Origin of the sequence: Pseudomonas sp. NFACC04-2, assembly GCF_900119265.1 — a bacterium.
Classification (GTDB): domain Bacteria; phylum Pseudomonadota; class Gammaproteobacteria; order Pseudomonadales; family Pseudomonadaceae; genus Aquipseudomonas; species Aquipseudomonas fluorescens_AA.
This window is the reverse complement of the sequence record NZ_FPJC01000019.1, coordinates 1-111,141: the sequence shown is the minus strand read 5'-3', so window position 1 is coordinate 111,141 and position 111,141 is coordinate 1. Positions and strand designations below refer to the sequence as shown.

Annotated in this window: 94 protein-coding genes and 5 pseudogenes; 61 read left to right on the top strand and 38 right to left on the bottom strand. The window is 62.5% G+C overall.

Annotated elements, in window-relative coordinates:
* Positions 1-412: 412 nt before the first annotated feature.
* Positions 413-1,906, bottom strand: coding sequence for a CoA-acylating methylmalonate-semialdehyde dehydrogenase (locus BT125_RS22170; protein WP_072410360.1), 1,494 nt, complete (start codon positions 1,904-1,906; stop codon positions 413-415).
* A gap of 72 nt (positions 1,907-1,978) precedes the next feature.
* A complete protein-coding gene (locus BT125_RS22165; protein WP_072410358.1) occupies positions 1,979-3,328 on the bottom strand; it encodes an omega-aminotransferase AptA in 1,350 nt (449 codons plus the stop codon).
* A gap of 124 nt (positions 3,329-3,452) precedes the next feature.
* On the opposite strand from BT125_RS22165, the gene BT125_RS22160 reads away from it, so the two are divergent.
* From BT125_RS22160 to BT125_RS22135, 6 genes are all read left to right on the top strand, one after another.
* Positions 3,453-4,373, top strand: coding sequence for a LysR family transcriptional regulator (locus BT125_RS22160; RefSeq protein WP_072410356.1), 921 nt, complete (start codon positions 3,453-3,455; stop codon positions 4,371-4,373).
* Between the two features lie 222 nt (positions 4,374-4,595).
* Positions 4,596-5,246 carry a TetR/AcrR family transcriptional regulator gene (locus BT125_RS22155; protein WP_060739307.1) on the top strand — a complete coding sequence of 217 codons (651 nt, stop codon included), beginning with the start codon at positions 4,596-4,598 and terminating at the stop codon, positions 5,244-5,246.
* Positions 5,247-5,253: 7 nt separating this feature from the next.
* Positions 5,254-5,835, top strand: a complete 582-nt coding sequence (locus BT125_RS22150; RefSeq protein ID WP_072410354.1) for an IMPACT family protein — start codon at positions 5,254-5,256, stop codon at positions 5,833-5,835.
* Between the two features lie 535 nt (positions 5,836-6,370).
* Positions 6,371-7,924, top strand: coding sequence for an ABC transporter ATP-binding protein (locus BT125_RS22145; RefSeq protein WP_072410352.1), 1,554 nt, complete (start codon positions 6,371-6,373; stop codon positions 7,922-7,924).
* Between the two features lie 11 nt (positions 7,925-7,935).
* On the top strand, positions 7,936-9,042 hold the full coding sequence (locus tag BT125_RS22140) for an ABC transporter permease (protein WP_072410350.1): 1,107 nt from the start codon (positions 7,936-7,938) through the stop codon (positions 9,040-9,042).
* Entirely contained in the window at positions 9,042-9,968 is a 927-nt protein-coding gene (locus BT125_RS22135) for an ABC transporter permease (protein WP_072410348.1), read from the top strand. Before BT125_RS22140 ends, BT125_RS22135 begins: the two co-directional genes overlap by 1 nt.
* Before the next feature lie 76 nt (positions 9,969-10,044).
* Here BT125_RS22135 and BT125_RS22130 read toward each other — a convergent pair whose 3' ends face one another.
* Positions 10,045-10,473, bottom strand: coding sequence for a hypothetical protein (locus BT125_RS22130; protein ID WP_072410346.1), 429 nt, complete (start codon positions 10,471-10,473; stop codon positions 10,045-10,047).
* A gap of 80 nt (positions 10,474-10,553) precedes the next feature.
* Between BT125_RS22130 and BT125_RS22125 the strand changes: the two genes are divergently transcribed.
* The 3 genes from BT125_RS22125 (at position 10,554) to BT125_RS22115 (ending at position 13,224) form a co-directional block, all read left to right on the top strand.
* The gene (locus BT125_RS22125) at positions 10,554-10,904 is read left to right on the top strand and encodes a MerR family transcriptional regulator (RefSeq protein WP_072410344.1); all 351 of its coding nucleotides are present in this window, start codon (positions 10,554-10,556) and stop codon (positions 10,902-10,904) included.
* Between the two features lie 25 nt (positions 10,905-10,929).
* Positions 10,930-11,616 (top strand): SDR family oxidoreductase, encoded by a 687-nt coding sequence (locus BT125_RS22120; RefSeq protein ID WP_060739313.1) that lies wholly within the window; start codon positions 10,930-10,932, stop codon positions 11,614-11,616.
* A 249-nt stretch (positions 11,617-11,865) separates the two neighbouring features.
* Positions 11,866-13,224 (top strand): 8-oxoguanine deaminase, encoded by a 1,359-nt coding sequence (locus BT125_RS22115; protein WP_072410342.1) that lies wholly within the window; start codon positions 11,866-11,868, stop codon positions 13,222-13,224.
* Positions 13,225-13,349: 125 nt separating this feature from the next.
* On the opposite strand, the gene BT125_RS22110 is transcribed toward BT125_RS22115, so the two are convergent.
* On the bottom strand, positions 13,350-14,441 hold the full coding sequence (locus BT125_RS22110) for a calcium:cation antiporter (protein WP_072410340.1): 1,092 nt from the start codon (positions 14,439-14,441) through the stop codon (positions 13,350-13,352).
* A 293-nt stretch (positions 14,442-14,734) separates the two neighbouring features.
* Here BT125_RS22110 and BT125_RS22105 point away from each other — a divergent pair, with 293 nt between their 5' ends.
* The 3 genes from BT125_RS22105 (at position 14,735) to BT125_RS22095 (ending at position 17,967) form a co-directional block, all read left to right on the top strand.
* Entirely contained in the window at positions 14,735-15,817 is a 1,083-nt protein-coding gene (locus tag BT125_RS22105; RefSeq protein ID WP_072410366.1) for a BMP family ABC transporter substrate-binding protein, read from the top strand.
* A gap of 146 nt (positions 15,818-15,963) precedes the next feature.
* Positions 15,964-16,929, top strand: coding sequence for a 2-oxoglutarate and iron-dependent oxygenase domain-containing protein (locus tag BT125_RS22100; RefSeq protein ID WP_072410338.1), 966 nt, complete (start codon positions 15,964-15,966; stop codon positions 16,927-16,929).
* An 84-nt stretch (positions 16,930-17,013) separates the two neighbouring features.
* The gene (locus tag BT125_RS22095; protein WP_060739317.1) at positions 17,014-17,967 is read left to right on the top strand and encodes an adenosine deaminase; all 954 of its coding nucleotides are present in this window, start codon (positions 17,014-17,016) and stop codon (positions 17,965-17,967) included.
* A 57-nt stretch (positions 17,968-18,024) separates the two neighbouring features.
* On the opposite strand, the gene BT125_RS22090 is transcribed toward BT125_RS22095, so the two are convergent.
* The 3 genes from BT125_RS22090 to BT125_RS22080 all read right to left on the bottom strand — a co-directional run bounded on the left by BT125_RS22090 (position 18,025) and on the right by BT125_RS22080 (position 21,328).
* Complete coding sequence (locus tag BT125_RS22090) at positions 18,025-19,407, bottom strand: MFS transporter (protein WP_072410336.1); 1,383 nt, start codon at positions 19,405-19,407, stop codon at positions 18,025-18,027.
* A gap of 115 nt (positions 19,408-19,522) precedes the next feature.
* The gene (locus BT125_RS22085; RefSeq protein WP_072410334.1) at positions 19,523-20,257 is read right to left on the bottom strand and encodes an ArsR/SmtB family transcription factor; all 735 of its coding nucleotides are present in this window, start codon (positions 20,255-20,257) and stop codon (positions 19,523-19,525) included.
* 141 nt (positions 20,258-20,398) lie between these two features.
* The gene (locus tag BT125_RS22080) at positions 20,399-21,328 is read right to left on the bottom strand and encodes a LysR family transcriptional regulator (RefSeq protein WP_072410332.1); all 930 of its coding nucleotides are present in this window, start codon (positions 21,326-21,328) and stop codon (positions 20,399-20,401) included.
* Between the two features lie 114 nt (positions 21,329-21,442).
* Between BT125_RS22080 and BT125_RS22075 the strand changes: the two genes are divergently transcribed.
* Both BT125_RS22075 and BT125_RS29485 read left to right on the top strand, forming a co-directional pair.
* On the top strand, positions 21,443-22,456 hold the full coding sequence (locus BT125_RS22075; RefSeq protein ID WP_072410330.1) for a zinc-binding alcohol dehydrogenase family protein: 1,014 nt from the start codon (positions 21,443-21,445) through the stop codon (positions 22,454-22,456).
* Between the two features lie 262 nt (positions 22,457-22,718).
* Positions 22,719-22,889, top strand: a complete 171-nt coding sequence (locus BT125_RS29485) for a hypothetical protein (RefSeq protein ID WP_170866862.1) — start codon at positions 22,719-22,721, stop codon at positions 22,887-22,889.
* A gap of 1 nt (position 22,890) precedes the next feature.
* Here the strand turns inward: BT125_RS29485 and BT125_RS22070 are convergent, their stop codons facing one another.
* Both BT125_RS22070 and BT125_RS22065 read right to left on the bottom strand, forming a co-directional pair.
* On the bottom strand, positions 22,891-24,093 hold the full coding sequence (locus BT125_RS22070) for a multidrug effflux MFS transporter (RefSeq protein ID WP_072410328.1): 1,203 nt from the start codon (positions 24,091-24,093) through the stop codon (positions 22,891-22,893).
* Between the two features lie 95 nt (positions 24,094-24,188).
* Positions 24,189-24,386 (bottom strand): heavy-metal-associated domain-containing protein, encoded by a 198-nt coding sequence (locus BT125_RS22065; protein ID WP_072410326.1) that lies wholly within the window; start codon positions 24,384-24,386, stop codon positions 24,189-24,191.
* A 148-nt stretch (positions 24,387-24,534) separates the two neighbouring features.
* On the opposite strand from BT125_RS22065, the gene BT125_RS22060 reads away from it, so the two are divergent.
* The 3 genes from BT125_RS22060 to cueR all read left to right on the top strand — a co-directional run bounded on the left by BT125_RS22060 (position 24,535) and on the right by cueR (position 27,900).
* The gene (locus BT125_RS22060; protein ID WP_072410324.1) at positions 24,535-24,918 is read left to right on the top strand and encodes a hypothetical protein; all 384 of its coding nucleotides are present in this window, start codon (positions 24,535-24,537) and stop codon (positions 24,916-24,918) included.
* Positions 24,919-25,108: 190 nt separating this feature from the next.
* The gene (locus BT125_RS22055) at positions 25,109-27,502 is read left to right on the top strand and encodes a heavy metal translocating P-type ATPase (protein WP_072410321.1); all 2,394 of its coding nucleotides are present in this window, start codon (positions 25,109-25,111) and stop codon (positions 27,500-27,502) included.
* On the top strand, positions 27,499-27,900 hold the full coding sequence (gene cueR / locus BT125_RS22050; protein WP_072410319.1) for a Cu(I)-responsive transcriptional regulator: 402 nt from the start codon (positions 27,499-27,501) through the stop codon (positions 27,898-27,900). Before BT125_RS22055 ends, cueR begins: the two co-directional genes overlap by 4 nt.
* A gap of 204 nt (positions 27,901-28,104) precedes the next feature.
* Here the strand turns inward: cueR and BT125_RS22045 are convergent, their stop codons facing one another.
* Both BT125_RS22045 and BT125_RS22040 read right to left on the bottom strand, forming a co-directional pair.
* A complete protein-coding gene (locus tag BT125_RS22045; RefSeq protein WP_072410317.1) occupies positions 28,105-28,998 on the bottom strand; it encodes a PA4780 family RIO1-like protein kinase in 894 nt (297 codons plus the stop codon).
* A gap of 222 nt (positions 28,999-29,220) precedes the next feature.
* Positions 29,221-30,012: an AraC family transcriptional regulator gene (locus BT125_RS22040; RefSeq protein WP_072410315.1), complete on the bottom strand. Its 792-nt coding sequence runs from the start codon at positions 30,010-30,012 to the stop codon at positions 29,221-29,223.
* 80 nt (positions 30,013-30,092) lie between these two features.
* Here BT125_RS22040 and BT125_RS22035 point away from each other — a divergent pair, with 80 nt between their 5' ends.
* Positions 30,093-31,121 (top strand): bile acid:sodium symporter family protein, encoded by a 1,029-nt coding sequence (locus tag BT125_RS22035; RefSeq protein WP_072410313.1) that lies wholly within the window; start codon positions 30,093-30,095, stop codon positions 31,119-31,121.
* On the opposite strand, the gene BT125_RS22030 is transcribed toward BT125_RS22035, so the two are convergent.
* Positions 31,108-32,385, bottom strand: coding sequence for an acetyl-CoA C-acetyltransferase (locus BT125_RS22030; RefSeq protein ID WP_072410311.1), 1,278 nt, complete (start codon positions 32,383-32,385; stop codon positions 31,108-31,110). The genes BT125_RS22035 and BT125_RS22030 overlap by 14 nt on opposite strands.
* 257 nt (positions 32,386-32,642) lie before the next feature.
* On the opposite strand from BT125_RS22030, the gene BT125_RS22025 reads away from it, so the two are divergent.
* Both BT125_RS22025 and BT125_RS22020 read left to right on the top strand, forming a co-directional pair.
* On the top strand, positions 32,643-33,995 hold the full coding sequence (locus BT125_RS22025; protein ID WP_072410309.1) for a 3-oxoacyl-ACP reductase: 1,353 nt from the start codon (positions 32,643-32,645) through the stop codon (positions 33,993-33,995).
* A 2-nt stretch (positions 33,996-33,997) separates the two neighbouring features.
* Positions 33,998-34,852, top strand: a complete 855-nt coding sequence (locus tag BT125_RS22020) for a MaoC family dehydratase (RefSeq protein ID WP_072410306.1) — start codon at positions 33,998-34,000, stop codon at positions 34,850-34,852.
* A 74-nt stretch (positions 34,853-34,926) separates the two neighbouring features.
* Here the strand turns inward: BT125_RS22020 and BT125_RS22015 are convergent, their stop codons facing one another.
* Genes BT125_RS22015 through BT125_RS22000 form a run of 4 tightly spaced genes read right to left on the bottom strand, consistent with a single transcriptional unit; the run spans position 34,927 to position 37,199 of the window.
* Positions 34,927-35,484, bottom strand: a complete 558-nt coding sequence (locus BT125_RS22015) for a DUF4136 domain-containing protein (RefSeq protein ID WP_072410291.1) — start codon at positions 35,482-35,484, stop codon at positions 34,927-34,929.
* Between the two features lie 20 nt (positions 35,485-35,504).
* Positions 35,505-36,122, bottom strand: coding sequence for a DUF4136 domain-containing protein (locus BT125_RS22010; RefSeq protein WP_072410290.1), 618 nt, complete (start codon positions 36,120-36,122; stop codon positions 35,505-35,507).
* Positions 36,123-36,147: 25 nt separating this feature from the next.
* The gene (locus BT125_RS22005; RefSeq protein ID WP_072410289.1) at positions 36,148-36,897 is read right to left on the bottom strand and encodes a methyltransferase; all 750 of its coding nucleotides are present in this window, start codon (positions 36,895-36,897) and stop codon (positions 36,148-36,150) included.
* Positions 36,894-37,199: a MazG-like family protein gene (locus tag BT125_RS22000; protein ID WP_072410288.1), complete on the bottom strand. Its 306-nt coding sequence runs from the start codon at positions 37,197-37,199 to the stop codon at positions 36,894-36,896. Before BT125_RS22000 ends, BT125_RS22005 begins: the two co-directional genes overlap by 4 nt.
* A gap of 163 nt (positions 37,200-37,362) precedes the next feature.
* Here BT125_RS22000 and BT125_RS21995 point away from each other — a divergent pair, with 163 nt between their 5' ends.
* Positions 37,363-37,656, top strand: coding sequence for a hypothetical protein (locus BT125_RS21995; RefSeq protein WP_003197447.1), 294 nt, complete (start codon positions 37,363-37,365; stop codon positions 37,654-37,656).
* Between the two features lie 133 nt (positions 37,657-37,789).
* Entirely contained in the window at positions 37,790-39,139 is a 1,350-nt protein-coding gene (locus BT125_RS21990; RefSeq protein ID WP_072410287.1) for an MATE family efflux transporter, read from the top strand.
* Positions 39,140-39,142: 3 nt separating this feature from the next.
* On the opposite strand, the gene BT125_RS21985 is transcribed toward BT125_RS21990, so the two are convergent.
* The 6 genes from BT125_RS21985 to BT125_RS21960 form a co-directional block, all read right to left on the bottom strand.
* Positions 39,143-39,937 (bottom strand): DUF4123 domain-containing protein, encoded by a 795-nt coding sequence (locus BT125_RS21985; RefSeq protein ID WP_072410286.1) that lies wholly within the window; start codon positions 39,935-39,937, stop codon positions 39,143-39,145.
* The gene (locus tag BT125_RS21980; protein WP_072410285.1) at positions 39,934-41,241 is read right to left on the bottom strand and encodes a type VI secretion system Vgr family protein; all 1,308 of its coding nucleotides are present in this window, start codon (positions 41,239-41,241) and stop codon (positions 39,934-39,936) included. Before BT125_RS21980 ends, BT125_RS21985 begins: the two co-directional genes overlap by 4 nt.
* Before the next feature lie 254 nt (positions 41,242-41,495).
* Positions 41,496-43,409, bottom strand: a complete 1,914-nt coding sequence (gene speA, locus BT125_RS21975; RefSeq protein ID WP_060739342.1) for an arginine decarboxylase — start codon at positions 43,407-43,409, stop codon at positions 41,496-41,498.
* 210 nt (positions 43,410-43,619) lie between these two features.
* Complete coding sequence (locus tag BT125_RS21970; protein WP_003197435.1) at positions 43,620-43,991, bottom strand: translation initiation factor Sui1; 372 nt, start codon at positions 43,989-43,991, stop codon at positions 43,620-43,622.
* 169 nt (positions 43,992-44,160) lie between these two features.
* Positions 44,161-44,718, bottom strand: coding sequence for an NUDIX hydrolase (locus tag BT125_RS21965; RefSeq protein ID WP_072410277.1), 558 nt, complete (start codon positions 44,716-44,718; stop codon positions 44,161-44,163).
* Between the two features lie 3 nt (positions 44,719-44,721).
* A complete protein-coding gene (locus tag BT125_RS21960; RefSeq protein WP_072410275.1) occupies positions 44,722-45,789 on the bottom strand; it encodes a DUF2333 family protein in 1,068 nt (355 codons plus the stop codon).
* 284 nt (positions 45,790-46,073) lie between these two features.
* On the opposite strand from BT125_RS21960, the gene BT125_RS21955 reads away from it, so the two are divergent.
* From BT125_RS21955 to accC, 5 genes and pseudogenes are all read left to right on the top strand, one after another.
* Positions 46,074-47,744, top strand: a complete 1,671-nt coding sequence (locus tag BT125_RS21955) for a GGDEF domain-containing response regulator (protein WP_072410273.1) — start codon at positions 46,074-46,076, stop codon at positions 47,742-47,744.
* A 1,504-nt stretch (positions 47,745-49,248) separates the two neighbouring features.
* Positions 49,249-49,755 (top strand): annotated as a pseudogene (locus BT125_RS30080) (methyl-accepting chemotaxis protein); the annotation flags it as partial.
* Positions 49,756-50,066: 311 nt separating this feature from the next.
* Positions 50,067-50,522 (top strand): type II 3-dehydroquinate dehydratase, encoded by a 456-nt coding sequence (aroQ, locus tag BT125_RS21945; protein ID WP_072410269.1) that lies wholly within the window; start codon positions 50,067-50,069, stop codon positions 50,520-50,522.
* Between the two features lie 24 nt (positions 50,523-50,546).
* A complete protein-coding gene (accB, locus tag BT125_RS21940) occupies positions 50,547-51,020 on the top strand; it encodes an acetyl-CoA carboxylase biotin carboxyl carrier protein (protein WP_072410266.1) in 474 nt (157 codons plus the stop codon).
* Between the two features lie 17 nt (positions 51,021-51,037).
* Positions 51,038-52,393 carry an acetyl-CoA carboxylase biotin carboxylase subunit gene (gene accC / locus BT125_RS21935; RefSeq protein WP_060739349.1) on the top strand — a complete coding sequence of 452 codons (1,356 nt, stop codon included), beginning with the start codon at positions 51,038-51,040 and terminating at the stop codon, positions 52,391-52,393.
* Between the two features lie 80 nt (positions 52,394-52,473).
* Here accC and BT125_RS21930 read toward each other — a convergent pair whose 3' ends face one another.
* Complete coding sequence (locus BT125_RS21930; protein ID WP_072410264.1) at positions 52,474-56,445, bottom strand: dermonecrotic toxin domain-containing protein; 3,972 nt, start codon at positions 56,443-56,445, stop codon at positions 52,474-52,476.
* Positions 56,446-56,637: 192 nt separating this feature from the next.
* Between BT125_RS21930 and prmA the strand changes: the two genes are divergently transcribed.
* The 7 genes from prmA (at position 56,638) to BT125_RS21895 (ending at position 66,342) form a co-directional block, all read left to right on the top strand.
* Positions 56,638-57,516 carry a 50S ribosomal protein L11 methyltransferase gene (gene prmA, locus BT125_RS21925; protein WP_072410263.1) on the top strand — a complete coding sequence of 293 codons (879 nt, stop codon included), beginning with the start codon at positions 56,638-56,640 and terminating at the stop codon, positions 57,514-57,516.
* A 30-nt stretch (positions 57,517-57,546) separates the two neighbouring features.
* Positions 57,547-58,779: a DUF3426 domain-containing protein gene (locus BT125_RS21920; protein ID WP_072410262.1), complete on the top strand. Its 1,233-nt coding sequence runs from the start codon at positions 57,547-57,549 to the stop codon at positions 58,777-58,779.
* A 185-nt stretch (positions 58,780-58,964) separates the two neighbouring features.
* Complete coding sequence (gene dusB, locus BT125_RS21915; RefSeq protein ID WP_072410261.1) at positions 58,965-59,972, top strand: tRNA dihydrouridine synthase DusB; 1,008 nt, start codon at positions 58,965-58,967, stop codon at positions 59,970-59,972.
* Positions 59,969-60,289: a DNA-binding transcriptional regulator Fis gene (gene fis / locus BT125_RS21910; RefSeq protein ID WP_007921650.1), complete on the top strand. Its 321-nt coding sequence runs from the start codon at positions 59,969-59,971 to the stop codon at positions 60,287-60,289. Before dusB ends, fis begins: the two co-directional genes overlap by 4 nt.
* 83 nt (positions 60,290-60,372) lie before the next feature.
* Complete coding sequence (gene purH / locus BT125_RS21905; RefSeq protein WP_072410260.1) at positions 60,373-61,980, top strand: bifunctional phosphoribosylaminoimidazolecarboxamide formyltransferase/IMP cyclohydrolase; 1,608 nt, start codon at positions 60,373-60,375, stop codon at positions 61,978-61,980.
* A 189-nt stretch (positions 61,981-62,169) separates the two neighbouring features.
* Positions 62,170-63,465 carry a phosphoribosylamine--glycine ligase gene (gene purD, locus BT125_RS21900; protein WP_072410254.1) on the top strand — a complete coding sequence of 432 codons (1,296 nt, stop codon included), beginning with the start codon at positions 62,170-62,172 and terminating at the stop codon, positions 63,463-63,465.
* A gap of 99 nt (positions 63,466-63,564) precedes the next feature.
* Positions 63,565-66,342: a hybrid sensor histidine kinase/response regulator gene (locus BT125_RS21895; RefSeq protein ID WP_072410251.1), complete on the top strand. Its 2,778-nt coding sequence runs from the start codon at positions 63,565-63,567 to the stop codon at positions 66,340-66,342.
* A gap of 27 nt (positions 66,343-66,369) precedes the next feature.
* Here BT125_RS21895 and BT125_RS21890 read toward each other — a convergent pair whose 3' ends face one another.
* From BT125_RS21890 to BT125_RS21880, 3 genes are all read right to left on the bottom strand, one after another.
* Positions 66,370-66,765 carry a hypothetical protein gene (locus BT125_RS21890; protein WP_139271779.1) on the bottom strand — a complete coding sequence of 132 codons (396 nt, stop codon included), beginning with the start codon at positions 66,763-66,765 and terminating at the stop codon, positions 66,370-66,372.
* Positions 66,766-66,911: 146 nt separating this feature from the next.
* Positions 66,912-67,739 carry a hypothetical protein gene (locus BT125_RS21885; protein WP_072410249.1) on the bottom strand — a complete coding sequence of 276 codons (828 nt, stop codon included), beginning with the start codon at positions 67,737-67,739 and terminating at the stop codon, positions 66,912-66,914.
* A gap of 63 nt (positions 67,740-67,802) precedes the next feature.
* On the bottom strand, positions 67,803-68,612 hold the full coding sequence (locus BT125_RS21880) for a hypothetical protein (protein WP_072410246.1): 810 nt from the start codon (positions 68,610-68,612) through the stop codon (positions 67,803-67,805).
* Between the two features lie 232 nt (positions 68,613-68,844).
* Between BT125_RS21880 and BT125_RS21875 the strand changes: the two genes are divergently transcribed.
* The gene (locus BT125_RS21875) at positions 68,845-69,441 is read left to right on the top strand and encodes a MarC family protein (protein WP_014336378.1); all 597 of its coding nucleotides are present in this window, start codon (positions 68,845-68,847) and stop codon (positions 69,439-69,441) included.
* A gap of 160 nt (positions 69,442-69,601) precedes the next feature.
* Here the strand turns inward: BT125_RS21875 and cobJ are convergent, their stop codons facing one another.
* The 4 genes from cobJ to cobG are packed head-to-tail and all read right to left on the bottom strand — an operon-like array spanning position 69,602 to position 73,968.
* Positions 69,602-71,299: a precorrin-3B C(17)-methyltransferase gene (gene cobJ / locus BT125_RS21870; RefSeq protein WP_072410362.1), complete on the bottom strand. Its 1,698-nt coding sequence runs from the start codon at positions 71,297-71,299 to the stop codon at positions 69,602-69,604.
* The gene (locus tag BT125_RS21865) at positions 71,299-72,030 is read right to left on the bottom strand and encodes a precorrin-2 C(20)-methyltransferase (RefSeq protein ID WP_072410244.1); all 732 of its coding nucleotides are present in this window, start codon (positions 72,028-72,030) and stop codon (positions 71,299-71,301) included. Before BT125_RS21865 ends, cobJ begins: the two co-directional genes overlap by 1 nt.
* On the bottom strand, positions 72,030-72,656 hold the full coding sequence (locus BT125_RS21860) for a precorrin-8X methylmutase (RefSeq protein ID WP_072410242.1): 627 nt from the start codon (positions 72,654-72,656) through the stop codon (positions 72,030-72,032). Before BT125_RS21860 ends, BT125_RS21865 begins: the two co-directional genes overlap by 1 nt.
* Positions 72,649-73,968 carry a precorrin-3B synthase gene (gene cobG, locus BT125_RS21855; RefSeq protein WP_305882491.1) on the bottom strand — a complete coding sequence of 440 codons (1,320 nt, stop codon included), beginning with the start codon at positions 73,966-73,968 and terminating at the stop codon, positions 72,649-72,651. Before cobG ends, BT125_RS21860 begins: the two co-directional genes overlap by 8 nt.
* A gap of 504 nt (positions 73,969-74,472) precedes the next feature.
* On the opposite strand from cobG, the gene cbiE reads away from it, so the two are divergent.
* The 22 genes and pseudogenes from cbiE to ureC all read left to right on the top strand — a co-directional run bounded on the left by cbiE (position 74,473) and on the right by ureC (position 94,931).
* Complete coding sequence (gene cbiE, locus BT125_RS21850) at positions 74,473-75,684, top strand: precorrin-6y C5,15-methyltransferase (decarboxylating) subunit CbiE (RefSeq protein ID WP_072410238.1); 1,212 nt, start codon at positions 74,473-74,475, stop codon at positions 75,682-75,684.
* Positions 75,677-76,774, top strand: a complete 1,098-nt coding sequence (locus BT125_RS21845; protein ID WP_072410236.1) for a cobalt-precorrin-5B (C(1))-methyltransferase — start codon at positions 75,677-75,679, stop codon at positions 76,772-76,774. Before cbiE ends, BT125_RS21845 begins: the two co-directional genes overlap by 8 nt.
* On the top strand, positions 76,771-77,493 hold the full coding sequence (locus tag BT125_RS21840; protein ID WP_072410234.1) for a cobalt-precorrin-6A reductase: 723 nt from the start codon (positions 76,771-76,773) through the stop codon (positions 77,491-77,493). The genes BT125_RS21845 and BT125_RS21840 overlap by 4 nt, the downstream gene beginning before the upstream one ends.
* A 380-nt stretch (positions 77,494-77,873) precedes the next feature.
* Positions 77,874-78,235: pseudogene (locus BT125_RS21835) on the top strand (DUF6124 family protein).
* A 77-nt stretch (positions 78,236-78,312) separates the two neighbouring features.
* A pseudogene (locus BT125_RS29740) lies at positions 78,313-78,468 on the top strand (transcriptional regulator); the annotation flags it as partial.
* Positions 78,469-78,661: 193 nt separating this feature from the next.
* A pseudogene (locus BT125_RS21825) lies at positions 78,662-78,856 on the top strand (DNA-binding protein); the annotation flags it as partial.
* A gap of 366 nt (positions 78,857-79,222) precedes the next feature.
* On the top strand, positions 79,223-79,621 hold the full coding sequence (locus BT125_RS21820) for a DUF2946 domain-containing protein (protein WP_072410230.1): 399 nt from the start codon (positions 79,223-79,225) through the stop codon (positions 79,619-79,621).
* 46 nt (positions 79,622-79,667) lie between these two features.
* Positions 79,668-80,147 (top strand): copper chaperone PCu(A)C, encoded by a 480-nt coding sequence (locus tag BT125_RS21815; protein ID WP_072410229.1) that lies wholly within the window; start codon positions 79,668-79,670, stop codon positions 80,145-80,147.
* A 12-nt stretch (positions 80,148-80,159) separates the two neighbouring features.
* Positions 80,160-80,609, top strand: a complete 450-nt coding sequence (locus BT125_RS21810) for a DUF2946 domain-containing protein (protein ID WP_072410227.1) — start codon at positions 80,160-80,162, stop codon at positions 80,607-80,609.
* A gap of 81 nt (positions 80,610-80,690) precedes the next feature.
* The gene (locus BT125_RS21805) at positions 80,691-82,817 is read left to right on the top strand and encodes a TonB-dependent copper receptor (RefSeq protein ID WP_072410224.1); all 2,127 of its coding nucleotides are present in this window, start codon (positions 80,691-80,693) and stop codon (positions 82,815-82,817) included.
* 191 nt (positions 82,818-83,008) lie between these two features.
* Complete coding sequence (locus BT125_RS21800) at positions 83,009-84,388, top strand: PepSY-associated TM helix domain-containing protein (RefSeq protein WP_072410222.1); 1,380 nt, start codon at positions 83,009-83,011, stop codon at positions 84,386-84,388.
* Between the two features lie 293 nt (positions 84,389-84,681).
* Positions 84,682-85,947: an urea ABC transporter substrate-binding protein gene (gene urtA, locus BT125_RS21795; RefSeq protein WP_025211599.1), complete on the top strand. Its 1,266-nt coding sequence runs from the start codon at positions 84,682-84,684 to the stop codon at positions 85,945-85,947.
* Positions 85,948-86,108: 161 nt separating this feature from the next.
* Entirely contained in the window at positions 86,109-87,611 is a 1,503-nt protein-coding gene (urtB, locus tag BT125_RS21790; protein WP_072410220.1) for an urea ABC transporter permease subunit UrtB, read from the top strand.
* Positions 87,611-88,687 carry an urea ABC transporter permease subunit UrtC gene (gene urtC / locus BT125_RS21785; RefSeq protein WP_072410218.1) on the top strand — a complete coding sequence of 359 codons (1,077 nt, stop codon included), beginning with the start codon at positions 87,611-87,613 and terminating at the stop codon, positions 88,685-88,687. Before urtB ends, urtC begins: the two co-directional genes overlap by 1 nt.
* Positions 88,687-89,547, top strand: coding sequence for an urea ABC transporter ATP-binding protein UrtD (gene urtD, locus BT125_RS21780; RefSeq protein ID WP_060739376.1), 861 nt, complete (start codon positions 88,687-88,689; stop codon positions 89,545-89,547). Before urtC ends, urtD begins: the two co-directional genes overlap by 1 nt.
* A 122-nt stretch (positions 89,548-89,669) precedes the next feature.
* Positions 89,670-90,368 carry an urea ABC transporter ATP-binding subunit UrtE gene (urtE, locus tag BT125_RS21775; RefSeq protein ID WP_072410216.1) on the top strand — a complete coding sequence of 233 codons (699 nt, stop codon included), beginning with the start codon at positions 89,670-89,672 and terminating at the stop codon, positions 90,366-90,368.
* 30 nt (positions 90,369-90,398) lie between these two features.
* Positions 90,399-91,250 (top strand): urease accessory protein UreD, encoded by an 852-nt coding sequence (locus tag BT125_RS21770; protein ID WP_072410214.1) that lies wholly within the window; start codon positions 90,399-90,401, stop codon positions 91,248-91,250.
* Positions 91,251-91,400: 150 nt separating this feature from the next.
* Entirely contained in the window at positions 91,401-91,703 is a 303-nt protein-coding gene (gene ureA, locus BT125_RS21765) for an urease subunit gamma (protein ID WP_003197350.1), read from the top strand.
* 9 nt (positions 91,704-91,712) lie between these two features.
* Positions 91,713-92,246 (top strand): GNAT family N-acetyltransferase, encoded by a 534-nt coding sequence (locus BT125_RS21760; RefSeq protein WP_072410202.1) that lies wholly within the window; start codon positions 91,713-91,715, stop codon positions 92,244-92,246.
* 7 nt (positions 92,247-92,253) lie between these two features.
* Positions 92,254-92,787 carry a GNAT family N-acetyltransferase gene (locus tag BT125_RS21755; protein WP_060739380.1) on the top strand — a complete coding sequence of 178 codons (534 nt, stop codon included), beginning with the start codon at positions 92,254-92,256 and terminating at the stop codon, positions 92,785-92,787.
* On the top strand, positions 92,784-93,089 hold the full coding sequence (locus BT125_RS21750; protein ID WP_014336352.1) for an urease subunit beta: 306 nt from the start codon (positions 92,784-92,786) through the stop codon (positions 93,087-93,089). Before BT125_RS21755 ends, BT125_RS21750 begins: the two co-directional genes overlap by 4 nt.
* A gap of 141 nt (positions 93,090-93,230) precedes the next feature.
* A complete protein-coding gene (gene ureC, locus BT125_RS21745; RefSeq protein WP_060743085.1) occupies positions 93,231-94,931 on the top strand; it encodes an urease subunit alpha in 1,701 nt (566 codons plus the stop codon).
* 195 nt (positions 94,932-95,126) lie between these two features.
* On the opposite strand, the gene BT125_RS21740 is transcribed toward ureC, so the two are convergent.
* From BT125_RS21740 to BT125_RS21730, 3 genes are all read right to left on the bottom strand, one after another.
* The gene (locus BT125_RS21740; protein ID WP_072410200.1) at positions 95,127-100,151 is read right to left on the bottom strand and encodes an NEL-type E3 ubiquitin ligase domain-containing protein; all 5,025 of its coding nucleotides are present in this window, start codon (positions 100,149-100,151) and stop codon (positions 95,127-95,129) included.
* 112 nt (positions 100,152-100,263) lie between these two features.
* Positions 100,264-100,563 carry a chaperone modulator CbpM gene (locus tag BT125_RS21735; RefSeq protein ID WP_072410198.1) on the bottom strand — a complete coding sequence of 100 codons (300 nt, stop codon included), beginning with the start codon at positions 100,561-100,563 and terminating at the stop codon, positions 100,264-100,266.
* 85 nt (positions 100,564-100,648) lie between these two features.
* Positions 100,649-101,587: a DnaJ C-terminal domain-containing protein gene (locus BT125_RS21730; RefSeq protein ID WP_072410196.1), complete on the bottom strand. Its 939-nt coding sequence runs from the start codon at positions 101,585-101,587 to the stop codon at positions 100,649-100,651.
* Positions 101,588-101,881: 294 nt separating this feature from the next.
* Here BT125_RS21730 and BT125_RS21725 point away from each other — a divergent pair, with 294 nt between their 5' ends.
* Entirely contained in the window at positions 101,882-103,156 is a 1,275-nt protein-coding gene (locus BT125_RS21725) for an Hsp70 family protein (protein ID WP_072410194.1), read from the top strand.
* Between the two features lie 116 nt (positions 103,157-103,272).
* Here the strand turns inward: BT125_RS21725 and BT125_RS21720 are convergent, their stop codons facing one another.
* From BT125_RS21720 to BT125_RS21705, 4 genes are all read right to left on the bottom strand, one after another.
* Complete coding sequence (locus BT125_RS21720) at positions 103,273-104,286, bottom strand: AI-2E family transporter (RefSeq protein WP_003197331.1); 1,014 nt, start codon at positions 104,284-104,286, stop codon at positions 103,273-103,275.
* A 232-nt stretch (positions 104,287-104,518) separates the two neighbouring features.
* Complete coding sequence (locus BT125_RS21715) at positions 104,519-104,800, bottom strand: PsiF family protein (protein WP_072410192.1); 282 nt, start codon at positions 104,798-104,800, stop codon at positions 104,519-104,521.
* A gap of 166 nt (positions 104,801-104,966) precedes the next feature.
* Complete coding sequence (locus BT125_RS21710) at positions 104,967-105,857, bottom strand: esterase/lipase family protein (RefSeq protein WP_072410190.1); 891 nt, start codon at positions 105,855-105,857, stop codon at positions 104,967-104,969.
* Positions 105,858-105,977: 120 nt separating this feature from the next.
* Entirely contained in the window at positions 105,978-106,616 is a 639-nt protein-coding gene (locus tag BT125_RS21705) for an FMN-dependent NADH-azoreductase (protein ID WP_072410188.1), read from the bottom strand.
* Positions 106,617-106,752: 136 nt separating this feature from the next.
* Between BT125_RS21705 and BT125_RS21700 the strand changes: the two genes are divergently transcribed.
* Both BT125_RS21700 and BT125_RS21695 read left to right on the top strand, forming a co-directional pair.
* Positions 106,753-107,694, top strand: coding sequence for a LysR substrate-binding domain-containing protein (locus BT125_RS21700; protein WP_072410186.1), 942 nt, complete (start codon positions 106,753-106,755; stop codon positions 107,692-107,694).
* A 57-nt stretch (positions 107,695-107,751) separates the two neighbouring features.
* Positions 107,752-108,282 carry a ferritin-like domain-containing protein gene (locus BT125_RS21695; protein WP_072410184.1) on the top strand — a complete coding sequence of 177 codons (531 nt, stop codon included), beginning with the start codon at positions 107,752-107,754 and terminating at the stop codon, positions 108,280-108,282.
* Positions 108,283-108,411: 129 nt separating this feature from the next.
* On the opposite strand, the gene BT125_RS21690 is transcribed toward BT125_RS21695, so the two are convergent.
* The gene (locus BT125_RS21690; protein ID WP_072410173.1) at positions 108,412-110,487 is read right to left on the bottom strand and encodes an AsmA family protein; all 2,076 of its coding nucleotides are present in this window, start codon (positions 110,485-110,487) and stop codon (positions 108,412-108,414) included.
* A 376-nt stretch (positions 110,488-110,863) separates the two neighbouring features.
* On the opposite strand from BT125_RS21690, the pseudogene BT125_RS21685 reads away from it, so the two are divergent.
* Positions 110,864-111,141, top strand: a pseudogene (locus BT125_RS21685) (hypothetical protein); the annotation flags it as partial.

Genomic DNA, 111,141 nt, shown 5'->3' with positions numbered 1-111,141 from the left:
CGGTTATTTTCAGAAATTTTCAAAGTTTCGCTTCGGAAACCTCAACAACTTCAACCACTTGCGCTTCCGATCTCTCGTTAGCGGGAGGCGAATTCTACAGCGTTACTCGCTGCTGTCAACACCTCTTTTTCACCGCTTTCGACCGAGAAGATCGAACCGCCGATAGAGCCAAACAACACCGCTCTACCTGCTCCTTCCGGACTTCGATGAACTGAAGCCCTGCACCTTCGAAACCTACTTAACTCGTTGAATCTCAAGGAGTTTTCCGTTTCGACTGCGCCGGAAGTGGGGCGAATTATAGACTTCCAGAATCTGCCGTCAACAGCTTTTTTCATAATTCTGTCACATCGATCAAAAAGCCCCACAAGCATAGAGGCCGGCGCCTGACGGCGCCGGCCTCTTCCCTGACCGATTACAAGCTGGGGAACGCGAACTGTGAAGCCTCATGGCTGGCACGTTGTGGCCAGCGCTGGGTAATCGCCTTGCGACGAGTATAGAAACGCACGCCGTCCGGGCCATAGGCGTGCAGGTCGCCGAACAGCGAACGCTTCCAACCGCCAAAGCTGTGATAGGCCACCGGCACCGGCAATGGAACGTTGACGCCCACCATGCCGACCTCGATCTCGTCGCAGAACAACCGCGCCGCCTCGCCATCGCGGGTGAAGATGCAGGTGCCGTTGCCATACTCGTGATCATTGATCAGTTGCATCGCCTCTTCCAGGCTGTTGACCCGAACGATGCACAGCACCGGCCCAAAGATCTCTTCCTTATAGATGCGCATCTCGGGGGTCACACGATCAAACAGACAGCCACCGAGGAAGAAGCCCTCCTCGTGCCCAGCCACACTCAAGCCGCGACCATCGACAATCAGCGAAGCACCCGCCGCAACACCCTCTTCTATATAACCACTGACCTTGTCCCGGTGCTGACCGGTCACCAACGGCCCCATGTCCAGCCCGCAAGACGTGCCGGCACCGATCTTCAGCGCCTTGATCTGCGGCACCAGCTTGGCCACCAGTGCATCCGCCACCTGGTCGCCGACACACACCGCCACCGAAATCGCCATGCAACGCTCGCCGCACGAACCGTACGCCGCGCCCATCAGCGCACTGACGGCATTGTCCAGGTCGGCATCCGGCATCAGCACCGCATGGTTCTTCGCCCCACCCAGTGCCTGGACGCGTTTGCCACGTCGAGTGCCCTCGGCATAGATGTATTCGGCAATCGGCGTCGAACCGACAAAACTCAGCGCCTTCACTTCCGGCGCTTCGATCAGTGCGTCCACGGCCGCCTTGTCGCCATGCACCACACTCAACACGCCCTTGGGCAAACCGGCTTCCAACAGCAGTTGGGCGATCAGCAGCGTCGAACTCGGGTCGCGCTCGGACGGTTTGAGAATGAAGCAGTTACCGCAGACAATCGCCAGCGGATACATCCACAGCGGAACCATCGCCGGGAAGTTGAACGGTGTAATGCCCGCCACCACGCCCAAGGGTTGAAAGTCTGACCAGGCGTCGATGTTCGGTCCTACGTTACGGCTGTATTCGCCTTTCAGGATTTCTGGCGCTGCACAGGCAAACTCGACGTTTTCGATGCCGCGCTTGAGTTCACCGGCCGCGTCTTCCAAAGTCTTGCCGTGTTCTTCGCTGATCAACTGGGCGATACGCGCCTCGTTTTGCTCCAGCAATTGCTTGAAACGGAACATGACCTGCGCACGCTTGGCCGCCGGAGTATTGCGCCAGGCCGGGAAAGCCGCCTTGGCGGCGTCGATAGCCTGCTGGATGGTCGCGCGATCAGCCAACGGCACCTTATGGATGGCCTGGCCAGTGGACGGGTTGAACACATCGGCGGTGCGAGCACTGTCGCTCAGCAGTTCGCCATTGATCAAATGCGGGATGAGGCTCATGGGGGACTCCGGAATTATCCACAGGCGCCCGTGACCGGACGCCCGTTATCGAAAGCTATAGAGAAGGACGCATCAGTCGAGCTTGTTCAGCACTTCACCGACCGCGTCGAACAGGCGATCCAGGTCCTGCGGCTTGCTGTTGAACATAGGCCCGAATTGCAAGGTGTCGCCGCCGAAGCGCACATAGAACCCGGCTTTCCACAACGCCATGCCGGCCTCGAACGGACGTACGATGGCATCGCCATCGCGTCCGGCGATTTGAATCGCGCCGGCCAGACCATAGTTGCGAATATCGATGACGTTCTTCGCGCCCTTCAAGCCGTGCAATGCATTCTCGAAATGCGGGGCGATCTCGGCCACGCTCTGCACCAGGTTTTCCTTTTGCAACAGGTCCAGCGCCGCCAGACCAGCCGCGCAAGCCACCGGGTGCGCCGAGTAGGTGTAGCCGTGGGGGAATTCCACCGCATACTCAGGCGTCGGCTGGTTCATGAACGTCTGGTAGATCTCGCTGCTGGCAATCACCGCGCCCATGGGGATCGCACCATTGGTGACTTGCTTGGCGATGCACATCAGGTCCGGGGTCACGCCAAAGCTGTCGGCACCGAACATCGAACCGGTGCGACCGAAACCGGTGATCACTTCGTCGAACACCAGGAGAATGCTGTGCTGGTCGCAGATTTCCCGCAGGCGCTTGAGGTAGCCCTCAGGCGGCACCAGCACGCCGGCCGAGCCAGCCATCGGTTCGACGAACACTGCGGCGATGTTGGATGCATCGTGCAGTTCGATCAGCTTCAGTAGTTCATCGGCCAAGGCGATGCCGCCTTCTTTCGGCATGCCACGGGAATAGGCGTTGCTGGCCAGCAAGGTGTGGGGCAGGTGATCGACATCCATCATCGCCTGGCCGAACAACTTGCGGTTGCCGCTGACGCCGCCAAGACTGGTACCGGCGATGTTCACCCCGTGATAGCCACGGGCACGGCCGATCATCTTGGTCTTGGTCGCCTGGCCCTTGAGGCGCCAGTAGGCACGGACCATCTTCACCGCGGTATCAGCGCACTCGGAGCCGGAATCGGTGAAGAACACGTGATTGAGATTGCCCGGGGTCAGGCTGGTGATTTTTTCCGCCAACTGGAACGACAGCGGATGACCGTACTGGAACCCCGGCGAGTAATCGAGGGTGCCCAGTTGCTTGGCGACTGCTTCCTGGATTTCCTTGCGGGTGTGCCCGGCGCCGCATGTCCACAGCCCCGACAGCGAGTCGTACACCTTGCGCCCCTTGTCATCCACCAACCAACTGCCTTCGGCGGCGACGATCAGGCGCGGATCGCGCTGAAAATTACGGTTGGCGGTGTAAGGCATCCAGTGGGCATCGAGCTTGAGCTGGCTGGCCAGGGAACCGGCAGCGTGTTCGGGCATGTTCATCGACAAAAACCTCGCAGGTCATAAGCGACAGGGAATCGAAAGGCGTTCTTGCAGCTAAGTTGCCACGGCGATAAAGTCGATGAAATCCAACTTTTGTAACCTTCAGTCGGTGGATCACTAAACTATGAGCGCGCGTCGTCCCGATCCACTGGCCCAGGTCAGCGACTTTGATATCCGCCTGCTGCGCATTTTCCGCAGCGTCGTGGAATGTGGCGGGTTTTCCGCCGCGGAAACCGTGCTGGGCATTGGCCGTTCGGCCATCAGCCAGCAGATGAGCGACCTGGAACAACGTCTCGGTTTGCGTCTGTGCCAGCGCGGGCGCGCGGGGTTTTCCCTGACTGAGGAAGGCCGTGAGGTGTATCAATCGGCGTTGCAGTTATTGAGCGCACTGGAAAGTTTTCGCACTGAGGTCAACGGCCTGCACCAGCACCTGCGCGGTGAGTTGACCATCGGCCTGACCGACAACCTGGTCACCCTGCCCCACATGCGCATTACCCACGCCCTGGCGCAATTGAAAGAGCGCGGGCCTGACGTGCAGATCCAGATCCGCATGATCGCCCCCAACGAAGTCGAGCAGGGCGTGCTCGACGGGCGCTTGCATGTCGGCGTGGTCCCCCAGGCCAGTGCCCTGTCCGGGCTGGAGTATCAACCGCTGTACAGTGAACGATCGCTGCTGTACTGCGCGGTCGGGCATCCGCTGTTTTATGTCGATGACCAACAGCTTGAAGATGCTCGCCTCAACAGCCAGGACGCCATCGCACCCACGTTCCGCCTGCCGGCCGAGATCCAGGCCCACTACCAGGCGCTCAATTGCACCGCGAGTGCATCGGACCGTGAAGGCATGGCGTTCCTGATTCTCACCGGGCGCTACATCGGTTACCTGCCTGATCACTACGCCAACCTCTGGGTCCAGCAAGGTCGGTTGCGGGCCTTGAAACCCGCGGCACGGTTCTATGACCTGAGCCTGGCGTCGGTTACGCGCAAGGGACGCCGCCCCCACCTGGTGCTGGAGAGTTTCCTCGAGAGCCTGGCGGCAACCCGCTGATCCCATTTGCCCATTGTGGGAGCGAGCCTGCTCGCGATAGCGATAGGTCATCCACATCACCATTGACTGACTAACCGCTATCGCGAGCAAGCTCGCTCCCACATTGGTCGAGGTTGGCCTGGTCATCGGCGGAGGTCTTTTTAGTGTGATGGCACTTGTCGGATCGATGCCGGTGCGCTATCAACGCATTTGCTTGCCCACAGACCCAGCCCGGAAACGCCCATGACCTTTGAAGTCCCAGCCCACAGTGGCAAGCCCACCAGTCGCATTCGTCAAAAGAACGAAGAGACGATCCTCAAGGCTGCCGAAGATGAATTCGCTCGCCACGGGTTCAAAGGTACCAGCATGAATGCCATCGCCCTCAAGGCTGGGTTGCCCAAGGCGAACCTGCATTATTACTTCACCAATAAACTCGGCTTGTACGTGGCGGTGCTGAGCAACATCATCGAATTGTGGGACAGCACCTTCAATACCCTCACCGCCGAGGATGATCCGGCCGAGGCCTTGACTCGCTATATCCGCGCCAAAATGGAGTTCTCTCGTCGCCAGCCCCAGGCATCGCGGTTGTTTGCCATGGAAGTGATCAGCGGTGGCGAATGCCTGACCGAGTATTTCAACCAGGATTATCGCGCCTGGTTCAATGGTCGGGCGGCGGTGTTCCAGGCCTGGATCGACGCTGGCAAGATGGACCCGATCGATCCGGTGCACCTTATTTTCCTGTTGTGGGGCAGCACCCAGCATTACGCCGACTTCGCCACCCAGATCTGTCGCGTGACCGGTCGCAGCAAGTTGACCAAGCAGGACATGATCGACGCGGGTGACAACCTGATCCGCATCATTCTCAAGGGCTGCGGCCTGACACCCACTCTTTAAGATCGCCATGCCCTTTACCCTTGCCGGTTTTTGCGAATACCGCGAAGAAATTCGCAAAAGCCGCTTCATCACCTTCGCCGCGCCCATCACAAACTCCGCCGATGCCCAAGCGTTCATCGAGCAGCACAGCGACCTGGATGCCACGCACAATTGCTGGGCCTGGAAACTCGGCGACCAATACCGCAGCAACGACGATGGCGAACCAGGTGGCACCGCCGGGCGGCCGATCCTGGCGGCGATCGAAGCCCAGGCCTGCGATCAAGTCGTGGTGCTGGTGATTCGCTGGTACGGCGGGATTCAATTGGGCACGGGTGGGCTCGCCCGGGCTTACGGCGGCGGGGCGAACAAATGCCTGCAAAACGCCGAAAAAATCGAACTGATCAGCCGTGTGCCGCTGCACTGTAGCTGCGGGTTCGCCGAACTGCCCCTGGTGAAACTGCGCATCGCCGAGTGCGGCGGGCTGGTGAATGAAGAACGTTTCACCGCCAATGGCGTGGACCTGCAATTGGCCGTGGGTGAAGCTCACATCGAAACCTTGCAAGCGCACCTGGCCGGCCTGAGCCGTGGACGGATCCTGTTGGAGCGTTGAGTTCGCAGGCTTGCAACCTTTCAGGGCATCGCGCAATCGTTCAACTTGCCCACATCCACTGTGCACCCGACTGTGGATAACCTGAGCACATTCCTCTGTAACCCTTCTGTCATGCGGGTTTCAGAGGGTTGCTCATTTTTCGTCCAAAGTCCTGCCCGATCGACAAATCCATCCACAAAACAAATGCTTGCAGGGGTTTATCGCCTTTAGAAGAAAGCCTCGCAGTGCTTATGCCCGAGTGTCCAGCTTGCGCACAATAACTGTGGAGCAACCTGTGGATAACCCGTTCATGGCTCCTCCCGCCCCAAGAAGATCACGGCTCGCGGTCGCTTGTTCAATTTTTAACCACCCATTTCAGGGCAAACCGATGCCTGCATAAAACGTGCGCGCTCCAACCCGGTGCAGATTTTTCCGGTTGCAGGTATCCAGGCCGTACGCAAAGGGCCTTGGCGGCGGGGCCAAGGTATTTTCCTGACCTTATGGCCAGGAAATTGCTTTATCCACAGGCATTCCTGTCCATCGGCCCGAGCCTGTCATGTCCAACCCCGACTCCATCGCGCGCCTGCAACTGCGCAAGATCAGCAAACGCTACCCCGGTTGCCTGGCCAACGACGCCATCGACCTGAGCATCCAGCCCGGCGAAATCCACGCCCTGCTCGGCGAAAACGGTGCGGGCAAAAGCACCCTGATGAAGATTATCTACGGCGTCACCCCTGCCGATTCGGGTGAAGTGATCTGGCAAGGCCAGCACGTTAACCTGCGTAACCCGGCCCAAGCTCGCAGCCTGGGCATCGGCATGGTGTTCCAGCACTTCTCGCTGTTCGAAACCCTCACCGTTGCGCAGAACATTGCCCTGGCAATGGGCGCGACCGCCGGTTCGCCTGCACAGCTGGAACCCCGGATTCGCGAAGTATCCCGGCGCTACGGCATGGCACTGGAACCGCAGCGGCTGGTTCACAGCCTGTCGATTGGCGAGCGCCAGCGGGTAGAGATCATTCGCTGCCTGATGCAGGACATTCGGCTGTTGATTCTTGATGAGCCCACCTCGGTGCTCACGCCCGTGGAAGCCGAAGAGTTGTTCGTGACCCTGCGCCGCCTGGCGAGCGAGGGCTGCAGCATTTTGTTTATCAGCCACAAGCTCGGAGAGGTGCGGGCCTTGTGCCACAGCGCCACGGTACTGCGGGGCGGGCGGGTTTCGGGGCATTGCACACCGGCGCATTGCTCGGACCGGGAGCTGGCACAACTGATGGTCGGCGAAGCGGCCGGACTGATCACGGACTACCCCAAAGTCAGCGCAGACAAAGCCTTCCTGCAAATCAACAAGCTGTCCTGGCACAACCCGGACCCGTTCGGCTGCTCGTTGCGGGACATTGACCTCGAGGTCTGCAGCGGCGAAATCGTCGGTATCGCCGGGGTGGCGGGCAACGGCCAGGACGAATGGCTGGCGTTGCTCAGCGGAGAAACGCAGCTTCCCCGCCAGCAAGGCGAAACGATCCGATTCGCCGGTCACCCCGTCGCGCACCTGCGCCCCGATGCCCGTCGTCGACTCGGCCTGGCATTTGTCCCCGCCGAACGCCTGGGCCACGGCGCCGTGCCGCAATTGAGCCTGGCGGATAACGCTTTGCTCAGCGCTTTCCAACAAGGCCTGGTCAGCCATGGACTGATTCGACGCCGCCAGGTCGAGCACCTGGCCGAGAAAATCATCCGTCGCTTTGGCGTGAAGACACCTGACACCCGAACCCCGGCACGCAGCCTTTCGGGGGGCAACTTGCAGAAATTCATTCTTGGCCGGGAAATCCTCCAACAGCCAAAACTGCTGGTGGCCGCACACCCGACCTGGGGCGTGGACGTCGGGGCGGCGGCGACCATCCATCGCGCCTTGATCGCCCTGCGCGATGCGGGCGGGGCCATTCTGGTGATCTCCGAAGACCTCGACGAACTGTTCCAGATCAGCGACCGCCTCGGCGCCTTGTGCGGTGGGCGCTTGTCGGCCTTGCGACCCACGGGCGAGACCCGGCTCAGCGATGTCGGCGGCTGGATGGCCGGCCAGTTCGACGCCCCTCAATCCCCTGCCCCCGCGCCGGTATAACGGAGTTCCACATGCTGCTTTCTCTCGAACCCCGCGGCCAGCAATCGCGCCTGATGCTCTGGTGCTCGCCGCTACTGGCCGCCGTGTTGACCCTGGGTTGCGGCTCGCTGCTGTTCATCACCCTGGGGCATGACCCGTTGCAAACGCTGTACACCCTGTTGATCGCCCCGATCAGCGACCTGTACGGCGTGTCCGAGTGGCTGGTCAAGACCTTGCCGATCCTGCTCTGCGCCCTCGGTCTGGCAGTGGCCTATCAGGCGCGGATCTGGAACATCGGCGCCGAAGGCCAACTGCTGCTGGGCGCCCTGGCCGGCAGTGCCTTGGCGGTGAACATCATCGGCGTGCAAAGCCGCTGGGCATTGGTGCTGATCCTGCTGACCGGCACCCTGGCAGGGGCGGCTTGGGCCGGACTCACGGCGTGGCTGCGCACGCGTTTTAATGCCAACGAAATCCTGACCAGCATCATGCTCAATTACATCGCCCTGAACCTGCTGCTGTTTTGCGTTCACGGGCCGTTGAAAGACCCGGAGGGTTTCAACTTCCCGGAGTCGGCGATGTTCGGCGAGGCCAGTCGCCTGCCATTGCTGCTGGAGGATGGCCGGGTCCATGCCGGGCTGTATTTCGCCCTGCTGGCGTTGGTGGCGGTGTGGGTCTTGCTGCAGAAAAGCTTCGTCGGTTTTCAGATCAAGGTGCTGGGCCTCGACGCCCGCGCCGCCGGTTTCGCCGGCTTTCGCCAGAAGCCGCTGGTGTGGCTGGCGCTGTTGATTAGCGGTGCGTTGGCCGGGCTGGCCGGCGTCTGCGAAGTGACCGGGCCGATCGGCCAACTGGTGCCGCAGGTGTCGCCGGGCTACGGCTACGCGGCGATTACCGTGGCATTCCTGGGACGGCTCAATCCCATCGGCATTCTGTTTGCCAGCCTGTTGATGGCGCTGCTGTACATCGGCGGCGAGAGCGCGCAGATGTCGTTGAACCTGCCCCAGGCGATCACCCAGTTGTTCCAGGGGATGATGCTGTTTTTCCTGTTGGCCTGCGACGTGCTGATCCTCTACCGGCCCCGCCTGAACCTGCGCTGGACCCGGCGCGCCCGAACCACTGCGGTACAGGCAGGAGCCCTGTGATGGATATCGACCTGTTGAGCAATATTTTCTACGCCATGGTCCGCTGCGGCACCCCCCTGCTGCTGGTGGCCCTGGGTGAATTGGTCTGCGAAAAAAGCGGCGTCCTCAACCTGGGCCAGGAAGGCATGATGCTGTTCGGCGCGGTGATCGGTTTTATCGTCGCGTTCAACAGCGGCAACCTCTGGCTCGGCGTGCTGCTGGCGATGGCCGCCGGGATGCTGTTGTCGGCATTGTTCGCGCTGGTGGCACTGGTGTTCAACGCCAATCAGGTGGCCACCGGGCTGGCGCTGACGATTTTCGGGGTGGGCCTGTCGAGCTTTGTCGGCGCGGCCTGGGTCGGCAAACCGCTGGCGGGATTCGAGCCGCTGGCCATTCCCTACCTGAGTGACATCCCGCTGATCGGGCGGATGCTGTTTGCCCAGGATCTCCTGGTTTACCTGTCCTTCGCACTGTTTGCGCTGGTAGCGTGGGTGCTCATGAAAAGCCGCACCGGATTGATCATCCAGGCCGTCGGCGAGAATCCGGATGCCGCCAGCGCCATGGGCCTGCCGGTGTTGCGGGTGCGGACCCTGGCGGTATTGTTTGGCGGCGCCATGGCCGGGTTGGCCGGCGCCTATCTGTCGTTGGCCTACACGCCGATGTGGGCCGAGAACATGAGCGCCGGCCGTGGCTGGATCGCCCTGGCCCTGGTGGTGTTCGCCAGTTGGCGGGTGTGGCGCCTGCTGCTGGGAGCCTACCTGTTCGGCCTCGCCAGCATCCTGCACCTGGTGGCCCAGGGCTTGGGGCTGGCGATTCCATCGAGTCTGCTGGCGATGCTGCCCTACGCCGCGACCATCGTAGTGCTGGTGCTGCTGTCCCGGGATGCCGTGCGCCCCCGGTTGTATGCGCCGGTGTCACTGGGGCAGCCTTGGCAGGCGGGGCATTGAGATAGACCGCGGCACACCTATCGCGAGCAAGCTCGCTCCCACACTAGACCAGGTGAACACTGAGTTCAGGTTTGACTCAGGCCCCCTGTGGGAGCGAGCTTGCTCGCGATGAGGCCCGAACAGGCAACACCTGAACCAACCCCCACAGCACCTCCAAAAACAGGAAAACCCACAACACCGCACTGGCCCCATGAAGCAGCGCATACAGCAGCCAGGCCGCAAACAGAAACCGCCCCACCGCGTCATATCGTCCGTACAGCGGTTGCGGATCACGAATCCGCAGCACCGCCCACACGCAGACGATCGAGCCCAGCAAATTCACCATCAGCAGATGCGCCGGTGCAAACGGCGGCAGTTCTCCAGGCAGGTCAAATAGCTGAGTCAGGCTCATCAACACACCATGCAACGCCGCAAAGCTCCACGGCGTGGCCAGCACGGCCGACACGATAAGGTCGTACCAGGCGCTGCCGCGCACCACCCGGCGATATTGCATCGAAGTCCACATACACGTTGCTCCAGATAATTGGGGAGCAAAAAGGCTAAAGCCTGGGGTATGCTCCAAGGTCAAGCCCTCTGGAGTCGTCCATGCGTATCGGTGAATTAGCCCAAGCCTGCGCCGTCAGTCGAGACACCCTGCGCTTCTACGAGGAGCGGGGTCTGATCGCGGCCGCGCGCAGTGCCAATGGCTATCGCGACTACCCCGCCGACGTGGTCCAACTGGTGCTCTATATCAAGACCGCCCAACGCCTGGGCTTTACCCTGGGCGAGATCGGCGCCAGTGTCGCCGCCCTGTGGAACGCCCCCGACCCCGACTGCGCGGTGACGCAATTGCTGCAGGACAAACTGAACCTCATCGAAACCCGCATGACCGAACTCGACGCGTTGCGTCAGGAGCTGAAACAACGGCTCGGGCAACGTTGTCCATTAAACCCGTGACCTTTTTCTTTCAAGGATGCCCCTCATGACTTCGGCAAGAAACGCATTGATCATCGGCGCCTCACGGGGCCTGGGCCTCGGTCTAGTGAAGACGCTGCTCAGCGATGGCTGGAACGTGACCGCCACCGTGCGCAACCCGCAGAACGCAGAAGCGTTGAAGGCGCTGGGCCCGGTGCGCATTGAAAAGCTCGACATGGACGATCAGCAAGCCGTCATCGCCCTGAGCCAACAGCTCAAGGGCGAGACCTTCGACCTGCTGTTCGTCAATGCTGGCGTCAAAGGCCCGGACAACCAGAATCCAGGCGGCGCGACGCTGGCGGAAGTCGGCCAGTTGTTCTTCACCAATGCCGTGGCACCGATCAACCTGGCCCAGCGCTTCGTCGGCCAGATCCGCGACGGCAGCGGCGTGCTGGCGTTCATGAGCTCGGTGCTGGGCAGCGTGACCATGCCCGACGCGCCGGAACTGGCGCTGTACAAGGCCAGCAAGGCGGCGCTCAATTCCATGACCAACAGCTTCGTCAGCCAACTGGGAGAGCAGGCATTGACCGTGCTGTCGCTGCACCCGGGCTGGGTCAAGACGGACATGGGCGGTGAAGGGGCGGACATCGATGTCGAAACCAGTACCCGTGGGTTGATTGACCAGGTCAATGCCTTCGCCGGCAAGGGTGGGCATCACTTCGTCAACTACAAGGGCGAAACGATTCCCTGGTAAAGCACCATTGCTCCTGTGGGAGCGGGCTTGCTCGCGAAAGCGGTATATCAGTAGACATCAATGTTGAATGACAGTCCGCCTTCGCGAGCAAGCCCGCTCCCACATTCGGATCTCGGCGGACTCTGGAAATCTGCAACACAACCTGAGTAAACTCCGCAACTCGCCCTATCCAACGGGCGACCCTGGATCAGCAGACAGGGCATCACTGAGCTGGCTAACCTGAACCCACTTTCAGAGGAGCCGGCCACCATGCCCGCGACCCGTACCTGGTTAAAAAATCCCCTCGCCATTTTCACGGCCAACGACCTCGATGCCCGTGGCGGTCTCGTCCTGCAGGACGGTGTGATCGTCGAACTGCTGAGCGCCGGCCAACAACCTGCCCAGCCCTGCGACCACATCTTCGACGCGCGCGAGCATGTGATCCTGCCGGGGTTGATCAACACCCATCACCACTTCTACCAGACCCTGACCCGCGCCTGGGCCCCGGTGGTGAACCAGCCATTGTTCCCGTGGCTGAAAACCCTCTACCCGGTGTGGGCGCGGCTGACCCCGGAGAAACTCGCCCTGGCGAGTAAAGTGGCCTTGGCCGAGTTGCTGCTGTCGGGCTGCACCACGGCGGCCGACCACCATTACCTGTTTCCCCAAGGCCTGGAACAGGCCATCGACGTGCAAGTGCAAAGTGTCCGTGAACTGGGCATGCGCGCGATGCTGACCCGCGGTTCCATGAGTCTGGGCGAGGCCGACGGAGGCTTGCCGCCGCAGCAGACCGTGCAGCAGGGCGAGGTGATTCTCGCCGACAGCCAGCGCTTGATCGCCGAGTACCACGAGCGCGGCGACGGCGCACAGATCCAGATTGCCCTGGCGCCCTGCTCACCGTTTTCGGTCACGCCCGAGATCATGCAAGTCAGCGCAGAGCTGGCGGAGCAACTCGACGTACGCTTGCACACGCACCTGGCCGAAACCCTCGATGAAGAAGCGTTCTGCCTGCAACGCTTCGGCCTGCGCACTGTGGATTACTTGGACAGCGTCGGCTGGCTCGGACCACGTACCTGGCTGGCCCACGGCATTCATTTCAACCCGGATGAAATCGCTCGTCTCGGCGCCGCTGGCACCGGCATCTGTCATTGCCCGAGCTCGAACATGCGCCTGGCCTCGGGCATCTGCCCGACCCTGGAGCTCACCGCCGCTGGCGCTCCCGTGGGCCTGGGCGTAGACGGCTCAGCGTCCAACGATGCCTCGAACATGATCCTCGAAACCCGCCAGGCGCTGTACATCCAGCGCCTGCGCTATGGCGCTCAAGCGATCACGCCGGAACGCGTGCTGGGCTGGGCGACCCGAGGCTCGGCGCAACTACTCGGGCGCAGCGATATCGGCGAACTGGCCGTAGGCAAGCACGCCGATCTGGCGCTGTTCAAGCTCGATGAGCTGCGTTTCTCCGGCAGCCACGACCCGATCTCGGCCCTGCTGCTGTGCGGCGCGGACCGGGCGGATCGGGTGATGATCGGTGGGCAATGGCGAGTGATCGACGGGAAGGTCGAGGGATTGGACTTGAAGGGGCTGATTGCCGATCACAGCCAGGCGGCGCGGGAATTGATCGCCGGCATCTAACTTAACATCAATCCCATGAGGGAGCGGGCTTGCTCGCGAAAGCGGGGTGCCATTCAACATAGATGTCGACTGGTACACCGCCTTCGCGAGCAAGCCCGCTCCCACAGTGTGGCTTTGTGCAGGGCTTAAAGACCCAGCAACGACAACATGATAAACGTCGCGAACAACACAAAGTGGGTCATGCCTTCGATGGCATTGGTTTCACCATCATTGAGGTTGATCGCGCTGACGATCAGGGTGATGAAGATCATCACCGTCTGCACCGGGGTCATCGCCATCTGAAAGGGCTGGCCGGTGTAGAGGGCCATGGCTTCCATCACCGGTACGGTGAGGATCACGGTGGACAGCGAAGCGCCCAACGCAATGTTCACCACCGACTGCATGCGGTTCGCCAGGGCGGCGCGCAGGGCGGTGAGGATTTCCGGTGCGGCGGAGATCGCGGCCACCAGGATCGCCGTGACCACCGGCGGCGCGCCCGAGCCTTCCAGGCCCAGGTCGATGGCCTTGGACATGACCTCCGCCAGGGCACCGATCACCACCACGCCAAACACCAGGGCACTGATTGAGAATGTCAGGCTGATGGGTTTCGGCTCGTTTTCCACCGGTTCTTTCTTGCGGCGTTTTTCCGGGTAGCTGTAGCTGAAAAAGTAACTGTGGGGTCCCACCTGCATGCGCAGGAACAGGGTGTACAGCACGATCATCGCGCCGATAGTAAATGCCGAATACATTTTCCAGTTCTGCTGGGGAATGAACTCCGGCACCACCATCGACACCCCCATGGCGGTGAGGATCATCACGCTATAAGTGCGCGCCGAATCATCGTTGTAGGCCTGCTCGCCATGCTTGATCCCGCCCATCAGCGCCGCCAGACCGAGGATGCCGTTGATGTCGAGCATCACTGCCGAGTAGATCGTGTCCCGCACCAGTGTCGACGACGCTTCGTTGCTCATCATGATCGCCAGGATCACCACCTCCACCAGCACCGCCGACAGGGTCAGGATCATGGTGCCATAGGGGTCACCGACCTTTTCCGCCAGCAGTTCGGCGTGATGGGCCACACGCATGGAGGCCGCGACGATGAAGCCGATCAGCGCCAGGCCGCCGATCAACGCGATCAGTTGCCCGTTGCCCAGCAACCAGTGCTCCAGCGGATAGGCGATACAAGCGGCGACCAGCGCCAGCAACAGCAGTTTTTCTTGCTTGATCAAAGTGAGCATCGCGGGCCTGTCACTGTGAGCGGGGTCATGAGTTACTGACTGTAGGGGGCGGCGAACGTTTCGTTCGAGTGTGGCGCACCAGGGAGTGGCGAGTGACTGGCAGGTGCACCTTTATCGATCTGGAGGGCCTCATCGCGAGCAAACTCGCTCCCACGGGTTGTGCATTGCCTTTGTGGAAGCGAGCTTGCTCGCGATGGCTGCCCCGAAAAGATCGCAGAGTTTGTTGTCCTGTTGGTCAGCATTTTGCATTGATGCTGCACAGCCAACCTCACAACAAAATGGAGTTCGAGTTCATGCACAGACGTCCCTTGAAACAGTTGCTTTGCGCCGTCGTCGCCGCCGTCGGCCTGGGCGCCGGCCTGAATGCCAGTGCCGCCGACCCGCTGAAGGTCGGCTTCGTCTACATCGGCCCGATCGGCGACCACGGCTGGACCTATCAGCATGAACAAGGGCGCAAGGAGCTGGCGGCGAAATTCGGTGAGCGGATCACCACCAACTACGTGGAAAACGTGCCGGAAGGGGCCGACGCCGAGCGGGTGATTCGCAACATGGCCAAGGACAAATACGACCTGATCTTCACCACCTCCTTCGGCTACATGAACCCGACGCTGAAAGTCGCCAAACAGTTCCCCAAGGTGATCTTCGAACACGCCACTGGCTACAAGCAGGACAAGAACCTGGGCACGTACCTGGCTCGTACCTACGAAGGCCGCTACGTCGGCGGTTTCCTCGCGGCCAAGATGACCAAGACCAAGAAGATCGGCTATGTCGCTTCCTTCCCGATCCCGGAAGTCATCCGCGACATCAACGCCATCCAACTGGCCCTGAACAAGTACAACCCCGGTACCGAGATCAAGGTAGTGTGGGTCAACTCCTGGTTCGACCCGGGCAAGGAAGCCGACGCCGCCAATGCGTTGATCGACCAGGGCGTGGACGTGGTGTTCCAGCACACCGACAGCCCGGCGCCGATCCAGGCCGCCGAACGACGCGGCGTGTATGCGGTGGGCTACGCTTCGGACATGGCTCACTTCGGTCCCAAGGCGGTGCTGACGTCCATCGTCAATGACTGGGGCCCGCATTACATCCAGGCGACCCAAAGCGTGCTCGACCACAACTGGAAGTCCCAGGATTACTGGGGCGGCCTGAAGGAAGGCACGGTGAAGCTGCCGATCAGCGACCTGGTGCCGGCAACGGTCAAGGGCGAAGCCGAACAGATCATCGCCGACATCGAGAGCGGCGCGTTCCATCCGTTCACCGGGCCGATCAAGGACCAGACCGGTGTCGAGAAAATCCCTGCGGGCGCGAGCGCCACCAATGCGGAACTGGCGTCGATGAATTATTACGTCGAAGGCATGAAGGCCGAGATTCCAAAATAGCCTTCAAGCCCAACATCAATCCCATGTGGGAGCGGGCTTGCTCGCGAAGCCGGAGCATCAGTCAACATTGATGCTGAATGTACCGCCGTCTTCGCGAGCAAGCCCGCTCCCACAATGGGGCCTCTATTCCATTTCAGGACGGCCGCATGAACAGCCTGCCCATCATCGACATCAGCCCACTCTACGGCGATGAGCCCGACGCCTGGCAAGCCGTCGCCGGGCAAATCGACCACGCCTGCCGCCAATGGGGCTTTTTCTACATCAAGGGGCACCCCATCAGCACCGCGCGTATCGCCGAAGTGCTGGACAACGCCCAGCGCTTCTTCGCCCTGCCCGTCGAAGAAAAGCTCAAGATCGACATCACCCAGACTCGCCACCATCGCGGCTACGGTGCCGTCGCCACGGAACAACTGGACCCGACCAAGCCCAGCGACCTGAAGGAAACCTTCGACATGGGCCTGCATTTGCCGGCCGATCACCCCGAAGTGCTGGCGGAAAAACCCTTGCGCGGCCCCAACCGGCACCCCGACCTCATCGGTTGGGCAACCTTGATGGAGCAGCATTACCGCGACATGCAGGCACTTGCCCAAACCCTGCTACGAGCCATGACCCTGGCCCTTGGCATCGAACAGAACTTTTTCGACACGCGCTTCAACGAGCCAGTGAGCGTGCTGCGCCTGATCCACTACCCGCCACGCCAGACCGCCAGTAGCGCCGAGCAGCAAGGGGCTGGCGCCCACACTGATTACGGTTGCATCACCCTGCTCTACCAGGACGCCGCCGGTGGCCTGCAAGTGCGCAACGTCAACGGCCAGTGGATCGACGCGCCGCCCATCGACGGCACCTTCGTGGTCAACCTCGGCGACATGATGGCGCGCTGGAGCAACGACCGTTACCTGTCCACGCCGCATCGGGTGATCAGCCCGTTGGGAGTGGACCGTTATTCGATGCCATTCTTTGCCGAGCCGCACCCCGACACGCTGATTCAATGCCTGCCCGGTTGCCAGGATGACGCCCACCCGCCAAAGTACCCGACCACCACCTGCGCCGAATTCCTGCTCTCGCGCTTCGCCGACACCTATGCTTACCGACGGGAGCCCCACGCCGTGTAGTGGATCAGCCGGTCAGGTTTTACCCGACAGGGCGGCCAGCCCCCTGTAGAATGCCCGCCATCGATTCGCTGATGAGAAAAGACCATGTACGACTGGCTGAACGCCCTGCCCAAGGCTGAACTACACCTGCACCTGGAAGGCTCCCTGGAACCCGAGCTGCTGTTTGCCCTGGCCGAACGCAACAAGATCGCTCTGCCATGGAACGACGTCGACACCCTGCGCAAGGCCTATGCCTTCAACAACCTGCAGGAATTCCTCGACCTGTATTACCAGGGTGCCGATGTGCTGCGCACCTCCCAGGATTTCTACGACCTGACCTGGGCCTACCTGTTGCGCTGCAAGGCGCAGAACGTGATCCACACCGAACCGTTCTTCGACCCGCAAACCCACACAGACCGCGGCATCCCGTTCGAAGTGGTGCTCAACGGCATCGCCGCCGCCCTCAAGGACGGTGAGCAGCAACTGGGCATCACCAGCGGCCTGATCCTGAGTTTCCTGCGTCACCTGAGTGAAGAACAAGCCGAGAAAACCCTCGACCAGGCGCTGCCGTTCCGCGAGGCCTTCGTGGCCGTGGGCCTGGACAGTTCGGAAATGGGCCATCCACCGAGCAAGTTCCAGCGAGTCTTCGACCGCGCGCGCAACGAAGGCTTCCTGACCGTCGCCCACGCCGGCGAAGAAGGTCCGCCCGAGTACATCTGGGAAGCCCTGGACCTGCTGAAGATCCAGCGCATCGACCATGGCGTGCGGGCCATCGAAGATGAGCGACTGATGCAGCGGATCATCGACGAGCAGATTCCATTGACCGTGTGCCCACTGTCCAACACCAAGCTGTGCGTGTTCGACGACATGTCGCAGCACAACATCCTCGACATGCTCGAACGCGGTGTGAAGGTGACGGTGAACTCCGATGACCCGGCGTACTTCGGCGGCTACGTCACCGAAAACTTCCACGCTCTGCACACCCACCTGGGCATGACCCAGGACCAGGCCAAGCGCCTGGCCCAGAACAGCCTGGATGCGCGGCTAGTAAAACCTTAGGCGTCACGATCATTCCCTGTGGGAGCGGGCTTGCTCGCTCCCACAGGGGGGTAGTGTTTAGTCGGCAGCGGTCGCTTCGCTCAACTCCTCCAGCGTCTTGCCCCGGGTTTCCATCCCGAACACCCAGACCACCCCCGCCGCCACGGCGAAGCACAACGCACCCAAGGCGAATACACCGCCCTGGCCGGTGATGGGAAACACCAAGCCGGTCACCAGGGGACCGAGCAGCGAACCAATACGACCCACCGCCGAAGCAAAGCCCGAACCCGTGGCCCGCGCCGAAGTGGGATACAGCTCCGGCGTGTAGGTGTAGAGCACCGCCCACATGCCAAACAGGAAAAACTGCATCAGCAAACCGGTACCGATCAACAGGCCGACGTTGCCGCCAAACACCGCGCTCTGCCCGTACAGAAACGCCATCACCCCGCCGCCCAGCAAGGTGATGATGCACACCGGCTTGCGCCCCCAACGCTCCACCAGCCAGGCCGCCATCAGGAAGCCGGGAATCCCGCCCAAGGAAATCACCACGGTGTAATACACCGACTGGGTCACGGCGAACCCCGACTGCTGCAACAATGCGCTGAGCCAGGACGTCAGGCCATAAAAACCGAGCAAGGCAAAGAACCAGACACTCCAGATCATCATCGTGCGCTGGCGATACAACGGCGACCAGATCTGCGCCAGGGCCGAAAAGAAATTGCCCGGTGTGCTCTCGACCCTCGGCAGGCGGATCGGCTCCGGCAGGTCGCGCCGTCCCAGCGAGGCCCGGACCTTGTCTTCGATTCGCTTGAGTACCGCGTCCGCTTCATCCCCCCGACCGGCTTGCTCCAGCCAGCGCGGCGACTCGGGAATGAAGAAGCGAATCGCCAGGACAAACACCGCCGGCACCGCCAGCACCAGGAAAATGTCGCGCCAGCCGATTACCGGCAGCAGAAAATACGACAGCACCCCCGCTGCCACGAAACCCAGTGGCCAGAAACCGTCCATCAAGGCGATGTAACGCCCTCGACGCTTGGCCGGGATCAACTCCGACAGCATCGACTGGGCAATCGGAAACTCCATGCCCATGCCGATGCCCAGCAGGACGCGAAACAGCGTCAAGGTCTCGACGTCCTGGGCGGTGGAGCACAGGTAACTGGCGATGCCCCACAACACGATGCTCCACTGGAACACCGGCTTGCGCCCGAAACGATCGGCCAGCATGCCCGACAGCGACGCCCCCAGCACCATGCCGAAGAAGCTGGAGCTGGCGAGCAGACCGGCCTGGGCGGTGCTCAGGCCGAACTCGGCCTTGATCGAGCCCAGCAGGAACGTCATCATCGCCAGGTCCATGGAGTCGAAGAAAAACGCCAGGGCGATGATGATGAAAATCACCCGGTGATACCCGCTGATGGGTAACCGCTCCAGGCGTTCCGCCGCGCTGTAACCGTGAATGTCCATGCTGCTGCCTCCCCAATCCGAAAAAATCCCCGGACCGAGTGTGCGCGAACCTTGCAGGCGGCTATTGCTGAATACGACCTGTCGACAGCCCTGAGCGACGCGCCAGGCGAGTTCCCTAGAGCGCCATCTCTACGGCATCCTGCCGGGCGAACCGGTGGATTTCCTGCTGGCCGAGCGTCGTCACCTGCAAGGCTCGCGAATCGTTAGGCAAAGTCAGCCACCCCGACTGCATGAACAGTTGCAGCAACGCCGCCCCCAGCGCGCCACCCAGGTGCGGACGACGTTCGCTCCAGTCCGGGCAAGGGCAGGCGACACGGGCGTTGCGATAGGCCAGGGCCTGGATGAACAGGCCACGCTCGGCCAGTTGATTGGCGCCCTTGTGCGTGACGATCACCCGTTGTTCGAACTGCTCGATCCACCCCGCGTCGAGCAAGCGCTGGTAGAGATCGGCCGCCAGGGTTCCCCCCAAGTGATCGTCGCACAGCCTGGCCCGCATCAACGAAGCGGGGGCCGACGGGGCGTTGGTCGGCATGACACGGCGCTTGAAGACATCCGGAATCTGCCGTGGCGTACTGACCAGGGTCGCGCTGGCCAATGCTTCGACGGCCGCGCCGATTTCAGGCGCGGCCAGGCGGAAAAACCGCTTGCGCCCCCGGGCTTCGACTTTCAACAGGCCTCCGGCGGACAAGCGTCCCAGGTGCGCATTGGCCGAGGACGGCGACAACCCGGCGAGCAACGCCAACTCTTCGGCCTGGCGGGCCGTGCCGTCCATCAAGGCCCACATCATCGCGCTGCGCTTGGGGTCAGCCAGCAGCGTGGCGATCTGGCTGATGCAAGGTGCATGTTCCATGTATTCACTCCCTGTTGAATCATTCGTCTACTGCTCTGGCGCAGGCGGTCGTTAGTATAAGCGCGACGATCGAGCTTTCCTGTCCTCTGGAAACCTTTGGAGGCGATTGTTCATGAGGGAAAAGTCTCTATTTGCGCGCGCCTAATGGCCGCCCCCCGTCGGGAGTGGAAATCGAGCCGTCAACTCACCGCAGCGAGCCTGGAGCATGTCCCGCAAAAGATTGATGGGTTTGCTCAATTGCGCCCGGTGGGCACACAGCAGATTGAGGGGCGCACGTTCGCATTGCAGGTGCGGCAAGAGGATTTTCAAACGCCCGGCCAGCACGTCAGTGGACACATCCAGCCACGATTTATAGGCGATCCCGGCTCCCGCCACCGCCCAGCGACGCACCACGTCGGCGTCGTCACTGAAACGGTCGCCGCTGACGGTGAGGCTCACCTCCCGCTTGCCGTCATGAAAAGCCCATCGGTCATGGACCCGGCTGCCCAGCATGTACAACAGGCAGTTGTGTTGGGCCAGTTGTTCCAGTTGATGAGGTTCGCCCTGGCGAGCCAGATAGTCCGGCGCCGCACACAGCACCCGATGGTTGTCCGGGGCGATGGGCAAGGCCACCAGACTCGAGTCTTCCGGCTCGCCATAACGCAGGGCGATGTCCACCGGCTGCTTGAACAGGTCAGCCATGCGATCGCCCAGTAGCAATCGCACCGTCAGCCCGGGGTGCTCGCGCTGGAACGCATCCAGCCAGGGCAACAGCAGGTTGCGTCCCAGGTCCGACGGCGCGGACAACTGCAACACTCCGCTGACCTGGTCCTGGCCGCTGGTCAACAACCGTCGGCCTTCGTCAAGGCTGCTCAATGCGGCCCGAGCATATTCAAGAAAACCCTCGCCTTCGGCCGTCAGGCGCAAGCTTCGGGTGGAGCGGGCCAGCAGCCGGGCACCGAGGTGCTGCTCGATCCGTTTCAATGCGGCACTGGCCACCGCCGCCGACAGGTCCATGACCCTGGCCGCAGCCGAAAGACTGCCCAGGTCCGCTGCCCGGACAAACAATTGCAAGTCATCGAAGCGAAGCATCACGCACCCATTATCAAAAAAGTATTGAAAGAGCCTGTTGTTTTAGTCGGTTTTATCTCGGCTATAAATAGCTAAACATGGCCTTCATCGAAACTCACCTCACGGAGCCGCTTCATGAAAGCCATTGCCTATTACCACTCGCTACCCATCATCGACCCACAATCGCTCCAGGACATCGAGCTGCCGGAACCGGTCGCAGGTCCCCGGGACCTGCTGGTGGAGGTCAAGGCCATTTCGGTCAACCCGGTGGACACCAAGGTCCGCCAAAACGTCCAGCCCGAAGATGGCGTCGCCAAGGTGCTGGGCTGGGACGTGGCCGGCGTGGTCAAGGCGGTGGGCAGCGAGGTCACGCTGTTCAAGGCCGGGGACAAGGTGTTCTACGCCGGTTCCATCGCCCGGGCCGGTGGCAACAGCGAATTGCACGTAGTGGATGAACGCATTGTCGGCCACATGCCCAAGACTCTCGGTTTCGCCGACGCGGCGGCGCTGCCGTTGACGGCCATCACCGCCTGGGAATTGTTGTTCGAGCGCCTGAACATCCAGGAAGGCGAGGACAACCAGGGCCAGAGCCTGTTGATCGTCGGCGCCGCGGGCGGCGTCGGGTCGATCCTGACGCAACTGGCCAGCCAACTTACCGGGCTGAAGGTGATTGGCACCGCGTCCCGCGCGCAAACCCAGGAATGGGTCCGCGGCCTCGGTGCCGACCTGGTGGTCGACCACAGCCGCCCCTTGAGCGAAGTACTAAAGGAAGCAGGCCAGCCCCAGGTGACCCACGTCGCCAGCCTGACCCAGACCGACCAGCACCTGGACCAACTGGTCGAAGCCCTTGCCCCCCAGGGCAAACTGGCGCTGATCGACGATCCCAAGGCGCTGGACGTGACCAAGCTCAAGCGCAAGAGCCTGTCGTTGCATTGGGAATTCATGTACACCCGCTCGCTGTTCGAAACGGCTGACATGCTTGAACAGCACAAACTGCTCAACCGGGTGGCCGCGCTGATCGACGCCGGTACACTGAAGACCACAGTGGGCGAGCATTTCGGCACCATCAACGCCGAGAACCTGCGCCGGGCCCACGCCTTGCTGGAAAGCGGCCAGTCCAAGGGCAAGATTGTGCTTGAAGGCTTCTGACCGTACATCAACCCCGCTGAGCTCTGTAGGAGCTGTCGAGCGGAGCGAGGCTGCGATCTTTCCCCTGACACTTGTGTCTCAAGCGAAAGATCAAAAGATCGCAGGCTTCGCCAGCTCCTACAGAACCAGCGGGAACAAACTCCCTCGCCATTATCCGGCGACTAACCGTCAGTCCGAGAATTGACCGTTGTCACAATTGCGATCGTATTCGGGTCTACACTCGAGGCCTTTGCAACGTAATCTTTTCGTGAGGAGGTCAGCAATGAAGATCCTGATAAAAGAAGTGGCAAAATCCCAATGGCAAGTGCGTCTTGACCAGCACGTCGTCACCTTCCGTACCGAGGCCGAAGCCCAGGCTTTCGCCACAACCTTGCAAGCGCGAATCCACGCGCCCCATCGTTTCCCCGAACAGCAGCAGCGCGCGGCCGGCTGAGTCAGCCCTCGCGACCGGCCTGGGCCAATGCCCGGGCATTTTGCAAGCGACGAGTCAGCATCGCTGCGCTCACCACCAACAGCCCGCAAAGGCTGATGACCAGCGCCATTGGCACTGCTGTGCCGTCATGTAACGCCGCCACCAACGCGGCCGCCCCGGCGGCTACTGAAAACTGCAGGCATCCCAGCATCGCCGACGCGCTGCCGGCGCGGGCACCCTGCCCGTTCATCGCACAGGCCGACGCATTGGGCAGGATGCAACCCAGGCTGGCAATGCAGATGAACAGCGGAAGCAGCAGCGGCCACAACCGTTCCGGCTGCAGTGCACAGACCGCCAATAGGCACAGCCCGGCGAGCAGGTAGACCCAGACTGCACGGCTCAGCAGGAACGCCGGGCCGCGCTTGGACAGCAGCCGGGCGTTGACCTGGGCGACCAGGATGAAGCCTGCCGCGTTGGTCCCGAAGAGCCAGCCGAAGTGTTCGGCCGGTACGCCGTAGAGCTTGATAAACACAAAGGGCGAGCCGGCGATGTAGGCGAACATCCCGGCGATGGCGATGCCCCCCGTCAGGGCATGCCCGAGGTAAACCGCGTCGGTCAACAACCGGCCGTACTGGCGCAAGGCGCCCGACAAGGGTTGCCGAGGGACATGATCCGGCAGGCTTTCCGGCAGCCACAGGGCCACGGCCGTCGACGCCAATGCGCTGAACACGGTCAGGGCAATGAAAATTGACTGCCAGCCATGCAGGTTCACCAACAGCCCACCGAGCATCGGCGCGAGAATCGGCGCCAGGCCCATCACCAGCATCAACTGCGAAAACACCTTGGCCGACCCCACCGCGTCGCATTTGTCGCTGACCACCGCCCGGGAAATCACCATTCCGGCGCATCCGCCCAGGGCCTGGACGAAGCGGGCACCGATCAGCCATTCGAGGCTCGGTGCGTAGGCGCAGGCCAGGGACGCCAAAGTGAACAAGCCGACGCCCGTCAACAACGGAATGCGCCGCCCGAAGCGATCCGCCACCGGCCCATAGGCCAATTGCCCGATGGACAAGCCAAGGAAATAGGCCGCCAGGGTCAACTGGATATGTTTTTCGTCAGTACCGAAGGCGCTGGCCATCGCCGGAAAGGCAGGCAGGTAGAAGTCGATCGCCAAGGGACCGAAAGCGCTCAAGGCGCCAAGAATCAGAATGGTGCGAAGGTTCATCGGGCGTCCAGCTCAGGCGTCGTTCGACAGCCCGACAGTCTAGCCGTGCCGGGCGCTCTTGAACATTCCGATAGGTCGCTAACGATTAAAAAACTTCAGGCAGGGCTCACCTCATAGCCTTCGTCCTTGATGGCCGCGAGCACGGCATCGGTCGCCAACGAGCTCTGGACCCGGACGGTCTTGGCACCCAGGTCGACTTGCACATCCGCCGCCGGATCCTTGGCCTGGACAGCCTGGGTGATGGCCTTGACGCAGTGACCGCAGGACATGCCCTGGACATTGAATGTTTGCATGAGATGACTCCTTGGGATTGAGGTTGCCGCCAGTCTCAAGCTTGCCATCATGGCAAGGTCAAGTTCTGACAAAAACTGCCGGGCTGGCAATCGGCATCGCCCTCAGCCAAGCTGCACACATCAAGGATTTCACACCGGAGGTTCAGCCATGCGCTGGTCAGCGTTCAGCCTGTTTTTCATGCTCGGTTTTTCAGCGGTGGCGCCCCAGGCCTCGGCCGTCGGCGAAGACTATGGCGTGTTGATCATTTCCCGCGAGCGCCTGGAAGTGGCGACCAGTTGCGAAATCGGCATCTACATCCAGGATCAACTCTCGGCCAGGCTGTTCCAGGAGCAGAGCACCTCGTTCAACCTGCCGCCGGGCCAGTTTTCCTTGCGCCTGAAATTGCTGCCGGGACAGGCACCGGGTTGCAACCCGGGCATGCTCGCGCCAGGGTCGCAGAACATCACCCTCAAGGCCGGGGACATCTTGAAGTTCCGCATCGCCATGAATGAACAAGGTATGTACCTCAAGCAGGCTGGGCTGGGTTACTGACACGCCACTCGAACTTGTGGCTGCAAGCCCCTGTGGGAGCCGAGCTTGCTCGCGATGGGGATCTAACATCCACCATGGATGTCGACTGACCTACCGCTACCGCGAGCAAGCTCCCACAGAGGATTGGCGCTTGACCTTGCCAGCATGGCAAGGTTGATCCTGTAGTCATTCACTACAGGGAGCGTGACCGATGTCCGAATCCACCACATTCGATCTACCCATTGCCGGCATGACCTGCGCCAGCTGCGCCGGGCGGGTCGAGCGGGCCTTGAGCAAAGTCGCCGGTGCCAGCGCCGTCAGCGTCAACCTGGCGACGGAACTGGCGCGTGTCCAGGCCCCCGAAGGCAGCCTGCCGGCGTTGAAGCACGCCGTTGAACAGGCAGGCTATAGCGTTCCGGTGCACACACTGGAACTGAACATCGAAGGGATGACCTGTGCTTCCTGTGTCGGCCGGGTCGAACGCGCCTTGGGCAAGGTCGACGGCGTGAACAGCGTCAGCGTCAACCTGGCCAACGAACGGGCCCGCCTCGAACTGCTCGGCCAGGTGGATGCCCAAGCCCTGATTGATGCGGTCAAGCGCGCCGGCTATGACGCCACAGTCTGGCAGACCGAGCAGGTCGCCGACACACAGAGCAACCGTCTGAACCGTGAACGCCTGGCCCTGGTGCTGGCAATTCTGTTGTCAGTGCCGTTGGTGCTGCCCATGCTGCTGCAGCCGTTCGGCGTGCACTGGATGCTCCCGGCCTGGGTGCAGTTCGCCCTGGCGACGCCGGTGCAGTTCATCTTCGGCGCGCGTTTCTACGTCGCCGCCTTCAAGGCCGTGCGGGCCGGTGCCGGGAACATGGACCTGCTGGTGGCCCTGGGCACCAGCGCTGGCTACGGTTTGAGCCTCTATGAATGGGCGATCGCCCGTCCCGGTAGCATGCCGCACCTGTATTTCGAGGCCTCGGCCGTCGTGATCGCCCTGGTGTTGCTCGGTAAATACCTGGAAAGCCGCGCCAAGCGCCAGACCGCCAGTGCCATCCGCGCCCTCGAAGCCTTGCGCCCGGAACGGGCGATCCAAGTGATCGATGGCCAGGAGCGGGACGTTGCCATCAGCGCCCTGCGCTTGAATGACTTGGTGCTGGTCAAGCCCGGCGAGCGCTTCCCGGTAGACGGCGAAGTGCTGGAAGGCCAGAGCCACGCCGACGAAGCGCTGATCAGCGGTGAAAGCCTGCCGGTGCCCAAGCAGCCCGGCGACAAGGTCACGGGCGGCGCCATCAATGGCGAAGGCCGGTTGCTGGTCCGCACGCAAGCCCTGGGCACCGAAACCGTCCTGGCGCGCATCATCCGCCTGGTGGAAGACGCCCAGGCCGCCAAGGCGCCGATCCAGAAACTGGTGGATAAAGTCAGCCAGGTCTTCGTACCGGTGGTGCTGGTGCTGGCCCTGGCGACGTTGATCGGCTGGTGGCTGTACGGTGCGCCACTGGAAACCGCGCTGATCAACGCCGTCGCCGTGCTGGTGATCGCCTGCCCCTGCGCCCTGGGCCTGGCAACGCCCACGGCGATCATGGCTGGCACCGGCGTGGCGGCGCGCCACGGGATTCTGATCAAGGATGCCGAGGCCCTGGAACGCGCCCATGAAGTCACGACCGTGGTGTTCGACAAGACCGGCACCCTGACCTCCGGCACGCCGCGCATCGCCCACTTGACCGCCCTGGACGGCGATGACGACGCGTTGCTGAAAATGGCCGGCGCGCTGCAACGCGGCAGCGAACACCCGCTCGCCAAAGCCGTGCTGGACGCCTGCGCCGAGCGCGGCCTGGATGTGCCAGATGTCAGCGACAGCCAGTCCCTGGCCGGGCGCGGCATTGCCGGCAACCTCGCTGGGCACCGCCTGGCCCTGGGCAATCGGCGTCTGCTGGACGAATTGGGCCTGAACCCCGGCTCGCTGGCCGAATCCGCACAGGCGTGGGAAACCGAAGGCCGTACGTTGTCCTGGCTGCTTGAACAAGGCGCGACGCCACGGGTACTGGGCCTGTTCGCCTTCGGTGACACCCTCAAGCCCGGCGCTCTCGCCGCCGTCCAGGCCTTGAATGAACAGCACATCGCCAGCCATCTGCTCACCGGCGACAACCAAGGCAGCGCCCGGGTGGTAGCCCAGGCGCTGAAGATTTCCAATGTCCATGCCGAGGTATTGCCAGCGGATAAATCCGCCATCGTCCAGCAACTGAAGCGCCACTCGGTGGTGGCGATGGTGGGCGACGGCATCAACGACGCCCCAGCCTTGGCCGCCGCCGACATTGGCATTGCCATGGGCGGTGGCACCGATGTGGCGATGCATGCCGCAGGCATCACCCTCATGCGTGGCGATCCGCGACTGGTGCCGGCGGCCTTGGACATCAGCCGCAAGACCTACGCCAAGATCCGTCAGAACCTGTTCTGGGCGTTCGTCTATAACTTGATCGGCATCCCCCTGGCGGCGTTCGGCTTGCTCAACCCGGTGCTGGCCGGCGCGGCCATGGCCCTGTCGAGCGTCAGCGTGGTCAGCAATGCGTTACTGTTGAAGTTCTGGACACCCAAGCAGTTGGAGGACAAGCGATGAACATCGGCCAAGCGGCCCGCCAGAGCGGCCTGAGCGCGAAGATGATCCGCTATTACGAGTCCATCGGCCTGCTCAAGGCCGCCCATCGCACCGACAGCGGCTACCGGATCTACGGCGCCGATGACCTGCACACCCTGGCGTTCATCAAGCGCTCCCGCGACTTGGGGTTTTCCCTGGAAGAGGTCGGCAAATTGCTCACGCTCTGGCAAGACCGCCAACGGGCCAGCGCCGACGTCAAGGCCCTGGCCCGGCAACACATCGATGAGCTGAACCAGAAAATCCGCGAACTGGCCGAACTGCGCGACACCTTGCAAGACCTGGTCGAGCACTGTCACGGCGACCACCGTCCGGATTGCCCGATCCTCAAGGAACTGGCGTCGGGGTGCTGCAAGAGTTGATGCCCACAAAGACCCGCTGTGAACAGCCGAAGCAAACCGGTGGGAGCGAGCTTGCTCGCGATGACGGCGGCACATTCAACATCGATGCAAGCGGCCCTACCGTTATCGCGAGCAAGCTCGCTCCCACAGGAGGCCTGCGGTGGATAGTAGATTTTGCAGTGCCCACAAAAAACCCGGCCATTGGCCGGGTTTCCGTTCAGCGGATCATTGCATCCACGGCGGCGGTGGTTCTTCGGTCTTGCCGGGTGGGGCATCGTCGGCGGCACGGACGGCCTGACGGCGTTCCTCATCCAGGCGGGCGGCCTCGATTTCACGCATGATCCCACCGACATCCGCCAGTTCTTCCGGCTCGTCGAACTCGCCAGTCAGCACGCTGGCGGGGTGCAGGGTGCCAGCTTCGTACAGCGCCCACATTTCCTTCGCGTACTTGGTGCGCTTGAGTTCCGGGGCAAACCGGCCGAAGTAGGACGCCATGTTGCCCACGTCCCGCTCCAGCATGCTGAAGGCATGGTTGTTACCCGCGGCATCCACGGCTTGCGGCAGGTCGATGATCACTGGCCCCGTCGGCGTCAGCAGCACGTTGAACTCCGACAGGTCACCGTGCACCAGACCGGTACACAGCATCAACACGATCTGGGAAATCAGAAAGGCGTGATATTCACGGGCCTGGTCCGGCTCCAGCACCACATCGTTCAGGCGCGGCGCCGCATCGCCGTACTCGTCGGCCACCAGCTCCATCAGCAGCACGCCTTCAAGGAAGTCGTACGGCTTGGGTACGCGCACACCCGCGCTTGCCAGGCGGAACAGTGCCGCCACTTCAGCATTCTGCCAGGCGTCCTCGGTTTCCTTGCGCCCGAACTTCGAGCCCTTGGCCATGGCCCGGGCCTGACGGCTGTTGCGCACCTTACGGCCTTCCTGATACTCGGCCGCCTGACGAAAACTTCGCTTGTTCGCCTCCTTGTAGACCTTCGCGCAACGTAGCTCGTTGCCGCAGCGCACCACATAAACAGCTGCTTCTTTACCACTCATGAGTGGGCGCAGCACCTCGTCGACCAGACCGTCCTCGATCAGGGGTTCAATGCGTTTTGGAGTCTTCATCAGCTTTTATTGTGGGTCCTTTATTACCAAACACGCGAATGACAGTCGTTATACGGCAATCCTTCCTCCACGGGGAGGGGTTGCCGACCTATGAACCTGTGATGCACACAATGTGCCGGATCAATCGACGGCGCCGAATCATAGCCGAGACCAGACCTGGCGTTGGCAATTGAATATCCAGGTATTTTGCGACAAGAGCTGACAGGCATCTCTACCGACAACTCAATGCTTGAACAACTCCCCCGGCGTATATCCGAACATCCCCTTGAACGCGGCAATGAATGCGGACGTTGAATCATACCCACACGACAACGCGGCGCTGGTGACGCTGTCCCCTTTCTCCAACGAGCCCAGGGACGACAACAAGCGCATGCGCTGGCGCCAGGCACGAAAGCTCAGGCCGGTCTCACGCTGGAACAGACGCATCAGGGTTTTTTCCGACGTGCCCAGACGTTCAGACCAGGCTTGCAAGGTGACGTTCTGTTCAGGCTGCTCGATCAATTCATTACACAGCGCCAGCAAGCGGACATGTCGCGGCAGCGGCAGGGAAAACCCCACTTCCGGCAACGTCGCCAACTGGTCCAGCAGTACCTGCACCAGCCGTTCTTCCTGGGTATCGCCTTGGGGATAATCGACCGGCAACTGACAGAACACCTTGATCAGCTCACGGGCCAGTGGCGTGACTTCCAGCACCCGACAGCGCTCATCGGCCCAGGGGCAGGCGTGACGATGGACATACAGGCTGCGCATTTCCGCCCGGGTGGAGGTCACCACCTGATGTTCCAGGTCGGCCGGGATCCAGATGCCCCGTTGTGGCGGGGCGAAGAAACTGCCGGCGGCGGTGTGTACGCCGAGAACCCCGCTGATGGCGTAGGAAAACTGCACCCAGTCATGACGATGGGCTTGCGTCCAGGAACCGGCACTCAAGCTTTCCACACGGGCGTACAGCGGCCTCGGCAATTGCGCCAGGTCGGGGATACGTCGTTCCAGCTGCTGGTGTCCGTTAGGCGGCATTGATTGGCCTTATGTCGCAAGACGACTGAATAGGGGCGACGTTAGGCTAAGTCGACTTTTCTTACAACATGCGGTGCCCTATGCATATCTTCAGACACCTCAAACGCATGGTGACCGACTGGTTCCTGTGCGGCATGGTGCTCGCCACGCTGCTGGCGTACTTCTTTCCCACCTTTGGTGCCACGGGCGGTGCCATGCATGCCGAATGGGTGGTCAACATCGGCATCTTCGTGGTGTTCTTCCTGCACGGGGTCAACCTGTCCGGCGAGCAGATACGCCATGGCCTGAAGAACATCCGGCTGCACGTGATGGTGCAGGCTTTCACCTTTGGCGTATTTCCTTTGCTCTGGCTGCTCAGCAACTGGCTGCTGGGCAGCCATGTGCCGGCGCTGCTGATGCTGGGGTTCTTCTACCTGTGCGCCCTGCCCTCGACGATTTCTTCCTCGGTGGCCCTGACTGGCAGTGCGAAAGGTAACGTGCCGGCGGCGATTCTCAACGCGAGCCTGTCCAGCGTGCTGGGCATTTTCCTGACACCGTTGCTGGTCAGTTTCGTGGTCGGCAGCGGCGCCGGTGGCATCGACCTGGGTTCAACCTTGCTCGACCTGTGCATGATGTTGCTGCTGCCGTTGGTGCTGGGGCAGTTCCTGCGGCGTTGGCTGGCCGGTTTTTTCGGTCGGTACAAACGCTACACCAGCGTCATCGACAAGCTGGTGATCCTGCTGCTGGTCTACGCGGCCTTCTGCAACTCGATGGTGTCCGGCATCTGGCGCCAGCAAGGCAACGGCGTTTTGCTCAGCGCAGTGGTGGGCAGTGCCGTGCTGCTGGCAATCATCCTGTGGGCGACCACCCGCACCGCCCGCGCCCTGAAATTCAACAGCGCCGATGAAGTCGCCGCGGTGTTCTGCGCCAGCAAGAAATCCCTCGCCGCCGGGGTACCGATGGCGGCGTTGATTTTCGGCAACCATCCCGGCCTGGGGCTGATTCTGTTGCCGATCATGATCTACCACCCGCTGCAGTTGATCGTCTGCTCGATCCTGGCCGAGCGCTACGCCAGCCAGCACAAGGCACTAGCCTCCCGCCAGGAGGGCACCCTCGTCAACGTTCGATAATCGCCGTCACACCCTGGCCGGCGGCGGCGCAGATGGAAATCAAACCGCGACCTCGCCCGGCGGCATCCAGCAACTTGGCGAGGTTGGCGACAATGCGCCCGCCCGTGGCGGCAAACGGATGCCCGGCGGCCAGGGAACTGCCCTTCACGTTCAACCGACTGCGATCGATGGACCCCAGCGGTGCGTCTAGGCCCAGACGGGCCTTGCAATAGTCCGGGTCTTCCCAGGCCTTCAGCGTGCACAACACTTGGGCGGCGAACGCTTCGTGGATCTCGAAATAATCGAAGTCCTGCAAGCTCAGGCCGTTGCGCACCAGCAATCGCGGCACGGCGTAGACCGGGGCCATCAGCAGCCCTTCGGCGCCATTGACGAAATCCACCGCCGCCGTTTCTCCGTCGCGCAAATACGCCAGGATCGGCAGGCCCCGGGCCTTGGCCCACTCTTCGCTGCCCAGCAGTACCAACGAGGCGCCGTCGGTCAGTGGCGTGGAGTTGCCCGCCGTCAGCGTGCCCTTGGCACTTTTTTCGAAGGCCGGCTTGAGGGAGGCGAGTTTCTCCAGGGTCAGGTCCGGGCGCAGGTTGTTGTCCCGGGTCAGGCCGAGAAACGGTGTCATCAAGTCGTTCTGCCAACCTTCGGCGTAGGACGCGGCCATTTTCTGATGGCTTTCCAGGGCCAACTGGTCTTGGGCCTCCCGGGGAATCTGCCAGGTCTGGGCCATCAATTCGCAGTGCTCGCCCATGCTCAGGCCGGTACGTGGCTCGTTGATGCGCGGCAAGTCCGGCATCAGGTGCTGGGGGCGCAATTGCAGGAATATTTTGATTTTTTCAGCGGTGGTCTTGGCGCGATTGGCTTGCAGCAAGATCCTGCGCAACCCTTCATTGACCCCAATTGGCGCATCCGACGTGGTGTCGACGCCGCCGGCAATGGCGCTGTCGATCTGGCCCAGGGCGATCTTGTTGGCCACCAGCAACACCGTTTCCAGCCCGGTGCCACAGGCCTGTTGGACGTCATAGGCCGGCGTGGTGGGCGACAGCCGCGAACCTAGCACGCATTCACGGGTCAGGTTCATGTCCCGGGAAAACTTGAGCACGGCGCCGGCGGCCACTTCACCGATGTGCAGGCCATGCAGGTTGTAGCGCTCGATCAGCCCCTCGAGGGCAGCTGTCAACATCGCCTGGTTGCTGGCGGTGGCATAGGGCCCGTTGGAGCGAGCGAAGGGAATGCGGTTACCACCGATGATCGCGACGCGGCGTAGTTGTGTCATGGAGAACTCCCCTGTAGGTCTGATGCACTAAGAAAACTCAACCACCCCCTGTGGGAGCCGAGCTTGCTCGCGATGAACGATGATGCGATCGCCCTGAAAAAACCGCAGTGCCTGCATCGCGAGCAAGCTCGCTCCCACAGGAATGCGGTGCCCTGGACAAAGCGCTCCCGCTCAAGCTTAGGCTTTATCTCGCCGATCGAACGACTGATCGCCAATCATGGTCCACACTTGGAACCTCATCAGCCGGAGTGTGTTCCATGTCTGACCGTTATATCGACTTCGCCAATTCGCCCATTGGTCGACGCATGGTCGGGTCCCTCGGCCTGCCATCGCCGGTACGCCTGGAGCGCTGGCAGGCCGGGCGGCTGCGGCCGATCGAAGGCGCACTGCTGCTGGGCGGCGGGCCGTTGACCGAACAGGTCGGCACGTTCGCCAAGCGCCTGACCGACACCATTTTTATCTACGGCGGCGAACCGACCGTGGCCACCGAGTGGATCCCCGGCCATGGCCCGAAAATCAAGGCAGTGGTGTACGACGCCAGCCATCTGGTGCAGGCCGACCAGCTCAAGCAACTGCGGGAGTTTTTCCAGCCGCTGATGAAGAATCTCGACCACAGCGCCCATGTCGTCATCCTGGGGCGCGCGCCGCAAAGCCTTGGCGATCCGTTCGCCGCCAGTGCCCAGCGGGCGTTGGAAGGTTTCAGCCGTTCCCTGGCCAAAGAGCTGCGCCACGGCGGGACGCTGCAACTGCTGTATGTCGGCGACGGTGCCGAAGCCCAGTTGGAAGGTGCGCTGCGGTTTTTCCTGTCGCCCAAGAGTGCCTTCATTTCCGGGCAGGTCATTTGCCTCGACGCCTGTGGCACCCAGGTCCAGGACTGGACCCGACCGCTCACGGGGCTCAAGGCGCTGGTCACTGGCGCGGCCCGCGGGATCGGCGCCTCCATCGCCGAAACCCTGGCCCGCGATGGCGCCGACGTGATCCTGCTGGACGTCCCCCAGGCCAAGACCGACCTCGACGCCCTGGCGGCACGCTTGAGCGGGCGCAGCGTCACGCTGGATATCTGCGCCGAAGATGCCGCCGCCCAGTTGATCGAGCACCTGCCCGACGGCGTCGACATCGTGGTGCACAACGCCGGCATCACCCGGGACAAGACCCTCGCCAACATGACTCCGGAATTCTGGGACGCCGTATTGGCCGTCAACCTCAACGCCCCGCAAGTGCTGACCAAGGCCCTGCTCGACAGCGGCACCCTGCACGACAATGGCCGGGTCGTTCTGCTGGCCTCCATCAGCGGCATTGCCGGCAACCGTGGGCAGACCAACTATGCGGCGAGCAAGGCCGGGCTGATTGGCCTGGCCCAGGCCTGGGCGCCGCTGCTGCAACCCCGGGGCATCAGCATCAACGCCGTGGCGCCGGGGTTCATTGAAACCCGCATGACCGCCGAAATCCCCTTCGCCTTGCGCGAGGCCGGGCGGCGGATGAGTTCCCTCGGCCAGGGCGGCCTGCCTCAAGATGTCGCCGAAGCCGTGGCCTGGCTCGCGCAGCCGGGCACGGGCGCCGTGACCGGGCAGGCCCTGCGGGTATGCGGGCAAAGCCTTTTGGGAGCATGACCATGACGATCCAATGGCATGAGGTCAGCAGCCCGCCATCCATGTCCGGGCTCTATTCAAAAGCGGCAACGCGACGCAAAGTCACCGGAACGACCTTGCCCGAGGAAGGCCTGCGCCAGGTGCTTCAGGTCGACCCGCAACGGCTGGCGGCCTATCGCAAAGTATGCGGTTTCGTCGATAACGGACTGCTGCCACCGACTTATCCCCACGTCCTGGCGTTTGCCCTGCAGATGCAATTGCTCACGGGACGGGACTTTCCCTTTCCGCTGCTGGGCCTGATCCACCTGAGCAACCGCATTCGCGTATTGCGGCCCATGGGCGGGGTCGGCCAGGTGCGGGCCAGCGTCCATGTGGAGAACCTGCAAGCCCACCCCAAAGGCGCGGTATTCGACCTGGTGACCCGCCTCGATGATCAGTTGGGGCCATTGTGGGAGGCCCGCAGCCAAATGCTGTGCAAAGGCGTCCAGCTTGACGGCGCGCTCGTGGACGAATCCCCTCAGGCCAGCCTGCCATTGATTGAAGCCGCGCATTGGACCGCACCGGCTGATATCGGCCGGCAATACGCCAAGGTTTCCGGCGACTACAACCCGATTCACCTGAGCGGCATCAGCGCCAGGCTGTTCGGCTTCCCCACCGCCATCGCTCATGGCCTGTGGAACAAGGCCAGGACCCTGGCGGCGCTGGATGACCACCTGCCCGAAGCCAACATCGAGATCGAGGTGACCTTCAAGAAACCGGTGCGCCTACCCAGCGAAGTGACCCTGCTGTCCAGCGCGGCAGGCTCCAGTGGGCAACTGCAACTGGTGGGGACCGGGGCGCTGATGCACATGGTGGGAGAGTGGCGACCGGTGACCTGAGCAGGCCCCCTGTGGGAGCGAGCTTGCTCGGGATGGCGGTGGATCAGCTTGCATCCATCTTGAATTCGCCGTGGTCAGCGCGGCGGGTAGTTGGACAGAATCCGCGCCACCGTCTCGCGCACAGCCGTGTTGCGGTCGGCCGGGTTGGGGGAGTTGCTGAGCAGTTGTTCATCACTGCCACGCCACACCAGCTTGCCGTCCTTGCCGTCGAGCAGGTCGATCTGCACGGTGGCGACTCTGTAGCTGATGTTGCGGGTTTCGTTGTACATCGGCCCACCCCAGTAGCCATTCCACGGTCCCCCCCAACCGCCGCCGTAGTTAGTGGTGACCTGCTGCTGGCGGTCCTCGACGATCAAATAGGCCTGGACCAGCACATCGCCGCGCCCGCCCGCCGCAGCGGGGCGCAAGCCGCGCTGGTCGAGTTGATCGGCCACCGCCTGGCGGATCCGCTGTTCGGTCAGGTCGCTCTTGATGCGTGGGTCATCGGGACGATATTGCAGCGCCGGGTCTTTCCAGCTCCAACTGCGATACGCCGCAAAGTCACGGCTGGTGTCGAAGTCATGGGTGACTTGGTTAGAGGCACAGGCGCCCAGCAACAGGGTGAAGGCCAATAGAGCAAGACGGCGAAACATGATTTTTCTCCGTTGCGTAATCAACTTGGAGGATACGCCGACATGGCTTTTTCCACGGCATCGCGAATGGCATCGGTGCGTTCGCTCTGGCTGCCCCGCTGGCCCGTCTCGGCGCTGGCGCTCCACACCGGTTGACCGGTGCGAGCATCGAACAGGTCAACCCGCACCACCACGACTTGCTCCTGATACGTGCGCACCATCGGCACCGGATGGTACACGCCATAACCCGGACCGTAGCGGTCATAACGGTTATAGCCGCCGTAATAGCCGGCATCATAATCATCCCGGACCTGGCGCACGCGGGTCTCCAGGCGCAGGTCGGCGCTGACGAACAGGTCGGCGGACCGGTTGTCATGCAGCGGCCGCAGGCCACGCTGGTCGAGGGCATTGCTCACCGCTTCGGCCACCTGGGCCGAATCCGCCCAGGCAGTGCCCGGCGGCAGGCGCCCGTCGCGCCAGGCCCAGCTACGATAGCGCCCGTAATCACGGGGCGGCGCAGGATAGGCGCTGCGGTCGAACACCGTGGCGGCCTCCGGTGGCGCCGGCGGCAACGGATTGGAGGTGGCGACATAGGGGTTGCTGCCCTGGCAGGCCACCAGCCCCAGGCACAGCACCAACAACCCTGAACGACCTTTCATTTCACACTCCGATTGCACTTGCGGATCAGAGGGGACGGCAGATCCAGTGCAGATAACGTCCCAACCCGGCAAACGCCGGATGGCGACGGTGGGCCAGTTCCATTTCCAGTAACTGCGCAAGTTCCACGCGGCCCTGGAACTCTATCGGCATGTAGTCATGGAAAACCCGCACGCCACTCTGGCTTTCGACCTGCCACAGGCCTTCAAGTTGCGCCGCCAAATCTCGCGGATCAAGGGGTTGTTGCGGGGTCAGGCTCTGTTTTTCGCCGGCCATGTCATTTTTGCGCAACTTGCGGAAATGCCCCTTGAGCAGATTGCGATAGACCAGCGCGTCGCGGTTGTAGAACGCCAGGGACAGCCAACCGCCAGGCACCGTCAGTTGATGCAGCACCGGCAGGATCGCGTGGGGCTCGGCCAGCCACTCCAGCACCGCGTGACACAGCACCAAATCATAAGGTTCGGTCAGTTGGCCGAGCAGGTCCTGCCACGGTGCCTGGATGAACGTGGCCTGTTGACCGGCCTCGGCAAAGCGCTGGCGGGCGCCTTCGAGCATAGGCTCGGCCGGCTCGGCCAGAGTCACTTGGTGGCCGCGCTCGGCCAGCCACAACGACATGTGGCCCAGGCCTGCGCCGATGTCCAGTACACGCAACGGACGCTGCGGCAAGGTTTCCAGCAGATCGGCCTGAAGCACCGCCAAGCGGATCGCCCCCTTGGCCCCGCCGTAGATTTTTTCCGCGAAACGCGTGGCGAGCTGATCGAAATGACGGTCGCTCATTGGCCGAACCGCCGTTCGCTGTCGGCCAGTTTGTTGCGCACCACGGCGTCCATGTCCAGGCCCAGCTCGCTGCAAAGCAACAACAGGTACAACACGATGTCACCGACTTCCTGCCCGGCGTGGGCCAGTTTTTCCGCCGGCAACTGGCGCGACTGGTCCTCGGTCAGCCACTGGAAAATCTCCACCAGTTCGGCCATTTCCACACTGGCGGCCATGGCGAGGTTTTTCGGGCTGTGGAATTGCCGCCAATCGTTATGGTCACGAATGGCATGCAGGCGTGCGGTCAGTTCAACAAGGTTCATCGGGTTCTCCTGAATGCGCATAGCTTCAGGGGGATGACCGGGGAAGGCAATAGTCTCGGTGCGAAGCGACGGTTTGCCCCATAATCGAACCAACTCGGCCGCAACAGCTCCTACAATCAGGAGCCAACGGCTCAGCTCGGATTCCCCCCATCAGGATGCACATATGCAGGTAGAAAGCTTTTTCGAATGGCTCGGCCAAGCGCTCGGTTCGGTAATCCGTTTCATCGTCGACCTGCTCAGCGGCCTCTTCAACACCCTGGCCAACGCCGGCGGCAACTTCGTCGATGGGCTGTCACGTACCTTGGGCATGGACACTTCGATCATCAGCATCATCGCGCTGATCCTCGGGCTGATGCTGCTGTATTCGGCCATCCGCGCCTTCATGCGGGCCTCGATCGTCATGGGCATCATCTGGCTGGTGCTGGGGTTGTGGTTGTTGAGTTGGATCATTCACTAAAGCACCCAGCGATCCCAAGCCGAACGCAACCTTGTGGCGAGGGGATTTATCCCCTCGCCACAAGGAGTCCGAATCCCCTAGGGAACGATCCTCCCTAGAACCCGCTACAATCGCGCTCCATCAAGGAGCCCGCATGTCCAACCTGATCACCGACTGGCGCGACCGCCTGACCCATCGCCGGGTCTGGGCACTGGCTGCGCCGATGATTCTCTCGAACATCTCCGTGCCGCTGGTGGCGTTGGTGGACAGCACCGTCATTGGCCATTTGCCCCATGCCCATCAGTTGGGCGCCGTGGCGGTCGGGGCGAGTTTGTATACGGTGTTGGCGTGGGCTATGGGTTTCTTGCGCCTGGGCACCACCGGGTTCGCCGCCCAGGCCGCCGGGCGGGGTGACGGGGCGGCGTTGCGACAAGTGTTGTGGCAAGGACTGCTGTTGGCGATGGGGCTGGCGCTGCTGCTCGGTGCCGTCGGCGTGCCGTTGAGCGACGTGGCGTTGCATTTCATGCAGCCGTCCGCCGAGCTCAACCAGTTGACCCGCGACTTCTTCCACACCCGACTCTTCGGCTTGCCGGCGGCGCTGGCCAGCTATGCGCTGGTGGGCTGGTTCCTCGGGGCCCAGAATGCCAGGGCGCCGTTGGCGATCCTGTTGGTGACCAATCTGGTCAACATCGCCCTGAATCTTTGGTTCGTGATCGGCCTGGACTGGGGCGTGAGCGGTTCGGCCCGAGCGTCGGTGATTGCCGAGTGGACCGGAGCGCTGGTCGGCCTGGCCCTGGCTCGCAAGACACTGCGGGCCTGGCCCGGACAGATTGCCTGGGCGGCCCTGGGCGTGTGGCAGAACTGGCGTCCGCTGCTGGCGGTGAACCGGGACATCTTCATTCGCAGCCTGGCACTGCAAGCGGTGTTTTTCCTGATCACGGTGCAAGGCGCACGCCTGGGGGACGCCACCGTGGCAGCCAATGCCTTGCTGCTCAACGGCCTGCTGCTGACCGCCCATGCCCTGGACGGCCTGGCCCACGCCGTGGAAGCCCTGTGCGGCCATGCCATTGGCGCCCGCGACCGCCTGGCCCTGCGCCGCTCGCTGGTGGTGGCCGGCGGTTGGTCACTGATTGCAAGCCTCGGCTTTGCCCTGCTGTTCCTGCTCGCCGGCCACTTGTTCATCGACATGCAAACCGATATCCCCGACGTGCGCGCCACCGCTTACGACTACCTGCCCTACCTGGCGACCTTGCCGCTGATCGCGGTCTGGAGCTACTTGCTCGACGGCCTGTTCATCGGTGCCACCCGCGCCCGGGAAATGCGCAATGGCATGGTCTTGACCCTCCTGCTCGTGTCGCCCATCGCCTGGATGCTGCTGGGCTTGGGCAACCATGGACTGTGGATCACCTTCCTGCTGTTCATGGCCCTGCGCAGCCTGACCCTCGGTGCGTTTGCCTGGCACTTGCAGCGGCGCGACCGTTGGCTCGGCGCGCCGCCCTCATAACCGTCAATCCTGGCGACCCTGCCACCGCCGTCGCAGGTGATCGAGCCGCTCGCGCTGCGAACCACCCTCCGGCCCCGGGACGGGCCGGGCATCGGGGTATTGCAGGCGCAGCCACAGCCAGTCATCGAGCACCGCCCGCTCGGTGAATCCCAACGCCAGCCCCTGCTGCAAATCCTCCCAGAGCCGACGGTAATCACGCCCGGTGGAGCGACACCATTGCCACGCGTGGCGCTCCAACAGGCATCGTTGCAACTGGCCCTGCTGTCGGTCGCTGAGGCCGTGCTCTTTCTCCAACGCCGCCACCGGCAGTCCCGGGTTGGACAGTTGCTGCCAGCCCTGGCTACCGATCGCCCGGTCGGCCCACGTGCCACCGAACCAGCGCGCCAGGCTGATCGGGCCCAGCCAGCAGCTGAGCTCATGGGAATCGCAACCGTCGAAGAAATAGCTGGCGGTGTGCGGATTGTAGTAATTCAACAGGGCTTTGTGATGCAGGCCCAGTGTCACCGTCAGCATGCGCCGCAGATGCGTGAGCAATTGCACGACGGGCTTTGGGCTGGCCAACAACAACCCCGGCCAGGCGCGCGGGTCCAGGTGACAAAGGCTGACCAGCGCGGGTGATTGGCGCAGATCCACCAACAGCGGGCCGTGCTCGCGCAGCCCATGCAACTCGGTGCCTTCGAATAGGGCAAAACGCCGGGCCTCGGCGAACTGCGCATGCACCAGCCGTACCGCCTCAGGCGCACTCGGTGCGTCCAGCAGCAACCACTGCGGCGTTGATCCAGGCACGGCCGCGCTCATCGAGCAACGCCCGCGCCGCGTCCCATGAGCAGACGGCAGGTGCACAGCGGTTGAGCGCAGGGGCTGAAAGGCCCGCCTTCGGGCAACAGGCACAACAAGACCAGCGGCTCGGCCTCCCGCATCGCCGACAACAGCACCGGATCGACAACCGACCCTCCAAGTGTTTCGCCTGAAGATGACTCATCGGCAACCGCTGCCGAGGCAGGCTCGCCCAGAAATGCACTGATCAGCGGCCGATCCGGATCACCTTCGATAAAGCTCACCAGTACCTCTGTGCCGTCACACAGCGCGGCCGCCCCGCCGGCCGCCAGCTCCGGCGCCAAGGGCAGCCAGCAATGACTGGGGCTGGAACCTTCGCCCTGGTAGACCCAGTCAAACTCCACCGCCACGCGCCCCGCTCCCAGCTCCGGCGGCTCGTCCACCGCCACGACCCAGCCGCGTTGCCGGCTCACCATGCGTGGTTTGGCCGGGACGCTGTCCGGCACGAACAGTACGCCCCGGGGAATGGCCTTGAAATGGTTGCCATACACACCCGCCTGGGCGCGATGCTCGACCTTCGTCAACAGCCAGCGCCGGTTCCAGCCGGCAAACGGATGGTCCGTCAACGTCAACACCTGGCCACTGCGCAGGTTCGTCAGTTCGCTGCGCCCCTGGGCGACCTGCTGCCCCGCCACATCGGTGTGTACGCTGAAGGTCCGCACCGCGGCAGGCGGCCCGTCGTCCACGTAGACCGCCTTACCGGCGGGGGGAAAACTGTGGGGATTGTCGGCGAACACCAGGCAATGCCCGTCCCGCGTGTGTTCGAAATGAAAGTGGATACCCGCCCGGGCGCACACGCGCTGGAGGAACTGCAGGTCCGATTCCCGATACTGGGTACAGAAATCCTGCGGTGGATAATCGCCGCTCAAGTCCAGGCACAGGCGGCGGCCGCTGATGCCATGGGCCTTGAGCACCTGGCGAATGATCTGCGGCACCGAGCGGGCACTGAACACCCGCTGGCTGAAGCGCTGCGCCAGACAAGCCAGCTTCGGCCCGATACGCACCCGGCAACCGGCGCCATGACAGTGTTGGACCCACTCATGGAGCTGCCCATGAATGCCCCGGCCTGGGGGCCCGAAACTCAACCAGACGCTACGGTACAGCAGGCTCGGCAAGTCCAGCTTCGCATCGTGCAACAGGAGCTCCACTTCATAGACGAAGGGTTCGCTAATGGCTTCGCTACCCGTGAAGGCCACCACGTCAACGGGCTCGGGCAGACCGGCTATCTCCAGACGAAATGCTGGCTCGCAAGCTGGATCGGACATCGGCGTTTCTCTACAGGAGGGGCGGCCGGGGATTCTCGCCGACCGCCATGGCCGAGTAGAGGGGCCAAGTACAGGTTAGGAAAGGGACTACACGAAATAAGGACATCACCGATTAAATGCATCGGTGTGAAGAAATAGCCGTGGCGTAAACAAAAATGCCCTCCGGGACTATCCGAAAAAACCCGCGATGTGCGGTGTGTTTTCTGACAGTCCCGGTGGGCATTGAGGGGACGGCTATTGGCGCTATCTCTCCATCAGGACGACAGATACGACGAGCGCGTCAGCCCCAGGCGCAGAGCATCGAGAAACTGGGTGCGCTCGGCGGCGCTGATACGGGCGCTGGCGCATTTGTCGCGGTAGTGAGTCATCAACTCCTCCGGCGACAAGTGCACGTAGCGCAGCATGTCTTCGATGGTGTCGTGGGTTTCGATACCGGCGTGGTACACGCTGCCATCGGCGTTCTGGTAGATGTTCACCGAGTCGGTGTCGCCGAACAGGTTGTGCATGTCACCGAGGATTTCCTGGTAGGCGCCCACCAGGAAGATGCCCAGCAGGTAATCTTCACCCGGATTGAGAGCGTGAACCGGCAGGCTGGTCTCGATGCTCTGTTCGTCGACGTATTGCTTGATCTTGCCGTCGGAATCGCAGGTCAGGTCTTGCAACACGGCGCGGCGCAGCGGCTCTTCGTCCAGGCGATGCAGCGGCAGGATCGGCAGCACCTGGCCGATGGCCCAGGTATCCGGCAGGCTCTGGAACACCGAGAAGTTGCAGATGTATTTGTCGGCCAGCTTGTCATTGAGCTCATCCAGCACCTGGCGGTGCGAGCGCTGACGGGCCTTCAACGAGTTGTGCAGGCGACGGCAGACGGCAAAGTAGCACTGCTCGGCCAAGGCTTTTTCCGCCAGGGTCAGCTTGCCGTCGGCATATTGGGTCGCCACGTCGCTCATGTAGTGCGTGGCGCGCCAGTAGGTCTCGGTGACCATCTCGATATCGGTCGGGCCCAGCAGGTCAACCAGCCATTGCACGGTTTCCGGCAGTTCCTGCTTGTTGTCGATCACCGGCACGTCGTCGTTGTGTTTTTCGACGTCGGTCACCTGCACCACCAGCATCGCGTGGTGGGCGGTCAGCGAGCGACCGCTTTCGGAGAAGATGTGCGGGTGCGGCAAGCTCTGGGCATCGCAGAACTCCTTGAGCATGCCGACCACTACACCGGCGTAATCGTCCATGTCGTAGTTGATCGAACTGGCGTTGCGCGAGTGCGTGCCGTCGTAGTCCACGCCGAGGCCACCACCGACGTCGATGTGATCCACCGGCAGGCCGAGATTGCGCAGCTCACCGTAGTAACGGATCGCTTCCTTGAAGCCGTGCTGGTAGTCCGCCAGGTTGGCGATCTGCGAGCCCATGTGGAAGTGCAACAGGCGAATGCCCTGGTCCAGGCCCGCGGCGCGGAAGCGCTCGACCACCGACAGCAGTTGCGCGGCCGACAAGCCGAACTTGGACTTCTCGCCACCGGTATCGGCCCACTTGCTCGACGCCAGGGACGACAGGCGCACGCGCAGGCCAACCTGTGGCTTGACCTTGAGCACCGCAGCCTCTTCGATCACCAGGCCGACTTCGGACTCTTTCTCGATGACGATGAAGACGTTGTGACCCAGCTTCTGGCCCATCAGCGCCAAGCGGATGAATTCGCGGTCCTTGTAGCCGTTGCAGACGATGGTGCCGCCCTTCGGCGCGAGGGCCAGCACCGCCAACAGCTCCGGCTTGGAACCCGCTTCCAGGCCGATGGAGACGTTCTGGGTGGCGATGATGTTCTCGATCACCGCTTCCTGCTGGTTGACCTTGATCGGGTAGAGCGCGGTGTACTTGCTCTGGTACTCCAGGCGCGCGATGTTGCTGTCGAACGCGCCGGTCAGCTGGCGCACGCGGTCTTGCAGGATGTCGGGAAAGCGCACCAGCAAAGGCAACGAAAGACCGCTCTGACGCAATTGGTCGACTTGCTCGAACAGGTCGATGGGCGAACTGCCGGGACCGTTCGGACGGACTTCGACGCGACCGGCTTCATTGATCGCGAAATACCCGGCCCCCCAATGGCGAATCCCGTAAACGCTGCGGCTGTCCGCAACTGTCCATTGGCTGCCATCGTCTTTGCGTGTGCGTCGTACGGACATCGAAGTCCCCTATAAAGAAGTCAAAATGCACCATCCGGTCGGAGGCTGGGGCAGTCTAGAGAGTGAAAATGACGAATTGCCTGTTAGCAAGGTAGACCCTGCTCCCAGCGATGAGTTTAGAAACCCGTTCAGAACAGGCTCTGTGAAAACCATGCGGGCGACCTCGAACGTCGGTCCGGGTCAAGCCGAGGGTGGTTTTCACAGAAGCTGCTAGCCGCCGGATTTCTTTGCCTTGAAGCCGTGCTTGACCAGTTCCGCCAGCAGCAGCTCGACGTGATCGCCCTGGATCTCGATGATGCCGTCTTTCAACGCACCACCGGTGCCACAACGCTTCTTCAATGTGGTGGCCAGTTCCTTGAGCGCGTCTTCGGCCAACGGCACGCCGGTGATCGTGGTCACCGTCTTGCCGCCGCGACCTTTGCTTTCACGGCGCACACGGGCAATGCCGTCACCGGCAGGGATGGCGGTCTGTTTGCAGATGCAGGCATCCACCGGTTGACGGCAATCAGGGCAATGACGACCGGCGTCGGTAGAAAATACCAGGCCGCCCAGGGCGGCGAAGGATGCGGCTTTTTTGGCCACCGGCAATCCTCTTGGGAGGACAAAGACTGGTCGAGGGGAGAACGTGCCTCGACCGCGAAACCCCACTCAGGCAGGGGCAGCGCTACTGGACCGCAGACGCGGTTCAGCTTGAAAAGTCGCGCAGTGTAACGGCAAAAAGCCGACTTGCTAAGGGCCAATCAGCGCCAATTTATAGCTTCTTTGCGACGTCGCCACCCTGGGCACGCAAATAGCGTTCAAGCGCCGCCAGGGAGTCCGGGCAGTAAGGCATGCGCTGGATTTCATCGAGCACCTGTTCAAGCGGCAGGAAACGCGCTTCGAGGACTTCTTCAGGCTGCAGCACCAGCGGGCCGTCCCAAACCGCAGAGAACGCCGAGCACCACAGGCGACTGCCGGGGTCTTCGAAATAGAAATGGTCGTGGGCGGTCAGTTCCACGCCGCTCACGCCCAGTTCTTCCGCCAGCTCACGGGCGGCCGACTCGGCGTAAGTCTCGTCGGCCTGGACCATGCCGCCCGCCGCCACGTCCCAGAAACCCGGGTAGATGGCCTTGCTCAGGGTGCGCCGGTGAACACACAGTTCACCGGCCGAATTGAACAGCATGATGTAGGTGCCACGCCCGATCAGGCCGCGCTCGCGCAGCTGCGAACGCACCAGGCTGCCGAGCAGGTTGTCGTGCTCGTCGACCCACGCGATCAGCTCGGCATCCGAGGCCGCTCGGTGAGCGGCCTCCCGGGGGCTTTCGCTCATGGATCAGCCCTGGTTCAGCAGTTGCCGCAAGTCGATGACCGCTGCGTTGGCCCGGGAAATGTAGTTGGCCATGACCAGCGAGTGGTTCGCCAAGACGCCGAAGCCGCTGCCGTTGAGGATCATTGGGCTCCAGATCGGCTCCTGGGACGCTTCCAGTTCACGAATGATCTGCCGTACGCTGACCGTGGCGTTCTTTTTCGCCAGCACATCGGCGAAGTCCACTTCGATGGCGCGCAGCAGGTGCGACAGTGCCCAAGCCTGGCCGCGGGCCTCATAGAACACGTTGTCGATCTGCAGCCATGGGGTCTCGACCACCTCTTCGTCCACCTGCGGCACTTGGCCGGGGGCCGGGACTTCGGTTTTCAGCGAGGTGTTGAGCTTGACCCGGCCAACGCTGGCCGACAGGCGCTGGGACAACGAGCCCAGGCGCGTGCCGACGTCCCCCAGCCAGTTGTTCAGGTTGTCGGCGCGGGCGTAGAACAGCGCGCTCTTCTGATTAGGATCGGATAGCCGGGCCTGGTAGCGGCTCAGGGAGTTGATGCCTTCCTGGTATTCGGATTCGCTGGAAGGCAGCACCCAACTGCGGTTGTCGAAATTGAAGCGCGGCTCGGCCTTGGCCAGGTCGGCGTCCTCGGCGGACTGGGACTGGGAACGGGCGAAGTCCTTGCGCAGGGCGCGGCTCAGGTCGCGAACCTGCACCAGCACGCCGTATTCCCAGCTCGGCATGTTGTCCATCCACAGGCCTGGCGGGAAGCGGTCGTTGGAAATGTAGCCGCCTTGCTTGGTCAGCAGGGTCCCGGCCACGGTCTTGAGCGTCTCGACCGTGGTGTAGCCCACCACCATTTGCCGGCCATCCTTCTCGGCTGCGGCCTGGGCGTTCTGCTGCACGGGGAACAACGCGGGCTCCTGGCTCCAGTACCAGCCGAGGGCAATGGTCACCAGCAGGTAAAGGCCGATCAGTGTGGCCAGTGCGCGGCTGAAAAAAAGCCCACCCAGGTAGCTGCGGGTGTCCGATTTCGGCTCGGCGGCACGTTCAGGCGCGCTGCCCGCGCGGTTTTTCCAGTCCAGCATGGCGATGTTCCTTCAATCACTTGAGTTCTCGGTTCGACCACAACCCTACGCCATCGTGCCTGATTTGAAACGCGTTAATGCGGCGCCAATCATGCCGGGCGCGACAGGGCAATCGAACAGCACTATAAAGGAAGCGTTGCCATCGGCCTATGAGACTGTCCAGTCACAAACTGAATTGGGCGACAGGACAGAATATTGACGTATGACACTCATGCGAAGGAAAAGAGGTGCTAGCATAGAGCCACCAGTCGACCTCAGCATGCACCCTAACTAGTAGTCAGGATATGACCGAGCCAGAAGACCCCAGCCGTGAGCGCCTCAAGCACCACTTTGCCCAGCGGGTAATTCATCAGGCTCGCCAGATCCTGGAGATATGGCAGCGCCTGCAACGCAGTGAGTGGTCAAGCACCGACCTGTCGGAGCTCAGCGAAGCCAATCTGCGCTTGCTGCGCTTTGCCGAGCGCTTCGAACAGCCCGAGCATTCCCTTCTGGCCCAAGGCATCAGCCAGTCGCTGCAGGCGGTGGACGCCAATCGCGGGCGCCTGAGCAGCCAACTGATCACCGAAATCAACCGTTTGATGCAGCGCTTGTCTCGCACCGGCCTGCGCCACGGCGACCAGCTCGAACAAACCTTCCTGCCGCCGCTGCGCAAACCCATCTACGTGATGCTGCAGGATCATGACCGCGCCGAACGCCTGGCCAAGCAATTGGAGTTCTTCGGCCTCAGCGCCCAGGCGCTGGACAGTGTCGCGGCCTTTCGGGCCTCGATGGTCGAGCGCCTGCCGGCGGCGATTGTCATGGACGTGGACTTCAGCGGCCCGGGCACCGGCCTGAAACTGGCCGCCGAAGCCCAGGAAGGCCTGGAACAACCGTTGCCGCTGCTGTTCTTCAGCTTGCTGGAAACCGACACCCCGACACGCCTGGCCGCGGTACGCGCCGGCGGGCAGGAATTCCTCACCGGCACCCTTGAAGCCTCGAGCCTGCTGGAAAAGATCGAAGTGCTGACCTGCGTCGCCCAGTACGACCCCTACAAAGTGCTGATCATCGATGACTCCCGCGCCCAGGCCTTGCACACCGAGCGCCTGCTCAACAGCGCCGGCATCATCACCCGCACGCTGATCGAGCCGATCCAGGCCATGGCCGAACTGGCGGATTTCCAGCCCGACCTGATCATCCTCGACATGTACATGCCAGCCTGCACCGGCACGGAACTGGCCAAGGTCATCCGTCACAATGACCGCTATGTCAGCGTGCCGATCATCTACCTGTCCGCCGAAGATGACCTGGACAAACAACTTGACGCCATGAGCGAAGGTGGCGACGACTTCCTGACCAAACCGATCAAACCCCGGCACTTGATCACCACCGTGCGCAACCGTGCCGCCCGGGCGCGCAACCTCAAGGCGCGGATGGTGCGCGACAGCCTCACCGGTCTGTACAACCACACCCATATCCTGCAACTACTCGAGGATTGCAGCTTCCGCGCTCGTCGCGAAGGCAAGCCCCTGAGCTTCGCCATGCTCGATATCGACCACTTCAAACGGGTCAATGACAGCCACGGCCACCCCATGGGCGACCGGGTGATCAAGAGCCTGGCGCTGTTTCTCAAGCAGCGCCTGCGCAAGACCGACTTCATCGGCCGTTACGGCGGCGAAGAGTTCGCCATCGTCATGCCCGACACCGACATCGACGCCGCCTGCAAAGTGCTGGATGAGATTCGCCAGCGCTTTGCCGAAATTCACTATCCGGCCCAGCCCCACGATTTGTGGTGCACCTTCAGTGCTGGCGTGGTGGAAATGAGCGATGATTCCGACAGCCTGATGATGGCCAGCCAGGCGGACGAAGCGCTGTACCGCGCCAAGCACGCCGGACGCAACCGGGTACAGAGCGCCCGGCAATCAAAGCAAAGTGCCACCTTTTCATCGGAATCGACTGATTCGGTCATAAACCTGTAACGCAAACGCAATAACTTCAGGCACTTACGATTCTGCCCTCGGTAGACCCTTGATGCGCCTGAAGCTGCTGACCAATCTCAATACCGTTCTTTTAGTTGCCGTATGCCTCGGCCTCGCGGCCACCTTGTGGTGGTCGCAGATCGCCCTGGAAAGGCCTTACTTGCTGATGGAGCGCTACCTGGGCCTGTCGCGGCAGTTCCAGGGCGAAGTGGCGCGCAACATCGAAGACTACCTGGCCAGCGGCGATGCCTTGCGCCTGAGCGCGGCCACCCAGGCCATGGAGACGCTGCAGAAAGACCTCGACCAGTTTCCCCCGGAGCTGGCCAAGACCCTACGCCCGAGCCTGTCGAACCTCGACGGCTTCAGCAAGACCGATCTGCTGGCCGCCGGTAAACTGGCTGGCGATCCGCAGGCCTTGTTGCTGCAGGCCGAGCGTGAACTGAGCGCCAGTCTCGATCAACTGGCCCAATACGCCAATGGCGCCCCGGCCTACCTGGCCCCGTTGTTTGCCGCTTCGCAGCACCTGGGTCGTTTGTCCCTCACGCGGGACAAACTGGTCAGCAGCGGCCGCAGCGAATTGGCCGCCGATGTCGAACGGGAACTGGCGAGCATCCGTGTCGAGGCCGAACGCCTCGACGGCTTGCCCCTGCTGGGCGTCACCGCCAGCAGCGAATCGGGCAGCGAATCGGGCAGCGATGATTTCGCCGCGCTGATGGGCCTGCAAACCCAGGAAAAAACCACCGCCGAAGATGCTGGCATCGCCCTCAAGCGCGAACTCAACAGCCTGCTCGGTCGTTACCCGGCGGAATTGACCCGCACCCGCGAACTGATCCAGAAACGCACCGAGCTGAGCAATGCCACGCACCTGAAAATCGCCGACGTGCAAACGGCGATCGACACCCTGGAACCGGCGGTACGGGCCCAGCATGGGCAGATCCAGGGGGAGGTTCGCATGATCCAGGGGGTGATGATCGGTCTGATCCTGCTGATCGCGCTGCTCATCGACACCTTGCAGCGGCGCCTGGCCCGCACCTTGACGCATCTGGCTCCAGCCCTGTCGACTTGGGCCGAGGGGGACTTCAGCGGGGACATCCACGTGGGCGCCAGCAACCGCGAAATGCAGGACATCGAGGCGTCGCTCAATCGCCTGCGCGCTTACCTGGTGGACCTGGTGGGCACCATTCGGGTGAACGCCGAACAGGTCGCCGGCAGCAGCCGGACCCTGGCCGAGCTGAGCGGCGAATTGCACAGTGGTGCGCAGGATCAGGCCAGTGATACGGCGCTGATCCGCGATTCCCTCAGCGAACTGGAAGCGACGATCCAGCAAGTGGCCGGCGATGCCTGCCAGGCCGCAGACGCCAACCGCAGCGCCGGGCAAGCGGTGGAGCAAGGGCAGAAAGTCATCGGTCTGAGCCTCACGGGCCTGCATGCGTTGGTGGGGGAAGTGCAAGGCAACGCGCAGATGATCGAACAACTGGCGGAGGAATCGGCCACCATCGGCGGCGTGCTGACGGTGATTCGCTCGATTGCCGACCAGACCAACCTGCTGGCACTCAACGCGGCCATCGAAGCGGCTCGCGCCGGGGAGATGGGCCGGGGCTTCGCGGTGGTGGCCGAGGAAGTCCGCTCCCTGGCCCAGCGCACGGCGGGTGCCACTGCCGAAATCCAGACACTGATCGCCCGCCTGCAACTGGCCGCGCGCCAATCGGTGGACGGCATGCGCGCCCAGGTCGAACATGCCGAAGCGACCGCCAACCAGGCGCAAGCGGCCGACGGCGCGCTGGATGAGATCGTCGGCGCCATCCAGACCATCTCCGACACGGCGGTACGCATCGCCGACGTCACCGCCCAACAAAGCGGCGCCGTCAGCGAAATCCGCGATCACAGCGAGCGGATTCACCAATTGGGCGCAGACAACCTGCTGCGCATCGGCCAGGGCCGGGAACAGGGTGACAATCTCCTGGTGCTGGGCGGGCGTTTGCACACCGCCGTGCAGGCATTTCGGGTTTAGCGCCACAGACTCCATGAATCACTGTGGGAGCGAGCTTGCTCGCGATAGCGGTGGATCAGCTTGCCTCGATGCTGGATGTGCCGGCGTCATCGCGAGCAAGCTCGCTCCCACATCGATTCCAGGCCCCGGGATTTGATGCCGCCCCAGGGGTGCGGTTTGCAACCGCATGACTGGATCAGAGACCTGGGTCACAAATTTCGCGCAAACATCGGTCATCGTGCTGGCTATTGCCGAGAACTGGACAGTCATTAAGGCTTTGCGGCATAGTCGCCGGGTTCTGATACCTGCTCACAGATAACAAGGAACAGCAGATGGCGACCCTATTGGTCCTGCACGGACCCAACCTGAACCTGCTGGGCACCCGTGAACCGGGCGTCTACGGTGCCGTGACACTGGCCCAGATCAACCAGGACCTGGAACAGCGGGCCCGCAACGCCGGCCATCATTTGCTCTACCTGCAAAGCAACGCCGAATATGAACTGATCGACCGCATCCATGCCGCGCGTGGCGAAGGTGTGGATTTCATTTTGATCAATCCAGCAGCTTTTACACATACAAGTGTCGCATTACGTGACGCGCTGCTGGCGGTGAGCATCCCATTCATCGAAGTGCACTTGTCCAACGTGCACAAACGCGAACCTTTCCGCCATCACTCCTACTTCTCCGATGTAGCAGTGGGAGTGATCTGCGGCCTTGGCGCCAGCGGTTACCGACTGGCCCTGGAGGCCGCCCTAGAGCAGCTTGAACAACAAGCTATACGCCCCTGACCGACCCTTGGGAGTTGATGATTCATGGATATCCGTAAAGTTAAGAAATTGATCGAATTGCTGGAAGAGTCCGGCATCGACGAGCTTGAGATCAAGGAAGGCGAAGAGTCCGTACGCATCAGCCGCCACAGCAAGACCCCGGCCCAGCAGTTCTATGCACCGGCCCCGATGCAGGCTCCGGCCGCCGCGCCTGCTCCAGCAGCAGCCCCGGTTGCCGCCGCCGCGCCAGCCGCGCCAGCCGCACCGGCGGCACCGACGCTGAACGGCACTGTCGCTCGTTCGCCAATGGTGGGCACGTTCTATCGCAAGTCTTCGCCATCCTCGCCGTCCTTCGTTGAAGTCGGCCAGACCGTGAAGAAAGGCGACACCCTGTGCATCGTCGAAGCCATGAAGATGATGAACCACATCGAAGCTGAAACCAGCGGTGTGATCGAATCCATCCTCGTCGAAGACGGCCAGCCGGTTGAGTACGACCAACCGCTGTTCACCATCGTTTGAACCGCGGAGAGCCTTTGATGACTGCGAAGTTGGAAAAAGTTCTGATCGCTAACCGCGGTGAGATCGCCCTGCGGATTCTGCGTGCCTGCAAAGAGATGGGCATCAAGACCGTCGCCGTTTACTCCAAGGCCGACAAAGAACTGATGCACCTGGGCCTGGCGGACGAATCCGTCTGCATCGGTCCGGCGTCGGCTGCGCACTCCTACCTGCACATCCCAGCGATCATCGCCGCTGCCGAAGTGACCGGCGCCACCGCCATTCACCCGGGCTACGGTTTCCTGGCGGAAAACGCCGACTTCGCCGAACAGGTGGAAAACTCCGGTTTTGCCTTCATTGGTCCGAAAGCCGACACCATCCGCCTGATGGGCGACAAGGTTTCGGCCAAGCACGCCATGATCGCTGCTGGTGTACCGACCGTTCCGGGTTCCGACGGCCCGCTGCCTGAAGACGAAGAAACCGCTTTGCGCATCGGTCGCGAAGTCGGTTATCCGGTGATCATCAAGGCCGCTGGTGGCGGCGGTGGTCGCGGCATGCGCGTGGTACACAAGGAAGAAGACCTGATTTCCTCGGCGAAACTGACCCGCTCCGAAGCGGGCGCGGCGTTCGGCAACCCGATGGTCTATCTGGAAAAATTCCTGACCAACCCGCGTCACGTAGAAGTCCAGGTGCTGTCCGACGGCCAGGGCCAGGCCATCCATCTGGGCGACCGCGACTGCTCGCTGCAACGTCGTCACCAGAAGGTCCTCGAAGAAGCACCGGCACCGGGCATCGACGAGCAGGCTCGCCAGGAAGTCCTGGCGCGCTGCGTCAAGGCGTGTATCGACATCGGCTATCGCGGCGCCGGTACCTTCGAGTTCCTTTACGAGAACGGTCGTTTCTACTTCATCGAAATGAACACCCGTGTTCAGGTGGAGCACCCGGTTTCGGAAATGGTCACCGGTATCGACATCGTCAAGGAGATGCTCAGCATCGCCGCCGGCAACAAGCTGTCGTTCACCCAGGATGACGTAGTCATCCGCGGTCACGCGCTGGAATGCCGGATCAATGCCGAAGACCCGAAAACCTTCATGCCAAGCCCTGGCACGGTCAAGCATTTCCATGCCCCGGGCGGCAATGGCGTTCGCGTCGATTCGCACCTGTACAGCGGTTATGCCGTTCCGCCGAACTACGATTCGCTGATCGGCAAGCTGATCACCTACGGGGCGACCCGTGAAGAAGCCATGGCGCGCATGCGCAATGCCCTGGACGAAATCGTGGTAGACGGGATCAAGACCAACATCCCGCTGCACCGCGATCTCGTACGTGACGAAGGCTTCTGCAAAGGCGGCGTCAACATCCATTACTTGGAGCACAAGCTGGGCAACCAGCACTGATGCTTCACGTGATGTGAAAAGACCCCGGTCCATTGGCCGGGGTCTTTTTTTGTGCGTGCCTCAAAAGAGCAAGAGACAGATCACTTCAACTCCACCATGGAGTACGCGTGTGATTCGACCTTCGCAGCATTCGCCCGCCTCCCCTGCTGGGTGAGTACGACGCCATTGGCATTTTCCACCAGGATGTCGCTGCGCATGCGCGCCATGAATCCGCGAGCTCGCATGGACACCGGATCAGTGTTGTTCTTCGCTCGCGCCAGGACGGGTATGTAAAAGCGTTCGACCTGGCTGCCGGACGTCTTGAATACCGACGTGACACCCGTGCGCAGATCCAGTGACACGCCATAGTTATTGCCCAGGCAGGAAGAATACGACCAGTGATCCCAGGTCGGTCGCAGCCCGTGCCTCCTCATCACCTGCCTGACCGGCTCGCCGATGTCGGCCCCCGTCAACCAGTCCCCGCCGACCAAGGTGGCACGAACATCCTTGGCCGCCCCCCCCAGGCGCCGCATCACATCCCGGACACTTCGCTCGATCAGTGCGCGGATGTTGTGATCGAAATGAATGACCGCCCCGACACGGGTGGTCGGGTTGTACAACGAAGCGATCACACACGTCTGTGCATTGAGCGAGAACAAGTAGTTGTCCGCCGCCTCGCTGAACCTCGCCACTACGGCCTCGCCCTGCAACGCCCCCCTTGTCACGTCCGGGGAGACATGCCCAGGAAACGCCTCGCGCAAATCGCCTATTCGCCCCAGGTTGCGCACCTCGTCGTTGCCGCCGCTCAAACCGACTTTGTTATGGGTCCACTTGCCATTCGCCATCCTGCGGATGGGCAACTTGTAAAACGCGTCGGGGCGCCGGGCATCCACCAGACACAAGCCGCCAAAGTAAGGGTCCTTCTTCACTTGGTAGTACCTGCCCCCGCTCGCGATGTAGTAAGTACTCCGCGGTTGCGAAGCGTTGGGCGGGCTGCGATAGGTGCCGAAAAAAATCCCCTCCTCCGTCACCATCTGCAGATTCCCTGGTGTTCTGCCGACCGCCTGCTGCGGCTTGAGGCGTATGGCTGGAACCAGCGGCCCGGACTCTTTGGCGATCACCAATGACGGGTTTCTCAAGCGTTGCGCAGACAATGACAAGGGCTTCACCGCGAGCGGCAAGTGCCTGGCCGCGTGCCCCAGTGCCGTGGCCATGCTGGCGGCGCCGAGCGTGGCGAACAGCGTTCCCCAGGTCGCGGTCAGCCAGTGACCGAGCGCGCCTTCCGTGTCGCCTTGCACGTGTCTCTGGATGGCCTGCCTGGCACTGACGGCAATCAAGCCGATGTCCAGCAGCAAGGTAAAGGGCGGATAAACCATGCACACCGGAACGGCCGCGAAGATCAGGCCTTGGAATACCTGGTTGCGGATCATTTCGGCACGACTGGTGGTGATGTCCTCCACATCGGTGACGGCGCGCTCGATGCCTGCATCGAACTCGGCACGGATATCAATCAGCCGATTGAGCTCACGCAATGTGTCGACGCGAGTAGTCCCGGCCGCCAGCGCCGACAGTGTCCGCCCCACGGCGGCACGGGCGGCGAGTGCGACCCGCTCCAGTATGTAATCGTGCAGTTGCGCGGCGATGCTCCCGGAAAACCCCAGGTACGGGCGAAACAGGATGCCGTCCGGCGCGTCGGGCGTGTACATCCAGTAAGAAGCCTTCGGATCGAAGTAGATGAACACGTAGACGCCCAACACCACATGACCGGCGACGGTCAGCTTGATCACGCCTTCGCGCGTCACGGCGACACCAGGGTATGTGGCGCTGTTTGCAGGTCGCCCATCGCTCAATAGCGTCACTTGCCGGGTGAGCCACTGGAACGCTTCGGCGCTCAACATCGACTTGCCGTAGGCCACACGCAGGTCGCGGTCCATTCTGGCCAACAGCATGTAGCAGTAAGCCTCGCGGCGCTTGGCATACTCGGGCGCCGCGGCGTCGAGGAATCCAGCACGGATGTGCCTGGCATATCGCTCGCCCAGGTAGGCCACGCGAATGTAGGACGCCAGATCGGCACTGCGAACCTGCGCCAAATCCTGCCCGACAGAAGAACGCACGCCCTTGGTGGCGTCGTCGATGTCCGCGTTGCGCTCGTATCCGTAGATGGCCAGGTTCAGCAGGCTGGTGGTTTTTTTCTCGGCGGCCAGCCCCGGACTGTAGTCGATGAAGACCGTGGCCGGATCCACCGCCTCAAGCACCCCCTTGCTGCGCATGTAGGGCCCGATCATGTCGGCGAAGGTACGCTTGGCGAAGTCCATGAAAACTTCATAGTCCACGAACTGCTCATCGAATACTTGCCGCTGAACCAAGAATTCCTGGCTCAGGCCGCTGATGTTGCGCCTGGACTCAAGCGGCAACGCCGAGTACCAGCGAGGCGACTCGTCCAGCTCCACGTGTGCCAGGTTGTTGGCCAGGCCGGTCGAGACAGCGTTCTGCAGACAGGTCTTGAAACTTGCCTGCGTGCCCCTGATATCTTGTTCCAGATCCCAGGAAACCGGTTTTTCCATCACACGGGCAAAGTACGCCCGAGCCTGTCCACGATCAGTCGGCGAGAGTTGCTGCAACAGATACTCGCGACCGGCCTGGTGTTGGGTCCAGGCCCCGACTTCGCCGCTCAGGGCCCGCAGCGAGGGCAATTCGATCCATTCCTGGCCATCGGGTTTGCCGGGGGCAAACAGCAGCAGGCCACTGACAGCACCGTCCATGTCTTCACGATAAAACACCAGGAGATCGGCGCACTTCAGGCCATTGGGAAGCACCAGGCTGGCGACACGCAACCCGCCGGCAACGGGCGTCGCAATGTCGCCTTCCCAGAGGGCTGCGAGGTGGTCATGGCTGGTCACCGACAACTGGCCTGCACAACGGGCGACAAACGCACTGTGCTGCAACCGCGCCACAAACCAATCGAGCATGGCGTCCTTCAGGTCTCCCCCCTCATACCGCTCGGCCAAGGCTGGCAAGTACCCGGCAGGTGCGTCGACGCGGGCCAACAATTGCGCGATGAAGACCGATGAAAGAGGCTGGTTACGGAGCATCCCGCCGTTCTCGACCAGCAGCACCGACACCGCGTCCGGCCGGACCGGGCCTGCCGCCACCAGTTCACTCAGGCTGTAGGTGCGTACGGGCTGACCAATGACTGTTCGCCACTGCAACTGCACACGAATGCTGTCCGGCTCGACCTCCATGTCCAACTCGTGCCTGACATGATCCCTGGCCAATTGCCGAGCGAAGGCCCGCAGCGAGCCCAGGCCATCGACCCGCTCATCCACCCGCGCCTGCGCCAGCGCGGCCTGGCTCTCGAACGCCCGCAACAATTCAAGATCTGGCGGGCTCAGCCCCCGCAACCAATGCGGCAATTGCAACCGCGCCAGCGCACCAAGGTCCCGGCGCTCGGCCGCGGTTGCCAATACGGTCAAGCGACTCGTCCGGCGCCAGGCGTCCTGGAGTGCTTCGATCTGCTCTCGCAACTCATCGACACCCAGACCAACCAGACGGTCAGGCCGAAACAGCTCGTCGACCGCGACCCTGTGCCCATCCAGTTTTTGCCTGACCACCTCTTCGAGCGAGGCATCGGGCGCAGTCATTCGCCAATGCCGCCGCAGATAGTCCTTGTAGTGCTCGACGAACCTTGAGGCCGCGCCCTCCACCGCCTGGACAACGAACGCCCGGCGCTCGGCCGCAAAACCCAGGTCTGGCCCGCCGGGCCAACGGTAGGGTGCGTCTTGCTCTTCGTCATACACCAAAGGCGCCTGATCGATCATGCGCTGCAACACGGTATCGAGCAGGGTGCCCAGGAAGTGCGGATCGATGTTGCCTTGGTAATGGTAGGTGCGCAGCTCGACCAGCAAGTACTCTTCCAACACCTCCAGCAGGCTCATCTGGGTCTGCAGTCGCGCGTCGATCGCCTCCTGCCAACGTGTCAGTTTCTCCAGGGTCGCCTGTGCGGTCGACACCGGCGGGGAATCGACCGACCCCGTGCGCTCCATGTTGCCTTGCCGTCCGGCAATGATGTCCATGCACAATCCTCCCTGTTGTGTGGACCGGCACCTTATCCGTCCTGCGACATGCCCATGGCATACATATATATATCGAAACACCACCCGGACGACGCGAGACTCGCTTATCCACTTTGGCGGCGACCTGGCGTACACTGCGCGCCTTTGCAGCCCTGCGCTGCCCCCCTGTGGATTTTTTCAAAGGTGCCCGCCATGCCTTGGCTGCAAGTACGCCTGGCCATCAGCCCGGAACAAGCCGAAACCTACGAAGACGCGTTTCTTGAAGTAGGCGCTGTATCGGTAACCTTCATGGACGCCGAAGACCAGCCGATCTTCGAGCCGGAGCTCAATACCACCCCGCTGTGGTCCCACACTCACCTGCTGGCCCTGTTCGAAGGCGGCACCCAGGCGGCCAGCGTGCTGGCCCATCTCGAGCTGCTGACCGGCAGTCCGCTACCCGAGCATCACAGTGAAGTGATCGAGGACCAGGACTGGGAACGCAGTTGGATGGACAACTTCCAGCCGATGCGTTTCGGCCAGCGCCTGTGGATCGTCCCGAGCTGGCATGCCGCGCCAGAGCCGGACGCGGTCAACCTGCTGCTGGACCCGGGCCTGGCGTTCGGCACCGGCACCCATCCGACCACCGCGCTGTGCCTGGAATGGCTCGACGGCCAGGACCTGAAGGGCTGCAACGTACTCGACTTTGGCTGCGGCTCGGGAATCCTGGCGATTGCCGCGCTCCTGCTGGGCGCCCGGGAAGCGGTCGGCACCGACATCGACGTCCAGGCCCTGGAAGCCTCCCGCGACAACGCCGGGCGCAACAACATCGCCGAAACCCTGTTCCCGCTGTATTTGCCCCAGGACTTGCCACAGGTCCAGGCCGACGTGCTGGTGGCCAACATCCTGGCCGGCCCGCTGGTATCCCTGGCGCCGCAACTGTCGAGCTTGGTCAAGCCGGGCGGACGCCTGGCGCTGTCGGGCATCCTCGCCGAACAGGGCGAAGAAGTCGCCGCCGCTTATGCTGCCGACTTTGACCTGGACCCGATCGCCAATCGCGATGGCTGGGTGCGCATCACCGGACGTCGGCGCTAGAATGAGCGCCTGTATCCACCGGATTGCCGCATGACTGACAGCTTCGTCACCCAGTGCCCGCATTGCCACACCCGTTTTCGCGTCAGCCATGCTCAATTGAGCGTGGCCCGCGGGGTGGTTCGTTGCGGCTCGTGCCTGCAAGTGTTCAATGCCGCACAACAGTTGCTGGAACAACGCACAGCCAAGCAAGCGGCCCCTGCCGTCACGCCACCCGCCAAGCCGGCCGCCGAAGCCCCGCCCCGAGCGATCAGCCAGAAACAGTGGAGCGCCGCCGAGCTGGATCTGGATGACCTGGACAAGGAACTGGCGCGCCTGGAGCGACGCGACAATCGCGCCCCGGGCAATGCCGGCCGGCGCCGGGAAGACAACCTGAGCGCGCAACGCGATTCGCTCTCCAGCGAACAGCAAACCTGGCCCGACAGCCTGTACAGCGAAACCTCGGGCGAGCGTGTCGAAACCGTCCTCGATACCCCCTTCGAACCGTTCGAACCCCACGAACCGGCGCGACCACCGCGTACCGAGCCGTCCCTGTCCCTGGCCCTCGAACCGCTGGAACCGGACGACGAACCGGTCGCCCCGCTTCACCTCGCGCCGGACGACGAACCCGACGAGCACCTCGAGCGCCTGTCCGCCACCGATGACCACGACCACGACGACGAGCCCGAACGACCGCTGCCGCTGCGAAAGTCACGGGAGCGCCAGGAGCCGGGGATACGCGCCGAGGCCCTCCACGACCTCGACGACGACCCGCTGCAACTGGACTGGCGCAAACGCCGTTCGCCCTGGGGCCGACGCTTGTTGTGGGCTCTGCTGATCCTGCTCGCCGCCGCAGCCCTGGGTGGCCAGTACATCGCCTATCATTTCGAAGAACTGGCCCGTCAGGACCAGTACCGGCCGTGGTTCCTGCAGATCTGTCCGACCATCGGTTGCGACGTACCGTCCAAGGTCGACATCGCCAAGATCAAAAGCAGCAACCTGGTGGTGCGCAGCCATCCGGAGTTCAGCGGCGCTCTGGTGGTGGACGCGATCATCTACAACCGTGCGCCCTTCTCCCAACCTTTTCCGTTGCTGGAGCTGCGCTTTGCCGACCTCAACGGGCACCTGATCGCCAGCCGTCGCTTCAAGCCCGGTGAGTACCTGGGCGGCGATCTCGAGGGCCGCGGCGAAATGCCGCCGCAAACGCCCATACACATCGCGCTGGATATCCTGGATCCGGGCCCCAAGGCGGTGAACTACAGCTTGAGCTTTCATTCCCCCGAATGAAACCGGCCAGGGTCGGCCCATTGACGGCAGCTTTCTGACTGCCCCCACCCAGACCAAACCGCTGGCGATAACAAAATAGCTGTTCAGATTTTATCCAATTCGATCTTTATCCAGTCATCGAGAGCGGGTATCATGCCAACCCTTTTTCGAAGTCTCATGATCCGGCCCCACTTCAGGGAAGTCCTATGTCGGCGGTACGCATCGGCCCATATACATTGCAGAACGGCCTGGTTCTCGCCCCTATGGCGGGCGTCACCGACCAGCCCTTTCGTCAGCTGTGCAAACGCTTGGGCGCAGGACTGGTGGTGTCGGAAATGGTCACCAGCGACATGAGTTTGTGGAACACCCGCAAATCGCGTCTGCGCATGATCCACGAAGGCGATCCCGAGCCCCGCTCGGTACAGATCGCCGGTGGCGACGCACAGATGCTGGCGGAGGCGGCCCGGGCGAATGTCGAGCTGGGGGCGCAGATCATTGACATCAACATGGGCTGCCCGGCGAAAAAGGTCTGCAACAAGGCCGCAGGCTCGGCACTGTTGAAAGATGAAGCGCTGGTCACCGAGATCCTGCAGGCCGTAGTGGCCGCGGTCGATGTGCCGGTGACCCTGAAGATCCGCACCGGGTGGGACCGGGAGAACAAGAATGGCCTGGTGGTGGCGAAGATCGCCGAACAGGCGGGCATCACGGCGTTGGCGGTCCATGGCCGCACCCGTGCCGACCTGTACACCGGCGAAGCCGAGTACGACACCATCGCCGCGATCAAGCAGGTGGTGTCGATTCCGGTCTTCGCCAACGGCGACATCGATTCGCCTGAAAAGGCCCGGTACGTGCTGGACGCGACCGGTGCCGATGGCCTGTTGATCGGCCGGGCCGCCCAGGGGCGGCCATGGATTTTTCGTGAGATCGAACACTACCTGCGCACTGGCGAAAAGCTGGCGGCGCCGCAGTTGTCCGAGGTGGAACGCATTCTGCTAGAGCATCTGGCCGCACTACATGCCTTCTACGGAGAAGTCATGGGCGTACGCATCGCTCGCAAGCATGTGGGCTGGTATCTCGCAACCCTGCCGGGCGCCAGGGAGTTTCGCGCCCGTTTCAATCGTTTGGATGGTACGCAAGCACAATGCGCCGACGTTCAGGCGTTCTTCGCTGAGCGTTACAAGAGCCTGACAGGGGACGAAGGGGTGGCCGCATGACGATGATGACCGAGACTTTAGTGAGTGGAACAGCACCCGTGAGCGACAACGTGAATTTGAAACAGCACCTCAATACGCCCAGCGAAGAAGGTCAGACCCTTCGCGGGAGTGTCGAGAAGGCGCTGCACAATTATTTCGCCCACCTTGAGGGCGCTGCCGTCACGGATGTGTACAACCTGGTGCTTTCCGAAGTCGAGGCACCGCTGCTCGAAAGCGTGATGAACTACGTCAAGGGCAACCAGACCAAGGCCAGTGAGCTGCTGGGCCTGAACCGCGGCACCCTGCGCAAGAAACTCAAGCAGTACGATCTGCTGTAAGCATTCAATCAAACCAGAAAGGCGCCCGCATAAAAAACGGTCGCCTTTTTTGCTGACTTCCCTTGCTTTTGATGGAAATTGAAATGACCGACCAGACCACCCGCCTGCCGATCCGCCGCGCCTTGATCAGCGTTTCCGACAAGACCGGGATCCTCGAATTCGCCCGCGAGCTGCAACAGCTGGGCGTCGAGATTCTCTCCACCGGCGGGACCTTCAAGCTGCTGCAGGACAACGGCGTCGCCGCAGTGGAAGTCGCGGACTACACCGGTTTTGCGGAAATGATGGACGGTCGGGTCAAGACCCTGCACCCGAAAATCCACGGCGGGATCCTGGGCCGTCGCGGCATCGACGACGCCATCATGAACGAACACGGCATCAAGCCGATCGACCTGGTGGCCGTCAACCTCTACCCGTTCGAAGCCACCATCAACAAGCCTGGCTGCGACCTGCCAACCGCCATCGAGAACATCGACATCGGCGGCCCGACCATGGTCCGCTCGGCAGCCAAGAACCATAAAGACGTGGCCATCGTGGTCAACGCCAGCGACTACGCCAGCGTGCTGGAGAACCTCAAGGCCGGTGGCCTGACCTACGCCCAGCGTTTCGACCTGATGCTCAAGGCCTTCGAACACACCGCCGCCTACGACGGCATGATCGCCAACTATATGGGCACCGTGAACCAGGCCGCCGAAACCCTGTCGACCGAAGGCCGCAGCGAATTCCCGCGCACCTTCAACACCCAGTTCGTCAAGGCCCAGGAAATGCGCTACGGCGAGAACCCGCACCAGAGCGCGGCGTTCTACGTGGAAGCCAAGCCCGCCGAAGTCGGCATTGCCACCGCCACCCAACTGCAAGGCAAGGAACTGTCGTTCAACAACGTGGCCGACACCGACGCCGCGCTGGAATGCGTGAAGAGCTTCGTCAAGCCAGCCTGCGTGATCGTCAAGCACGCCAACCCGTGCGGCGTGGCCGTGAGCCCGGACGCCGAGGGCGGCATCCGCCAGGCCTACGAACTGGCCTATGCCACCGACACCGAGTCGGCCTTCGGCGGCATCATCGCCTTTAACCGTGAACTGGACGCCGAGACCGCCAAGGCCATCGTCGAGCGCCAGTTCGTCGAAGTGATCATCGCCCCTTCCGTCAGTGAAGAAGCCCGCGCCATCGTTGCCGCCAAGGCCAACGTGCGCCTGCTGGCCTGTGGCCAATGGTCGGCCGATCGTGCGCCGGCCTGGGACTACAAGCGCGTCAATGGCGGCCTGCTGGTCCAGAGTCGTGACATCGGCATGATCGGCAGCGAAGACCTGAAAGTGGTGACCCAGCGCGCCCCGAGCGAGCAGGAAATCAACGACCTGATCTTCGCCTGGAAAGTCGCCAAGTACGTCAAGTCCAACGCCATCGTCTACGCCAAGAACCGCCAGACCATCGGTGTCGGCGCCGGCCAGATGAGCCGCGTGAACTCGGCCCGCATCGCCGCCATCAAGGCTGAACACGCCGGTTTGCAAGTTCAAGGCGCGGTCATGGCCTCCGATGCGTTCTTCCCGTTCCGCGACGGCATCGACAACGCGGCCAAGGTCGGCATCACCGCGGTGATTCAGCCGGGTGGCTCGATGCGTGACGCTGAAGTGATCGCTGCGGCTGATGAAGCCGGCATCGCCATGGTATTCACCGGCATGCGCCACTTCCGTCACTAACATGACAACGGCCGCACTGAAGCCGGCATCTGCTGCGTTGGAGCCGACCTCGATGATGCTCATTGCCAAAAGGCAACTCCGCTCATCGAGGCCGACTCCGCCTTGCATCTACCGGCTTCATTGCGACCTCCTACGGCGTGAAACGCTTTAGGCTCCAAAACAGAATCAGCGTCATCCGAGGTTTTTGAAATGAATGTTTTGATCATTGGCAGCGGTGGCCGCGAACACGCCCTGGCCTGGAAAGTGGCCCAGGATCCCCGTGTACAGAAGGTTTTTGTAGCGCCGGGCAATGCTGGCACCGCCATCGAAGCCAAGTGCGAAAACGTCGCCATCGACGTGCTGGCCCTGGAGCAACTGGCCGACTTCGCCGAGAAGAACGTTTCGCTGACCATCGTCGGCCCGGAAGTGCCGCTGGTCGCCGGTGTGGTCGACCTGTTCCGCTCCCGTGGCCTGGACTGCTTCGGCCCGACCGCTGGCGCCGCGCAGCTGGAAGGCTCGAAAGCGTTCACCAAGGATTTCCTGGCGCGCCACAAGATCCCGACCGCCGACTACCAGAACTTCACCGAAATCGAACCGGCCCTGGCGTACTTGCGCGAGAAAGGTGCACCGATCGTGATCAAGGCCGACGGCCTGGCCGCCGGCAAGGGCGTGATCGTTGCCATGACCCTGGCCGAAGCCGAAGACGCCGTGCGCGACATGCTCGCTGGCAATGCCTTCGGTGACGCCGGTTCCCGCGTGGTGATCGAAGAGTTCCTCGACGGCGAGGAAGCCAGCTTCATCGTCATGGTCGATGGCAAGAACGTACTGCCGATGGCCACCAGCCAGGATCACAAGCGTGTCGGTGATGGCGACAGCGGCCCGAATACCGGCGGCATGGGCGCCTACTCCCCTGCCCCGGTGGTAACCGCCCAGGTGCACCAGCGCGTCATGGACCAAGTGATCTGGCCGACCGTGCGCGGCATGGCCGAGGAAGGCAACGTCTACACCGGTTTCCTCTACGCAGGCCTGATGATCGACAAGGCTGGTAACCCAAAAGTCATCGAATTCAACTGCCGTTTCGGCGATCCTGAGACCCAGCCGGTCATGCTGCGTCTACAATCGAGCCTGGTCCTGCTGGTCGAGGCCGCGCTGGCCCAGGCCCTGGACAAGGTCGAAGCCCAATGGGATCCGCGCCCAAGTGTCGGTATCGTATTGGCGGCCGGCGGTTACCCGGGCGACTATGCCAAAGGTAGTGCAATCCAGGGCCTGGACGCCGCGGCCCGGCTGGAAGGCAAAGTCTTCCATGCAGGCACTGCGTTGAAGGATGGGCAAGTGGTCACCGCCGGCGGTCGTGTGCTTTGCGCCACCGCCCTGGGCGCCAGTGTCGACGACGCTCAGCAGCAGGCCTACAAGCTTGCCGCCGAGATCGACTGGGAAGGTTGTTTCTACCGCAAGGACATTGGCTACCGCGCCATTGCCCGTGAGCGTGGCGAAAATCTGGAATAACCCGGCCATTCAGTCAGGCAAGGGCCTGCGGCCCTTGCCTGACTGTTCCGGCGCCGCGCATAGTTATAATCTGGCATCAACCTACGAAGGGATTTCGCCGTGCGCTGGCTCAGGATTGCCATAGGCTTTACCGTCACCCTGCTGACGCTGCTCTGCATGCTCCCGGCCCAGGCCGCGCCAGGCAGTGGCTGGGCGGTATTGCTCGACGAACAGGGCGACCTGACGCTGAGCGACATCCGCTCCGCTCGCTACACCAATCAATTCAGCCCCATCGACCTGGACCGCCTCAAGGCCGCTGAACCCGGCGGTGCGTTGTGGCTGCGCTTCCGCCTGGCCCCGGACAGGCACGAACAAATCCTGCGCATCTTCGCCCCCGACCTGTCACGCCTGAACCTCTATGTGCTGGACGGCGACACCCTGGTCGAGCAACAGGTCAGCGGCAATGCCACTCCGCATACAGAACCGGCGGTACCCAGCAGCGACGTCATGCTGCCGCTGCCGCGCAGCGATAAAGCCCTGGACGTCTACCTGCGACTGGCCTCGCGTCACGAACTGCGCCCCTACGTCACGTTGCAATCGGCCGTCGCGGCGGCGGCCGATCAGAACCAGACGCTGATCTACGGGCTGCTGTTCGGCTGCATCGCCATGCTGATCCTGCATAACCTCACCCGCTACGCCTACACCCGTTCCCGCAGTTGCCTGTGGCTGGCCGCCTGTGAAGGGCTGCTGATGCTCAGCCTGGTGCTGTTGCTGAACCTGGCCGGCCCCTGGCTGCCCGACTGGCCGGCAGTGCAGACGCCCGGGGCTTACCTGGCGTTGCTGCTGACGGCGCCCTGCGGCCTGATGTTCGCCTACCGCTTCTTCGCGCCCCTGGGACCGCACCCGTTGAACCGGTTGCTGCTGGGGGACATTGTGTTCGTCATGCTGTGCAGCCTGCTGCTGTTGTTCGTCAACACGCTGCCACTCAATATCATGACCTACGCCCTGGTGGCCCTGGCCGGCCTGAGCATGCTGTTCGTCAGCGCCTGGCACTGGCAAAAGGGCTACCGCCCGGCCCGACTGTTCGTCGCAGCCATGGTGGTCTTCAACCTGGGCACGCTGATCATTCTTCCGGCCCTGCAAGGGCTCACGGAAGTCCCTCCACAGGGCTTGATCATCACCCTGCTGATCTTCATCTGCATCAGCGGCCTGTTGATGAGCGTCGCCCTGGGCGAGCGCCAGCGCTCGATCAACGAAAGCCGCTTCAGCATCAGCCGCGACCTGGCGGCGAGCAATGCCGAGATCAATGCCAAGGCCGAGTTCCTGGCCAAGATCAGCCACGAGATCCGCACCCCGATGAACGGCGTGCTGGGCATGACCGAGCTGCTGCTGGGCACGCCACTGTCGGTCAAGCAACGCGACTACGTGCAAACGATCCACAGCGCAGGCAATGAACTGCTGACCCTGATCAACGAGATCCTCGACATTTCCCGGCTCGAGTCCGGGCAGATCGAACTGGACGACGTTCAGTTCGACCTCAATGCGCTGATCGAGGACTGCCTGAGCATCTTCCGCGCCAAGGCCGAACAGCAGAATGTCGAGCTGATCAGCTTCATCCAGCCCCAGGTGCCGCGGGTGATCAGCGGCGACCCGACGCGGCTGCGCCAGGCGTTGCTGAGCCTGCTGGAAAACGCCCTGAAGAAGACCGACGAGGGCGAAGTGCTGATTGTCGTCGCCCTCGACGAGCGCAGCCATCAGCCGCGCCTGCGCATCGCCGTGCAGGACAGCGGGACGCCGATGGACGCTGAAGAGCGCGACACGCTGATGCACGCCGAGCTGCACAGCAAGAACTTCCTTTCCGCCACGCGCCTGGGGGGCAACCTGGGGCTGGTTATCGCCCGCCAGCTGATCATGCTGATGCACGGGGAATTCGGCATCAAGAGCGGCAGCAACCAGGGCAGTACCCTGTGGCTGACCTTGCCCCTGGACCCGGATCGCCTCGAACACCCGACTTCCGACCTCGATGGCCCGCTGCAAGGGGCACGGGTGTTGATCGTCGACGACAACGACACCTGCCGCAAAGTGCTGGTGCAGCAGTGCAGCGCCTGGGGCCTGAACGTCAGCGCGGTGCCCTCGGGCAAGGAAGCCCTGGCGCTGCTGCGCACCAAGGCGCACCTGCGGGATTATTTCGACGTGGTGCTGCTGGACCAGAACATGCCGGGCATGACCGGCATGCAACTGGCAGCCAAGATCAAGGAAGACCCGAGCCTGAACCACGACATCCTGTTGATCATGCTCACCGGTATCAGCAATGCGCCGAGCAAGATCGTGGCGCGCAACAGCGGGGTCAAGCGCATCCTCGCCAAACCGGTGGCCGGCTATACCCTCAAGACCACCCTGGCGGACGAGCTGAACCAGCGCAACCGGGGCCAAACTACGAACGTGCAAGTGAACGCCGGTCCTCCCATCCCGGTGAAAGTGCCGAGCGATTTCCGCATCCTGGTGGCCGAGGACAACAGCATTTCCACCAAGGTCATCCGCGGCATGCTCGGCAAGCTCAACCTGCAACCCGACACCGCCAGCAACGGCGAGGAAGCCCTCAAGGCCATGAAGGAACAGCGCTACGACCTGGTCCTGATGGACTGCGAAATGCCGATCCTCGACGGGTTTTCCGCCACCCAGCAGCTGCGAGCCTGGGAAATGGGTAACCAGCGCACCCGCACGCCGGTGGTGGCGCTCACCGCGCACATCCTGGCCGAGCACAAGGAACGCGCCCGCCAGGCCGGGATGGATGGGCACATGGCCAAGCCGGTGGAACTGTCGCAATTGCGCGAGCTGATCGAACATTGGGTGGCCCAGCGCGACCAGCAGAACAAGACCGCCGCCCATTCGTCCTAGGGCTTCCGCTGACGCCCGAAGCCCTGTTCAACATTCCAACGCATGGATATTACGGGTCGTCTCGGCGATAACCGCGCCCAGGACTTTTTCCCGGAACATTGAATAATGCAGCGTGTTGAACGTCACGACCGCCATTTCTTCATGGCTGGTTCGCACAACCTCCTCGATTGGCCAGAAAAGAAAGGTCGAGACTGTTTTACGAATGCTGAATTGCTTGTGGTAAAGAGCGATCTCTATTCGCCCGGGCGATTTCGGCAGGCAGGGAACCACCTGGAAGAACGCCGAATCATGCTGCTGGCTTGTCCGTTCGAATGTCTCAAGGGCATTGGGATTGCGCTTCAGGGCGCCAATCGAGTCAGTCGCCGACCGCGCGAAGCGTTCATCGAATGACTGGGAAATTTGCCGGGCAACACTCTCGGCCATTGACCCCTCCCCCGCCTGCCCAGGCCTGATTGAACGCGCCGAATCCCACCCCAGGTACCTGAGCGTGTTCCTGTAGTAGCTGAACCAACTGCCCACCAGACCGTCCCGATAGGCCGACCGCGTTGCCAACTGGGCGTACAGGTTGCTCAGGCAGATGTCTTCGCGATCCTGGGGCGACAGCCCCTGGCCGAACGACACAAGGCTTGCCCCCACGACAACAGCCGGCGTGGGATCGGCGCCGTGGAACAGGCGTTCGATATTAATAGCGCGGCCCCCCGTTCAACGTTGTCGGAAATATCAAAGACATGCTTGGTAGGCTTATCTCCCAGCTTTTGTACGATCGCACCGCGCAGGGGGTCGTAAAGCTCTTTCGATAAGTTGGCCTGGAAGCATCTGGACTGAAGATTACCGACCACATTGGCGACGGATAGGCACTGCCCGAGGGGGTTGGAGATAACCGGTTGCCTGGTCTCATAGCTCAGGGCAACGCTACTCAGCAAGGGGCCCCGCCGGGCCAGAATCACTTGCAGGCAGACCCTGCCAATGGCTCCATCGATCTCTGACGGCACGGATTCCTTGCGCTTGCAGGTCTGATCGCGCAGTTGCTCGATGGCCGGCAGGGTACCGCGTAACTGCGCGACACGGTTCAACAAGCGAGTGACTTCATCGGCCATCGTATGATCGACAGACTCCCCCAGCCGACGCCCTAGCCAGTGCGCCGCATTGAAGTTGGATTGCTCATCGAGCGTGAAGTTGTCCCAGGCCGCAGTCTTTTGCAACCAGCCGTTCTTCAAGACGTCCCGGTACTCGTCATACCTTTTTTGTGCCTGGGCATAAGCCGGATACTTCTTGCTGGCGACCAACTGCGCAAACAATACCGAATCCAACACATCTCTTTTTTCCTGCCCGGTCATATCCGGGGACACTATCACGACAGCGCCGGCATTAATAAAAACCGAATAACCATCATTCATTGCAATCACCTGGTTCTTTTCTGGTTGGCGACTACGTTGTAGTCGCCAGATGGATACACAAGATCAGAGTTCGTATGCTTCGATTTTCTTCTGTGCCCGATCGCCGAGTTTTTCAATAATGATCGCACGTGTACGGTTAATAACGGACGGCACCATGGTCATGTGGCTTTCACCGCGATACAAGTCAACCGAACTGCTGTCCCAATTAACGAACAAGACTTGGGTCTGGTTCGTACGCTTGATGAAACGCACGGCTCCCAGTGCCATGATGACTTCGCCATGGGGCGTCTCATGACAGGCGGCGACGCCAAACCCTCCGGTGCCAGACTCCTGGACGTTCCGGTCAAACACCCGCAGCGGCTTGTCACGGCTCTGCAAGGCCGCAATGGCATCGCTGGCGACCTTGAGCATCAACAGTGACGCCGGCCCGGGCACCGCGGCGGCCGTCACCGCCGACCCCAGGATTTTCAGCACCAGTTGATCCATCGTGAAACTCTTGCCCGAGGCGGCAACCGCGTCGTAATACTTCTGCAGGATCGTCCAGCCGCAATCCTGCAGCACGTGCAGGAAAAGTTGATACCACTCCTTACCTTGGTCATCACGTGGGTAGCGCTTACTCGCCACTAACGAAGCGAACAGGTAAGAGTGCTGGATATCCGCCTGGTTTTGCTCGGACATTCCCGAAACAAAAGCCAGGATCCCGTCACCCACAATCGAAGCGCGATCCGGCTTTTCCGGAGAGCCAGCCGTCTCGTCAGGACGAACAATGAAAGTACGCGGCGATAACTCAAACGCCTCCGGCTCAACATCATAAGCATTCAAGCGTTCCAGACGATCAGACAGCGTTACAACAGAATCATATTTAACGTTCATAGCATTTCCTTATTTATTCAAGATCATCCTTAGATCCGAGTTATGAACTTACGCAACCCACCTCATCACAACAAGTGCGCAACTGTAACCGTAAATAATGAAAGTCAACGCCTTACAATCGCCGGTGACTAAGTGGCATTTTCCCGGACTTTCATCTCGCCCTTCACGAGCCGACAGACTTCCCGACGCCTGATAGACTCCACGCCAAATTCATTCGTCGCGAGCCTCGACCATGCTCCATGTGCTGTTCAGCGTTTACCTGAAGATGCTGGTGCTCTACAGCCCCTTCTTTGTCCTGTCCTGTTTCATCGGCCTGACGCGCGGCTATTCACGCAAGGAACAACGCCGCCTGGCCTGGAAGGTCGCGACGGCCACGCTGGTCTCCAGTGTGTTGCTGTATTTGTTCGGGCGAGTGATTTTCAGCGTGTTCGGCATCACCGTGGATGCGTTCCGGATCGGCGCCGGCAGCGTGCTGTTCATTTCGGCCCTGGGTATGGCCCAGGGCAAGTCGGCCGTGCAGACCGACAACGTGCAGCAGGACGTGACCATCGTTCCCCTGACCATTCCGTTGACTGTCGGCCCCGGCACCATCGGCGCCCTGCTAGTAATGGGCGTGAGCCAGCCGCACTGGGACGACAAACTCATGGCCATCATCAGCATCGCCCTGGCGAGCTTCACCGTCGGCGTCGTGCTCTACTTGTCCAGCCGCATCGAACGGATCCTCGGCGACCAGGGCCTGCAGATCGTCAGCCGCCTGATGGGGCTGTTTGTCTGTGCCTTGGCGGCGCAGATCATTTTTACCGGGGTGAGGGGCTACCTGGTGCCGTAAAAGGAGGACGGTTTATTCTGCGACCGGCGCTGTCGCCAGCAGCGCCTTCAGGGTTGCACTGCCAAAGCCCCCCCAAACCCCTTAACCGATCGCAGGCTTCGCCAGCTCCTACAGGGCTCCCTGGCCACAGTAGCCCTCCATGAATGAACGGTGTCTGGGTTCAGGCAGGTTTGGCTCCATACCAGCGAGGCGTGTACACCCAGTTTCCACCGGACGCCCGCGGGAACACGCAGGTGGTGGAAGAACCGATCAGGACCATGGTGCGCATATCCACCTGCTCGGCCGTGAGCTGTCCCAACGTGGTGACACGCAGGGTCTGGCCCGGACGACCGATGTCACGCCCCAACACCACCGGCGTCTCTGGCGTGCGGTGCCGGGCGACGATTTCCAGCGCACGGCCCAATTGCCACGGTCGCGCACGGGAAATCGGATTGTAGAAGGCCAACGCCAGATCGGCTTCGGCAGCCAGGTCCAGACGCTTTTCGATGATCGACCAGGGCTTGAGATTGTCCGACAGCGACATCACGCAGAAGTCATGCCCCAACGGCGCACCAGCCTGGGCAGCGGTAGCGAGGGAGGCGGACACGCCGGGCAGGATCTCCAGGTCAACCTGATGCCAGGCCGGGTCGCTGGATTCGTGCAACGCTTCGAGCACCGCCGCCGCCATGGCGAAGACACCTGGGTCGCCGGACGACACCACGATCACCGAACGACCTAGGGCAGCCAGTTCAAAGGCATGACGAGCGCGCTGCATTTCTTCGCGGTTGTCGGTGCAGTGCAGCACTTGATCGTCGCGAAACGGGCCGGCCATGCGCACATAGGTTTCGTAACCGAGCACATCGGTGGCCCGCGCCAGTTCGGCTTTCACCGCCGGCACCATCAACTCGGCAGCGCCCGGCCCCAGGCCGATCACCGCCAGACGGCCGCGCGGACGACCGATTCGGGCCACATCCAAGGGCTGAGCGGCGACGACGATGGCCAGGTCGTCCGTTGCCGAAAGGAGAGTCGCCGCCGGCACCGAGCCGCGGGCCAAGGTGGCGGCATCGCCTGTCGCCGCCACAAAGCGCAGCGCCACCCCCAGCTCCAGCGCGGCTTCACGCAAGGCCGTGCTGGCCATCAGCGTATCTGCCGCCACCAGGCACGCCAGGCTCGGAATCGCCACGTTGGCTTGCTGCAGAGCTGCACGAACGGTGCTTGGCAAATCAGCCACCTCGCCGCTCACCACCACCGCGACACTGCGCGGATAAATCAGCAGCTCATGGGCGCTCGCCTCACGCTCGGCATGGCTAACGTAGATCGTACGCCGGGCTTGCGGGTCTTGCGGCAACTGCGCCTGATCCAGCCATGGCGCTGCGCCTTCGATGCGCACCGGCTCGCCGGCCAACAGGTCGGAGACGAAGCGCTTGCCTTGCTCCAGGTCGCCGAGGTTGTAACCGCTGGGTGGATTGAGCAGGCATGTGCCGAAACGCAATTCGCCGCTGGTGGTGATCGCCGGTGCGACTTGCAGCGTGGCAGCTATGTCCCGGGCCATGCCATTCACCCCGCCCAGGCCGCCCAGCAGCGGCACCACGGCGCTGCCATCCTCGGCCACGGCCAGCACGGGCGGCTCGGCGCCTTTTTCCAGCAACAGCGGCGCCAGGGTACGGATGACAATGCCCGCCGCGCACAGGGCGATGATCGGCGTGTCCTGTTGGTAGAGTTCACGCAATGTCGCGCCAAACTCGAGGTACTGCCGATCCCCCTGGACCCGTCCGACCAGGCCGTGAATCAGGGCGTCGGGGTAACGCTGCTGGATCCGTCGAGCTGTTGCCAGGCTGCCGGGGCCGAGGATGACGATGGCCGGCGTCTTGGCGGCGATCAACCCTGCCACCGTTCGCCCGGCACGATGATCAGCGAGAAGTACGGCGAAGACATCGGCTCGACTTCATCCAACGGCACGATTTTCTGGTTGGCCATGGTCGCTCGCTCGACGTACAGCGCTCGCCCGTCCATGCCCAGCTCCTGAAGCACCTGGCGAACCTTGGGGAAATTGCGTCCCAGCTTCATGATCACCGCCGCATCGGCATCGGCCAGGCGGCGTTTGAGATCGTCGTGGGGCAAGACACCGGAGAGCACCGACAGGCTCTGGTTGCGATAGACCAGCGGCGCGCCGAGCACCGAGGCACCGCCCAGCATCGAGCACACGCCGGGAATGACTTGGGCCTCATAGCGCTCGGCCAGGCGATCGTGCAGGTACATGTAGGAGCCGTAGAAGAACGGGTCGCCCTCACAGATCACCGCCACGTCGCGACCGGCATCCAGGTGCACGGCCAACTGCTCGGCGGCGGTGTCGTAGAAATCGGCGATCACCTGTTCATAGGACAGCGGCGCAGGCAGCACCTCGGTGGTGACCGGGTAGATCAATGGCAGCAACGTCTGCGCGTCCTGCAAATGGGCCTCGATGATGCCGAAGGCATTGCCCTTCTTGCCCTTGGCGACGAAATACGCCACCACGGGCGATTCGCGCAACAGGCGCAGGGCCTTGACCGTAATCAGCTCCGGGTCACCGGGGCCCACGCCGAGGCCGATCAGACGTCCAGGCTGCTGCATCATTCAATCTCCGTGGCGAGGGCGTTGACGGCGGCGGCGGCCATGGCGCTGCCGCCCAGACGGCCTTGCATGATCACGAATGGCACGCCACGGCTGTTGGCCGCCAGCATCGCCTTGGACTCGGCGGCACCGACGAAGCCCACTGGGAAACCGAGGATCAATGCCGGTTTCGGCGCGCCGGCATCGAGCATTTCCAGCAGGTAGAACAGCGCGGTCGGTGCGTTGCCGATGACCACGACACTGCCTTCCAGGTGCGGGCGCCACAACTCCAGCGCTGCCGCCGAACGGGTGTTGCCCAGTTCCTGGGCCAATGCCGGTACGCGCTCGTCGCGCAAGGTGCAGATCACCGGATTGTCGGCTGGCAGGCGAGCCCGGGTCACGCCTTCGGAGACCATCCGCGCATCGCACAGGATCGGCGCACCGGCGGCCAGTGCCTGGCGCCCGGCCGTGCCAGCGCCCTCGGAAAATTGCAGGCCATCGATGGCCTCGACCATGCCGCAGGCGTGGATCACCCGCACGGCGAGTTTCTCCAGGTCGGCCGGAATGCGCGCCAGGTTGGCTTCGGCGCGGATGATCGCGAAGGAGTTGCGATAAATCTCCTGACCGTCGCGGATGTAATCAAGCATCAAGGGGGCTCCGGGGGCGAGCGTCGAGCCAGTGGCCGAGCGCTTCAATAGTCAGATTGTGTGCCTGCAACGCGCCGAAACCCGGCAACGTGGCATCGCGAAAATACAGGTCGTAACGACCGGGGGCGACCGCCAGCAAGGTGGCAGGCGCTACGTGGGCCGCCGCGCAGGAACGCGGGCAGCCCGACAGATGAACCTTCAGGGTTTGGCCCTGGCGTTGCAGCAGCTTGGCCAGTTGGCGAGCGTCGGCCTTGGTGTCGGCCAAGGCTTTGCCGCAGCCACTGGAACCGGTGCAGGCGATGAGTCGCGCCAGGGGTTGATCGTTCGAACCTAACAGCCCCAACCCTTCAAGCCGCGCCAGCACTTCGTCGGCATCCGCGCGGCGCACGTTGGGCAGCAGCAGGCTTTGCCAAGGACTGAAACGCAGGCTCGCGTCGCCCTTCTCCCGCGCCAGTTGCGCGGCCCCTCGCAGCATGACCGCATCGAGCCGACCCAGGGGCGCCGCCGCGCCGACGTAGACGCGGTCGTCGTGCTGGGGATGGACGCCGAGGTGCAGTCCATCGATGGACGCACCCCGCTGCCAATCCAGGCACGCGTGCAGGGGCACGCGGCGGGCCAGCCGGGTCATGAACTCATCCACAGAGACCTCAGACAGCAAGTGACGCATGCGGATCTGGTCCGGGCGGGCCAAGTCGAGGAACAATTCCAGCACCGCCACCACCAGGGCATGCCCCTGGGCCAGGGGCACCCTGCCCGCCGGTTTATCCAGCGGGGTGCCGGCCAAGCCGAAAGCCAGCCAGGGCTCGCCGTTACGGACAAGGGCCGAGAGCCACAGGTCGTGGTGATGTTCTAGCATCGCCAACGCTTCTCCGCCGTCCAGTTGCACGGCGAACTTGGCGGACAGTTCATGGAAGCGTTCATGGGTTTGCAGAATGGCAAGGATCTGCTCGGCCAACGGGCGGGTGTCAAACAGCATCTGCCGGTCGATCCCGGCCGCGGGGCTGAGCATCAGGTTGCGCACGTCATCGCCAGCAGTTGTCCGCGGCCCCAGGCCAACGACCAGCAAAGACTCGATCAACGCGCTGTGCTCGGAACCGATCCCGCGGATTTGCAGGTTGCCCCGGTTGGTCGCCTCGATCACACCGCCGGCGAACCGCTCTGCCACAGAGGCCACGGCTTCGGCCTGATCCGCCTGGATGGAACCGCCATCGAGCTTGATCCGGCAGATCCCACCGTCCAGCGCCTGGACGACACGCAGCAACCCCGGGCAACCGGAGGGGCGTACGACGGGGGAGGATGGGCGTTCGTTCAAAGGAAGACCGGCAAATAAGAAACGCCACATTGGCGAAGGAGCGCCATTATGCCTGCTTTGCCGGGGGTCATGAAAAGCTTGCTGGTCGGATTGAAGCGAGAATTGCTCAAGAACACGAGCGGCCTGATCCAATGAGGTTGTCTGTTCCTCCGCCATCGCGAGCAAGCTCGCTCCCACAGTTCTGGTCAAATTGTGCACAGATTCTGTGTTCACCCCAAAATCCCCTATGGGAGCGAGCTTGCTCGCGATGGCGGTCTACGGAAAAGAAGATGTTGAATGGACCGGCGCCTTCGCGGCCAAGCCCGCTTCCACAGGGATTTCGGCGGGTACAAAATTTGTGTTCCCCCCATCAACACTGTGGGAGCGGGCTTGCTCGCGAAAGCGGTCTGGCAGCCACAACAATGTTGCGCCAGGCGCCTGATCCGCCGGGGCGCGGTATGATGGCGGCCCGGTTCGCGGCGGCAACACGCCTGTCGATCAACCCCATTCATTCGAGGAACAAAGATGACCCCCTGGCTGACCGTAGTGGGCATCGGTGAAGAAGGCTTCAAGGGCCTGGGCCGAACGGCTCGCCATGCCTTGCTGCGGGCATCGCACATTGTTGGCAGCGCTCGCCAGTTGGCGCTGTTGCCGGTGTGCATCCGCGGCGAACGGGAATTGTGGCCCAGCCCGTTCTCCCTGGAACCGCTGCTGGCGCGACGGGGCGAGTCGGTGTGTGTATTGGCCAGCGGCGACCCGATGTTCTACGGCGTGGGCGCCAGCCTGGCGAAACAGCTGCCGAGCGATCAGATGCTGGTCATCCCCGCGCCCTCCTCTTGTTCGTTGGCCGCGGCGCGCATGGGCTGGCCGTTGCAGGACGTGGTCACGCTGTCGCTGGTGGCGCGTCCCCTGGCGGCGCTCAATGGGCATTTATCCACAGGCGTCAGGCTGTTGCTGCTGAGCAATGACCGTCACAGCCCTGCCGCCGTGGCGACGTTGCTGCGCGAGCGGGGGTTCGGCCCAAGCGCCATGACCGTACTGGAGCATCTGGGAGGTGCGGCAGAACGACGTATCGACGGTAGCGCCGCGCAATGGTCCGATGACACCGTCGCCGACCTGAACCTGATCGCCGTCGAATGCCGGGCCGAACCGTCGACACCGCGACTGTCACGCTTGGCCGGTTTGCCGGACAGCGCGTTCGAGCATGACGGCCAGTTGACCAAACGCGACGTGCGCGCCATCACCCTCGCCCGCCTCGCCCCGACCCCCGGCGAGTTGCTCTGGGACGTCGGCGCCGGCAGCGGCTCCATCGGCATCGAATGGATGCGCACCCACCCCAGTTGCCGAGCCCTGGCCATCGAAGCCGACGAAGGCCGGCAAGGCTTGATCGAACGCAACCGCGACACCCTCGGCGTGCCCGGCCTGCAACTGATTCGCGGCAGCGCCCCGCAGGCGCTGGACAACCTGGAGCGTCCGGACGCAGTGTTCATCGGTGGCGGCGTCACCCGCGAAGGCGTGCTCGACGCCTGCTGGGCCCAACTCAAGCCCGGCGGTCGGCTGGTCGCCAACGCCGTGACCCTGCAAAGCGAAATGACCCTGATGCACTGGCGTGAACGTCACGGCGGTGAGCTGACCCGCATCCACATCGCCCAGGCCCAGCCGTTGGGCGAATTCGACACCTGGCGCCAGGCCTTGCCGATTACCTTGCTGGACCTGACGAAACCTCTCGATGCGTGACGAAACCGCCGAACAACCCGCCCCCCTGCGCAGCGGCCTGACCACCGGCAGTTGCGCCACGGCCACCAGCCTGGCGGCGGCCCGTCTGCTGCTGCGCGGCACCGAAGCCGACGCCGTGGAAATCGTACTGCCCAAGGGCAAGCAGGTGCAGATGCGCCTGGAGTTCTGTCGCCTGACCGAACAAGGCGCCGAGGCCGGGACGATCAAGGACGCCGGCGATGACCCGGACGTGACCCACGGTGCCCTGCTGTTTTCCCAGGTACGCCTGATCGCCGAACCCGGCGTGCGTTTCGTCGCCGGTCGCGGCGTAGGCACGGTGACACGACCGGGGTTGGTGCTGGGTGTCGGTGAGCCGGCGATCAACCCGGTGCCACGCAAAATGATCAACGATCACCTGGGTCGCCTGGCCGAGGAAAGCGGTTATACCGGTGGTTTCGAAGTCACGGTCAATGTCGAGGACGGCGAAGCCCTGGCGCTGAAAACCATGAACCCGCGACTGGGCATCCTCGGCGGCCTGTCGATCCTCGGCACCAGCGGCATCGTCCGGCCATTCTCCTGCGCGGCCTATATCGCCTCGATCCACCAGGGCATCGACGTGGCGAAGACCAACGGTTACCTGCACATCGCCGCCTGCACCGGCAATGCCAGCGAAGACACCATGCGCCGGGTCTACGACTTGCCGGAAATCGCCCTGATCGAAATGGGCGACTTCGTCGGCGCCGTGCTCAAGCATGTGCGCAAGGTGCCGGTGGAAAAACTCAGCCTCTGCGGCGGCTTTGGCAAGATCAGCAAACTCGCCGCCGGCCACATGGACCTGCACAGCCGCCACTCGAGCATCGACCTGCCGCAATTGGCCGAATGGGCGGCCGCCATCGGTGCCGATGAGGTTTTGCAGCAGAGCATCCGAGACGCCAACACCAGCCAACAGGCCCTGGCGATGGCCAGCGCCGCCGGCGTCGCCCTCGGCAATGCGGTGTGCGAGCACGCGTTGGCCTTCGCTCGCAGTGTGGTGCCGGCCCAGGTCCAGGTCGAAGTCTTCGCCATCGACCGCCAGGGTGGGATCGTCGGTCACGCCGGAAGCTTCCAATGAAACGCATCCTGCTGCTCGGTGGTGTCACCGAAGCCCTGGCCATCGCCCGCACCCTGGGCCCCGATCACCTCTACAGCCTGGCGGGCATCGGTCGCGTCCCCACCGACCTCACCTGCCAGGTCCGCGTCGGCGGCTACGGCGGTGCCGAAGGCCTGGCGCAATTCATTCGCGACCAAGGCATCGCCCTGCTGCTGAACGCCACACACCCCTACGCCGCGCAAATCAGCCACAACGCCGCCCACGCAGCGCGCGCCTGCGGCATTCCCTGCTGGGCCCTGCGCCGTCCGGCCTGGCAGCCCCAGGCCGGGGATGACTGGCGCGAAGTGGCCGATTGGGCTGAACTGATCCAAGCCCTGCAACCCTTCCACCGCCCGCTGTTCACCCTCGGCCGCGAACCGCTGCAACACCTGCACGAAATTCCGCCAGAGCAATTCTGGACCCTGCGCGCCCTGGACGTTTACCCCGGCAATGAACGCTGCGAAGTCATCGGCGCCCGCGGGCCGTTCCACATCGAAGGCGAGCGCGAGCTGTTCGAACGCCGACGGATCGATGTGCTGATCAGCAAGAACAGCGGGAGCACGGCCACTGAGCCGAAGCTGGAAGTAGCCAGGGAGCTTGGGCTGCCGGTGCTGGTGTTGAAGCGGCCGGTGTTGCCGGTTGTTGATCGGGAGTTTGGGACAGTGGGTGAGGTTTTGTTGGCGTTGCGGGACCCGATCTAAGGCCGTTTTTGTCGCGATGTTTAGAAACTCCGAACAGCCCTACAATTTCGTCCGTCAGAACTTCGGCACCTGGCTACATTGTCTTGCGCCGCTACCTACAACTACGCCAGAATCCGCTGGCTTGTGCGCTTTGGGATCCCTCGGTAACTTGGTCCCCGTCACTGCCCATCAGTGATCGGGTTTAGTCGCCCGTGGTCTTCAGCGGGTTCATAAGCTCCGTCCAGTCAGGTAGTCATTCCTGCACTCGATGGTGGTTGCGCGCAGGGCGCCCTCGGGCGCGCCGGTATTGCTGGACTCCCCGGTCGACTAACCTGCGTACAGCCGCCGCCCTTCGTTTAGTCGCGAAACCGTTGCGGCTCCATAACATGGAGTTTCCAGCAATGTTCAAGATCACACCGAATCCACCAACCAAGAAGACCAAACTTCCCGCCCCCAATCGGACAACGCTCAAAAGCTCGACGAAGCAGCAGCCACACGCGCCTTGGATTACTACCTCAAGCCGCCAGCTGACAAAGAAGCTCGCGACACGCCCGACACCCTTTTCATCATCGCACCTGACGTCGATGCCGAATGCCTGCTCGCCAACCTCAGCGAAACCCTGGCTTCAGCCAATGCAATAGTCAGTGATCTGCTGTTCGACCTGAATGGCTCCCGACGCCATATTGCGCTGGCAGTCCAGCAGATGATCGAGCTGGGTCAATTGTTGGCGAATCGGGCGTTGGATGTCGTGGAAAAACGATAAAAAACACCGGGCTTGATCAGCATCGACTGATCAAGCCCGGCCCCTTTGTGGTTCTGTCATTTATTAAAAGGTAACGCGTGGCCCTCACACGAAGCTACAAACATACGATTGCCGAACGCGCGGGGCATGATCCTGAGTTCGCGCAGATTCTGATGGATGAAGCCGTAGTCCTGTTTTTGAACGGGGAGCAGGAGATGGCGAGGATGATCCTTCGCTTTCTCTTCAATCCCACCTGAACGCCCTGTGGCGAGGGAGCTTGCTCCCGCTGGACTGCGTAGCAGTCCCAAGAAGATGAGCACCCTACTGCTGACACACCACAGTTGCAGTTTTTGGGGCCGCTTCGCGCCCCAGCGGGAGCAAGCTCCCTCGCCACAGGGTTTCAGGTGCCAGGCAGGTGGCGGATAAAGTCCGCAACGAGAGTCAAGCATGATCAAAAAATTCTCACGCTTCGATGCAGCCACTTATCTCAAAACGCCGGAGGAAATGAAGGCATATCTGGACGCTTGCTTCGAAGAGGACAACGGCGACGGTGTGTTGATTCGAGCGGCCCTTAACGACATCGCCCGGGCGGAACGCATGACACGAATGGTCTACGATTCCAATCTCGAACAACCGAATATCGACTGATCGAGAATCCCTGTGGCGAGGGAGCTTGCTCCCGCTGGACTGCGTAGCAGTCCCAAGAGGATGAGTACCCTATTGCTGACACACCACAGTTGCAGTTTGGGGCCGCTTCGCGCCCCAGCGGGAGCAAGCTCCCTCGCCACGGAGGTTTCATGTGCCGTTCGCAAAACGCTGTATCAGGTTCCAAGGCCTCTTCACGCCATAGCAGGAGTAAGCTTGCGCGCCGCACCAGTACGCACCCGACAATCTATTGCTACTGTTAACCCAAGCCCTGCGACCCTACACCGCACGTGGCCTTTTTACTTCTACCCCACGATCAGGCTAAATACCGCCACCTGATCGCCCAACCGAGCGGATTGCCCCATGTCCCGACAACGGCTTGCATTTGCCTGGATCGCCTGCTTCGCAGTGCTGTTCAACATGCTTGCCATGCCGCTTTCCAACAGCGGTGGCGCGACTGCCAGTTCGCCAGCCGAGCAACTGCTGTGGGGCAGTTTCTGCTCGTCCAGCGGCACGAAAATGGTCGCGATTTCCCTGGGCACGCTCGAACAGGGCACGCCACAGAAAGACACTCACTCGACGATGCAGCATTGCTGGTGCTGCGCCGGCACCGCGTCGCTGGTGGCACTCACCGGCCATACCCCGCAACTTTACCTGGATGCCCAACTCGATCATCGCGGCATCGCCCAATCGAAACTCGATAACCCCACGCCCCGCCAGCAGTGGCCAAGCCTCAATCCCCGCGCCTCGCCCCTGGTCTGATTCTTTCCGCATACACCTGCGCCCTGAATCGTTCCGGAGAATCGCCATGTTGAACAGACTTATCCTGCTGGCCGCCCTGCTGCTTCCCGTCGGCTTTGCCCAAGCTCACCAGTACAAGGCAGGCGATCTTGAAATCGCCCACCCGTGGTCTCAAGAGTTGCCGCCCAATGCGCCTACCGTGGCCGCGTATTTCGTCATCCACAACGGCGGCACCAGCGCCGACAAGCTGCTCAGTGTCGACTCGCCCATCGCCGGCAAGGCCGAGCTCCATGAGCATGTGATGCAAAACGACCTGATGAAAATGCAACCGGTATCCGACGTCGATATCGCCCCGGGTGCGACTGTCACTTTCGCGCCAATGGCCTATCACGTGATGCTGCTGGATTTAAATGACCGCAGCCTGCTCAGCGACGGGAAGCGCTTCCCCATGACCCTGCATTTCGAGAAAGCGGGGGATGTCACGGTCGACGTCGCGGTGCAGAAAAAAGCGCCCGACGGCACCAAGACACACATGCACGCCCAGTAGACGTCGCCGCCCATGCACGCCCTTCGCGCCAGGCCATCCATGCCCCGCCGTCAGCCCATGAGCCTGACACGCGGCAGCTGGATCAGCCTGTTCGCCATGCTGATGATCTTTATCGGTCCGCTGATTTCCCAGTCGATGCCGATGGATCAGCGCATGCCTGCGAGCATGAACATGAGCATGTCGATGGACATGAGCATGGACATGCCGGCGGGAGCCCACGCCGAACACGAGGCCTCAACCGACGAACACTGCCCGCCCCAGCGCGAGCACCACGCACTGTGGGAAAAGTGTGGCTATTGCAGCCTGCTGTTCAACTGTCCGGCGCTGACTGGCAGCCAGGGCTTCGCCACCTTTGAAACACCACTGGCCAACACCTACACCGCCCCCTCCCCGCGCCTGGGCCATGCCCGCACCGCATTCTTCCCGGGTGCTCGCACCCGCGCACCGCCCCTCGACGCGTAAGCCGACACTCCACTCATCGGTCGTACAAGACAGCTCCAGGCTGCCCGACCGTGTCGTCTACGTTTGTTCGATGGAATCATCATGTCCAGGTTTTCTGCTGGCATCGCGTTGGGCTCTGCCCAGGTTCGCTGCCCCCTGAACGAGCCACCGGTTCGTTTGCGCCAAACCATAGCCGCCCTGTGCGGCCTGCTGCTCACGCCTCTCGCGCTGGCCGACGAGCACGAGCATCACGACCATCAGGTCGACGAACTGAGCCCGACGGTCATTACCGCCATCGCCCCCAGTTCGCCCCTGACCGTCGTCACCAACCCCAAGGACCCGCGCCAACCGGTGCCGGCCAGTGATGGCGGCGACTACCTCAAGACCATTCCGGGCTTTGCCCTGGTGCGCAACGGCGGCACCAATGGCGACCCGGTGCTGCGTGGCATGTTCGGCTCGCGACTGAACATCCTCACCAACGGCAGCATGTTGTTGGGTGCTTGCCCAGGCCGGATGGACGCGCCCACCTCCTATATCTCGCCGGAAACCTACGACACGCTCACCGTCATCAAAGGCCCGCAAACCGTGCTCTGGGGCCCCGGCGCCTCGGCCGGGACCGTGCTGTTCGAGCGCGAGCCGGAACAGTTCGGCGAGCTGGGCACCAGGGTCAACGCCAGTGTGCTGGCCGGCTCCAACGGCCGTTTCGACAAAGTGGTGGATGCCGCCGCCGGTGGCCCGCTGGGCTATGTACGGGTGATCGGCAACACCGCCCATTCGGACGACTACCGCGACGGCAACAACGACACCGTGCCGTCGCGCTATGACAAGTGGAATGGCGACGTCACCCTTGGCTGGACGCCGGACGCCGACACTTTGCTGGAGTTGACGGCCGGCAAGGGCGACGGTGAAGCGCGCTACGCCGGACGCGGCATGGACGGCTCACAGTTCAAGCGCGAAAGCCTCGGGCTGCGTTTCGAGCGCTCGAACATCGGCGAGGTGCTGGACAAGGTCGAGGCCCAGGTCTACTACAACTATGCCGACCATGTGATGGACAATTACACGCTGCGCACGCCGTCCGGCACCGGGATGATGGCCGGGCCCATGGCTTCCAACGTCGACCGCCGCACCCTGGGCGCGCGCATCAAGGCCACCTGGCGCTGGGCCGATGTGCAATTGATCAGCGGCCTGGACGCCCAGACCAACGAACATCGCCAACGCAGCAGCATGGGCGTCGACACCTACAAGAACCTGCCGTACACCAAGGACGCCGACTTCCACAATTACGGCGTCTTCAGCGAATTGACCTGGTATGCCGCCGACCGCGACCGAGTGATCACCGGCGCCCGGCTCGACCGGGCCTCGGCCAAGGACTATCGCCAAAGCATCGGTTCCGGTATGTCGGCCCGCCCCAACCCCACCGCCGACGACACTCGCGCCGACACGCTGCCCAGCGGTTTCGTTCGCTACGAGCACGACCTGGACGACAGCCCCGCCACCCTCTACGCAGGCGTCGGTCACGCGCAACGCTTCCCGGATTACTGGGAGCTGTTCTCGCCGGACGCCGGTCCCAGCGGGTCGCTGAATGCCTTCGATTCGATCAAGCCGGAGAAAACCACCCAGCTCGACTTCGGCCTGCAGTACAAGACCGAAACCCTCGAAGCCTGGGCGTCGGGTTATGTCGGCCAGGTACGCGACTACATCCTCTTCGACTACACCCCCGGCATGATGGGCAGCACCTCCCGGGCCGAGAACATCAATGCGCGGATCATGGGCGGTGAATTGGGTGCGGCCTACAAGCTGAGCGAGCGCTGGAAAGCCGATGCCACCCTCGCCTACGCCTGGGGCAAGAACAGCAGCGACGGCAGCGCCCTGGCGCAAATGCCGCCTCTGGACGCACGACTGGGCCTGACCTACAGCGAAGACCGCTGGAGTGCCGGCGCCCTGTGGCGGGTGGTGGCGGCGCAACACCGTGTCGATGAAAACAAGGGCAACGTGGTGGGCAAGGACTACGGCAAAAGCTCGGGCTTCGGCGTGTTCTCGCTCAACGGTGCCTATCGCATCAATCAACACTGGAAGGTCAGCAGCGGTGTCGACAACCTGTTCGGCAAAGCCTACGCCGAACACTTGAACCTGGCCGGCAACGCCGGGTTCGGCTACCCGGCGAGCGACCCGCAGGCCATCAACGAACCGGGGCGCACGCTCTGGACCAAGGTGGACATGAGTTTCTAACCGGCACCGGAGATCTGTCAGCAAGAACACAAACTGTGGGAGCGGGCTTGCTCGCGATGGCGAAGGTACATTCAACATCGATGCAAGCTGAACCATTGCTATTGCGAGCAAGCTCGCTCCCACAGGGTTCGATTCCACCTGGACTGACGGCACAACATAACAACCCAATTTGCCCTGCGGAGCGCTTTGCAATGAGCCAACCGAAACCGAATTTCTACAACCTGGCCTGGCGCTGGCATTTTTATGCCGGGCTGTTCGTGGCGCCGTTCATGGTGATGCTGGCCCTGACCGGCATCATCTATCTGTTCAAACCGCAACTCGATCCACTGATGTACGGCAGCCTGTTGAACGTGCCGGCCGGGCATCACACCCTGGCGGCAGACGACCTGCTCAAGCAGGTCCGCCAGGCCTACCCCGAAGGCCAGGTCAAACAGTACCTGCCACCGGTCAACGCCGAACGCAGCGCGCAGTTCGTGGTGATCGACCAGGGCCGGGAACTGAATGTGTTCATCGACCCATACCACGGCGACATCCTTGGCGAACAGGATGCGAAGAACAACCTGCAAGCCATGGCCCGGGCGATCCACGGCGAATTGCTGATCGGCACCGTCGGTGACCGATTGGTGGAAATGGCCGCCGGTTGGGGCGTGGTGCTGGTGGTCTCCGGCCTGTACCTGTGGTGGCCGCGCGGACAATCATCGGCCGGTGTGCTGTGGCCGCGCTGGAGCGCGCGCGGGCGCTTGTTCTGGCGTGACCTGCATGTCGTCGTCGGTTTCTGGGGCGCGGCATTCCTGCTGGTGATGCTGCTCAGCGGCATGACCTGGACCGGCTTCTGGGGCAAGCAATACGCCAACCTCTGGAACCGCTTCCCGGCGGCGATGTGGAATGACGTGCCCAAGTCCGACGTCGAGGCCGGCAGCCTCAACAACGCCCACCGCCAGACCGTGCCTTGGGCCATGGAAAATACGCCGATACCGATGTCCGGCGACCATGCCGAGCACATGGGCCACGGTGGCACGCACGAAGGCCCCGCCGCCCCGACCGTCAGTCTGCAAGCGGTGCAGGATATCGCCACCGAACGCCAGGTCACGCCCGGCTATAGCATCACGTTGCCCACCACGGCCAGCGGCGTGTTCACCGTCGCCGTGTTCGCCGATGACCCACGCCACGACGCCACCCTGCACGTGGACCAGTACACCGGCAAGGTCCTGGCCGACGTGCGCTGGGAGCACTACAGCATCGTGGCCCGCGCCACCGAAACCGGGGTGATGCTGCACGAAGGCAAGATGTTCGGCCCGGTGAACCAGATCCTCGTGCTGCTGGTTTGCCTGATGATCCTGCTCAGCGCCGTGAGTGGCCTGGTGATCTGGTGGAAGCGCCGGCCCCAGGGCAAGTTCGGCGTGCCGCCGCTGCGCCACGACTTGCCGACCTGGAAAACCGGGGTCTTCATCATGCTGGCCCTGGCGCTGGTGTTCCCGTTGGTGGGGGCTTCACTGGTGGTGGTGTGGCTGTTGGACCGGCTGGTTACCCGGTTCAATCGCCAGCCTGAGGCGGCTTCATCTTCAAGCTGAGACAGTGCACTAACGGAAGGCGGCGCGAACGTTCTACTATCGCGCTCGCCCTCCAAGCTGCATACAGATCAATTGTGGGATCTTCAGTGGCCGCGATCAAGACGCCCCAATGTGGCGCACCAGGTCGCACCAGCCACCGCATGACGAGCACTCATGGTGCGCCACCCTGTCCAACCCCTGCGCCTTCCCCTTGTTTCAAAGCCTTTCTCCGACCGGGCACACCCCTTGCAAAAGCGCTTTCAGCGTTTGCATCTGCCCTCGAAAAAAACTCATAAGTCCATGGAGATCGCACAATGAAGCGTCGTAGCTTGATCAAGGCTTTTACACTCTCGGCAAGCATTGCCGCGATGGGCATGGCCTGGACCGTCCAGGCCGCCGAGACCATCAAGGTCGGCATCCTGCATTCGTTGTCCGGCACCATGGCGATCTCCGAGACGTCCCTCAAGGACATGGCGCTGATGACCATCGACGAGATCAACGCCAAGGGTGGTGTGAACGGCAAGAAGCTTGAAGCGGTGGTCGTGGACCCGGCGTCGAACTGGCCGCTGTTCGCCGAGAAGGGCCGGCAGTTGCTGACCCAGGACAAGGTCGCCGTGGTGTTCGGCTGCTGGACCTCGGTGTCGCGTAAATCCGTGTTGCCGGTGTTCGAAGAACTCAACGGCCTGCTGTTCTACCCGGTGCAATACGAAGGCGAAGAGATGTCGCCGAACGTGTTCTACACCGGCGCGGCACCAAACCAGCAGGCGATTCCGGCGGTGGAATACCTGATGAGCGAAGAAGGCGGCAGCGCCAAGCGCTACTTCCTGCTGGGCACCGACTACGTCTACCCGCGCACCACCAACAAAATCCTGCGCTCGTTCCTGCACTCCAAAGGGGTGGCAGACAAGGACATCGAAGAGGTCTACACCCCGTTCGGCCACAGCGACTACCAGACCATCGTGGCCAACATCAAGAAATTCTCGGCCGGGGGCAAGACTGCGGTCATCTCCACGGTCAACGGCGACTCCAACGTGCCGTTCTATAAAGAACTGGCGAACCAGGGCCTGAAAGCCACCGACGTACCGGTCGTGGCCTTCTCGGTGGGCGAAGAAGAACTGCGCGGCATCGACACCAAGCCGCTGGTGGGCAACCTGGCGGCGTGGAACTACTTCGAATCCGTGGATAACCCAGCGAACAAGAAATTCGTCGATTCCTGGAAAGCCTATGCCAAGGCCAAGAACCTGCCGGGCGCCGACAAAGCGGTGACCAACGACCCGATGGAAGCCACCTACGTCGGCATCCACATGTGGGCGCAAGCGGTCGAGAAAGCCAAGTCCACCGACGTCGACAAAGTCCGCGAAGCCCTGGCCGGCCAGACCTTCGCCGCACCGTCGGGCTACACCCTGACCATGGACAAGACCAACCACCACCTGCACAAGCCGGTGATGATCGGCGAGATCCAGGCCGACGGTCAGTTCAACGTGGTCTGGCAGACCGAAGGCCCGATCCGCGCGCAACCGTGGAGCCCGTTCATCGCCGGCAACGACAAGAAGCCTGACTATGCGGTGAAGAGCAACTGAGCCCATGGGTGTCGGCCCCAATCCCCGGGCCGACACACACCCCCTGTGGGAGCGGGCTTGCTCGCGAATGCGGACTCATGTTCAACATTTGAGTCGCCTGACACACCGCATTCGCGAGCAAGCCCGCTCCCACAAAAGAAAGTTTGCGCAAGGCCTAGCATATGCCCACCGCCCTTTACCGCCTCATCCTCGCCCTGGTGCTGCTGTTGCCACTGGAGGCCCACGCCGGCGACGCCGAAGACTTCGTCGCCGCCAACCCGACCCAACAGGCCAAACTCCTGGAAACCTGGGCCGCGCAGCCGGAGCCTGAGCGTGTCGAACTGATCAACGCCCTGCAACAAGGCCAGTTGATCGTCGACGGCCAGCCAAAAATCCTGCGCCTGAACAACCGCTTGCGCGGGCTGATCGAAACCGCCCTGGCCAGCCATCAACTGCTCGCCGTCGATGCCCGCGTACGCCTGGCCGCCGCGCAACAGCTGCAAAAAAGTGCCCGCCCGGCGCAACTGGCGTTTCTCGATCGGCAACTGGCCGGTGAGCAGGACGAAGACGTACACGCCGCCCTGAGCCTGGCCCTGGCGAACCTGCAACTGGTGGACACCAACCCGAACGTGCGCCTGGCCGCCGTCCGCCTGCTAGGGGAAACCGGCGATCCACTGGCCCGCACTCGCCTGGAAGGCCTGCTCGAACCCGGCGTCGAAACCGACGCCGCCGTGCGCACCGCCGCTGAAACCAGCCTCGGCCAGGTCAAGCGCAAACTCCTGGTGGGCGAGTTGCTGGGCCAGGCCTTCAGCGGCATGTCCCTGGGCTCGATCCTGCTGCTCGCCGCCCTCGGCCTGGCGATTACCTTTGGCCTGCTGGGGGTGATCAACATGGCCCACGGCGAGATGCTCATGCTGGGGGCCTATTCCACTTATGTGGTGCAACTGCTGTTCCAGCGCTTCGCCCCGAACGCCATCGAGTTCTATCCACTGATCGCCCTGCCGGTGGCGTTTTTCATCACCGCGGCCATCGGCATGGCCCTGGAGCGCACGGTGATTCGCCACCTCTACGGGCGGCCGCTGGAAACCCTGCTCGCCACCTGGGGCATCAGCCTGATGCTGATCCAACTGGTGCGCCTGGTGTTCGGTGCGCAGAACGTCGAAGTCGCCAACCCAGCCTGGCTCTCGGGCGGGATCCAGGTGTTGCCGAACCTGGTGCTGCCGTACAACCGCATCGTGATCATCGCCTTCGCCTTGTTCGTGGTGGTGCTGACCTGGCTGCTGCTGAACAAGACGCGCCTGGGCCTGAACGTGCGCGCCGTAACGCAGAACCGCAACATGGCCGCCTGCTGCGGCGTGCCCACCGGCCGCGTGGACATGCTCGCCTTCGGCCTCGGCTCGGGCATCGCCGGGCTCGGAGGCGTGGCCCTGAGCCAGATCGGCAACGTCGGCCCGGACCTGGGCCAGAGCTACATCATCGACTCGTTCCTGGTGGTGGTGCTCGGTGGTGTCGGTCAGTTGGCCGGCAGTGTGTTCGCCGCGTTCGGCCTGGGCATCGCCAACAAGATCCTCGAACCGCAGATCGGCGCCGTGCTCGGCAAGATCCTGATCCTCGCGCTGATCATTCTGTTCATCCAGAAGCGTCCGCAAGGCCTCTTCGCGCTCAAAGGACGGGTAATCGACTGATGAACCAGCCCCTGATGCTCACGGCCACGCAAAAGGCCGGTCCCAAAGTCACCCTCGCCGTCGGCGCGCTGATTCTGGCCGTGCTGCTGAGCCTGCCATTGCTGTCCCTGCTGGCGGCGGACAATCCGCTGCACGTCTCGGCCTACACCCTGACCCTGGTGGGCAAGATTCTCTGCTACGCCATCGTCGCCCTGGCACTGGACCTGGTCTGGGGTTACGCCGGCTTGCTCTCCCTGGGCCACGGCCTGTTCTTCGCCCTGGGCGGCTACGCCATGGGCATGTACTTGATGCGCCAGGCCGCCGGGGACGGCTTGCCGGCGTTCATGACCTTCCTGTCGTGGACCGAGTTGCCTTGGTACTGGGCCGGCACTGACAGTTTCCTCTGGGCGATGTGCCTGGTGGTGCTGGCGCCGGGGTTGCTGGCGCTGGTGTTCGGCTTCTTCGCCTTCCGCTCACGGATCAAGGGCGTGTATTTCTCGATCATGACCCAAGCCCTGACCTTCGCCGGGATGCTCCTGTTTTTCCGCAACGAAACCGGGTTTGGCGGCAACAACGGCTTCACCAATTTCCGCACGATCCTGGGCTTCGGCATCACCGAGCCCGGCACCCGGGCGGTGCTGTTTTTCGCCACGGTGTTGCTGCTGGTGGCGAGCCTGTTCATCGGCTGGCGCCTGGCCCGCAGCAAGTTCGGCCGGGTACTGACCGCCCTGCGCGATGCGGAAAACCGCCTGATGTTCTGCGGTTACGATCCCCGTGGTTTCAAGCTGTTCGTCTGGGTGTTGAGCGCGGTGTTGTGCGGCCTGGCCGGAGCGTTGTACGTGCCGCAGGTGGGCATTATCAACCCCAGCGAAATGTCGCCGACCAACTCCATCGAGGCCGCCGTGTGGGTCGCCCTTGGCGGACGCGGCACGTTGATCGGGCCGTTGCTGGGCGCCGGGGTCGTGAACGGCATGAAGAGCTGGTTCACCGTGGCGTTTCCTGAATATTGGCTGTTCTTCCTCGGCGCCCTGTTCATCGTCGTGACCCTGTATCTGCCCAAGGGTGTGATCGGGCTGCTGAAGAAAAGGAGCGAATGATGCGAATCACACCTACGGCGGATTTCATGCTCGAACCCATCCTGGAGCCCAACAAGGACCAAGGCAGCAGCCGCGACGCCATCGGCCTCGGCCAGGCAGCCGGCGTGGGCCTGAACACCCGCCACGGCACCATCCTGACCCTGGAAGACATCAGCGTCAGTTTCGATGGTTTCAAGGCCCTGAACGATTTGAACCTGTACATCGGCGTCGGCGAATTGCGCTGCATCATCGGCCCCAACGGCGCCGGCAAGACCACGCTGATGGACGTGATCACCGGCAAGACCCGGCCCAGCCACGGCAAGGCCTGGTTCGGCGAGACCCTGGACCTGACGAGCATGAGCGAAGTGCAGATCGCCCAGGCCGGCATCGGGCGCAAGTTCCAGAAGCCTACGGTATTCGAAGCCCTGAGCGTGTTCGAGAACCTGGAGCTGGCACTCAAGACCGACAAATCGGTGTGGGCCAGCCTGCGGGCAAGACTCACTGGCGAGCAGCACGACCGTATCGACGAAGTGCTCGAGACCATCCGCCTTACTACGTCGGTCAACCGCGCCGCCGGGTTGCTGTCCCACGGGCAGAAGCAGTTCCTGGAGATCGGCATGCTGCTGGTGCAAGACCCGCAATTGCTGTTGCTCGACGAACCGGTGGCGGGCATGACCGACGCCGAGACCGAGTTCACCGCCGAGCTGTTCAAGTCCCTGGCGGGCAAGCATTCGCTGATGGTGGTGGAACACGACATGGGCTTCGTCGGCGCGATCGCCGACCACGTCACCGTGCTGCACCAGGGCAGCGTGCTGGCCGAAGGGTCGCTGGAACAGGTGCAGGACAATGAGCGGGTGATCGAGGTGTATCTCGGTCGCTGATCGCTTTTATGTGGGAGCGAGCTTGCTCGCGATAGCCATTGAACATTCACCTTCAAGGTTGGCTGAGCCACCGCTATCGCGAGCAGCTCGCTCCCACAGGGAACTTGAGGAGAATCTGGAACATGCTGCAAGTCGACAAGCTGCACCAGTACTACGGCGGTAGCCACATCCTGCGGGGCCTGTCGTTCGACGTGAAGGTCGGCGAGGTGACGTGCCTGCTGGGGCGCAACGGCGTGGGCAAGACCACCCTGCTCAAATGCCTGATGGGTCTGTTGCCGGCCAAGGAAGGTGCGGTGAGTTGGGAGGGCAAGGCCATCACCGCGTTCAAGCCGCACCAACGGGTGCATGCCGGCATTGCCTACGTGCCCCAGGGCCGGGAAATTTTCGGGCGGTTGACGGTGGAAGAAAACCTGCTGATGGGCCTGGCGCGCTTTCCCGGCGCCGAAGCCAAGGAAGTGCCGGCCTTCATCTACGAATTGTTCCCGGTGCTGCTGCAGATGAAACAACGCCGTGGCGGTGACCTGTCCGGCGGCCAGCAACAGCAGCTCGCCATTGGCCGGGCCCTGGCCAGTCGCCCGCGCCTGCTGATTCTCGACGAGCCCACCGAAGGCATCCAGCCCTCGGTGATCAAGGAGATCGGCGTGGTGATCAAGAAGCTGGCGGCTCGGGGCGACATGGCGATTTTGCTGGTGGAGCAGTTCTATGACTTCGCCGCCGAGCTGGCCGATCAGTACCTGGTGATGTCCCGGGGCGAGATCGTGCAGCAAGGGCGCGGAGAAAATATGGAAGCCGAGGGTGTGCGCGGGCTGGTTACGATCTAGTCTGTAGCGTCCTGACGATAATCAGAAATCATGAATCTACCTGTCTGTTCATTGGCGCCTTCGGCCCTGTTCACCCCCAGCTGGCACGCCGAGCTGGAATTGGGCTACGCCCGCTTTGGCGAGTGCACACGCCCGGTACAGCGCCGCCACAAAGGCCCGCTGCGGGTGCAGAAGCACTTGTACGCCGAAGGCCCCGAGGTGTGCCAGCACATCATCGTCCACCCGCCAGGCGGGATTGCCGGCGGTGACCGGCTGGACATCTCGGCCCATGTCGGCCCTGGCGCCTGGGCGCAACTGACCAGCCCCGGCGCGGCCAAGTGGTACCGCGCTGCCGGCTCGGCGTACCAACAATTGACCCTGAGCGTGGCCCCCGGCGCGACCCTGGAATGGCTGCCCCAGGAAACCATCGTCTTCAGCGCGGCCCAGGCCGAACTCGGCACGAGTATCGACCTGCAGGGCGACGCACGCCTGTTCTACTGGGACATGGTCGCCCTCGGCCGACCGGCCAGCGGCGAGCGGTTCGACCTGGGGCACTTTCAATCGCGACTGGACATTCGCCGCGACGGCCAGTTGCTGTGGCATGAGCGCCAGCGCATTGTGGGCGGTGATGGGCTGCTGGACTCGCCCATCGGGCTGGGCGGCGATCCGGTGTTTGCCACGTTGCTGGTGACCGGCGAGATCGACAGCGAGTTGCTGGAGCAATGCCGATCCCTGGGCCATGCCGTGCGCGGCGACCTGACCCAATTGCCCGGCCTGGTTGTGGCGCGGTGCCTGGCGAGCGAGGCGTTGCTGGCGCGGGGGTGGTTGATTGCGTTGTGGCGGCTTCTGCGCCCGGCGCTGCTCGGTCGGGAGGCCATGCCCCCGAGAATCTGGAGTACTTGAATTGGCTTTTCTGTGGGAGCGGGCTTGCTCGCGAAGGCGGTGTGTCAGCCAACTCAACTGTTGAGTGTGAGCCCGCATTCGCGAGCAAGCCCGCTCCCACAGGGGGACATGTTTTAGCCCGAATTTTTTATCTGCCCTTATGGATTGCACATGGACCTGACCCCACGCGAAAAAGACAAGCTGCTGATCTTCACCGCCGGCCTCGTCGCCGAACGACGGTTGGCCCGGGGCCTGAAGCTCAACTACCCGGAGGCCATGGCCTACATTTCCGCCGCGCTGCTGGAAGGCGCCCGTGACGGCCAGACCGTCGCCGAGTTGATGCACTACGGCACCACGCTGTTGAGCCGCGAGCAGGTGATGGAAGGCATCCCGGAAATGATCCCGGAGATCCAGGTCGAAGCGACGTTTCCCGACGGCACCAAACTGGTCACCGTCCACCAACCCATTGCCTGAGGCCATGTCATGACTGCCCACGTTCGTGACGCCCATGCCACAGACCTGCCGGCGATCCGCGAGATCTACAACGACGCCGTCCTCAACACCACGGCGATCTGGAACGAACAAGCCGTGGACCTGGGCAATCGCCAGGCCTGGTTCAGCGCCCGGCAGACCCAGGGCTACCCGGTGCTGGTGGCCGTCGACGCCGAAGACAATGTGCTGGGCTACGCTTCGTTCGGCGACTGGCGGCCGTTCGACGGCTTTCGCCACACCGTGGAGCATTCGGTGTACGTGCGCAGCGATCAACGCGGCAATGGCCTTGGCCCGCTGCTGATGGGCGCGCTGATCGAACGTGCCAGGGCCTGCGATAAACACGTCATGGTCGCGGCCATCGAAAGCGGCAACGCGGCCTCGATTCGCCTGCACGAGCGCGCCGGTTTCGTGATCACCGGGCAGATGCCCGAGGTGGGGACCAAGTTCGGCCGCTGGCTGGACCTGACCTTCATGCAGTTGAACCTCAACCCCGGGGCGCTACCGCCTGCCAACAACAAGGAGTGAAAAGCCAATGAACGCCGCCCAGTTGCGTCGGGTCCACGCCGAGAGCTTTGCCCATTATCGCCAGGGCCTGATCGATCTGTTGCTCGACGCCGTCGGCTACGGGGCCAGCGTGGGGTTCATGGCCGATCTCGATGCTGTCCAGGCCCGCGCCTATTTCGACGAGGTCCAGGCCAGCCTCAACCAGGGCCATCTGCTGCTGTGGGTGGTGGTCAAGGATGAACAGGTACAGGCCAGCGTCCAGCTTGCCCTGTGCCAGAAGCCCAACGGCCTCAACCGCGCCGAAGTGCAGAAACTGCTGGTCCGCGGTGAGGCTCGCCGCCGCGGGCTGGGCCAGCAATTGATGAGCGCCCTGGAACTTGGCGCCCGCCAGCACAAGCGTGGCCTGTTGTACCTCGATACCGAGGCCGGTTCCGAGGCCGAGGCGTTCTACCGCGCCATGGGCTACACCCGGGTCGGTGAACTGCCCGACTACTGCCAGAGCCCGGACGGGACCTACACCCCGACCGCCATTTACTACAAGATTTTGGGGCAACCGCAATGATTCCAGGGCAATACCAGGTCCAGCCCGGCGACATCGAACTCAACGTCGGTCGCCGCACGCTCACGCTGAACGTCGCCAACAGCGGTGACCGACCGATCCAGGTCGGCTCGCACTATCACTTTTTCGAAACCAACGACGCCTTGACCTTCGACCGCGCCGCCAGCCGTGGCATGCGCCTGAACATCCCGGCCGGTACCGCGGTGCGTTTCGAACCGGGCCAGAGCCGCGAGGTGGAGCTGGTGGACCTGGCCGGGCATCGCCGGGTGTTCGGGTTTGCCGGGCGGGTCATGGGCGACCTGTAAGTCATAGGGTGCCTGCACTGGCCTCATCGCGAGCAAGCTCGCTCCCACAGGGAAACGCGATCAAGTGTGGGCGCGAGCTTGCTCGCGATGAGTGAGCGCAGCGAACGGTTTCAACATTCAATTGAATTCCAAGGCAAGCACATGAAGATTTCGAGACAAGCCTACGCCGACATGTTCGGCCCCACCGTCGGCGACAAGGTCCGCCTGGCCGACACCGAGTTGTGGATCGAAGTGGAAAAAGACTTCACAACCTACGGCGAAGAAGTGAAATTCGGCGGTGGCAAGGTGATTCGCGACGGCATGGGCCAGAGCCAGTTGCTGGCCGCCGAGGTAGTGGACACGCTGATCACCAACGCACTGATCATCGACCACTGGGGCATCGTCAAGGCCGATGTCGGCCTCAAGGACGGGCGCATCGCCGCCATCGGCAAGGCCGGCAACCCGGACATCCAGCCCGACGTGACCATCGCCATCGGCGCCAGCACCGAAGTGATCGCCGGCGAAGGCATGATCCTCACCGCCGGCGGTATCGACACCCACATCCACTTCATCTGCCCCCAGCAGATCGAAGAAGCGCTGATGAGCGGCGTCACCACCATGATCGGTGGCGGCACAGGTCCAGCCACCGGGACCAACGCCACCACTTGCACCTCCGGGCCGTGGCACCTGGCGCGCATGCTCCAGGCCGCCGATGCCTTCCCGATGAACATCGGCTTCACCGGCAAGGGCAACGCCAGTCTGCCGGAGCCGTTGATCGAGCAGGTCAAGGCCGGGGCCATCGGCCTGAAGCTGCACGAAGACTGGGGCACCACGCCCGCGGCCATCGACAACTGCCTGAGCGTGGCCGACCAGTACGATGTGCAGGTGGCGATCCACACCGACACCCTCAACGAGTCGGGCTTCGTGGAAACCACCCTCGCCGCGTTCAAGGGGCGCACCATCCACACCTACCACACCGAAGGTGCCGGTGGCGGGCATGCGCCGGACATCATCAAGGCCTGCGGCTTCCCCAACGTGCTGCCTAGTTCCACCAACCCGACCCGGCCGTTCACCCGCAACACCATCGACGAGCACCTGGACATGTTAATGGTCTGCCATCACCTGGACCCGAGCATTGCCGAAGACGTGGCCTTCGCCGAAAGCCGCATCCGCCGCGAGACCATCGCCGCCGAAGACATTCTCCACGACCTCGGCGCCTTCTCGATGATCAGCTCCGACAGCCAGGCCATGGGCCGCGTCGGCGAAGTCATCACGCGCACCTGGCAGACCGCCGACAAGATGAAAAAGCAACGCGGCGCCCTGCCCGGCGACGGCGAAGGCAACGACAATTTCCGCATCAAGCGCTACATCGCAAAGTACACCATCAACCCGGCGATCACCCACGGCATCAGCCATGAAGTGGGCTCCATCGAAGTGGGCAAGTGGGCCGACCTGGTGCTGTGGCGCCCGGCGTTCTTCGGCGTCAAGCCGACGCTGATCCTCAAGGGCGGAGCGATTGCCGCCAGCCTGATGGGCGACGCCAACGCCTCGATCCCGACGCCACAACCGGTGCACTACCGACCGATGTTCGCCAGTTACGGCGGCTCACGGCATGCCACCAGCCTGACCTTCATCAGCCAGGCCGCCGCCGAGGCCGGATTGCCGGAACAACTGGGGCTGAAGAAAAGAATCGCCGTGGTCAAAGGCTGCCGCGACGTGCAGAAGACCGACCTGATCCACAACGACTACCTGCCGAGCATAGACGTCGATCCGCAGACTTACCAGGTCAAGGCCGACGGCGTGTTGCTGTGGTGCGAACCGGCCGAAGTGCTGCCGATGGCGCAGCGTTATTTCCTGTTTTGAACCGGTGCTGTTCCTGTGGCGAGGGCGCTTGCTCCCGCTGGACCGTAGGAGCTGCCGAAGGCTGCGATCTTTTGATCTTTCGCTTGGGACTCAAGCGTTTTTGGAGAGATCGCAGCCTCGCTGCGCTCGACAGCTCCTACGGTCCAGCGGGAGCACGCGTACTCGCCACGGTTTTCATTGCCTGAAAGGGTCAGCCTACAGGTCGGTACTTCCCGACAACTGCTCCAGTTCGGTTCGCGTCAACGACTGGACCAGCTCCGCTTCCTTGATCTTGTGTTGCAGGCCCAACGCCTCGGACTGGCTGATGTAGTCGGCTTCCTCCAGGGTCCCGGCCGTCTTCGCTTCATCCAGCTCGATCTGGTTGGCGATAAGGGTGTCATTCAGCGCCTGGAAGGAGGGCTCATGGGCCTGCTTCAAATAATCGATCCAGAAATCCCGGCCCACCAGCGACTGAAACTGCTGGGGGGAATCGTCCAGCCCCAGCACCTCATTGGCAGCGGCATCGAGCTTTCCAGGGGTGACATCTCCCAGCGTGAGAAAAGCCCCACCCGCGGGTTGCCCCGGTAGCCCCAGTCGATCCTTGAGCCCCACACGGTAAGCCAGACGGACCTCGACTTCTTCTATCAGCGCCAGGTTTTCGCGCTTTTCATCGTTGGTCAGGTCGGTGCGGGCATTGATCGCATCACGGCGCCGCTGGATATCCTGCAGGGCAATACGCTCTACCTCATCAAGGCGAAACAGCCCCTTGGCCAGCTGGACCAGTGTTGCCGCTTCATCCTTTGCAACCGCCAAGGCCCTCGCGTTGTGGATCATCAAGCGGATCTCCAGATAGCTGAAGGACAAGGCTGCGCGATCTTCACAGGCCGGTCGGCCAGCCAGGTCGAACAGTTCATGACGCAAGTCGGTGGCGTTTCCCATCGCCTCGAGCATCTGCCAGACGCGGGCCTGGAGGTCTGGATAATCCTCCAGCCCCTGGTAAGAGTTAGCCAAACGATGCAACAACTCAAAAAACTCTCCCGAGTGCTGCTCATCCGCCAGGCTTTGCCACAAGGCTCTCTTGTCCGCCAGTTGCCCCTCAGGCAGGCCTAGCAGCCACTGCTGCATATTCGACGGCCCGACCGGCGCTGAAAACCCAAACGCCTCGGGCAAACGCAGGACTACCCATTCGGGACGCGTCCGCAAGACCCTCGCCCAATAATTACGCATGCGCTGCTGGACCTCCTCGCTCAACGGGTTGCCTTGCAACAACGTCACGCGATTCAGACGTGCGGTGGCATGGGCACGCTCGGCGGGCGGGTCGAGCAGATGATCCGGTACCTGGGTCAAGCCGTTGTCGCGCAGGTCGATCAGCTCCAGCGGTTGATCGCGCAGGCCAGAGGGCCAGGCAGTGATCCCGGTGTTCTTCAGCTGCAGTCGTTCCAGCTCAGGCAGCCTGCTGAAGTCCGGCAGGCGCGTCAGCAAGTTGTTATCCAGGTCGAGGTTTTTCAGCCGGCCAAGGCTTTGCAGGATTTCAACGCTACGACGTGCCAGGCCGATCTGGTTATTCGCCAGTCGAAGCGTCTCCAGATTTCGCATCCCCTCCAGGGTTCCGGGAATAGCCATCAGCCTGTTCCTGGGCATTTCCAAGCGTTTGAGGGAGGAGAATGCGCTGAGGAAGCTGTCGCAGTAGTCCAGCGTCAAGCTCATGTCAGACATGATGAGCACACCCACATGGCTGAAATCGGCCGTCAGCTCCGGCAATGCGCCGACGTTCAATCCACTCAAATCAAGCTCATACCCGAGCCTACGGCCATCGGCCCCTACAACGACCCGGGTCTGACGCCGCCAGCAGCGCTCGATTTGTTCGGCCGCTATCTCTCTGACCCCCGTCGGTACTTGCCGACGTTGATTACCCTCGTAACGCCATCCAAAGCTAGCAACCCAGCGGTCCAGATCCTGATGTAGCGTTTTCAACTCGACTTTACGTCGCTTGAGTTCCCTCACCGCGCCATTGCCCAGCGATCGCAACAGCGCCTCGGTCTGTTGCGTCGTGTAGCTCGGGTATAACTCCTGCACCCGACTCTCCGGCGAGCGGCCCAGGCGCAACCAATCCCGCAGTCCACCCAGGGGATAACCGACTTTGCCCGAAGCCAGGCGCATCGGCGATTGGAAGGCGGGCTTGAGCGCAGGCATCTTCAAGCGGCTCGCCAGCGTATCCCGATCCACTGGCGAAGCGCCGATGGCCTCTCTCAACAGGTCACCGTGATCGCTCGATGGCCGAGCCATGGCCTGGCGCTCGGCATCCGGCAGGGCATGCTGCAAGGCATCGAAGACACTGCCCCAATGGCTCAACTCATTGCCGCTGTCGTCAAAGGCCTGGTAGACATCATCGTCCTTGACCACGACCTTGGTCTGCGTCGCATTTTGCGGCCCGATGCTGTCGATCAAGGCGCCGGACACATCGGCCTCGCGCAATTCGATGCGCACCGTGTCGCTCCAGCCAGGCAAGGTTTCCAGGGTCGCCAGCACCAGTCGAGGCGTGTCCGCCGTGGCCAAGGCGTCCTGATACAGGCCCTCGTAGGCTCGGTTCAAACGCACCCTGCGCTGATAGTGGCGCAGCTCTTCGGCGATGCGCAGCGGGATGGGTTTGGTCTGGCCGGCCTCGTCGAAATCCCAGGCGGCCATTTGCTGCAACTCTTCGGTACCGGACAGGGTGATGATCTGCTCGATCGCCTTTGCCGGAACCGAGGGGAACCGGGACTTGATCAGCGTGACATGGGGGTCACTTCTCGTCTCGCCCATGGCGTAGTAATCGTTGAGCAACTGTACCTTTTCATTCACCGCCGCCTCAGCGAGTACCTGGCGCAGGTGCCGGACGCGAGCATGCATGTTGGTTTTCGCAATCGGCGGGCTCGCCGTGGCCAACAGATCGACGCCCGCGGCATCCACCGCTTCGATCAGGTTTTTCAACAACAAAGGCGTGCGGACCTTGGCCTCGGTAAGGCTGGCTTCATGAAACGGGGTCTCGCCTTCCGAAGGCCGGACGTATTCCCAGCGCGTCCGACCGGCGCCGTCGACGACCGTCAACTTCAGCCCTCTTGGCCACGGGCCGTATTGGCTCAGCAGGTGCAACATCGGCTCGGCCAAGTCATGGCGCAGCGGCTCCTCGCTTTGCAGTTGCCCGATGAACGTGTCGATTTGTCGGCAGAGGTCGAAACGATCCAAAGTGTCGGCCAGCAACGCCGGCACCGGCTCGCCCTCGACATGCACCCTTCGCAGCACGTCCTGCGGGGTCGCGCTGGCGAGGCGAATCTGCTCCAGTTCGGCATCGCTGAAGTCCTTGACGCCATGGCCCAGGCGCCTCATCAGTGTCGAGCCTTCCCAGGTACGCGGTTGCTCCAGTTCGTGGTGCCAGGCACCGTTGCCGTTGTCCGTCAGCTCGGGCTGGTAGGCCTGCGGACGGGAAGGATGACGAATGCGATAGCGAAGGGTCTGCGGGTCCTGCTGCACTTCATAATGTTGGTCACCCAGCGGCAGTACCTGCCGGTCGTCGACCCGATACAGGCCCCGGATATCCGGACTCGACGCCGGGGGAGGCGCCAGCTCACTTTGGTAAACGCTCAGGTCGGGACGCCACAGGCGCGGTTCGCCGTTGGCCAATTGCACCGGCTCAAGCTGATCCACCGCGCCCGACCATCGAATGTGCGGCAGCACCGCCGCACCGGTGGCGACGAAGGCCGTGTTGAGGGCCACGCTGGAAAAATGCGCCCACATTTCCCGGGTCTCCCCCCGTTCGAACGCTTCGATGCCTTCGAAGGCCTCGTTGAACATCTGCACGGCCCCGACCGTCAACATCAGCGGCCCCAATCCTGGCACGACGAACGCCGCCAGGTTGAACACGTCGACCACCGCGTCCAGGTAACTGTCCAGGCGCGCCAGGCGGGCTTTCTGGTCTTCATCACCGGTAGGCACCGCCACCGCGCGTGCGTCAGCCTGGATCTTCTCGATCTGCCGCAGGCGTAACGAGCCCCACAGGTCGCCGGGAATCGGCGTCGTGGCCATGGGCAGGTTGCGCAACGACGATTTGAGTGGGTAATCGGCCTGGTCATGGGCCGTCGGGGAGATTTGATAGAAGTGTTTGAACTGCCGGAAAAACACCCCTTGCTGACGCAGCGGCAGGAAACGGCTGAAGAAGCGGCGGTAGGCGCTACCGTGCAAGCGTCGCCGCAGTTCGACCATGAAGTCGGCACTGGAGGCATAGGCTTTCAGGGGATGCTCGGGATCACCCGGAAGGTAGGCTATGACCGGCACCACCCGGCGACTTTTCTCAAGGTCGGGGCCGATCAACAGCGGGCCGACCAGGTCGATGTCGAACACTTTCAGGAAGGTGCAGGTCACGGCCTGGCCATCGAGGGTGACGTCGCTGGCCCCATCGATCAACCGCTGCAACATCGAGTAGACCGCCGGACTGATGTCGGCCTTGGCCCGGGCGATCTGGATGCTCAATGCCAGTCCCTCCCTATGATGCTCCTCCAGTGAATGATCCAGCGGGTTGTACGTCTTGCTGTCGTCGGGCCGCAGGACAGCGTTGATGTGCTCCTGATAGCGGCGCCCCAGGTCCAGGGTACGGCACAGCTTGGCGAAGGCTTCTGGAGCAATCGGCAATGCCCCTGCGCGAACGGCGTCGATGGAAGGCACCACTGCACCGCCTTGGGACGGACGCACCGTGGTGATGAGGCTGCAATCGGCACAGGCGGACTTGCGTGCTTCCTCTGGCGCGAAATTGGCCAGCGCCGCCTCCAGCAATGACGTGCCACGATATTCGTAGCGATCGAAGTGGCCGCCCTCGCTGTCCAGGACCAGCGCCCCAAAAAAATCGTCGCGGGTCTTGCGCCCGTACTTGCGGACGAAATACACCTCGTTGACGTTCAGCGCGAGGTTGAACTCATCCAGCAGCGCCTGCTTGAGCAAGGGTTCGACAAAGACGCGGATGTCCTGGATATTGCCCAGCCGGTTGTCGACCTGGTTCAGGCGCTCACGGTAGCGGGAATGATTGTCCTTGAGGCTGTTCCAGAGGTCGGGGGAGGCGTTCGCATACCAGTCCGGAAGCGTCAGTTCATGGTCGCTCAGTTCCTGCTGGCGCTGCACGATAGCACCGTTGTACCAGCCGGGAATGCGGGCTTTGAGCAGGTCGAAATGCTCGCCTTGGGGGGTGGCGAGACGGGGGGTGAAGCCTGGCATATCGGGTCATCCTTGACGATGGAAAACCCGAGCCTAACCAGCGTGCCGCCGAGGCGTGCGGTAACTATTTATTGCTCTTTCGACAAGACATGACGGATACGAACCGCCACGATCAGTCCACCCAACGGCCCAATTGCTGGCGCAGTCGACGATTCTCGGCCCGCAGTTGCTGGACTTCCTCCAGCAGGTCCAGCGCCAGGGCGACGCCTTCCCACTCCAGGTCCAGGTCGTGCCGCAGCTTCGCGGCACGTTTGGCCAGGGCCAGTTCGTAATCGGTAAAACGCCAATCCGTCGGGGCCGCGCCGTGGGGTTCGAGGATGCCGTGGGCGACGATCTCGATCACATGGACGTCGGCCAACGCGGCAGCCTCGCAGAATTCCGTCAGGGTCAGTTCAATGATCGGGTTGTTCATAGTCTGCTTCTCCCAATGCCTTAACTGTCGAGTCTAGCCATGACTGTAGTGAGGTTTGCTCCGTGCCACAGGCTGTGGGTCCAGGTCAGAAGTTCTCCCGCGGATCGAATGCGGCTTTCTTCGCCAGCTCCGCCCACAGCGCCTTGACCGCTTCGTCGCTGGCCTTGGGCATCACGGCCTTGAGCTGCACGAACAGGTAGCCGCGCTCGCCGGCCTTGTTGCGCAGGCCGTGACCCTTGGCGCGCATGCGCTGGCCGTTCTGGCTGCCGGCCGGGACCTTGAGATTGATCTTGCCGGTGAGGGTCGGCACCGCCACTTCGGCGCCCAGTGCCAATTCCCACGGGGCCAGGGGCAAGGTGATGATCAGGTCCTGGCCTTCGACGTCGAACTTGGGGTGCGGCGCGAAGCGAATGGTCAGGTACAAGTCGCCGTTGGCGCCGCCACCGACACCCGGCGCCCCCTGGCCCTTGAGGCGGATACGTTCGCCGTCGGTCACACCCAGCGGGATCTTCACGTTCAGGCTCTTGCTGGTGTTGCTCACGTGTTGGCCGGCCGCATTGTATTGCGGCACCTGGAACGTGACCTTCTTCGACTCGTTCGACAGGGTTTCTTCCAGGAAAATCGGTAATTCCATTTCCACGTCTTGCCCTCGACGGCCGGCGCTGCGACCTGACTGTCCGCCACCGAAACCCGACCCACGGTTACCGAAAATCGAACTGAAGAAGTCCGAGAAATCCCCGGTGTCCTGGCCGCCGAAACCACCACGGCTCTGCCAACCCGGCGGGCCCTGGAACGGCTGGCCGTGCTGGCCATAGCGGCGCAGGTCGTCGTATTCGGCGCGTTTGTCGGCACTTTTCAGCGCTTCATAGGCTTCGGAGACGTCCTTGAACTTGGTCTCGGCGTCTTTTTCCTTGCTCACATCCGGGTGGTACTTGCGCGCCAGCTTGCGATAGGCAGCCTTGATCGTGCTGTCGTCCGCCGTGGGCTCGACACCCAGGATCTTGTAATAGTCTTTGAAGTCCATCTAAGCATCACCATCCGTTATCGATGTCGCACCGCCACGCACAGCATGCCCGGATGACCGGGCAGCGGGTTGACCGACCTCAAGATTGGGACCGGGCGGCACGTCAGAAGTTTATCGGCAGCTGGCGGCGGTTCTTGTACCCGCCTTGCGCTACCAGGCTCATGCCAGCAAGTTTGGGGGTATAAGAGAGTCTTTCAAGACCTGCACTCGAGAATTAGCAGATAACCGGCCTTCGAATCCGCGCCGCACTGACATACACTGCGCGGCCGTTTTTTCAACTGGAACCCGAAAGACATGAAAAACGCATCCCCGGCCCGTGCCTGCGGTATCGACTTTGGCACGTCCAACTCCACCGTCGGCTGGCTGCGCCCCGGCATGGAAACGTTGATCGCGCTGGAGGACGACAAGATCACCCTGCCTTCGGTGGTCTTTTTCAATCTCGAGGAACGCCGCCCGGTGTATGGCCGCCTGGCCCTGCACGAATACCTGGAAGGCTACGAAGGTCGGCTGATGCGCTCGCTAAAGAGCCTGCTGGGCTCCAAGCTGATCAAGCACGACACCAGCGTGTTGGGCACGGCGATGCCCTTCAAGGATCTGCTGGGGTTGTTCATCGGCCAGTTGAAGAAACGCGCCGAAGCCACCGCCGGTCGGGAATTCGAAGAAGTGGTACTGGGGCGCCCGGTGTTTTTCGTCGACGACGATGAAATGGCCGACCAGGAGGCGGAAAACACCCTGGTGGACGTCGCCCGTGCCATCGGTTTCAAGGAAGTTTCGTTCCAGTACGAGCCCATCGCGGCGGCCTTCGATTATGAATCGACCATCGAGAAAGAAGAGCTGGTGCTGATCGTCGACATCGGCGGCGGTACTTCGGACTTCTCCCTGGTGCGCCTCTCCCCCGAGCGCCGTACCCACGACAACCGCCACGCCGACATCCTCGCCACCGGTGGCGTGCACATCGGCGGGACCGATTTCGACAAGCAGCTCTCCCTGGCCGGCCTGATGCCGCTGTTCGGTTACGGCAGCCGCATGAAAAGCGGTGCCTACATGCCCACCAGCCACCACATGAACCTGGCGACCTGGCACACCATCAACGCGGTGTACTCGCAAAAGTCCACCCTGGCCCTGGGCAGCATGCGCTACGACATCGAAGACACTGGCGGCATCGACCGGCTGTTCAAGCTGATCGAACAGCGCGCCGGGCATTGGCTGGCGATGGAAGTGGAAGAAACCAAGATCGAGCTGACCCACACCGACCAGCGGCATTTGCTCCTGGACCGGATCGAGCCGGGCCTGAGCGTGGAACTGAGTCGGGCGCTGTTCGAGTCGGCCATCGACGGCTTGCTGGAACGGGTGCGCGGCAGCGTCACGCAGTTGCTGGGCGATGCCAACGTGCGGGTCGATCAGGTCGACACGGTGTTCTTCACCGGCGGTTCCAGCGGCATCCCGGCGCTGCGCAACAGCGTCTCGGCGATGCTGCCCCAGGCGCGGCATGTGGAAGGCAACATCTTCGGCAGTATTGGCAGTGGGTTGGCGATCGAGGCGATGAAGCGCTACGGCACCCAGGTCTGATCCAGGACCACGGCGCCTGAATCGCGAGCAAGCTCGCTCCCACAGGGATCGCACAGATCTTCTGTGGGAGCGAGCTTGCTCGCGATGGTGCCAGATCAAGCACCATCGCTACCCGATCAGACCATCCCCACCTGCTTCAACTCACTCTTGAGGTAGGCATAATAAATCGGCCCCGCCACCACCCCCGGCAGGCCGAACGCGGCTTCGAACACCAGCATCGCCATGAGCAACTCCCACGACTTGGCACTGATCTGCCCGCCGACGATGCGGGCGTTGAGGAAGTATTCGAGCTTGTGGATCACGATCAGGTAACCCAGCGCCGCCACGGCGACCCAGATCGACAGCGACAGACCGACAATGGTGATCAGCGTGTTGGACATCAGGTTGCCGATGACCGGCAGCAGCCCCAGCAGGAAGGTCATCACGATCAGGGTCTTGGTCAGCGGCAGCTTTATCCCGAACAGTGGCAGCACCACCGCCAGGAAAATCCCGGTGAAAAAGGTGTTGAGCAGGGAAATCTTGATCTGGGCGAAGACGATGTTGCGAAACGCCTTGACCAGCAGGTTCAGGCGATCGAACAGCGCCGCGGCCAGGGGCTTGCGCTTGGTCAGGTCGGGAATGCGCTGCAGGGCAACGATAGCCCCTAGCACCATGCCGATCAGCAACGTCACGAACATGTGGGCCGCGTCCTTGCCCACCAGTTGCAGGTCGCTCAGGTGCTTGCTCACCCAGTCACCGATCGCGACCCGGAACTCGGCGGCGCTGGCCGGCAGGTAGGCGTCGATGAACGGCGGCAATTGCCCTCGGGCGCGATCGACCACCGTCATGAACTTGTCCAGGGAGGCCCCGGGGTTTTCCGCCTCATGGAGCAGGAAACTGAAGGCTCCGGCGAAGATCAGCGTCAGCACACTGACCACCAGCGTGCCCAGCAACGCCACCGCCAGCCAGCGGGCACGGCGACCTTCGATCAGGCGCTGCAACTGCGGGGTGAGCATGTTGACCAGCTCGAACACCAACAACCCGGCCAGCAGGCTCGGCAACAGGCGCAGTGGCAGCACCAGCAACAACCCACCAAAAATGATCACCCAACTGATCACCAACAATACATGACGCTGAGAAAACGTTGGCATACAGCCTCAGGACAAAACGACGTGAAAGGATCGGCAGTCTGCCAGCGATCCACCAACAGCACTAGACATTGTATCGGCCGATCCTGGACAGGGTTCAGGTGTGTTTTTGCCGTGCTGTACCGTCCCCATGGCGAGCAAGCTCGCTCCCACCGTGGATTTGTAGTGCCCGGTCCATGGTGGGAGCGAGCTTGCTCGCGATAGGGCCCTCACAAGCTGGAGAAAAACCCAGCGCTTATTTTTTCTTCAGGCACTCACTCATGAACGCCTTGCGGGCATCGCCCTTCAGGGCCTGGTTGGTGGCCGTGGCGTTGCAGGTCTTCATGCGCTCCTGCGGGGTGCTCGGTGCAGCCTTGAGGCAGCTGCTCATGAACGCCTTGCGCTCGTCACCCTTGAGCGCTTTGGCGGTGGCATCGGCGTTGCAGGTAGTCATCTTGGTCTGCTGCGCCGTCTCGGCGAAGCCCTGGGAACACAGCAGCAAACCGATCGTCAACAAAGGCACACGAAGCATCTTCATGGTGTTTCTCCTGGCTGCCGCACGAGGGGACGGCGATGAGGTGCAGTGTAGACAAAGCCTGTTACACCTTCATCGCGAGCAAGCTCGCTCCCACAAAGGACCGAGCGCAGCAAATCCCCTGTCGGAGCGAGCTTGCTCGCGATCAACGATAACGCGGTCCAACTGGCTACACCCCGGCCGCCTTCAACCGCTGTGCATGCTCGACAAACAACCGGACCGGCTCGGCTCCCTTGCCCACCAGCCCCAGCGACTGGTTGACGATGTCGAAGTGGTCCAGCGGATAGTCATCGCCGATGACCGTGCCCAGATGTGAACTGTAACGCCCGACCATGCCGTCGCATTGCCCCGCTTCCCTGACAAAGGTGCGGGCGAATAAACGGCAGGTGCGGTTGGTGCCGTCGAACAGATTGCGCCCTTTGTCGGTCTTGCCCGGCTGCAAGGTGCCGGACCACGAGTAATAGCGCACGCCATTGACCTCTTCCGGCCCGTGCCCGCCCCAGGTAACCGGCAGCCCCTGTGGATAATCTCGATTGAACAGCGCCACCCCGGCGGTGGTCAGGGAGGCGTGGGAAGCGTGGATGTCCACTGGCAGCTTCGGCCCGCGATAGCCCGTGTCCAGCAGGCTCATCAGGGCGTTGATCAGGCGCAGCACGGCACTGAGCACACGCCCCTTGGCACTGTCGGCCGGGTAGTGGGCCTGCAGGTAATCGGCCAGTTCGGAGCCATGGTTGGGGCCGGCCACCGACGTGACCGACGCCACCAGGTCCGGGCGTTTGGCGGCGGCATAGCGGGCGGTGAGGCTGCCCTGGCTGTGGCCGATCAGGTTGACCTTCTGCGCACCGGTTTGCCGCAGGATGTCGTCGATCAATGCCAGCAACTGCTCGCCGCGCACCTCGGACGAATGCAACGGCGAAACCTTCACCGCCACCACCACGGCCCCACCGCGACGCAACGCCGAGACGATCCCATACCAGTACGGATACAGCACCAGGCGTATGAACCCGAGCATGCCCGGGACCAGTACCAGCGGGTAACGAGTGGCGCAACGTTGCGACATGGCGACATCCTTGTGATCAAGAGGGGATCAGCATCAGTACCGATGATGACCAGTCTATGACACCCAGATGAATCCGTGGCGAGGGAGCTTGCTCCCGCTGGGCTGCGCCGCAGCCCCCTCTCAGAAAGATCGCGCCAAGGCCAGCAAGTGCTCCTCGGCCTCGGCACAGGACAACGCAAAACTGCGCTCGGCCGACTCTTCGCCTTCGGCCGCCACCACCGTTACATCGGTAATACCGATAAACCCCAGCACGGTGCGCAACAGCGTGTCGGCGTGGTTCATGCTCTCCAGTGGGCCACCGGGGCCAAAACCGAAATCGCCGCGGCTGGTCACGATCAGCGCTTTCTTGCCCAGCACCAGCGGCTCGTAGTGCGACACGCCGTTGTCCAGACTGTGGTTGAACGTCAGCCCGATGCGCACGATCTGGTCGATCCAGGCCTTCACGCCGCTGGGCACGCTGAAGTTGTGCATGGGCGCGGAGATCACCAGCCGGTCATGGGCTTGCAGCTCCGCGACCAACGCATCGCTCAGGGCCAGGTCCGCTTGCATGATCAACGGTCGAGCCTGGGGCTCGGGGTAGAACGCCGCGGCGATAAAGGCTTCGTTGACCGGCGCAATCACCGTGCGTCCGACTTCACGACGGGTCACTTGGGGGTGCGGATGGGCTGTCTGCCACGCCGAGACAAAGGTCTCGGCCAGGCGCCGGGAATGAGAACGATCGCCCCGAGGGCTGCCATGCACTACAAGAATCTTGCTCATCTGAATCTCCTCTCACGCGGCTACAATCAACATTGCTTGTGCCTTGAAGCTTGGAGCTCAGAGCGGGCTTCAGACAAATGAGCGTTAATTCATCTGGATGAGCTAACTTCATCCATCGTATTTCGGGAGAATTCAAATGTTCGCCAACCTGCCGCTCAACGCGCTGCGCGCCTTCGAATCCGCCGCGCGGCTGCTCAGTTTCAAGGCGGCCGCGGCGGAGTTGTCGGTGACGCCGACGGCGGTCTCCCACCAGATTCGAGCGCTGGAGAGCTGGCTGGGGCTGATGCTGTTCGACCGCCTGCCACGCCAGGTGCGCCTCACCGAAGGCGGGCAACGCTTGTTCCACAGCCTGCACGGGGCCTTGCTGGAGGTGGCGCAAAGCGTCGACACCCTGCGCCCGCAACGCAGCAACGCCCACCTGACCCTGTCCACCACTGCCGCGTTTGCCGCCCTGTGGCTGGTGCCTCGCCTGGGGCGCTTTTATGCGCGCCACCCGAACATCAAAGTGCGCCTGGACACCCATTGCGAAGTGATCGACCTGCACCAGGACGCCAGCGTCGACCTGGTGGTGCGCTATAGCCTGGAGGCCTACCCGAACCTGTACGGCATGTGCCTGTTCGATGAAAGCTTCGGGGTCTACGGCTCACCTGAGCAGGTGGCCCTGGCGGCCCGGCAGCCGCCGACGCTGATCAGCGTGCGCTGGCACAACTCCAAGCTGTACGCCCACGGTTGGGATGCCTGGTGCGCCCAGGCCGGGGAAACCTGGCTTACCCGACAGCCGTGCATGCGCGAGTACGACGAGGAGCATTACGCCTTGCAAGCGGCGATTGCCGGGCAGGGCCTGGTGTTGGCGAGTAATATCCTGGCGTCGGAAAGCGTCGCCAGCGGCTTGCTGGTGGGCTATCGCCCGGACGTCCAGGTCAACGGTGCCGGCTACAGCGCCCTGTGCGTCCCGGGCCGTGAACGCCATCCGCCGGTGCGGGCATTTTTCCAGTGGCTGGGGGAGGAAGCGCGGCTGTCCGGTTATGCGCTGAAAAATTCAGTAAAACTTTTCCAGGACCGTGTCACTCAGATTTAAAGTGATCGCGCCAGCAGAGCGTGACGCCTCAACCGGATCAGCCTCCAGGAGAACGAGATGAGCGACATGCACTTATCCGATGTAACCACCCTGCGCGAACGTGCACGGCAGAACGTGCAGAACGGCGCGGTGACCGAGGGCTACGGCGCCGATCGGCAGGAAGTCATCCGCCTGCTCAACGAAGCGCTGGCCACCGAACTGGTCTGCGTGCTGCGCTACAAGCGCCACTACTTCATGGCCACCGGCCTCAAGGCCGGCGTGGCGGCCAGTGAGTTTCTCGAGCACGCGAACCAGGAAGCCGAACACGCCGACAAACTCGCCGAGCGCATCGTGCAGTTGGGCGGTGAGCCGGAGTTCAACCCCGACCTGCTGACCCGCAATTCCCACGCCCAGTACGTCGCGGGCAACACCCTCAAGGAAATGGTGTACGAGGATCTGGTGGCCGAACGGATCGCCATCGACAGCTACCGGGAAATCATCCAGTACATCGGCGAAAAAGACCCGACCACCCGGCGCATCTTCGAGGACATCCTGGCCCAGGAAGAAGAACACGCCGATGACATGGCCGACATCCTGACCGATCTGTAATAGCCTTCAGGGGCCCAATCGCGAGCAAGCTCGCTCCCACATTTTGACCGCATTCCTTCAGACAGAATGCAGTCCCCGTGGGAGCGAGCTTGCTCGCGATGAGGCCAGCCACCTCACCGCACAATCTGGCTACCGGGTAGGCTTGACCGTCACCGGCGCCTTGCCCGCCTTCATCTGCTCCAGCAGCGGCGCACACTGGTTCGGCTCACCCCCACTGGGCGCCACCAACGCCAGCAACCCGGCGGCCGGCGCGGCGATCACACCCAACGCCACCATCCCGGCACCGCGCAGCATCAGGGGCACCGCCTTGACGCCAGCGGCAGGCTTGGCGAACGGGCCGCGCACGTACAACGGCGAGCGCAGGGAAATCAGGCGCCAACCCTTGGACTCCGGGGTGATGGTCAGGTCCAACTGCTCGCTCGCCATGTTCGCTGTGCCGTCGATGTAGATAATCGCGTTTTCCGTGTCGAACACGAACAGGCGCGTGGTCGCCAGGCCCGTCTTGATGTCGAAGTCCGCCGCCGCACAGTTGATCTTCACTTCTTTGTCGCCAAAGATTTTTCCCACCACGTAGTTGCCGACGTTCAGTCCTGCCAGTTCCATCAATTCCCGACTGATGGCGCCATCGTTAATGAGCATTTTCAGCGTGCCATTGGCCGTGCCCAGCAGTGCCGCCACCGAGTTACCGCGCCCGGCGATGTCGGCATCGCCGTTCAATTCACCGAAACTGGTCTTCATCGGTTCAAAACCCGGGAACAGTTGCTTGAGCTTGAACCCTCGCGCCGTCAACTTCGCCTGGCCTTCAAGGGGCTGGGTGTGCCCGTTGAGGCGGATCTGCGCATCGAGGCGGCCACCGGCCACGCCGAAACGCAGGGGTTCCAGGCTCAACTGCCCATCGTTGAGCACCAGGTGGGTATAAAGGTCGTTGAACGGCAACTGCTCGCTGTGAACGATGCGTTTGCCGGTGAACTCCACCTCGGCGTCCATCACGCTCCAACGCTCGGTGCGAAACTCTTCCACGGGCAAGACCTTGTCGGCCGGCTGTTTGCTGGCGCCGCCCCGGGCTTTTTGTTCGGCATTGGAGTCCGCACCGATCAGCGGCGCCAGGTCGCTGAACAGCAGTTGATTGGAGACCAGCGCACCACTGAGCTTCGGCCGCGGCTGGCTGGCGACATAGGCCAGGTCGCCATGGATATCGCTGTCGCCGATCTTGCCGTTGAACGCCTCGTAGCGGAACAGCGCCCCACCCGGCTCGTGCAGCTTGGCAATCAAGCGGCCATCGGTGGCGTAAGGCGGCGAATCCGGCAAGGTCACGCCGGTCAGCGGGTAGAGATGAGCGAGGCTTTTGCCGGCCAGTTTCAGACGCAAGTCCAGGGCCCCGAGGTTCAGCGGGTCGGTGAGAGTGCCAGCCAGTTCGACGCGAGTGTCGCTGATCTTCGCCTGGGCCTGGAGCGGAAAGGGTTGTGACGCATCCTGCAAGGCCAGCAAGCCACCGACCTTGCCGGAGCCCGTCAGGTTTTGCCCGTGATACTGCCCGTTGACCTTGAAGGCGAACGCGTAGTCCTGCGGCGTCGCGCCTTGGTCCTGGGCTTTTTTCGCGGCCTTGTCACCGACGATTTCGCTGAACGCAATGGGTTTGCCCAACGGATCGATCAACAGGTCGAGCCGGGTCTTGAGTGTCTGGTCGTCGAGGGTGACATGCCCTTTGTCGAAGCCAATGGCGCCGATGTCCACCACCCAGCTGGACGGCTCGGCGTCCGGGTCCTTCGGGTCGAACTGGAAGGTCCAGTTGGCGCGACCATCCGCCAGGCGTTGCAGTCTGGCGTTAGGCTCCGTCAGGTCGATGCGCGGAATCGCCACTCGCCGGGCCAGCAAGGCCAAGGGCGAAACGCGTAGCTCGACACGCTTGAGCGTGACCATTTGCGGGGTTTTCGACCAGTCCGGGTTACCCAGGCTCAAGTCTTCGGCCACCACATGGGGCCACGGTAACCAGGCGCGCCAGCCACCTTCCTCCGGTTCGCGCTGCCAGACCACCGCCAGGTTGCCGTTGATGACGAAAGGACGATGCAACTCCTCGGAAACCTTGGCATTGAGTGGGGGCTTGATGCGGTTCCAGTCGAAGAAAGCGAGGACCAGGACCAGCATCGCCAGCAGGACAACAAGGCTGGCAAAGCTCCAGGCGAGGATTTTCGAGGTGCGCGTCATGCACAAAGCTCCTGATGACAAGTCAGCGTCCGCTACCGCGACGCCTTGGGAAACACGAACCTGTAAGCGGTTCGCCATGAAGCGTTGGACTGGTAGAACCGCCAACAGGTGCCGATGAACGGCGCAAAAAATCCCAGGATCCTGACCGAATAGCCAAAAAACTGTTACCGCGGCCGCCCATTTGCGAGGCAGTGATGGGTACAAAATACCCACTGCGGTGCAAAACAACACCTCCGAAATGCCCGTTCTAGAGCCTTCGCCCCGAACAATCAATTCTGTTGATTATTACCATTGCGTTTATGAACTTTTATATCGACTTATCGAGAGTAGCATTGCCCTCGTACCCACTTTATCGCCCTCTCAAGGAGCAACGATCATGAAACGCCAATTACTGATGAGCCTGTCCCTTTCACTGCTGGCCTCCACTGCCTTCGCACTGCCAGCCTCCGAACAAGCCACGCCACAGGTCAAGGACAGCCACTCTGTCTACAGCCAGACGGTTGCCGAAGGTGGCCGTGATCGCCTGGAACAAAAAGGTCTGGTTGAAGACGGTTATGACCGCACCAAGCAAAGCGATACCGTTGCAGCTGATGGTTCCGACCGCACCCCAGGCCAAACCTTGGCAGCCGACGGTTCCGACCGCACCCCAGGCCA

Bases quoted from the DNA above. Each gene is read 5' to 3' on its own strand.
- BT125_RS22170 (WP_072410360.1), bottom strand. From the start codon at position 1,906: ATGAGCCTCATCCCGCATTTGATCAATGGCGAACTGCTGAGCGACAGT.
- BT125_RS22165 (WP_072410358.1), bottom strand. From the start codon at position 3,328: ATGAACATGCCCGAACACGCTGCCGGTTCCCTGGCCAGCCAGCTCAAG.
- BT125_RS22160 (WP_072410356.1), top strand. From the start codon at position 3,453: ATGAGCGCGCGTCGTCCCGATCCACTGGCCCAGGTCAGCGACTTTGAT.
- BT125_RS22155 (WP_060739307.1), top strand. From the start codon at position 4,596: ATGACCTTTGAAGTCCCAGCCCACAGTGGCAAGCCCACCAGTCGCATT.
- BT125_RS22150 (WP_072410354.1), top strand. From the start codon at position 5,254: ATGCCCTTTACCCTTGCCGGTTTTTGCGAATACCGCGAAGAAATTCGC.
- BT125_RS22145 (WP_072410352.1), top strand. From the start codon at position 6,371: ATGTCCAACCCCGACTCCATCGCGCGCCTGCAACTGCGCAAGATCAGC.
- BT125_RS22140 (WP_072410350.1), top strand. From the start codon at position 7,936: ATGCTGCTTTCTCTCGAACCCCGCGGCCAGCAATCGCGCCTGATGCTC.
- BT125_RS22135 (WP_072410348.1), top strand. From the start codon at position 9,042: ATGGATATCGACCTGTTGAGCAATATTTTCTACGCCATGGTCCGCTGC.
- BT125_RS22130 (WP_072410346.1), bottom strand. From the start codon at position 10,473: ATGTGGACTTCGATGCAATATCGCCGGGTGGTGCGCGGCAGCGCCTGG.
- BT125_RS22125 (WP_072410344.1), top strand. From the start codon at position 10,554: ATGCGTATCGGTGAATTAGCCCAAGCCTGCGCCGTCAGTCGAGACACC.
- BT125_RS22120 (WP_060739313.1), top strand. From the start codon at position 10,930: ATGACTTCGGCAAGAAACGCATTGATCATCGGCGCCTCACGGGGCCTG.
- BT125_RS22115 (WP_072410342.1), top strand. From the start codon at position 11,866: ATGCCCGCGACCCGTACCTGGTTAAAAAATCCCCTCGCCATTTTCACG.
- BT125_RS22110 (WP_072410340.1), bottom strand. From the start codon at position 14,441: ATGCTCACTTTGATCAAGCAAGAAAAACTGCTGTTGCTGGCGCTGGTC.
- BT125_RS22105 (WP_072410366.1), top strand. From the start codon at position 14,735: ATGCACAGACGTCCCTTGAAACAGTTGCTTTGCGCCGTCGTCGCCGCC.
- BT125_RS22100 (WP_072410338.1), top strand. From the start codon at position 15,964: ATGAACAGCCTGCCCATCATCGACATCAGCCCACTCTACGGCGATGAG.
- BT125_RS22095 (WP_060739317.1), top strand. From the start codon at position 17,014: ATGTACGACTGGCTGAACGCCCTGCCCAAGGCTGAACTACACCTGCAC.
- BT125_RS22090 (WP_072410336.1), bottom strand. From the start codon at position 19,407: ATGGACATTCACGGTTACAGCGCGGCGGAACGCCTGGAGCGGTTACCC.
- BT125_RS22085 (WP_072410334.1), bottom strand. From the start codon at position 20,257: ATGGAACATGCACCTTGCATCAGCCAGATCGCCACGCTGCTGGCTGAC.
- BT125_RS22080 (WP_072410332.1), bottom strand. From the start codon at position 21,328: ATGCTTCGCTTCGATGACTTGCAATTGTTTGTCCGGGCAGCGGACCTG.
- BT125_RS22075 (WP_072410330.1), top strand. From the start codon at position 21,443: ATGAAAGCCATTGCCTATTACCACTCGCTACCCATCATCGACCCACAA.
- BT125_RS29485 (WP_170866862.1), top strand. From the start codon at position 22,719: ATGAAGATCCTGATAAAAGAAGTGGCAAAATCCCAATGGCAAGTGCGT.
- BT125_RS22070 (WP_072410328.1), bottom strand. From the start codon at position 24,093: ATGAACCTTCGCACCATTCTGATTCTTGGCGCCTTGAGCGCTTTCGGT.
- BT125_RS22065 (WP_072410326.1), bottom strand. From the start codon at position 24,386: ATGCAAACATTCAATGTCCAGGGCATGTCCTGCGGTCACTGCGTCAAG.
- BT125_RS22060 (WP_072410324.1), top strand. From the start codon at position 24,535: ATGCGCTGGTCAGCGTTCAGCCTGTTTTTCATGCTCGGTTTTTCAGCG.
- BT125_RS22055 (WP_072410321.1), top strand. From the start codon at position 25,109: ATGTCCGAATCCACCACATTCGATCTACCCATTGCCGGCATGACCTGC.
- cueR (WP_072410319.1), top strand. From the start codon at position 27,499: ATGAACATCGGCCAAGCGGCCCGCCAGAGCGGCCTGAGCGCGAAGATG.
- BT125_RS22045 (WP_072410317.1), bottom strand. From the start codon at position 28,998: ATGAAGACTCCAAAACGCATTGAACCCCTGATCGAGGACGGTCTGGTC.
- BT125_RS22040 (WP_072410315.1), bottom strand. From the start codon at position 30,012: ATGCCGCCTAACGGACACCAGCAGCTGGAACGACGTATCCCCGACCTG.
- BT125_RS22035 (WP_072410313.1), top strand. From the start codon at position 30,093: ATGCATATCTTCAGACACCTCAAACGCATGGTGACCGACTGGTTCCTG.
- BT125_RS22030 (WP_072410311.1), bottom strand. From the start codon at position 32,385: ATGACACAACTACGCCGCGTCGCGATCATCGGTGGTAACCGCATTCCC.
- BT125_RS22025 (WP_072410309.1), top strand. From the start codon at position 32,643: ATGTCTGACCGTTATATCGACTTCGCCAATTCGCCCATTGGTCGACGC.
- BT125_RS22020 (WP_072410306.1), top strand. From the start codon at position 33,998: ATGACGATCCAATGGCATGAGGTCAGCAGCCCGCCATCCATGTCCGGG.
- BT125_RS22015 (WP_072410291.1), bottom strand. From the start codon at position 35,484: ATGTTTCGCCGTCTTGCTCTATTGGCCTTCACCCTGTTGCTGGGCGCC.
- BT125_RS22010 (WP_072410290.1), bottom strand. From the start codon at position 36,122: ATGAAAGGTCGTTCAGGGTTGTTGGTGCTGTGCCTGGGGCTGGTGGCC.
- BT125_RS22005 (WP_072410289.1), bottom strand. From the start codon at position 36,897: ATGAGCGACCGTCATTTCGATCAGCTCGCCACGCGTTTCGCGGAAAAA.
- BT125_RS22000 (WP_072410288.1), bottom strand. From the start codon at position 37,199: ATGAACCTTGTTGAACTGACCGCACGCCTGCATGCCATTCGTGACCAT.
- BT125_RS21995 (WP_003197447.1), top strand. From the start codon at position 37,363: ATGCAGGTAGAAAGCTTTTTCGAATGGCTCGGCCAAGCGCTCGGTTCG.
- BT125_RS21990 (WP_072410287.1), top strand. From the start codon at position 37,790: ATGTCCAACCTGATCACCGACTGGCGCGACCGCCTGACCCATCGCCGG.
- BT125_RS21985 (WP_072410286.1), bottom strand. From the start codon at position 39,937: ATGAGCGCGGCCGTGCCTGGATCAACGCCGCAGTGGTTGCTGCTGGAC.
- BT125_RS21980 (WP_072410285.1), bottom strand. From the start codon at position 41,241: ATGTCCGATCCAGCTTGCGAGCCAGCATTTCGTCTGGAGATAGCCGGT.
- speA (WP_060739342.1), bottom strand. From the start codon at position 43,409: ATGTCCGTACGACGCACACGCAAAGACGATGGCAGCCAATGGACAGTT.
- BT125_RS21965 (WP_072410277.1), bottom strand. From the start codon at position 44,718: ATGAGCGAAAGCCCCCGGGAGGCCGCTCACCGAGCGGCCTCGGATGCC.
- BT125_RS21960 (WP_072410275.1), bottom strand. From the start codon at position 45,789: ATGCTGGACTGGAAAAACCGCGCGGGCAGCGCGCCTGAACGTGCCGCC.
- BT125_RS21955 (WP_072410273.1), top strand. From the start codon at position 46,074: ATGACCGAGCCAGAAGACCCCAGCCGTGAGCGCCTCAAGCACCACTTT.
- aroQ (WP_072410269.1), top strand. From the start codon at position 50,067: ATGGCGACCCTATTGGTCCTGCACGGACCCAACCTGAACCTGCTGGGC.
- accB (WP_072410266.1), top strand. From the start codon at position 50,547: ATGGATATCCGTAAAGTTAAGAAATTGATCGAATTGCTGGAAGAGTCC.
- accC (WP_060739349.1), top strand. From the start codon at position 51,038: ATGACTGCGAAGTTGGAAAAAGTTCTGATCGCTAACCGCGGTGAGATC.
- BT125_RS21930 (WP_072410264.1), bottom strand. From the start codon at position 56,445: ATGGACATCATTGCCGGACGGCAAGGCAACATGGAGCGCACGGGGTCG.
- prmA (WP_072410263.1), top strand. From the start codon at position 56,638: ATGCCTTGGCTGCAAGTACGCCTGGCCATCAGCCCGGAACAAGCCGAA.
- BT125_RS21920 (WP_072410262.1), top strand. From the start codon at position 57,547: ATGACTGACAGCTTCGTCACCCAGTGCCCGCATTGCCACACCCGTTTT.
- dusB (WP_072410261.1), top strand. From the start codon at position 58,965: ATGTCGGCGGTACGCATCGGCCCATATACATTGCAGAACGGCCTGGTT.
- fis (WP_007921650.1), top strand. From the start codon at position 59,969: ATGACGATGATGACCGAGACTTTAGTGAGTGGAACAGCACCCGTGAGC.
- purH (WP_072410260.1), top strand. From the start codon at position 60,373: ATGACCGACCAGACCACCCGCCTGCCGATCCGCCGCGCCTTGATCAGC.
- purD (WP_072410254.1), top strand. From the start codon at position 62,170: ATGAATGTTTTGATCATTGGCAGCGGTGGCCGCGAACACGCCCTGGCC.
- BT125_RS21890 (WP_139271779.1), bottom strand. From the start codon at position 66,765: ATGGCCGAGAGTGTTGCCCGGCAAATTTCCCAGTCATTCGATGAACGC.
- BT125_RS21885 (WP_072410249.1), bottom strand. From the start codon at position 67,739: ATGAATGATGGTTATTCGGTTTTTATTAATGCCGGCGCTGTCGTGATA.
- BT125_RS21880 (WP_072410246.1), bottom strand. From the start codon at position 68,612: ATGAACGTTAAATATGATTCTGTTGTAACGCTGTCTGATCGTCTGGAA.
- BT125_RS21875 (WP_014336378.1), top strand. From the start codon at position 68,845: ATGCTCCATGTGCTGTTCAGCGTTTACCTGAAGATGCTGGTGCTCTAC.
- BT125_RS21865 (WP_072410244.1), bottom strand. From the start codon at position 72,030: ATGCAGCAGCCTGGACGTCTGATCGGCCTCGGCGTGGGCCCCGGTGAC.
- BT125_RS21860 (WP_072410242.1), bottom strand. From the start codon at position 72,656: ATGCTTGATTACATCCGCGACGGTCAGGAGATTTATCGCAACTCCTTC.
- cbiE (WP_072410238.1), top strand. From the start codon at position 74,473: ATGACCCCCTGGCTGACCGTAGTGGGCATCGGTGAAGAAGGCTTCAAG.
- BT125_RS21845 (WP_072410236.1), top strand. From the start codon at position 75,677: ATGCGTGACGAAACCGCCGAACAACCCGCCCCCCTGCGCAGCGGCCTG.
- BT125_RS21840 (WP_072410234.1), top strand. From the start codon at position 76,771: ATGAAACGCATCCTGCTGCTCGGTGGTGTCACCGAAGCCCTGGCCATC.
- BT125_RS21820 (WP_072410230.1), top strand. From the start codon at position 79,223: ATGTCCCGACAACGGCTTGCATTTGCCTGGATCGCCTGCTTCGCAGTG.
- BT125_RS21815 (WP_072410229.1), top strand. From the start codon at position 79,668: ATGTTGAACAGACTTATCCTGCTGGCCGCCCTGCTGCTTCCCGTCGGC.
- BT125_RS21810 (WP_072410227.1), top strand. From the start codon at position 80,160: ATGCACGCCCTTCGCGCCAGGCCATCCATGCCCCGCCGTCAGCCCATG.
- BT125_RS21805 (WP_072410224.1), top strand. From the start codon at position 80,691: ATGTCCAGGTTTTCTGCTGGCATCGCGTTGGGCTCTGCCCAGGTTCGC.
- BT125_RS21800 (WP_072410222.1), top strand. From the start codon at position 83,009: ATGAGCCAACCGAAACCGAATTTCTACAACCTGGCCTGGCGCTGGCAT.
- urtA (WP_025211599.1), top strand. From the start codon at position 84,682: ATGAAGCGTCGTAGCTTGATCAAGGCTTTTACACTCTCGGCAAGCATT.
- urtB (WP_072410220.1), top strand. From the start codon at position 86,109: ATGCCCACCGCCCTTTACCGCCTCATCCTCGCCCTGGTGCTGCTGTTG.
- urtC (WP_072410218.1), top strand. From the start codon at position 87,611: ATGAACCAGCCCCTGATGCTCACGGCCACGCAAAAGGCCGGTCCCAAA.
- urtD (WP_060739376.1), top strand. From the start codon at position 88,687: ATGCGAATCACACCTACGGCGGATTTCATGCTCGAACCCATCCTGGAG.
- urtE (WP_072410216.1), top strand. From the start codon at position 89,670: ATGCTGCAAGTCGACAAGCTGCACCAGTACTACGGCGGTAGCCACATC.
- BT125_RS21770 (WP_072410214.1), top strand. From the start codon at position 90,399: ATGAATCTACCTGTCTGTTCATTGGCGCCTTCGGCCCTGTTCACCCCC.
- ureA (WP_003197350.1), top strand. From the start codon at position 91,401: ATGGACCTGACCCCACGCGAAAAAGACAAGCTGCTGATCTTCACCGCC.
- BT125_RS21760 (WP_072410202.1), top strand. From the start codon at position 91,713: ATGACTGCCCACGTTCGTGACGCCCATGCCACAGACCTGCCGGCGATC.
- BT125_RS21755 (WP_060739380.1), top strand. From the start codon at position 92,254: ATGAACGCCGCCCAGTTGCGTCGGGTCCACGCCGAGAGCTTTGCCCAT.
- BT125_RS21750 (WP_014336352.1), top strand. From the start codon at position 92,784: ATGATTCCAGGGCAATACCAGGTCCAGCCCGGCGACATCGAACTCAAC.
- ureC (WP_060743085.1), top strand. From the start codon at position 93,231: ATGAAGATTTCGAGACAAGCCTACGCCGACATGTTCGGCCCCACCGTC.
- BT125_RS21740 (WP_072410200.1), bottom strand. From the start codon at position 100,151: ATGCCAGGCTTCACCCCCCGTCTCGCCACCCCCCAAGGCGAGCATTTC.
- BT125_RS21735 (WP_072410198.1), bottom strand. From the start codon at position 100,563: ATGAACAACCCGATCATTGAACTGACCCTGACGGAATTCTGCGAGGCT.
- BT125_RS21730 (WP_072410196.1), bottom strand. From the start codon at position 101,587: ATGGACTTCAAAGACTATTACAAGATCCTGGGTGTCGAGCCCACGGCG.
- BT125_RS21725 (WP_072410194.1), top strand. From the start codon at position 101,882: ATGAAAAACGCATCCCCGGCCCGTGCCTGCGGTATCGACTTTGGCACG.
- BT125_RS21720 (WP_003197331.1), bottom strand. From the start codon at position 104,286: ATGCCAACGTTTTCTCAGCGTCATGTATTGTTGGTGATCAGTTGGGTG.
- BT125_RS21715 (WP_072410192.1), bottom strand. From the start codon at position 104,800: ATGAAGATGCTTCGTGTGCCTTTGTTGACGATCGGTTTGCTGCTGTGT.
- BT125_RS21710 (WP_072410190.1), bottom strand. From the start codon at position 105,857: ATGTCGCAACGTTGCGCCACTCGTTACCCGCTGGTACTGGTCCCGGGC.
- BT125_RS21705 (WP_072410188.1), bottom strand. From the start codon at position 106,616: ATGAGCAAGATTCTTGTAGTGCATGGCAGCCCTCGGGGCGATCGTTCT.
- BT125_RS21700 (WP_072410186.1), top strand. From the start codon at position 106,753: ATGTTCGCCAACCTGCCGCTCAACGCGCTGCGCGCCTTCGAATCCGCC.
- BT125_RS21695 (WP_072410184.1), top strand. From the start codon at position 107,752: ATGAGCGACATGCACTTATCCGATGTAACCACCCTGCGCGAACGTGCA.
- BT125_RS21690 (WP_072410173.1), bottom strand. From the start codon at position 110,487: ATGACGCGCACCTCGAAAATCCTCGCCTGGAGCTTTGCCAGCCTTGTT.